The sequence below is a fragment of the Marivita sp. genome, from assembly GCF_020055675.1.
GTDB lineage: Bacteria > Pseudomonadota > Alphaproteobacteria > Rhodobacterales > Rhodobacteraceae > Marivita.
This window is the reverse complement of record NZ_JAIPUS010000013.1, coordinates 1-92,478: the sequence shown is the minus strand read 5'-3', so window position 1 is coordinate 92,478 and position 92,478 is coordinate 1. Positions and strand designations below refer to the sequence as shown.

The following is a 92,478-nucleotide window of genomic DNA, read 5'->3' as shown; positions in this document are numbered from 1 at the left end:
CCCCTGCAGGCGCCGAGATCGCCACGCGGCCGTTTCAGCTTGTCACCGGGCGGACGTGGAAAGGCACGGCCTTTGGCGGCGCGCGCGGGCGCACCGATGTGCCCAAGATCGTCGACTGGTACATGGAGGGCAAGATCGAGATCGATCCGATGATCACCCACACCATGTCGCTCGACGACATCAACAAGGGCTTTGACCTGATGCATGCCGGCGAAAGCATCCGGTCGGTGGTGCTTTACTGATACCGGAACCGAAGGGGCCGCGCGCCCCTTTGATCTCATGGGCGCGTGGCCGGCTTTAATGGGCGCAAGGCGCTTTCCCTTCAGGAAAAGGATCAGAACCATGATGTTTCACTCCAGAACCCCTCTTGCAGTCTCTGCCGCTCTTGTTTTGGGCAGCCTCGCTCCGGCCGCTGCGCAACAGACCGCAGACGCCGTCGCACCGGAAGCCGCGACCGATACCACGACCGCATTTGGTGGCCTGTCGCAAGCGGCGACAGATGCGCTTGTCCTCAAGGGCGCCGGCACCCCCGTCGAGGCCGAGGACTGGATGGTTGTCGCGGCCAATCCGCTGGCGGTCGAGGCCGGGGCGCGGGTTCTGCGCGAGGGCGGAACGGCCGCCGATGCGATGGTCGCCGTGCAGGCGGTGCTGGGTCTGGTCGAGCCGCAGAGTTCCGGCCTTGGAGGCGGTGCGTTTCTTGTCTGGTACGACGCCGACAGTGGCGAGGTGACCACGCTGGACGGGCGCGAGACCGCGCCGCTTGAAGCGACGCCGACATTGTTCCAGACCGACGACGGCGAAACCATGGGGTTTTTCGATGCGGTTGTCGGTGGACGGTCGGTCGGCACGCCGGGGACACCGGCGCTGATGCAGGCGGCACATGACAAGTGGGGGCAGTCCGATTGGGCGGGCCTCTTTGCCGAGGCGATCGACCTGGCCGAGGGCGGGTTCACCGTGTCGCCGCGCCTTGCCGACCTTGTGGCCGGAGATGTGGACCGGCTGGGCCGGTTCCGCGCAACGCAGGAGTATTTCTTTCCCGGCGGCGACCCGATTGCGGAAGGCGACACGCTGACCAATCCCGACTACGCCGACACGCTGCGCCAGATCGCCGCCGAGGGTGCGGATGTCTTCTACACCGGTCCGATTGCGTCGGACATCGTGGCGACGGTGCGCACGGCGGCGGGCAATCCCGGTCTTCTGTCCCGCGCCGATCTGGCGCTCTACGAGGTCAAGGAGCGCGATCCGGTCTGCGTACCCTATCGCGCCCACGAGGTCTGCGGCATGGGCCCGCCCTCGTCGGGCGCGCTGACGGTCGGGCAGATCCTTGGCATGCTGGACGGCTATGACCTTGCCGCGCTTGGCCCGGACAGCGCCGAGGCGTGGCGGCTGATCGGTGATGCGTCGCGGCTCGCCTTTGCTGATCGCGGGCTTTACATGGCCGATACCGATTACGTGCCGATGCCGACCAAGGGCCTTGTCGCGCCGGAGTATCTTGAACAACGCGGTCAGCTTCTGAGCGGCGATGACGCGCTGCCCGAGGTGTCTCCCGGCAACCCGGAATGGGATCACGCGATTGATCTTGCGCCAGACACGAGCCTCGAGCTGCCCTCGACCTCGCATATCTCGATCGTGGACAGCCATGGCAACGCTCTGTCGATGACGACGACGATCGAGAACGGGTTCGGGTCGCGCCTGTTCGTGCGGGGCTTCCTGCTCAACAATGAACTGACCGACTTTTCGTTCAGCACCCACAGCGACGGTCGGCCCATTGCCAACCGGCTGGAACCGGGCAAGCGGCCCCGGTCGTCGATGGCTCCGACCATCGTGATGACCGACGGCGCACCGTCGCTGGTGATCGGCTCCCCGGGCGGCAGCCGCATCATCGGCTATGTCGCGCAGGCAATCATCGCGCATGTGGACTGGGGCATGAACGTGCAGGAGGCGGTGTCGATGCCGCATCTGGTCAACCGGTTCGGAACCTATGACCTCGAGGCCGGCACCACGGCGGCCGATCTGGAATCCGCCCTGACCGATCTTGGCTTCGAGGTGAACGTGCGCGACCTCAATTCCGGCCTGCACGCCATTGCGGTGGGCGAAACGTTGTCCGGTGGCGCAGATCCACGCCGCGAGGGCATTGCACTGGGTCAGTGATCCGTGACAGGGCGGTGGCAGACCGCCGCCGCCCCCGACATGCCATCCGGCGATGTCGAATCCGGCGCCAAAACTGAAAAGGGGCCAGACCATGGCTGAGAATCCCGCCCTGCTTGCTGTCCTGATCGACGCGGACAACACCTCTCCGAAATATGCCCGGGCGCTTTTCGAGGAGATCGCATCCCTGGGCGAGGCGAGTGTGCGCCGGTGCTATGGCGACTTTTCCAGCCAGCAGATGTCCGGATGGTCCAAGGTTCAGGCTGAATTCGGGCTTGTTCCGCACCATCAGCCAGCCAACACGGTGGGCAAGAACGCCAGCGATATCGCGCTGGTGATCGACGCGATGGACCTGATGCATACCGGTCGGTTCGACGGGTTCGTTCTGGTCAGTTCCGACAGCGATTTCACCCGCCTGGCGCAGCGGCTTCGGGAACAGGGTCTTGGCGTCTACGGAATGGGGATGCAGAAAACCCCCGAAGCGTTCCGGCGCGCCTGCAAGCGGTTCATTTTCCTGGAAAACCTTGCGGACGGGCCCGAGACGGACAGCACCGAAACCAAACCCGCGAAGAAGGGCAATCTGAACGAGGCGCGCAACCTCATCCTCAAGGCGATGGACGCGATCGACCAGGACGAGGAATGGTACCGCCTGGGCCAGTTGGGTCAGCACATCGTGTCGGCCAATCCGGACTTCGACACCCGCACCTATGGCAAGCGCAAGCTCAGCGATCTGGTGGCTGACATGAAGGTGCTGGAGGTCAAGCGCGGATCGAACAACCAGCTGATGGTCCGTCGGCGGGATTGATCCGTCCTGGAGACCGGTCTTGCAGCGCATGCAGAACGGTCATTGCAGGATTATCCCTGCCATGCCATGCTCGGTTTCGGGGACGAGGGGTTTCTGCGCTTGGCGCGTTGGGGACCATACTATGTTGACAATTGATATACCTATCGTGGTGCGTGCCATCGACGACGACGCCCATGGCCAGGAACGGCGACTTTCCGATGCTTCCCTGCTTGTGATGGCGCAGGAAGTGATAAACCGGCTGTCCTGTATCTCGCGCCAGGCGCCGCCGGATATCAGCGACATCAATCTCGATGCGTTCTGCATCGCCCTCGTGGATCCCACCGCCGAAGAAGCGAAACGCATCCTCAGCCGCGCGCATGAGCGCGGCGCCGACCACAAGACATTGTGCCTGAACTACATCGCCGCTGCCGCGCTGCGATTGGGCGAATGGTGGGAACAGGACATCATCCATTTCAGCGACATGGCGATTGCCGCCGGGCGCATGCTGCACATGCTGCGGGACATCGGCAGGCTGACTCCGCCGGTCCCGGTGCGTGGCCATCGCGAAGCCCTGTTCGCTGCGGTGCCCGGCGAACAGCACGTGCTGGGCGTGACCATGGCGGCGGACATCCTGCGCGAAAAGGGCTGGGGCATCGACCTGCGGATCGGACGCAGCGAATCCGAGCTTTGCCAGATCGCGCATGACGGCGGATATCCGATCATCGGATTGTCGGCCTCGGGGGCGGATCACGTCAGATCGCTGGCGCGCACCATCGTCGAACTGCGAATCGCCGCGCCGCGATCGCTGATCTTCATCAGCGGAAACATCGTGCAGATCGAAAAGGACATTGCCCTGAGAACCGGCGCCGATGCCGCAGCCACGTCGCTGGATCAATGTCTGGACACCCTAGAGGCGTTGTATCAGTCCGTCCTGAAATCGGCGTCCCCGGCCCCGTAACGGGCCAGAAACGTCCTGACGGCCCCGTCGATGACGCGGGCCTTTTCGTCCTTCGGAACGGTCTGGATGATCCCGAACACCAGTTTCGGCCAAAGGTCGGCCTTGCACAGTTCGGCGAACTGGTCGGCCGCAAGGTCGAAATCCTCGATCCGGAGCTCGCCGCGCTCGGCGGCCTGGCGCAGGTAATCGACCAGCGCTGCGCGCATGATCATCGGTCCGGAGTGGTAGAATTCCTGCCCGAGTTGCGGAAAGCGGTCGGCCTCGGCGACGCAGATCCGAAAGATCCTCTGACCCATGTCCGAATAGATGAAGCCGAGGAACTGGTCCGCGACCCGTGACAAGACCTCCTGAGGGGGGCGCGAGCTGTCGATGCTTTCGATCGAGGTCCGGGCCTGCTCCTTGCATTGCCGGGTGGCGACCTCCATGAACAGCAGGCGTTTGTCCGGGAAATAGCTGTAAAGCGTGGCCTTGGACACACCCGCCACACGCGCGATGTCATCGACGCTGGCGCCTTCGAAACCGTCGCGCAGAAACACCTCGCGCGCGCCTTCGACAACCTGGTCGAACTTGCGGCCCTTCCGGATTTTCGCCTCCGCCGTTGCCATTCCCACCCCTTATGTCGCGTTCAAAATCTAAACAGATCGGTTTAGTCTCGCAAGTGGGATGTGTTGTGCCTGCTCCGGCAAAACAAGCCGGGTGTCGCGAGGGCAGCAACGGGTCTCGACCAAAGGAAGGGTTTTCATCATGCGTTTTTCGTTGAACCGGCGCCGCTTTTCCGACCTGTCCGAACAGGAAATCGTCGCCCTGGCCATATCGTCGGAAGAGGACGACGCCCGGATTTACCGATCCTATGCGGAACGTCTGAGGGCGGAATTCCCCGGTACGGCCTCGATCTTTGACGGTATGGCCGCCGAAGAGGACACGCATCGCAAACGGCTGGTCGACCTGCACCGCGCTCGGTTCGGCGATGTCATCCCCCTGATCCGGCGCGAGCACGTAGCGGGGTATTATGCCCGCAAGCCCGTCTGGCTGGTCGAGAACCTCGGGATCGAGCGTATCCGCGCCGAAGCCGAGGCGATGGAGCGCGATGCCGAAAAGTTCTACCTGGCGGCGGCGAAACGCACCACCGATGCCGCGACGCGCAAGCTGCTGGGCGATCTGGCCGCCGCCGAGGCGGGTCACCAAGAAACCGCAGAGGCGCTTGAGCAGGAACACCTGAGCGACGACACGCGCAGCAGCGAAGAGGAACATGCCCGCCGAAAATTCCTGCTCACCTGGGTCCAGCCGGGTCTGGCCGGGCTGATGGATGGGTCGGTGTCGACCCTGGCGCCGATCTTTGCCACCGCCTTTGCCACGCAGGACACCTGGACGACCTTCCTTGTCGGCCTGGCCGCGTCGGTGGGCGCAGGCATCTCGATGGGCTTTACCGAGGCGGCGTCGGATGACGGGCAATTGTCGGGGCGTGGATCACCGATCAAACGCGGGTTCGCGTCCGGCATCATGACGACGGTTGGCGGGTTGGGCCATGCCCTGCCCTACCTGATCCCGGATTTCTGGACCGCAACGATCACTGCCTTCGTCGTCGTCTTCATCGAGCTTTGGGCGATTGCCTGGATTCAGAACAGGTACATGGACACGCCGTTCTTTCGTGCAGCGTTCCAGGTGGTTCTGGGCGGCGCGCTTGTCTTTGCCGCCGGTGTTCTGATCGGCAGCGGCTGACCCGTCGGCCGCACGAAAAAACCCGGGCGCGAACGCATCATCGCCGATCACGGCGCAAGAAAAAAACCCGGGCGCGAACGCCCGGGCAGTTGGTCACGAAAGACTGATTGGAAGGAGGAGATCAGCCTTTGGAGAATTCGGGATAGGCTTCCATGCCCAGTTCCGCCATGTCGAGACCGTTGATCTCTTCTTCCTCGCTGACGCGGATACCGATGGTCAGCTTGAGGATGTACCACAGGATCAGGCTGGCCACGAAGGTGAACACGCCGTAGGCGACGATGCCTGTCAGCTGGGTCATCAGGTTTGCCTCACCGTAGAAGATCACGGCGATGGTGCCCCAGATACCGGCGAAAAGGTGGACCGGGATGGCGCCAACAACGTCGTCGATCTTGAGCTTGTCGAGGAACGGCACGGCGAAGACCACGATCACACCACCTACCGCACCGATCCACAGAGCACCGAACAGCGTCGGAGCAAGCGGTTCAGCCGTGATAGACACGAGACCGGCCAGAGCACCGTTGAGAACCATGGTCAAATCGACCTTCTTGTAGAGGATCTGGGTCAGGATCAGAGCCGTTACCGCACCGGCAGCCGCCGCCATGTTGGTGTTGGCAAAGATGCGCGACACGTCCGAGACATCACCCACGGTGCCCATCGCAAGCTGCGAGCCACCGTTGAAGCCGAACCAACCGAGCCACAGGATGAACGTGCCGAGGGTTGCGAGCGCCAGGTTGGACCCCGGGATCGGGTTTACACGTCCGTCCTTGTACTTGCCCAGACGCGGACCAAGCACGATCACACCTGCCAGAGCGGCCCAGCCACCCACGGAGTGCACGACGGTCGAACCGGCGAAGTCGGAGAAGCCCATCTCGGACAGCCAGCCGCCGCCCCACTGCCAGGAACCCGAGATCGGGTACATGAGGCCGGTCAGAACAACCACGAAGGCAAGGAAGGGCCACAGCTTGATGCGTTCGGCCACGGCACCGGACACGATGGACGCGGTTGCGGCGACGAAGACCAGCTGGAAGAAGAAGTCAGACCCGACCGACGCATAGTCAAGCGCGGCGTCGGCCGCCGAAACGCCCACCGCGTCGAGCACGGTCTGCCCGCCGATGGCGAAATAGCCGTTGAAGTCGCCGGGATACATCGTGTTGAAGCCGACCAGCCAGTACATGATCGCCGCGATCGAGAAGAGCGAGATGTTCTTGGTCAGCTGCATCGCCACGTTCTTGGACCGCACGAGGCCCGCTTCGAGCATGGCAAAACCGGCGGCCATGAAGAACACGAGGAATCCTGCCATCAGGAACAGCAGCGTGGTGAAGATATACGGGCCAACCTCGTCCATGGTCGGCGCGGCGGCCTCGGCCTCTTGAGCCATGCCCATGACTGGCAGCGCGATCAGCGCGGCAGCGGGCAGGAGTGTCTTGAGTAGTTTCATCTGTTTGTGTCCCCTATCTCTGTCACAGCGCCGGTTCAGAGCGCATCCCCATTGGTTTCGCCTGTGCGCACGCGAATGGCTTGCTGCGCATCGAGCACGAAGATCTTGCCGTCACCGATCTTGCCGGTGCGGGCTGTCTTGGTGATGGTTTCGATCACCTGATCGGCCATGTCGGCGGAGACCACGATTTCGAGTTTGATTTTCGGCACGAAGTTCACCGCGTATTCCGCGCCCCGGTAAATCTCGGTGTGGCCGGATTGCGAGCCGAACCCCTTTATCTCGGTTACCATCATGCCGCGGACGCCAATCTCTGTGAGCGCCTCGCGGACTTCTTCAAGCTTGAATGGCTTGATCGTCGCTATGATGAACTTCACCTTGGTCCCTTTCCCTTGCAGATCGATCTTGTTTGCAGGTGCAGAAAACGTGCACCGGAGGGAGGAAGGGAAGAGAGCCGGAGGGGTACAGACGGGCATGGTCGTGGATTTTGCACAAATTTTGCACAAATATGTTTAGATGATTACTTTTTGTGCATTAAAAAAAGCCGGCACCCCGGCATCACAAAGGTCCACATCGACCGGCAAAGCAATTAAATTGGCCAAAACGGGCAGGAAAACAGGCGGTCGGCATGACTGATTCACGACGCGGAAAAGGCCGACTAGTGGCAGACCGGAGATATCCCAAGAAACCGGCGAAATCGGCCAAGCCGCGCAAGGCGCCCCCCACGAAGCGCAAGGCGGCGCGCCCCGGTTCCAAAAAGCGCCCCGGTCTCATCCGGCGGATGATAAACTGGATGTTTCGGCTCGTGTTTCGCCTGGTGCTGCGCGCCGGGATCGTCGTGGCGCTGATCATTGCCGGATTTGTCGGCTACATCCACACAACCCTGCCCGACGCCTCTGCCATGCAGGATGGGCGCGCGCGCGGGTCGGTGCAGCTTCTGGATCGCAACGACGTGGGCTTCGCCTGGCGCGGTGATCAGTTCGGCGGCATCGTGACCGCCGACTCCGTGTCGCCGCATCTCAGGAACGCGATAATCGCGACCGAGGACAAGCGCTTTTACCGCCATTTCGGGCTGTCCCCGCGCGGCATCGCGTCGGCCATTCGCATCAACCTGACCGAAGGGCGCGGGCCGCTGTCGGGCCACGGCGGCTCGACCATCACGCAGCAGACGGCCAAGCTCATGTGTCTTGGCGTTGCCTATGATCCTACCGACTGGGAGAGCGAGCGCGCCTATATCAATGATTGCCGGCAGGGGTCTTTGTATCGCAAGGCCAAGGAGGCGATCTATGCGCTGGCGATGGAGGTGAAATACTCCAAGGACGAGATCCTGTCGATCTACCTCAACCGCGCCTATATGGGCGGGGGCGCCTATGGCGCTGCCGCCGCGGCAGAGCGCTATTTTTCCAAACCTGCCTCGGCCCTGAGCGCGCAGGAAGGCGCGATGCTTGCCGGGCTTCTGACCGCCCCGTCCAGCCTCGCGCCCACCTCCAACCTCGAACGCTCCCAGGCGCGCGCGGCCACGGTGCTGCGGCTCATGAACGAACAGGGCTATCTGACCGATGCAGAAGCGCGCGCCGCCCGGTCCGACCCCGCCACCCTGTCGGAAAAGGCGCAGCGCAAGACGGGCGGGTCTTTCGCGGATTGGGTGATGCAGTCGGGGCCGGATTTCCTGACCAGCGACACCACCGAGGATGTGATCATTTCGACGACGCTGGACCAGCGCATCCAGCAGGCCGCCGAAGACGCGATCGACACGGTGTTCCGCAACAAGGTTCGGGACGGCTCCAAAGCTCAGGCCGCGATCGTCGTGATGTCTGCGGATGGCGCTGTCAGAGGCATGGTCGGAGGTGTTTCCGGTCAATTCAACCGTGCAACGCAGGCAAAACGCCAGACCGGGTCAGCCTTCAAACCCTTCGTCTATGCAACCGCGCTGGAACTGGGCTACAGCCCCTATGACACGGTCGAGGATGCGCCGTTTTGCATGACCATCCCCGGATCCGGCGAATGGTGCCCGGAAAACTACACACGAGATTTCGCCGGGACCGTCACCCTGGTCGACGCGCTGGCCAAAAGCCTGAACATCCCGGCGGTCAAGATATCCGAATCCGTGGGCCGCGATCTGGTGCACCAGGTGTCCAGCGATTTCGGGATCGGCAGCGATCTGTCCGATACCCCGGCGCTCGCCCTTGGTGTGTCCGAAGCGTCTCTGCTGGAAATGACGGGGGCGTTTGCCGGGATCCTCAATGGCGGCTCCTCTGTCACGCCCTACGGGCTCAACGACTTGCGCATCGTCGGGGATGATGCGCCGCTGATGGGCGCCGGGGGCGGGATCGGTGAACGGGTCATCAACGAACAAGCGGCACGGCAGCTCATCTGGATGATGGAAAAGGTCGTGTCTCAAGGTACCGGCAGCCGCGCCCGGTTGCCGGATCGGCAGGTGGCCGGAAAAACCGGCACGACACAGGCGGCGCGCGACGCGTGGTTCATCGGCTTTACCGCCGATTACGTGGCCGGTGTCTGGATGGGATATGATGACAACACGCCGCTCGCAGGCGTGACGGGCGGCGGCCTGCCTGCCGAGATCTGGAAAGAGACCATGAGCCGCGTGCACCAGGGCCAGCCGGCCAAACCGCTGCCGATGATCGAACCGACCCCGCCACGGCAGGTCGCGCAGCCAACACCGCGACAGCAAGGCACCGCGCCCCGGGACCGGCAGGGCGGCACCGGCGGCGTGGAAGACGCGCTGAACCAGCTTTTGCGCAATATCCTTGGCGGCAATTGATCGGAACACACAAGGTGAGAACCCGCTTTCCATTTTCCGGATCACGCAATACCGTTCGCCACAACACGAGGGAGACACCATGACCAACACCATCGACGCCCGCCTTGCCGAGCTGGGGCTGACCCTGCCCGACGCCCCTGCTCCGGCGGCGAATTACGTGCCTGTCGTACAGACCGGAAACCAGATTTACGTCTCGGGACAGTTGCCCAACGGGCCCGACGGATTGATCACGGGCAAGCTCGGCGCTGACCTGGAGGTCGAGGCGGGGGCCGAGGCGGCAAAGCACTGCGCATTGGCGCTGCTCGCACAGGCCCGCAAGGCCGCGGGCGGCGACCTGGGCCGGGTGCGCCTGGTCAAGCTGGTCGGGTTCGTCAACTCGACCGCCGAGTTCGGCGACCAGCCCAAGGTGGTCAACGGCGCCTCGGATCTGATGGTCGACGTTCTGGGGGACAACGGGCGGCACGCGCGCTCCGCGGTGTCGGCCGCCTCCCTGCCCTTTGGCGTCGCAGTCGAGATCGAAGGGATCTTCGAATTGCTATGACAGCCCTGCCCCCGGCGTTCCTGGCCCGGCCCATCGCCCATCGCGGCTATCACGACGCAGCCGCAGGGCGGATCGAAAACAGCCGGTCCGCCTTTGCCGCCGCGATGGACGCGGGATATGGCATCGAACTGGACGTGCAATTGTCGCGCGATGGTGTGGCCATGGTGTTCCACGACACCGACCTGGACCGCCTGACCGATGGAACCGGCCCGGTGCACGACCGCGACGCCGCCACCTTGCAGAACATCGCACTGACAGGCGGCCCGGACACACTCCAGACACTGCCCCAGGTGCTGCGCGCCATCAATGGCACCGTGCCGCTGCTGATCGAGGTAAAGGACCAATCCGGCGTGATGGGCGACAGCGACGGTCGGCTCGAACAGGCGACCGCCGACGCGCTGGCCGGCTATGCCGGTCCGGTGGCGGTGATGTCCTTCAACCCGGATATGGTGGACCGGTTCGGACGACTGGCGCCGGGCGTCCCGCGCGGCTTGGTCGGCGCGGCCTGGCGCCAGACGGATGACCCGCATGTGCCCGTCGACACCCGCGCGCGGCTGGCCGCGATTGCGGATTTCGACACGGTTGGCGCGTCGTTTCTCAGCTACGACAGGACCGACCTCGACTTGCCGTTCGTGCAACTGCGCAAACAACAGGGCGTGCCGATCCTGTGCTGGACAATACGCAGCCGCGAACAGGAAACCGAAGCGCGCGACCTGGCCGACAACATCACCTTTGAAGGCTACGCCGCTTGAACACGCGCCGTTGCGGCCCACCTTTCAGGGCAGACCGAAGGAAACGCCATGTCGGACCCCGCTGACGCGCCCACGATCGCCGTTACCATGCACTCTTCGCTGTCGCAGATCGCGGCAGAGGATTGGGATGCCTGCGCCTGCCCGGAAACCGAAGATGGCGGGCGCGCCCGCGATCCGTTCACCACGCACCGGTTTCTCAAGGCCCTCGAGGACAGCGGCTCTGTCGGCACCGGCACGGGTTGGGACCCGCGCTACCTGACGGCGGAGCTGGACGGCCGGATCATCGCCTGCGCACCGCTCTATGCCAAAAGCCACAGCCAGGGCGAATACATCTTCGATCACAACTGGGCCCATGCGTTGGAACGCGCAGGGGGCCGGTATTACCCGAAGTTGCAAATCGCCGTTCCCTTCACCCCGGCGACCGGGCGGCGGATCCTCACCCGGCCGGGATACGACGCCGAAGGCCTTGGCGCGCTTGTTCAGGGCGCGATACAAGTGGCCGCCGACAACCAGCTCTCGTCGCTGCATGTCACCTTCTGCACGGAGGACGAGGCCATTGCCGGCGAACAGATCGGCCTGCTGCGCAGACGGACCCAGCAATACCATTGGGACAATCGCGGCTATGACAGCTTTGACGGGTTTCTCGCGGATCTCAGTTCGCGCAAGCGCAAGACCATCCGCAAGGAACGCGCCCGCGCGCAGGCGTTCGGCGGGACGATCCAGCACTTCACCGGGGACCAGATACAGCCCGAGCACTGGGCGGCATTCTGGGATTTCTACCAGGACACTGGCGCGCGCAAATGGGGCACGCCCTATCTGACGCGCCGCTTCTTCGACATCGCCCAGGACCAGCTGCGCGACGATATCCTGCTGGTCATGGCCGAACGCGATGGCGAATGGGTCGCAGGCGCGCTGAACGTGATCGGACGAGACACGCTGTACGGGCGCTACTGGGGCTGCATCGAAGACCACCCCTGTCTGCATTTCGAACTGTGCTATTATCAGGCGATGGACCATGCTGTCGCGCATGGTTTGTCGCGGGTCGAGGCGGGGGCGCAGGGCGAACACAAGCTGTCGCGCGGGTATCTTCCCGTCTACACGCATTCGCTGCACTGGATCGGGGATGCCGGGTTTTCCGACGCGGTGGCCCGATATCTCGAAGCCGAGTCGCAAGCCGTCGGTCAGGATATCGAGATCCTGACCAGCTATGGCCCGTTCAGAAAAGACCAGATTGAGGAGCAAGAATGACCGAGAAACTTTCTGACGAAGTTCGCAAGAGCGTGCTCGACCCGTTGAAAGAGTCGGGTTGGACGCTTCTGGAAGATCGCGATGCGATCAGCAAGACGTTCAAGTTTGCCGATTTTACCGAAGCCTTCGCATGGATGACCCGTGCCGCGCTTTGGGCCGAAAAATGGGACCACCATCCGGAATGGGCCAATGTCTACAATCGGGTCGACGTCACTTTGACCACGCATGATGTCGGTGGCCTTTCGTCGCTGGATGCCAAACTGGCGCGCAAACTCGACAGCCTTTGACGGCGCAGCGCGAAACCCTGCCAACCGCAGGGTTTCGCCGTCGGTGACAATGGTCTTGTCGCCGGCAAAAGCCCCGGGCACCCCCTCCGCAAACCTTTGAAAAGACCCCGGTTTCTGCGACATTTCGTCGTGGCTCTCTTTCGTTTCGGGGGCGGCGCACCAAGCAGGGCGCACTCTGGCCGGGTGGCGCGATCCCCGCGCGGCAACACGGCACCGACAGAACCATTATTCGCCTTTTCTTTGCCAAACGGCTTGGTCTAACTTGCGCGCGATGATGCGCTATTTCTTCAAACGCTTGTTCTCTCTCGGACTGAGCCTGATCGTGGCCTCGGTGGTCATTTTCGTCGTGGTCGAGGTGGCCCCGGGGGATCCGGCGACCTTCATGCTCGGCATCAATGCCCAACCTGACACCGTGGCGGCGCTGCGGACCGAACTTGGCCTCGACCAATCGAAATTGGCCCGTTACCTGAGCTGGGCCGGCGGGATGCTCACCGGCGATTTCGGCATGTCCTATACCTATCGCACCCCGGTTGCCCAGATGATCGCAGACCGGTTGTGGGTATCGCTGCCGCTTGCGATCTATGCCCTGACATTGTCGACGCTCATCGCTTTTCCAGCGGGAATTTTCGCTGCCGCACGCCGTGGCGGATCGGGCGACCTGGCAGTGACGGGGGCCACGCAGCTTGGTGTCGCGATCCCGAATTTCTGGTTTGCCATGATGCTTGTGCTGATCTTTGCCATAAACCTGAGCTGGTTCAGCGCCGGTGGCTTTCCCGGTTGGGACGTCGGATTCTGGGCCGGGCTCAAGGCGCTCACCCTGCCGGCGATTGCGCTTGCCCTGCCACAGGCCGCGATCCTCACCCGCGTGATGCGGTCTTCGCTTCTTGATATCCTGAACGAGGATTTCATCCGCACCGCCCGCGCCAAGGGTCTTTCGGCGCGCCAGGCGCTTTGGCGGCACGGGGTGCGCAACGCGCTGATCCCGGTGCTGACGATTATCGGGCTGCAATTCGCCTTCCTGCTGGCGGGAGCCATCATCATCGAACAGGTGTTTTTTCTTCCCGGTCTGGGGCGGCTCATTTTCCAGGCCATAACCCAGCGCGACCTGATCGTCGTGGAATCGGTTGTCATGCTTCTGGTTTTCGCCGTCATCATGGTGAATTTCCTGGTCGATCTGGCCTATGCAGCCATCGATCCGCGGCTGAGGGCACGGACATGAGCCGAAACCTGATCCTTGGCGGCGCGCTCACCGGGCTGTTCCTGCTGGCCGCGATCCTGTCCTTCACCTGGACCCCCGACAGCGTGGAGGCGATGGACATCCCGAACCGCCTGCAGCCCCCCGGAGCGGGCAACCTTCTGGGCACGGACCATTTCGGCCGCGACATCCTGTCGATGCTTATGGTCGGGGCGCGGACCTCGATTGCCGTCGCTTTGGTGGCGGTGGGCATCGGCATGGGGCTTGGCGTCCCGTTGGGCCTTGCCGCCGCTGCACGCGACGGCGGACTTCTTGACGAGGTCATCATGCGGATGAATGATCTGATCTTCGCCTTTCCGTCGCTGGTCATCGCCATCCTCATCACCGCCGTGTTCGGTCCCTCGGCCACCAATGCGATCATCGCCATCGGTGTCTTCAACATCCCCGTTTTCGCCCGCATCACCCGTGGGGCCGCGCTCAGCCTTTGGACGCGCGACTTCGTCCTCGCGGCGCGGGTCGCCGGCAAAAGCCGCACGCGCATCAGCGCGGAACACATCCTGCCCAACGTTGCCAACCTGCTGATCGTCCAGAGCACCATCCAGTTCAGTCTTGGTATCCTGGCGGAGGCAGGCCTGAGCTATGTCGGCCTTGGCGCACAGCCCCCGATCCCAAGCTGGGGTCGCATGCTGGCGGATGCACAGACGATGGTGGCCTTGGCCCCGCATGTCGCCCTGATCCCAGGGCTGACCATCGTCGCCATGGTGCTGGGGCTCAACCTGCTGGGAGACGGGCTGCGCGACGCGCTGGACCCCCGCCTCAAGGTGGTGCGCACATGAGCCTTCTGAACATCGAGTCCCTTTCTCTTTCGATTCATGACACGGCCATCCTGCACGGCATTTCCTTAAGGATTGCTGAAGGCGAGATCACCGCGCTGACCGGCGAAAGCGGATCGGGCAAATCCATGACAGCCTTTGCCACCATGGGGCTCTTGCCCAAGGGCACCGGAACCGGCGGCGCAATCCACTTCGACGGCACTGACCTTTTGAGCCTGCCCGAGCCGCAGATGTGCGACCTGCGCGGACGCGAGATCGGCATGGTGTTCCAGGAACCGATGACCGCCCTCAACCCGGTGCAAACCATCGGCGCGCAGGTGATGGAGACGATCCTGGTGCATAAATCGATGACGCCCAAAATGGCTGAAGAGCGCGCCCGGGAGGTTCTTGATCGCGTCGGCCTGCCGCCCGACCGGTTCCCGCTGTCGCGTTATCCGCACGAGTTGAGCGGCGGGCAGCGCCAGCGTGTCGTGATCGCGATGGCCATTGCCCTGCGCCCGCGTCTGCTGATCGCGGATGAGCCGACCACGGCGCTTGACGTGACCACCCAGGCGCAAATCCTCGATCTGCTGCGCGGCCTCGCGCGGGGACAGGGCATGGCGCTGATGATGATCACCCATGATCTGGCCGTGGTCAGCGACATGGCCGACACGCTCAATGTCATGCGCCACGGCGAGATCGTGGAGTCCGGGCCGACCCGCGACGTGCTGCACGAGATGCGCCACAGCTACACCCGGCAGCTTTTCGAGGCATCGCGGCATCAGGCCGATCTTGGCCCGGCCAAGGCCGATACTCCGCTCCTGTCGGTGCAGTCTGTCAGCCGCGACTTTCCACTACCGCGCAAGACGCTTTTCGGCGCGCGCCAGACCTTTCGCGCCGTCGATCATGTCAGCTTCGAGATCAGGCGCGGCGAACGCGTCGGCCTCGTCGGCGAGTCGGGCTGTGGTAAATCCACCCTCACCCGCGCCATTCTCGGGCTGGAGGCAACGCAGTCGGGGCGCATCACGCTCGACGGCGATCCGGTCTGGCAAGGCGGCCACCCGAACCTGACCGTGCGCCGCAAGATGCAGGTGGTGTTCCAGGATCCATACGGCAGCTTCAACCCCCGCCACCGGGTCGCGCGGCTTGTCTCGGAGCCGTTTCACCTTCTTGACGATGCGCCCACGGGCCGCGCACTGGACGGTGCGATCGCGGATGCGCTCACGGCCGTGGGACTGTCTCCGCGCGACGCGGACAAGCACATCCATGCCTTTTCCGGCGGCCAGCGCCAGCGCATCGCGATTGCCCGCGCGCTCATCATCAAGCCCGACCTGATCGTGTTCGACGAAGCGGTATCGGCGCTCGATGTGCGGGTGCGGGCGCAGATCCTCGACCTCATGGCCGATCTCAGCCGCGCATACGGGCTGACCTATCTCTTCATCAGCCACGACCTGAGCGTGGTTCGGTCGATCACCGACCGCGTGATTGTGATGCAGGCCGGCAAGATCGTCGAGGACCGCCCCACCCGAGCGTTGTTCGATGCCCCGGACCACCCCTATACCCGCACACTCATGGCAGCGGCCCCCCGGCTGCCCGAAGACCTGGAGAAGACCCCATATGCTCCCGATCCTGCCCTTTGATCCCAGCCATATCCTGATCGCCGGCACATGGCGCGCCACGGACCGGGTCCTGCCGCTCGTAAACCCGTCAACCGGGGACAGGCTGTGCACCATCGCCCGCGGGTCAGAGACGAATATCGACGCCGCTGTCGCCGCCGCACAGGCCGCGCGTGACGGCGCCTGGGGCCAGATGCCGGCACTGGAGCGGGGCCGCTGCCTGACCCGGCTGGGTCAGCTAGTCCTCGACGATGTCGATCTCTTCACCACGCTCGAGACGCTCGACGTCGGCAAACCGGTGACCCAGGCGCGCAACGACGCCCTCGCCCTGGCCCGCTACTGCGAATTCTACGGCGGCGCGGCGGACAAGGTGCACGGTCAGACACTCCCCTATCTCGACGGCTACACCGTTTACACGCTCCGCGAGCCGCACGGCGTGACCGGCCATATCGTGCCGTGGAACTACCCCATGCAGATCATCGGACGCTCGGTCGGGGCGGCGCTGGCCATGGGCAATGCCTGCGTGCTCAAACCGGCCGAGGATGCCTGTCTTACGGCGCTTCTTTTCGCCCATCTGGCGCAAGAGGCAGGGCTGCCCGATGGCGCGATCAACGTGGTGCCGGGTCTCGGCGCAGAGGCGGGCGCGGCGCTGGCCGGTCATGCGGGTGTGCACCACCTGAGTTTCACCGGATCGGTCGACACCGGCAGAACGATCCAGACGCTGGCGGCACGCAATGTCGTGCCCGTCACGCTCGAACTTGGCGGCAAATCCCCCCAGATCGTGTTCGCCGATGCCGACCTGGAGGCGGCCTTGCCCTTTCTCGTCAATGCCGGGCTGCAGAACGCGGGCCAGACCTGTTCGGCCGCGTCACGCATCCTGATCCAGCGCACCATATACGACGACCTGGCCCGGCGCATGGGCGACGCCTACCGCGCCAAACGGATCGGCCCCGCCGACAGCGATCCCGATATCGGCCCGCTGGTCTCCCTGAAACAAAAGTCCCGGCTCGAGACCCTGCTCGGGGCGGCCGGCGACCTGCCCCTGATCGCCGAAACGCCGCGTCCCGCCGACCTGCCCGCGGGCGGTGCCTATGTGCAACCGCGGCTTTATGGACCCACGGCGCCGGATCACCCGCTGGCGCAGGACGAACTTTTCGGCCCGGTGCAAGTGCTCATCCCCTTCGACACGGAAGACGAGGCGATCCAGATCGCCAACGGCACCTCCTATGGCCTTGTCGCCGGGGTCTGGACAAACGACGGCGGGCGCCAGATGCGGCTGGCCAAGGCGCTGAAAACCGGGCAGGTTTTCATCAACAATTACGGCGCAGGCGGCGGCGTCGAACTGCCGTTCGGCGGCATCGGCAAATCCGGCCATGGCCGCGAAAAGGGGGTCGAGGCGCTTTATGGCTTCTCGACTCTGAAAACCGTCGCTGCAAAACACGGCTGAACAGGGGGACAAGACATGAACTTGGATGGAAAAACCGCGATCGTGACCGGGGCCGCGTCGGGCTTCGGCGCGGGAATCGCGCGCAGCTTCGCCGCCGAAGGCGCGAAGGTCATGGTGGTCGATCTCGACATCGACGCGGCCCAGGCCGTTGCCACCGACATCGCCGGCATCGCGCATCGCGCGGATGTGTCGAACGGCGATCAAGTGTCCGACATGATCGAAACCGCAATCGCTCGGATGGACCATGTCGACATCCTCGTGAACAATGCAGGCGTCACGCATCTGCCCGCCCCGATGGAAGAGATCACCGAAGATGATTTCGACCGCGTGTTCGCGGTGAATTGCAAATCCGTCTACCTCACCGCCCGCGCGCTGGTGCCGCATCTCAAGCACCGCCAGACCGGTGCGATCCTCAACATCGCCTCGACTGCAGGCGTATCCCCCCGGCCAAATCTGAACTGGTACAACGCGTCCAAAGGCTGGATGAACACCGCCACCCGCACGATGGCGGTAGAACTCGCCCCCTCCGGCATCCGCGTCAACGCGCTCAACCCGGTGGCGGGCGAAACGCCCCTGCTCAAGAGCTTCATGGGCGAAGACACCCCCGAGATGCGCTCGAAATTCCTCTCCACCATCCCGCTGGGCCGTTTTTCCACGCCGCAGGACCTTGGCAGCGCCGCGGCCTTCCTGTGTTCCGACGCGGCCGGCATGATCACCGGCGTCTGCATGGAAGTGGACGGGGGACGCTGTATATGAGCCGATCTTCTTTGTTTCAAAAATATCCCGGGGAGTGTGAGGGGCTGGCCCCTCACTCCGACGCGGCCAGCACCGAGATCCCGGCGTGACACCCGGCCCCCGCAACCTGATCACCGATGTTCCCGGCCTTGCGGTGGGCAACGCGGAGGACGCCCGTCTCAAGTCCGGCACCACGGTCCTGCTGTCCGAACAGGGCCCGATGACCACGAGCTGCGCTGTCATGGGCGGCGCACCGGGGACCCGTGACACCGACCTGCTGGAGCCGGATAAGACCGTGCCGGGTGTCGATGCGCTGGTTCTGTCCGGCGGGTCGGCCTTCGGCCTTGCCGCGGCACAGGGCGTGATGGACATGCTCGCCGAACAGGGCCGCGGATTTCGGATCCACGCCGCCCGCGTGCCCATCGTGCCCGCCGCGATCATCTTCGATCTTCTGAACAATGGCGACAAGCACTGGACGGACAATCCCTACCCCCTGCTGGGGGCGCAGGCGCTGGCCAATGTCACCCGGGATTTCGCGATCGGCACCGCGGGCGCAGGCACCGGCGCCACCGACGCCCGGCACAAGGGCGGGCTTGGGTCGGCCTCGCTGGTTCTGCAGGATGGCTCCACAATCGGCGCGCTGGTGGTCGTCAACGCCCTGGGACGTGCGACAACCCCCTCCGGCCGACATTTCTGGGCCGCACCGTTCGAAATCGGCGATGAATTCGGCGGCCTCGGTCCCGATCCGCAAGCCAACCTGCAGCCGCTGCCGCCCAGCCGCAAGGCAGCGGCCATGGCGCAGCATGGCAATACGACCATCGGGATCGTCGCAACGGATGCGACACTCGACAAGGCCGCCTGCAAACGGCTTGCCACCGCTGCGCATGACGGCTTTGCCCGCGCCTTGGTGCCATCACACACGCCTTATGACGGCGACCTGATCTTTGCCGCCAGCACCGCGCGCCACGCGCCCCCGGCAGAGGAGGTGATGCCGATGCTCGGCCATTACGCCGCCCTCTGCATGACCCGGGCCATTGCGCGGGCGATCTGGGCGGCGACACCCGGCAGCGGTGACGCCCTGCCGACCTTTCGACAAGAGCACGGGCGCCCCTGAGCGATCGGTTTTGCAGCGGCCGTCACCGGTGCTTGCTCAGCGCAGGATCGGCGGTTTCTCGGGGTCGCTGCCGGGCGCCATCCGCTCGACCCGCGCGGGCGCATCCGGTTCCGGCAGGTCGAACCGCAAGGCGACGCGGGCAAGCTGCGCCGTCACCGGATCGCTGTCGCGCAGGAACACCACGTCGAGTGCGGCTGCCTCCAGACCGGAAAACACCAACGCCTCCTGGATCGCCCGCGCAAGCGCGTCTTCCGCCCCCGGAACGGTGCCTGTGAACCCGATCAGGTGGCCGCGCACGCCCGTGTCATAAAGCACTTCGGCCAGGTAGCCGCATCGCGCCAAACCCACGGCCGTTCGCAGCTTGGCATCGACCGCCTCGAGCACCGCGTCCGGCAAAGCCCCCGGAGCCCGGAATTCCTCGGGCCGCGCCTCGGCCTCACTTGGCCCCTGCGCAACCGTTTCGGCCAGCCAATCCACCGCATCGGAGGGAAGCAGGATCGCGGAGGGGGCGACCTCGGGGTTCAGGGCAATGCCAATGCCCTGCCCGGCCAGCATGCCCACGATTGTCCGCCCCGACACCGCGACATAGGGCACCGCGCGCCCGGCAAACCCGCTCAGCCGGTCCTCGGTGTCAAAGGCCAGCACGAAGCGCGCGTCGCCGACGTCGAACAATTCCGGCTCGGCCTGATCGCCCTCGGCCTCGCGTGCGAGCAACACGAAAAGCTCCGCCTCCGCGAGACGGTCATAAAAGCGTAGCCGCGGCGCATCCGCCTGCGCATCTGCCTGCATCGCCGCATGGGCGTGGTCCAGCGGGGTTTCCAAAGTCATGCCATCACCTCCTTGACCCGCGCGCGCAGCACGGACAGCACCTCGGCCTCGAACCACGGGTTCTTCTTCAACCAACCGGTATTGCGCCAGCTTGGATGCGGCAAGGGCAGAACACCCGGCCAATGGTCGCGCCAACGGCGCACCGTCTCGGTCACACCGGATGTCGTACCCAGATGGTACTTTTGCGCATAGCCACCGATCACCAGCTTGAGCGGCACCGCACCGACATGCCTCAACACCGCGTCATGCCACGTCTGACGGCAAATCGCGGGCGGCGGCAAGTCGGACCCGGCGGCATCATAGCCGGGAAAACAAAAGCCCATCGGCACGATCGCGACGCGGCTCTGATCGTAGAACGCCGCCCGGTCCAGCCCCAGCCAGGCACGCAGGCGATCGCCCGATGGATCGTCGAACGGCAGCCCGCTGGAATGCGCGCGCAACCCGGGGGCCTGGCTACAGATCAGCAGACGCGCACCGGCGCGGAACCACACGACCGGCTTGGGCCGGTGCTGCGTGGCGGTCGCGGCAAAACGCTCGGCACAGATCGTGCACGTCGAAAGACGGTCCTGAATGCTCATGCCGGAGAGATAGGCCCTGTGGTCTCAAACCAAAGAGGCCGGGACAATCAAACGCGTCTGGTACCGTATCATCCGGGCAATCCGCCCGAGGTGATCGGGCCGAAAGGCGACACAGCCCGCCGTGGGAACCCCGCGCCTGCGCCAGCGATGCAGGAAAATCGCCGATCCGCGTCCTGCCGTGGCAGACGGCCAGTTCCAATCCGTCAGCAGCACCAGATCATAGAGCGGGTCGGCGCGTCGCAAGGCCTCGTGGCTGTGCGGGTAGGGCGCCCGTACCATCAGGTTGTAATCCTCATGCGCCGGATCATCGGACCAGAGATCGCCCGGCCGGATCGGCAGCGCCCAATCGGTCGGCCGCGCCATCCGGTCCGGCCGATAAAGCAGCCCGACGATCCGGTGCACCCCGACAGGCGTCGCGCCATCCCCTTCACGCTTGTCAGCGGTGACACCGCCGCGCCCGATCGTGCAGGGCCACAGCCGTCCCATGAAGCGCACGCCTTGCCGGGTCAGAACCATGTCGTGTCGCGTCATCTTGTTTGCCCCTGTACGTCCACCGGACCAACCAGATCGCGCCGGCCCACCCGACCGTGCCGGCGCGCATGGCGATGATATGTCCAGGCCCGCGGCATCGCTAGATATGCCCGGATTTTGCCCGCTTGGTGGCAAGATACGCGGTGTTATGCGGCGTCTCGCCCACGTGAAGCGGCACGCGTTCGGCCACCTCGATGCCGTTGCGGGTCATCATGTCGATCTTGGCTGGATTGTTTGTCATCAACCGGACCGCCGAGAATCCAAGCCGCCGCAACAGCTCGGACCCGATCCGGAAATCCCGTTCGTCGTCTTCGAAACCAAGCCGGTGATTGGCCTCCACCGTGTCGAAGCCCTGATCCTGCAACGCATAGGCCCGCATCTTGTTGGCAAGCCCGATCCCGCGCCCCTCCTGGTTGAGGTAGAGCAGGACACCCGCGCCCTCGGCGCCCATCCGGTCCAACGCCGCGTTGAGCTGCGGCCCGCAATCGCATTTCAGGCTGCCCAGCAGATCACCGGTGAAACAGGCCGAATGCAGCCGCGCCAGAACCGGCGCCCCGCGGTCGGGGCGGCCGATCTCGATCGCGTAATGCTCTTCCGATCCATCCTCGGGCCGGAACACGTGCAGCCGCGCATTTTCCGCCGCGCGAAGCGGGACACGCGCCGAGATCACGCCGTCGAACACCACGGATGCACCGATCCTCGGCGCCGCTTCCTCTGGGTCCAGGCAGGTCAACCCGTGCATCCCGGCAAAGCGGGCCGCGTCCTCCAGGGGGATCACGACAACCGCGGGCAGCAACCGCGCCGATTTCGCAAGGGTCACGGCCAGACGATGAAGGCTGGCATCGCCGGCGCGCCGGGTGACCAAGGGCCCTTTCATCGGGTGCGCCAGATCATCCGCCGGATCGGCCAGCGCCTGCACCCAGCGCAGCGTGGCATCCTCGGGAAGGGCCACGCGGGCCACATCGCCATCATAGGCCCGCGCCTTGAGCGTTTCCGCCCGCCGTCCCGTCAGAACAAGGTCCGCCGCCCCCGGCAACGCGATCACGTCGTCCAACCGGGCCGACGACAGCGTTTCCGCAGCCAGCACCAGAATCCCGTCGCGCCGCCCCAGGACAATCGGCACACCCATGCGCAAATCGGCCCGCGCGCGCGCCAGGAGGTCGGTGATGTCAGGCGCAAGGCTCATTGAGGTGTCGTCTCCCACAGGAGTAAGTCAGGGACACTCTGCAACAAAAGACCCTGATTCATGTAACATTCGCCTCCAACAGACACGAGGCCGTGAAACACTTGCAGCAATTCTTGCTCCGGCGCAACGCCCCGACCATGTGTTATGAAACGAACGGAGACACGAACATGGCCCAGCTCAAGAACATCCTTCTGGTCGACGACGATGATGACCTGCGCGAAGCCCTGGCCGAGCAGATGGTGATGACCGAGGACTTCGAAGTCTTCGAAGCAGAGACCGGCGCCGCCGCGATGAGCCGCATCAAGGAAGAGCTTTACGATCTCATCATCCTCGATGTCGGCCTGCCCGATACCGATGGCCGCGAGCTGTGCCGCCTGATGCGCAAGCAAGGGGTCAAGGCCCCGGTGCTGATGCTGACCGGGCATGATTCCGATTCCGATACGATCCTTGGTCTCGACGCCGGCGCCAATGATTATGTCACCAAGCCTTTCAAGTTCCCGGTGCTTCTGGCCCGCATCCGCGCGCAATTGCGCCAGCACGAACAATCGGAAGACGCGGTTTTCACCCTCGGACCCTATACGTTCAAACCGTCTATGAAGCTCCTGGTGACAGAGGACGACAAGAAAATTCGCCTGACCGAGAAAGAGACGAACATCCTCAAATTCCTCTACCGCTCCACCGAAGGCGTGGTGCCGCGCGACACGCTGCTGCACGAGGTCTGGGGCTACAATGCCGGCGTCACGACCCACACGCTCGAAACGCATATCTACCGCCTGAGACAAAAAATTGAACCCGATCCCTCCAACGCGCGTTTACTGGTAACAGAGTCCGGTGGATACAGGCTTGCCTCGTAAAGGGTTGGTCTTGTGTTGATCCAGATCAATGAGGTATTTGACGCGAATATTTATTTTTGAATTCAACAAGTTCCCGTCGCATATGCGGGTTATCATATGCACCTCCCTGTTGGACCTGGCCCCGGACTTTGCTCCGGGGTCTTTTTTTGTCCGCCGGGGGACGCCCCGGATTGGTCAATAGAGTCCAATCCGGTCGATCGAGACATCCGCTTCAAAATCCGCACCATAGGCGACGATGGCGATGCTACGCACGTCGGAGGCGGCGAAGCTCTGTGGCATCGCGTCATGGGACGGCTCGAAATCGGCCAGGGGCAATCGAATCTCCTGCCAGTCCGAGGGGGCCACGAATGTCGCCCGGTAGGAATACCAGACGCGCGACAGGTCCGGCGTTTTCAGAAAGACGTGGTATGTCGCACCATTCCCCCGGACACGCAGGTCCAGCCCCTCCGTCGCGTCGGGCCAGGGATCGGAAAACCTGCGCCGGGCCTGGATGAAGCCGCCATTGTTGTCGGTGCTCACGGTCCCGGTGAGCCGCAGCACAGCCTCCGGCCCCGACCCGATGATCTGTGCCTCGCCCGACGACAGGCCGCCCATCACCCGGTCGGCAACGAAAGCCCACCGCGCGCCTGCATTGCCTGCAAACTCTTCGAACACCGGTCCGGCCATTGCCTGCCCCGCCATCATAACTCCTGCGATCACTGCCATCAGTCTCATACCACGAAAGGTAGGGGCTGGGGTCATCGAGTCCACCACGAACGAAAAAGGCGCCCCCGAAGGCGCGCCTTTCCACCGTCAAGGCGCAGACCTTCAGTCCGCGTCTTCGGCCTTTTTCTCAGGCGCCGTCTCTTCGCCGGTCTCCTGGTCGACCATCTTCATCGCAAGGCGCACCTTGCCGCGGTCGTCAAAGCCCAGAAGCTTCACATAGACCTCCTGACCTTCCTTGAGCACATCCGACGGATGGTTCAGGCGGCGATTTTCGATCTGGGACACATGCACCAGACCATCGCGTTTGCCAAAGAAGTTCACGAAAGCGCCGAAATCGACGATCTTGACAACCTTGCCCTTGTAGACCTGGCCTTCTTCGGGCTCTGCCACGATCGAATAGATCATGTCATAGGCCTTCTGAATGGCTTCGCCATTCGGGCTGGCGATCTTGATGATGCCTTCGTCGTTGATATCGACCTTCGCACCCGAGGTTTCCACGATCTCGCGGATGACCTTGCCGCCCGACCCGATCACTTCGCGGATCTTGTCGGTCGGAACCTGCATCGTCTCGATGCGTGGCGCATGAACAGAGAAGTCCGCAGCGCCGGTCAGCGCCTTGTTCATCTCGCCGAGGATGTGCATCCGCCCGTCTTTCGCCTGCGCGAGGGCTTTCTTCATGATCTCGGGTGTGATGCCCGCGATCTTGATGTCCATCTGCAACGACGTGATCCCGTTCTCGGTACCGGCAACCTTGAAGTCCATGTCGCCAAGGTGGTCTTCGTCCCCCAGGATGTCGGTCAGCACCGCGTAGGATCCATCCTCTTCGAGGATCAGGCCCATCGCCACACCGGCCACCGCGGATTTGAGCGGCACGCCCGCGTCCATCATCGACAAGGACCCGCCGCAGACAGACGCCATCGAGGAGGACCCGTTCGATTCGGTGATCTCGGACACCACGCGCACGGTATAAGGGAAGTCCGTCGGCGCCGGCAAAACCGCCTGAAGCGCGCGCCACGCCAGCTTGCCGTGACCGATCTCGCGACGTCCCGGAGGACCGACGCGACCCGCTTCACCGACCGAATAGGGCGGGAAGTTGTAGTGCAGAAGGAAGTTCGACCGATAATTGCCATGCAGCGCGTCGATAATTTGTTCATCGTCGCCCGTGCCAAGCGTTGTCACGACAAGACCCTGCGTTTCACCACGGGTGAAAAGCGCCGACCCATGCGTGCGCGGCAGGAACCCGGTTTCACAGACGATGTCACGCACCTCGTCCAGCGCACGGCCGTCGATCCGCTTGCCGGACTTGACGACGTCGCCGCGCAGAACCGCGGCTTCCAGCTTTTTCAAGGCCGATCCAAGGTTCGGATCTTCCTGCTGGTCCTCGGTCAGCGCCGCGACGATATCTTCCTTCGCTTGCGCCACCGCACCGGTGCGGTCCTGCTTGTCGGTGATCGCGTAGGCGGCGCGGACCTTGTCCTCGCCTGCGGCTTTCACCGCATCATAAAGCTCGGAATAATCCGGCGGCTGAAAATCGAACGGCTCTTTCGCCGCCGCTTCGGCCAGATCGATGATCAGGTCGACAACCGGCTGGATCTGCTCATGCGCGAAGGTCACCGCGCCCAGCATCTCTTCCTCGGACAGCTCGTAAGCCTCCGATTCCACCATCATGACGGCGTCCTTGGTGCCCGCGACAACCAGGTCGAGCCGCTGCTCGGGATTGTTGCGCAGCTGGTTCATGTCCTCGACTTCGGGGTTGAGGATGTAGTCGCCGTCCGAATAGCCGACCCGGCAGCCCGCGATCGGACCCATGAACGGAGCCCCCGAAATCGTCAGCGCCGCCGACGCCGCGATCATCGCGACGATGTCCGGATCATTGACCAGGTCGTGTGACAGCACGGTGCACATCACCAGCACTTCGTTCTTGAAACCCGGCACGAAAAGCGGCCGCAGCGGGCGGTCGATCAAACGGGCGGTCAGCGTCTCTTTCTCGGTCGGACGTGCCTCGCGCTTGAAAAAGCCACCGGGCACTTTACCGGCGGCATAGTATTTTTCCTGGTAATGCACGGTCAGCGGAAAGAAATCCTGACCGGGCTTGGGCTGTTTGGCAAAGGTCACATTCGCCATCACGCTCGTTTCGCCAAGTGTGGCGATCACGCTGCCATCAGCCTGACGGGCAACCTTGCCCGTTTCCAGTGTGAGCGTTTCTTCGCCCCACTGCATCGTTTTCGTCGTCGTATTGAACATCATCGTATCCTGTAAGGGAGCACTCCCGGCCCTCCGGGTCTCCCGTTTTCATGGCGGCCCCATTGCCGCCGACCCCTTCATCCTGTCATGCGCCGGGGTCAAAGCGTCACGTCTCAGATGACGCGCGGATACATCATTCGGCCAGATTTGCAAAGCATCTTAAGCCCACCGGGGGATTTGAGGGGCCACCCCGCCAAAACCGCGACGGTGCCCAAGGCTGCCAAGATCAGGAAACCGCTGATCAAGATCCTGACGATCCGCTGATCCGTCCGCAAAGAAAAACGCCCGAACCAACGGCTCGGGCGCTCCGGAAACCATAGCGTATCGCTTGCGTCAGCGGCGGATACCCAGGCGTTTGATCAGGTCCTTGTAGCGCGCTTCGTCCTTTTTCCTGGTGTAATCCAGGAGCTTGCGGCGCAGTGCCACCAGCTTGAGCAAGCCACGACGCGAATGGTTGTCTTTCTTGTGCGTCTTGAAATGCTCGGTCAGGGTGGAAATCCGGCTGGTCAGGATGGCAATCTGGACCTCGGGCGAACCGGTATCGCCGTCCTTGGTTGCAAATTCCTTGATCAGGCGGTTCTTTTCTTCAACGGTGATCGACATCGGGGTCTCCTTTCGAAGGTTTGTGTGAATGGCACAAGCCGGGATGTCGTCCAGCAGGGCCCATGGAGAATCTCCGCAATCGGTGCGGATGCGGGCGTATAGGGGATAAATGAGACGTTGGAAACCCCTTCTGCACCGGGCCGGACAGCCCCGACGCCCCCTGACACACCCGCAGACACGGCCCTGTCAAAGCCGCGTCACATCAATCGCCGGGGCGCGGCTCGTGCCCGTAACGCAGCCGTCGGCACCTGCACGATCACCGCACCGTCCAGAAGAACATCCGTCCAGTCATGTTCGTGTTCCGACAGGCGCAGGCTGACCTGTGGCACATGCGCATGGCCGGGATCGACCCGGGACAGGAGCACATCCTGCGCGGCATCGACTGTATCGACCCGCTGCGGCCTGCCTGCGGACGCAGCACATGGCCAAGATCGCGCAGACGCCGTGTGCAACCCGCGCGTCTCCGCGTGGTCCATCGGCGCATTGATCCGTCCTTCACGCTGGAACAGGCCCAGCGCGTCAACCGGGACATCCGGCCACCCCGGTGGCGGCGTCAGGTCGCGCGACGGTACCTGCCGCTTGCCCGGAAGAGGACGCCGGCCTGCCCGAAAAGGCCTTCCAAACAGGCCGGCAAGAGAGAGCGAGAACAAAGCCATCAGGATCCGCTGCGCTTGAGACGTGGCATCACCCTAGGATCAAAGCGTAAAGGAAGCGTAAGGCGCGGCCTGATCACCGCGCGAAAACCCTGCCAATTTGAAACGGTCTCACGCCGCCGCGTATCGCGCCGCCACTGGCCAGGCGACAGGCGCCGTTTCGAACGACACGTACAACGGATGCCGCGGGTGCCCGTCCTTGGTCAGACCCAGGTGATACATCGGTTCGGCCACCCGCCGCGCGACCTCTGGCCCGCGCCCGAGATGCCCGCCATGCACCCCCCAGGCGGCAATCGTCATCCCGGCCCGGGCGGTCCAATACAGCAGAACCGCATCGGTCATCGCGCCGGTCGCGGCGGCGGCCCGTTTCAAATCCAGGGGACGCGTCGCGCGAAAGGCAAAGATATTGGCGATCATCACCGCCCCGAAGCCCATGCGCCGTGCCCGCGTCTCGCACCGCGCCACTGTCGGGTCATTGCGACGCTCATCCGCCGTGGACGGGTTCAGCATGATGAACAAAAGCGCAGGCCGGTCCACGTCCCAGACCCGCGACAGCCCGTAACGATAGCGGTCACAAGGCGAATACCAGACCCGCGACACGCAGCCCTCGCCCCTGTGCAACCGATGCACCAGCCCACCGGCGATCGCTGGCGGCAGAACCGTCACGACGGCAGCACGAACACCCGTGACGGGTGCATGTCCCCGCTCTTGTAGCGCCCCACCGCGACAGGTGTGCCATCGCAGGACACCCAGCATTCCTCGCCGTACTCGACCCCCGAGGCGATCACCATCGCCGGGTTGCCGTTGCGCAGCTTCACCGCCGCTTCGGGCGTGCATGTCAGCTCGGGCAGGTCCGCCAGGCCCTCCTCGATGGGGCGCAAATACCTGTCCAGTTCCGGTGTCCGCGCCAGCGCTTCGACCTGGTCGAGGCTGATCCCCTCGGAGGCCTCGAACGGCCCGGACCAGACACGCCGCAGGCTCTGAACATGGCCCAGACAGCCCAGCACCTCGCCCAGGTCCCGCGCGATGGACCGGACATAGCCGCCTTTGCCACATACCAGCATGAGCACCGCGTGATCGGCATCGGGCCGGTCCAGCAGCGTCAATTCCTCGACCCACAAGGGGCGCGCGGCCAGGTCCATGTCCTCACCGTCGCGGGCCCGCTTGTAGGCGCGCTCGCCATCGATCTTCACGGCGGAAAACTGCGGCGGCACCTGCATGATTTCGCCAACGAAGCCGTGCAACGCGTCCTTGATGGCGTCATCATCGGGGCGCAGGTCGGATCTGGCGATCACATCGCCCTCGGCATCATCGGTCTTGGTGGCCTGGCCCAGCCGCACGGTAAATTCGTAAGCCTTCAGGGCGTCGGTGATATACGGCACGGTCTTGGTCGCCTCGCCCAGCGCCACGGCCAGAACGCCCGTCGCGTCCGGATCCAGCGTGCCGGCATGCCCCGCCTTCTTGGCATCGAACGCCCAGCGCACCTTGTTGACAACAGCGGTCGATGTCGGGCCCGCGGGCTTGTCCACCACCAGCCAGCCGGAAATATCTCGCCCCTTGCGTTTGCGTCCCATATGCTCTCACCTGCCTGAAAGACCGGCGAGGTATCGCAGGGCACGGGGCCTGTCAATTCGGCCGGGCCGCGTCAGTCGATCTCGCGGGCCTCGTCGATCAGCATGACGGGAATCCCGTCGCGGATCGGATAGGCCAGATGCGCACTATGGCTGATCAATTCCTGCGTCGACGCATCGAATTCAAGCCGGCCTTGCGTCTGCGGGCACACCAGCGCCTCAAGCATCTTGCGGTCAAACTCCGGTGTCTCGGTCATTGCAAAATGTCCTCGGACTGGCCGCCGCGCAGCGCGTATTCGATCAGCGTGACAAGCGTTTCGCGCCGTGTCGACAACGATGGCGCCTCCAGCAGGGCCTGTTTGTCCTCGGGTTCGAAATCCAGAAGCATCGACAGCGAATTGATCAAAAGCTCGTCATCGGCGTCCGACAGGGTCGGCCAGTCCGCCGACAGCTCGCGCGCGTCGAAATAGCGGTCCAGCAGCCCCATGAACGCGTCCCGGTCGAAACCGCGGTCGTGCTCGGGCCCGCCCTGGTCGCGGTCAAAGCCGTCCCAGTTCACCTCGCACTTGCGATAGGGCGCGAACCCCTCGACCTCCCTGACGACCCGGAAGCGCGAAATCCCGCTGAGCGTGATCATGTAGCGCCCGTCCTCGGTCTCGGAAAACTGCGTCACGCGGCCGGCGCATCCGATGCGATGCAACGCGTCGCTGTCGCCGTTCGGACGCACATTCGGCTGCACCATGCCGATCAGGCGCGCAGGGGTTTTCATGGCATCTTCAAGCATCTGCAAATAGCGCGGCTCGAACAGATGAAGCGGCAGCCGCGCCCGGGGCAGCAAGAGCGCTCCGGGCAACGGGAACACGGGGATGGACCCCGGCAATTCGGCGACTCTAATCATGACGATCGATCTAGCCTGACGAACCGATCAGGCAAATATCATCGAACTCAGGCGCCGCCGCCCCGACAGGACCACGGGGTCATTCGGTTTGAGCGCGTCGAAAATGGTAATAAGCTGGGATCTCGCCGCGCCGTCATTCCACTCGCGGTCGCGGCGGAACAGCTCTAGCAAGTGATCAACCGCCCCCTGCGCGTCCCCCTTGGCATAAAGCCCCTGCGCCAGGTCGAACCGCGCCTGGTGGTTGTCGGGATCGGCCTCGACCGCCGCTTCCAGATCGGCCACTGGACCCGAATTGGCCGTTTGTTTGGCCAGGTCCAACTGCGCCCGCGCGGCCTCGATCTCGGCACTGGTGGCGATCTCGGCCGGCGCACCGTTCAGCACCGCTTCGGCCTGCTCAAGGTCGCCCAGGGCGATCGTGCCGCGCACCATGCCGGAATAGGCCTGCGGGTGGGTCGGGTTTTCTTCCAGGATGGCCGCAAAGGTCTGGATCGCATCCTCGACAGCACCGCTTTCCAGCATCTCTTCGGCCGCCGCGATGGCCTCATCGAGCCCGCCATCGCTGTCGCCGCCCGCGGCCGCGATCGCCTTGTCGATGAACGCCTTCAGCTCCGACGGGGGTTTCGCGCCCTGGAACATGTCGACAGGACGCCCCTGCACAAAAGCCATGATCGTCGGGATCGACTGGATCGGCAGGCCTTGCTGCGCCAGCGCCTGCACCAGCCCTTCGGCCTCATCGACATTGATCTTGACCATCTTGACCGCGCCGCGCGCCGCTTTCACCGCCGATTCAAGCTGCGGACCCAGCGTTTTGCACGGGCCGCACCAAGGCGCCCAGAAATCCACGATGATCGGGGTCTTCATGCTGGCCTCGACGACCTCGGGCATGAAGGCATCCTGCGCGATTTCCTTGACCAGGTCGCTCTCTTCCGGGGCTTGTCCGAGTTCGATCATCGCTGTCTCCTGTGCCGACTGTACTGGTTTGACACGGTAGATGGCGTACCGGTCCCCGTCTTGCAAGGGTCAAGACCCGCGCATTTCACCGATATGCCGTGACCGCGCCGGAAGGCCGTGCAAGCCCACCCGGCCAGCCGGAAAGGTGCCGCCCGTGCACATCCGTCCCGCGCGCAGCGGTTAGGGCGTCAAATCTTGCCGGACAGATGCAGGTCCAGATCCGCGATCCGGTCCTGCCCCCAGAACCGCGCATCGTCGTCGGTGATGTAGAACGGCGCACCGAACGCCCCGCGCAACACCGCTTCTTCGAGGTTCGCTCCATAGATTTCCGCCCCGCTCAAAAGGCCTCTATCGGCCAGCCCGGGATCGAAGCCGGCGTTCGACAGCATGTTGCGCACAATTTCATCCTCCGCGATGTCCGCCTCCTCGGCCCAGACGGCACGCAGAAAGCCCTGCACCAATGCCGGCAGATCCCCGCCACCCACCGATTGCGCAGCGATGATCGCATAGGAAGACGGAGCCGGGTTGGTCGGCCAGAAGGCAGGCCGCAAATTCAGCGGCATACCCAGTTTTTTCGCCTGGCGGGGCAATTCCTGCGCCCGCAATTCCTGCCGGCTGGGGTGCCGGTCCTTGGGTGCGGTGCCGCCGGTGCGCGCGAACAGTGCCATGATATCCAGCGGTTTATACGTCACCGTCGCGCCATGCCGCGCCGCCACCTCTTCCATCCGGTGACCCGCGAGATAGGCATATGGCGAGAGTGTTGAGAAAAAGTAATCAATATGGGCCATTCGGTCCCTCCGGGCGAGTGTCACTTTGCGCGACCGTAGGCCCATGCTAAGGCCAGCGCAACGTCACGAATCTGTTATAACCGTCTGCCCCAACGGAGCCTCCCTGTCATGCCCAGCGTTGATGAACCCAAACTGATTTCTGGCAATGCGAACATGCCGCTTGCCAAGGGCATTGCCCGCCGAATGAGCATGTATCGCGGCATGAATGTCGGGCTGGTGGATGCCCGCATCGAGCGTTTCAACGACCAGGAAATCTTTGTCGAGGTCTTCGAGAACGTCCGCGGCGAGGACATGTTCATCATCCAGCCCACATCGAACCCGGCGAATGACAACCTGATGGAGCTTCTCATCATGTCCGACGCGCTGCGCCGATCCTCGGCGGCGCGCATCACCGCCGTGATCCCCTATTTCGGCTATGCCCGGCAGGACCGCCGCTCCAAGGCCCGCACGCCGATCACCGCCAAGCTGGTGTCGAACATGATCTCCGCGTCCGGGATCGAACGCGTCCTGACAATGGATCTGCACGCGGCGCAAATTCAGGGCTTTTTCGATATTCCTGTCGACAACCTCTATGCCTCGCCGATCTTCGCCCTTGATGTGCTGCAACAATTCGGCGGCGACATGTCCGACGTGATGGTGGTCTCGCCGGATGTCGGCGGCGTGTCGCGCGCCCGCGAGTTGGCCAAACGGATCGGCGCGCCGCTGTCGATCGTCGACAAGCGCCGCGAAAGACCCGGCGAGATTGCCGAGATGACGGTGATCGGCGACGTGCAGGACAAGAAATGCATCATTGTCGACGACATCTGCGACACTGCCGGCACACTCTGCAAGGCCGCCGAGGTCCTCATGCAGCACGGCGCAACAGAGGTCCATTCCTACATCACGCATGGTGTCCTGTCCGGCCCGGCGGTGGAGAGGATCACCAAATCCGTGATGAAATCGCTTGTCATAACGGATTCCATTCAACCCACCAAAGCCGTCTCCGACGCCGCCAACATCCGCATACTCGCCACCGCCCCGATGTTTTCCCAGGCCATCCTGAACATCTGGAACGGCACGTCGGTTTCCTCGCTTTTCGAAACCGAGACACTCGGCCCGATCTACGAGGGCATTCTGTAGGGAGGGTTCGGCGGACCACGGCGCACGGAAGCGGGGACCGGTCTTGCGCGGCATGCCGCAGCGACAGGGCCGGTCCCAATTCCTTAACGCTTGGTAAATGCGCCTTGCCAAGCGCTTGAAAACTCAGGGGCTGGAAAGCGTCCCATCCGTGGGACGCCCGCCGCAAACCGAACAATCGGCCCGCCGAGACAGGGTGATTTTCCGGGTTTCCCCCCACAGCGCATCATAGATCAGCATCTCGCCCCGAAGTGTCTGGCCGATGCCGCAGATCAGCTTGATCGCCTCAAGGGCCATCATCGACCCGATGACCCCGGGCAGCGGCCCGATCACGCCGGCCTCGGCACAGGACGGGGCCAGCCCATCTGCCGGAGCCCGGGGAAAAACACAGGCATAGCACGGCGCGTCACGGGCCGGATCAAAGACAGAAATCTGTCCTTCCCATTGCGACAGGGCACCGGACACGAGCGGCGTGCCCGCCTCCACCGCCGCCCTGTTGACCAGATAGCGGGTCTCGAAATTATCCGTGCCATCGAGCACCAGATCATAGTCGCCAAAGAGCGCCTCTGCGACCGTTTCGGTCAGCCGCCGATGATAGGGCAACACCTCGACATAGGGGTTCTGGGCCACCATCGCGGCCTGCGCGGAAAACACCTTGGGCAGGCCGATATCGGAATCGCTGTGGATCACTTGCCGCTGCAAATTCGCGTTCTCGACCACCTCGTCGTCGATCACACCGATGGTCCCGACGCCGGCTGCCGCAAGATATTGCAGCGCCGGCGCGCCCAGGCCGCCTGCCCCGATCACCAGCACCCTGGCATCGCGCAGCGCCTTCTGGCCCGGGCCACCAACTTCGCGCAGAACGATATGCCGCGCATAGCGCTCCAATTCGCTCGACGTGAAGGTCTCCCCCCGCACCACCGGGGGCGCCTCGGCCTGTTCCTTGATCTGGGCGCGGCCCCGCAGCCATGCGACAACACGGCCGTACAGGACCCCGATCGCCGCAAGCACGCCAAGCAGGATCCAAAGCGCAGCGCTTTCTCCGGTCGCCATTCGAAGCGGGTGGCCGAACGGCAGGGCAATCTGGATGAAGAGCACCCCGACATAGAGCAGCCCGATCATGTAAAGTCGCGCACTGCGGGGAATCCGAAGGATCACGCCCAGCCCCCAAAGGGCGGCCGCCATTGCAAGGACAACGATCATTCCGACACCCCGGTCGATCCAAAACCGCCATCCCCGCGGGTGGTCGCGTCCAAACTGTCCACCGCGACAAAGGACGCACGCAGAACCGGTGCAACCACCATCTGCGCGATCCGGTCGCCATGGGCGATCTCGAAGACCCCCTGCCCGGCATTCATCAAGATCACTCCGACCTCGCCGCGATAGTCGCTGTCGATGGTTCCCGGCGCATTGGGCAGGGTGATCCCGTGCCGCAACGCGAGCCCGGAGCGCGGGCGCAGCTGCACCTCATAGCCCTCGGGAATCGCGAGGCGAAGGCCTGTCGGCACCAGGCCCCGCGTGCCGGGATCGAGAACCAGCGTCCCGCGATCCGGGAAATTCGCCCTCAGGTCGGCGCCCGCCGCCCCGGCGCTGGCATAGGCAGGCAGGCCAAGGGACCGGTCCGCCCCGGCTTCCCAATGTATCTCGATCGCGACCACGCCTTGCCCTTCCTTTATTTCTGACGGTGTGAAATGGCCCGGCAGCAACCTCAGACCAGCGCATCCGCGATGCGTGCAGCCAATTGACGCGCCACCGCGTCCTTGCCCATGCGGGGCCAGGCCTCGGCGCCCTGAGCCGAGATCAGGGTCACCCTGTTCTCGGTACCGCCCATGATCCCGGTTTCGGGCGACACGTTGTTCGCCACGATCCAGTCACAGCCTTTGCGCGCCCGCTTGGCCGTGGCATGTGCGATCACGTCGTCAGTCTCGGCGGCAAAGCCGATGACCAGACCGGGGCGTCCCTGCTCCAGTTGCGACACCTCGGCAAGGATATCGGGGTTTTCCGCGAATTCCAGTGTCGGGAAGCTGCCCGACACCTTCTTGATCTTGCTGTCAGACGCACCGACCACGCGCCAGTCGGCAACCGCCGCGGCAAAGACGGCCGCATCGGCCGGAAGGGCCGCCATCACCGCCGCCCGCATCTCGACCGCCGTGTCGACCCGGATCAGCTCGACGCCCTGCGGCGGCGCGACATCGGCCGGACCGGTGACAAACACCACCTCTGCCCCCAAGGACAGCAACGCGGCCGCGATCGCCGTGCCCTGCGCCCCCGAAGACCGGTTCGCGATATAGCGCACCGGGTCGATCGGCTCGTGGGTCGGACCGGATGTCACGATGAGACGCGTCCCCGCCAAGGGCGTGTCGCCAAGGGCCATGATCGCCGCATCGACGATTTGCAACGGCTCGGCCATGCGTCCGGGACCGTATTCACCGCAGGCCATGTCCCCTTCGTTCGGCCCGACCACCGTCACACCGTCCTGACGCAGCACCGACAGGTTGCGCCGGGTCGCGGGGTGCTCCCACATGCGCACATTCATCGACGGGGCGATCATCACGGGCGTATCGGTCGCAAGCAGAAGCGTCGTTGCCAGGTCATTGGCCAGGCCCTGCGCCATCCGGGCCATCAAATCCGCCGTTGCCGGAGCCACCAGCACAAGATCGGCCACGCGCGACAACTGGATATGGCCCATTTCGGCCTCATCCGTCAGGTCGAACAGGTCGGTGTAACCCTTCTCGCCCGCAAGCGCCGAAATCGACAGCGGCGTGACAAATTCCGTCGCGGCGCGGGTCAGCACCGGTGTCACCTCGGCCCCGCGTTCGCGCAAGCGCCGGATCAGATCGAGGCTCTTGTACGCCGCGATCCCGCCACCGATGATCAAAAGAATGCGTTTGCCGCGTAACATAAGGCTCAGTCCTGAAATATCTCAGCCTTTGTTACGGGGCGTTGGGGCAAAACTCAATCAGCGGAACGCGTCACAGGGATCGTCCCGGTCGGCCGGCGGCGAAAATTCGACGTGATCGAATTGGCCCTGCGGCGGGCTGTCCGGCTCTCCCTGGCCCAGCGCGGCGATGTTCAAGCCCGGCGCGGCAGCCTGCAGGTAGACCGGCGCGCCCCAATCCTTGCGCGCATGGCCGTTGCCGGTGATCACCACCACGGGCACGCCATGCGCCTCGACCGCCTGCAAGGCCGAATAGGCCAACTCCGCATCGCGCAAGCGCTGGATATCCACCATGACCGGCAGCATTTCCTCCGGCATGGCATCGCAATGCGCCGCCAGTTGCAGCGCCTCGCGCGCCGCCTGTTGCTCTTGAGGCAAGGGATCGGTCAGGCCAAAATCCTCTGCCGAACCGCGAAAGCCGGACATCAACCCGTCCGCCATCGCCTTGCGTGCCACGTCCCTCGGTACGGCCGCGCCATAAAAGACGGCCTCGGGCGCGGCTGCGAAGATCGGGTAATACATCGAAAAATCGGGCCAGCCGCTGGCATTCCAGTCTAGCGCAGCCTCCAGCGCATCCGCGTCGGCCACCAAGTCCGGTGTCACCAGATCAGCCTGCGCCTGGGTCAGCATTTCAAACACCAACGCGGTCGGCTCAAGCATGGCGACATGGTCCGCCTGCCGTATGTGATGTGCGCGATTGTCGTGCAATTCGCCAAGGAACACGACATCCGCGTCATCAAAAACGCCCCCGGCAGCCAGTGTGACGGGGGCGACGATCAAAGGAATCAAAAAGCGCATCATGTGAGGAAGTTGTGTACCTCGGGGCTTTCCGCTTCAAGCGTTTTCCGGATCTTGCCGAACGCCGCCGCCTCGAGCTGGCGCACCCGCTCTTTCGACAGGCCCAGCTCGTTTCCAAGGCTCTCCAGCGTCCGCGCGTCTTCGCGCAGCTTGCGTTCACGCACAATGAACCTCTCACGCTCATTGAGCTGGTTCATCGCCATGGTCAGCCATTGCCGCAACTGCGCCAAATCCAGGTCTGTTTCGACCGTTTCATCGGCCTGCGCGCTGTCATCCTCAAGGGCATCGATCCACTCGCGCCCCTCGTCCTCGGTCGATTGCGTCGCGTTCAGCGAATAATCCGATCCCGACAAACGGCCTTCCATCATCTCGACGTCATGAACAGGCACGCCGATTTCCTCGGAAATCATGCGGCGCAAGTCGTGGCCGTCCAATGTGCGGCCCTCTGCCGAGGCTTCGCGCTCCAACCGCGCCTGAACCCGGCGCATGTTGAAAAAGAGAGACTTTTGCGACGACGTGGATCCCGTGCGCACGATCGACCAATTGCGCATCACATAGTCCTGGATCGACGCCTTGATCCACCAGACCGCGTAAGTCGAAAACCGCACTCCGCGATCGGGATCGAACTTGTCTGCCGCCTTCATCAGGCCCAGACCCGCTTCTTGGATCAGGTCGTTCATCGGAGCGCCGTAGCGCTTGAATTTCGACGCCATCGAAATGGCCAGCCGCATGTAGGCCGTGATCAAGCGATGCAATGCTTCTTCGTCGCGTTCGTCCCGCCACGCATAGGCAAGCTTCAACTCTGTCTCCGCATCCAGCAATTCGGCTTTCATCGCGCGGCGCGACATTGTCTGGTCGTTGAACGTGTCAAGTGCCATAGTGCCCCCTGAGCTTGCTTTGTGTTGGGAATACGGCACGGATCCGGTGATGGATCAAAGTTTTAGTGAAAAAGTTTTGCTGAAGACTTGACGCAAAGGCACTCCAGCGGGTCGGACGAACGGCCTGCTCACGGCCCACGACGATGCACCCCACCCCAGTCGCCACAATCGCGTTTTACACCGGGCGCCTCCCAACCGTTAACCATTTGGCAACCAAGGTTGCACCATCGTTTCCCGACACGAGGAACATGGCCCAGATGGTTGCGCACGCCTATACTGTCGCCTTCGAAGGCGTCGATGCCCGCATGGTCGAGGTGCAATGCGCCGTCACCGCCGGGCTGCCCGCCTTTTCCGTGGTCGGGCTGCCCGACAAGGCGGTGTCGGAATCCCGCGATCGGGTGCGCGGTGCTCTCTCGACCCTGCATATCGCGCTGCCGTCGAAACGGATCACGGTCAACCTGTCCCCTGCCGACCTGCCCAAGGAAGGCTCGCATTTCGATCTGCCCATCGCGCTGGCTCTTTTGGCCGAGCTTGAAATTCTGCCCAAGGACGCGGTCTCCGACACTGTCGCCCTGGGCGAGCTGTCTCTTGACGGTGCCTTGATCCCGGTCATCGGAGCCTTGCCGGCCGCCATGGCCGCCGCCGCGGAAAACCGCGCCCTGATCTGCCCGGCCGCATCGGGCGCCGAAGCCGCGTGGGTCGGCGGGTGCCAGGTGATCGGGGCCAATGGGCTGATGGACGTCATCCAGCATGTCACGGGCCGCACGCCACTCTCGCCCTGCGACCCCGGCGAAGTCAGCCACAGCCCGGACAGCCGCGACATGCGCGACGTCAAGGGCCAGGAACGCGCCAAACGGGCACTCGAAATTGCCGCCGCCGGGCGACACCACGTGCTGATGGTCGGCACACCGGGGTCGGGCAAATCCATGCTGGCCGCCCGCCTTCCCGGCATCCTGCCGCCTCTCACCCCGCCCGAGGCGCTGGAGACGTCGATGGTGCATTCGCTGTCAGGCCTGATCGAGGCGGGCGGCATCTCGCGCGAACGCCCATTCCGCGAACCGCACCACACGGCCTCCATGCCTGCCATCGTCGGCGGCGGCCGGACAGCCAAACCCGGCGAGATCAGCCTCGCTCATAACGGTGTGCTCTTCATGGATGAATTTCCGGAATTCCCGCGCGCCGTGCTGGAAACCCTGCGCCAGCCGATCGAGACCGGGGAAGTCATGGTCGCCCGCGCCAACGCCCATATCAAGTATCCCTGCCGCTTCATGCTGATCGCCGCCGCGAACCCGTGCAAATGCGGCTACCTGAGCGATCCGGCCCGCGCGTGCTCCCGCGCGCCCAATTGCGGTGAAGACTACATGGGGCGAATTTCCGGCCCGCTGATGGACCGGTTCGACCTGCGCGTCGATGTTTCCCCGGTCGCCTTCAGAGATCTCGATCTGCCCAGCGCCGGTGCCACCAGCGCCGACATCGCGACCCGCGTCGCCACGGCCCGCTCGGTCCAGGCCGACCGGTTCACCGATTACCCGGACATGCGCCAAAACGCCGATCTGGAAGGCACGCTGCTCGACGAGACCACGACACTGGACACAGATGCTCGCACGCTTCTTACAGATGCTGCGGATCGCTTCGGCCTGTCGGCCCGCGGCTACCACCGCGTCCTGCGGGTCGCCCGGAGCATCGCCGATCTCGAGACATCGCGGACCATCTCCCGCGACCACGTCGCAGAAGCCCTCAGCTACCGTTTGCCAAAAAGCGCCACGTGACCGCCGCAAGGCACGCTGAATACGCCCTAGGCCTTGGCCTCGATCGCCTGCCAGATCATCCCGGCCACGTTGATCCCGTCAAAGCGTTCCAGCTCCTGAATGCCGGTGGGCGAGGTCACGTTGATTTCGGTCAGATAATCCCCGATCACGTCGATCCCGACGAATATCTGCCCCTTCTCACGCAAGAGCGGCCCGATCCGCGCGCAGATCTCCAGATCCCGCTCTGACAGCCCAACCTTCTCTGGCCGCCCGCCCACATGCATGTTCGATCGCGTCTCGCCCTTGGCCGGCACCCGGTTGATGGCGCCCGCCGGCTCCCCGTCCACCAGGATCACCCGCTTGTCGCCCGCCGACACGTCCGGCAGGAACTTCTGCACGATCAGGGGCTCTCGCGAAAATCCGGTGAACAGCTCGTGCAAAGAGGTCAGGTTCCGGTCTGCCGCATCCAGCCGAAACACCCCGGCCCCGCCATTGCCGTAGAGCGGCTTCAGGATCACGTCCCCGTGGCGCGCCTTGAACGCCTTGATCGTGTCCAGGTCCCGCGCGATCATCGTCGGCGGCGTCAGGTCCGGGTAGTCCAGAACCAGGAGCTTCTCCGGGTAATTGCGCACCCAGAAAGGATCATTCACCACCAACGCCTGTCCCGACAGCCGGTCCAGAAGATGCGTCGAGGTGATGTAATGCATGTCAAACGGCGGGTCCTGCCTGAGCCAGACCACGTCGAATTCCGCCAGGTCCACCTGCTCCATCGGTCCAAGTGACACATGGTCGCCCTGAACGCGCTGCACCGTGAACCGCTGCCCCTGCGCCAGAATGCGCCCCTCATCATAGGCGAGCTTGTCGGGGCCGTAGAAAAACAGGTCATGTCCCCGCGCCTGCGCCTCTTCGGCCAATCGAAAGCTGCTGTCGGCATTGATGTCCACCGACTGGATCGGGTCCATCTGAAACGCGATTTTCATGTGCTGCCCCCTGAAACCACTGGCCCCCTAATGGCGCAAGCCAATCGCCCGCGCAAGGGACCGGCATCAGGTGGCCATGCTTGCATTCGGCACGATTTCGATTGCACCGCACGCATCGACAAGCGCCAGGTCAAGACGCGCCTCGGTCAGTGATCCTTCGGGACATCGGTCAAGATACGCCTCGGCGCTCAGCAGAATGCGCGCCATCTGCCGCTGCGACAGGCGCTGCGCTGCCTGCGCATGGGTCCGGCTTTTCTTTACTTCGACGAAAACGATGCCGTCGCCTTCGGCAAAGATCAGGTCGATTTCGCCCCCCGGGCCGCGCCAGCGGGTTTCGCGCAGAACAGCCCCCAGCCGCGCATAGTGACGCGCAACACTGTGTTCGGCGCTGACCCCGGCATGGTAATTTGTCCGGCGCGGATCACGGACCCGATCCGCGTGCAGCGGAACATCGAGAGAGACAGCAGTCAAAGGCATGACATTTTCCAGCAAAAAAACGGGCGACCATCCGCCCCCAAGCAGGCCCACCCTAGAGCCACGCCTCTAATTTTTTGCTAACGCCATTGCCCTTTGATAGGCCTCGCGCCGGGGAATGCCAAACGTCGTGGCCACATCGCGCGCCGCGTCCTTGACCGACATATGCGACAGCGCATCCACCAAGGCAGCGTCCAGAACATCCGGATCGGCCTCCTCCGCAGCGCCGCGGTCGATCAGGACAACGATCTCGCCTTTCGGCGCAGTCTCAAGGTACTTCCGGGACAAATCCCCCAGGGTGCCACCACAGCGCTCTTCGAATTTCTTGGTCAATTCGCGGCAAACCACGGCATCGCGCCCGGCGCCCAGAACCTCGGCGGCGTCGCGCAACATCTTGCCCAGCCGCTTGGGCGATTCGTAGAAGATCAAGGTTGCAGGTACGCCCGCCAACTCGGACAAGGCCGTTTTCCGCTTTCCGGAACTGTTCGGCAGGAACCCCGCGAACAGGAACCGGTCGGACGGCAATCCCGACAGCGTCAGAGCCGCGACAGCCGCCGTCGGACCCGGTGCCGCCGTGCATGGCACCTCGGCCGCCAGCGCGGCCCGCATCAGGTCGAACCCCGGATCTGAGATCAGCGGCGTGCCTGCCTCGGACGCGTAAAGAACCGATTGCCCCGCCTCAAGCGCCTTCATCAGCTTTGGCCGGGCGCGATCGGCGTTATGCTCATGATAGGCCACCAGCGGCCGATTTCCCAAGGGCACGGCGTGAATATCCATCAACCGGCGCAGCGATCGCGTATCCTCGGCCGCAAGCACATCGACGCTTGCCAACAGGTCAAGCGCCCGCAACGTGATGTCCCGTGCATGTCCCAGAGGTGTCGCAACAAGATACAGTCCCGGCGCGATATCGCGTGTCTGCCAATTCATCACTGGACCCGCCTTTTGCGTTGTTTATGATCCCCACTCGTGAGAAACCCGTGCTGGAGTACCGTCGGTGCGATCAGGGAGTGCGTTTATGTTGGCCGTTTTGTCCACCCCCCGCAAGCTGTTGCGCAAAGCTGCGGCGCTTGTCGTCCTCATGGGACTCGCCGCCTGCGATCCGGCGATCACGGCCGGAACCGGACCTGGCGGCTCTCCCCGGGTCAACGCCAGTTCACCGGTGCCCGTTGCGCTTCTGGTGCCGCGCAGCGACAGCAATGCAGCCTCGGTGGCCAGCAGCCTTGAAAACGCCGCGCGCCTGGCGCTTGCCTCGCTCGACGGTGTTCAGATCGACCTGCGTGTCTATGACACCGGAGGCGACGCGCAGCGCGCCGCGGTTCAGGCCGAAACGGCCGTCGCCGAAGGAGCGCAGATCATTCTCGGGCCGCTCTTTGGCGAAGCGGCAAACGCCGTCGGCGTCGCCGTGGCCAACAACAACGTCAACGTCCTGAGCTTTTCCAACAATCCCAGCATTGCCGGCGGCAATGTCTTCGTGCTTGGCACCACCTTCCGCAACACCGCCGACCGGCTTTTGCGCTACACGTCGCGGCAGGGCCAGACGTCCGTGGTGATTGTGCATCCGCGCAATGTCGAAGGGGAATTCGGCAAATCGGCGATCCAGGCCGCAGCCTCCCAGAACGGGGTGCGTGTTGCCGGTGTCGAATCCTTCGCGTTCTCGCAGGAGGGCGTGGCCGACGCTGTCCCGCGCATCCGCGACAGTGTCGATTCGAACGGGGCCGACTCGCTTTTCATCACATCGAACGCCGCGGGCGCCTTGCCGATACTTCTGCAATTGCTGCCCGAATCGGGCGTGGACCCGGATCGCACGCAATACATGGGCCTGGCGCGCTGGGACGTGCCGTCGCAACTGATGTCGATGCCCGGCGCACAGGGGGGCTATTTCACCCTGCCTGACAGCGCCGCGAAAAATGCGTTCGACACGCGCTACCGCGCCCGGTACGACGCCGATCCGCACCCGCTGGCCGGCCTGGCCTTCGACGGGATCGCGGCGATCGGGGCCCTTGTCAAACAGGGCCGGCCCGATGCGCTCAGCGCGCGGGCCTTGACGCAGAATTCGGGCTTTCAGGGCGCAAATGGCGTCTTCCGCATTCGCCCAGACGGAACCAATGAACGCGCGCTTGCCGTGGCGACCGTGCGCAACAATCAGGTGACAATCCTTGACCCAGCCCCATCCGGCTTCGGCGGCGCAGGCTTCTAAATCCCTGGCAAAGGACGGATCGCCCGCCGCTCCTTCCGTGGCCGACGATTTCTCCGATGTCCTCGATGTTCCGGCCCTGCGTGACAGGCTCTGGACGGAAATCGCCAGCGCCAGTGATGAACGCAACGTGCGTGGCACCGCGGTCACCCTTCTGAAAGAGGCGCAAAAAGACGCCCGCAAAGCCGTGGCGGCCCGGCTCGATGCCGCCCCCGGAAACGCGCTGCCGGTGACGAATGGCTATACCTGGCTGACCGATCAGCTCGTCAAGCTCACGTTTGAAATCGCCACCAAGTGCATCCACCGCAACCCGAATCCGACCGAAGGCGAACGCATCGCGGTGCTCGCTGTCGGCGGCTACGGGCGCGGCGAGATGGCGCCGTTTTCCGATGTCGATCTGCTGTTCCTGACACCCTACAAGATCACCGCCTGGGCCGAGAGCGTGATCGAATCCATGCTCTATATCCTGTGGGATCTGAAGCTGAAGGTCGGTCATTCCTCGCGCACGGTGAAAGACTGCCTGCGCCTCGGGGCGGATGATTTCACCATCCGCACCTCGATGCTCGAACACCGGTTTCTCGTCGGCCACGAACCGCTTGCAGAGGACCTGGACACGAAGCTCTGGTCGACCCTGTTTCGCGGCTCCGAAATGCAATTCGTCGAGGCCAAGCTGGCCGAGAGGGACGCTCGGCATATCAGGCAGGGCGAACGCTACAAGGTCGAGCCCAATGTCAAAGAGGGCAAGGGCGGCCTGCGGGACCTGCAATCGCTGTTCTGGATCGCCAAGTATATCCATCATACCGACGACCTCAGCAAGCTGGTCAGGACCGGCGTGTTCCGACCCGAGGAATTCGAGACCTTCGTGCAGGCCGAGAACTTTCTTTGGGCCGTGCGATGCCATCTTCACCTGGCTGCACGCCGCGCCAACGAACAGCTCACTTTCGACATGCAGGTCGAGGTGGCGGAACGCATGGGCTATGCCGACAAGGCCGGCCGCCGCGGCGTCGAAATTTTCATGCAGGACTATTTCCGCCACGCCACCGCCGTGGGGGATCTGACCCGCATCTTTCTCACCTCGCTCGAAGCCTCGCAGCAGAAAGAACCGCCGCTCCTCATGCGGCTGCTGAAACGCGCCCCCAAGATGAAAGCGGGCTACGAGGTCATCAACAACCGGCTCGCCATCGCGGACGAACGCGCGTTTCTGGCCGACAAGATCAACCTGCTGCGCATTTTCGAAGAGGCGCTGCGCACCGGCCTGCTGATCCACGCCGACGCCATGCGCCTGATCAGCGCCAACCTGCACCTGATCGACAAGGACATGCGCGAGAACAAGGAAGCACGGCGCATCTTCCTCGATCTCCTGCTCAAACACGGCAACCCGGAACGGGCGCTGCGGCGCATGAACGAGCTGGGCGTGCTGTCGGCCTTCATCCCCGAATTCGAACCCATCGTGGCGATGATGCAGTTCAACATGTATCATCACTACACGGTGGACGAACACACGATCCAATGCATCTGGCATTTGAGCGAAATCGAGAACGGCCACCTCGAAGAAGACCTGCCGGTCGCCAGTTCGATCCTGAAACACGGCGTCAATCGCAAGGTGCTCTACGTCGCGCTCCTGCTGCATGACATCGGCAAGGGCCGCGACGAGGATCACTCGGTCCTCGGTGCCAAGATCGCCCGCAAGGTCGCGCCGCACCTCGGTCTGAACAAGCAGGACTGCGCCACCGTCGAATGGCTGGTGCGCTATCACCTGCTGATGTCCGACATGGCGCAGAAACGCGACATCGCCGACCCGCGCACGGTGCGGGACTTCGCCAAGGCGGTGCAGACCAAGGAGCGGCTCGATCTGCTCTGCGTCCTGACGGTCTGCGACATTCGCGGCGTTGGTCCCGGGACGTGGAACAACTGGAAAGCGGTCCTGATCCGCGCGCTTTATCGCCAGACGCGCCGGGCGCTTGAAGACGGGATGGAGGCGCTCAACCGCGAAAATCGCGGCGCCGAGGCCAAGAAAGCCCTGCGCGCCGCGCTCGGGGACTGGGAGGCCAAGGCATTGCGCGCCGAAACCAGCCGGCACTACCCCCCCTATTGGCAAGGTCTGCACGTCACTGCGCACAAGGTCTTTGCCGAATTGCTGCGCGATATCGGCGACGATGAAATCCGCATCGACATCCACCCCGACGAGGACCGGGATGCCACCCGCGTCTGCTTTGCCCTGTCCGACCATCCCGGCATTTTTTCCCGCCTCGCCGGAGCGTTGGCCCTTGTCGGTGCGAACGTGGTCGATGCCCGCACCTTCACCTCGAAAGATGGGTTCGCCACGGCGGCCTTCTGGATTCAGGATGGCGACGGGTCGCCTTACGAAGATGTCCGCATCCCCCGCTTGCGCGAAATGATCACCAAGACCCTGCGCGGCGAAGTGGTCCCAAGCGACGCGATGAAACCGCGAGACAAGATCAAGAAACGCGAACGGGCCTTCAGCGTGCCAACCTCGATCACCTTCGACAATGACGGATCCGAGATTTACACCATCATCGAAGTGGACACCCGCGACCGTCCCGGTCTTCTCTTCGATCTCACCCGCACGCTCGCCAATGCCAATGTCTACATCGCCTCCGCGGTGATCGCGACCTATGGCGAACAGGTCGTCGATACCTTCTACGTCAAGGATATGTTCGGCCTGAAATTTCATTCCCAGAGCAAACAGCGAGCCTTGGAAACCAAGCTGCGCAGCGCCATAAGCGAGGGGACGGCCCGCGCAACCGAGTAATCATTGTCCCTCCATTTGTCACAGGAGATTTTCATGCAACTGACATTCACGGGAAACAACACCTTCTTTCTCGAACAATCGTTTTTCGATCAGGACGGCGCCCTTGCGGTCGAGGTCACCTCCGTTTCTCCGACCGAAGTCGTGCTGAGCCACACAGAGTACACACAGGCAAATGTCAGCGTGACCTTCAGAGGAACGAATTTCGCGCTGAGCGAGACAGGTCTGTTCACGTCCGGCACGATCACTTCCGTTGAATTCGACGGGCTTGATACCACCCAAGCCACGATCTCCGACATAAGCTGGAGCGCTCCGCAGCTTCAGAATGCCCTTTTCGATGTCGCGCGGACTCCGGATTTCACCGCATTGGCCGGCCTTTTCAACAGTTCCGGCCCGATCACCATCAATGCCGAAGAGGCGTTGAGCGGTTTCGACCAGGAGACGACCTGGGCCGAGCTCCTGCCGCTGATCACGCAACCGATGACATTTATAGGTTCCTCCTTTGACGATGCGGTCGAAGGCACCTCCGCGAATGATACGATCCGTACCGGGACCAATGTCCAAAACGGCGACCGGGTTGTGGCCAGCGAAGGCGATGACCGGATCATCTTCGACGTGCCGGACGATGGGACCCCCGCGGGGTTCGTCCTCGATTACGACACGATCGGGGCACCGGTCACCTTCGATATCGACAGCACATCCGGCACGGCGACAGTGGACGGACCGGGTTTTACCGACACGCTTGAAAATATCGCCAGCGCGCTGCAACCCTTCCTGGCCCTTCAGGGCACGGAAAACGGCGACACCTACAACATCGCGCTTGAGCCGGATCAAGTGGTCGCCATGAATGGCAGAGACGGCGCCGACAGCTATACCGTCGCAGCAGAGGGTGCCATTCCGATCTTCGATTTCCGGTCCGCAAGTGCGACATCCGGTGCCGACATCAACCTGCAGACGGGCGAAATTGCCGATGACGGCTTTGGTTTTGCCGAAACCTTCGAAATCACCGGCACACCGGACCGAACCGTCTTCCTTGCAACGAACAATGCCGACCAGTTCACCGATGGCCCCGGAAATCAATATGTCGAATTCCGCGAAGGCGCGGATGTCTTCGTTGCAGACACATCCGGAGAAGACAGCATCGACGGTGGTGCCGGCGCCGACCGCGTCGTCTTCGCCGATACGCAACAGGGCCAGATGACGCTGGAATTCCAAGGCGCCGTGACAGTCGCAAGTGACCGCGGCGCAGCGGACAACAGAACAGCGATGTTCAGTATCGAAACGCTCGAAACCCGGGACGGGGTCGAACTGGAACTCGACAAGCATGACGGGATCGGCCAAATTTCGACCGGGGACCTGACAACCCTGACAGAACTCTATATCGCATATTTCAACCGCGCCGCGGACGCGCTGGGCCTGTCGTTCTGGGCCACAGCCTTCGAGGAAGACGGGCTGTCCTTCGAAGAGATCGCCGACGATTTCTTTACGCAGGACGAGACGGTCGCGCTGTATTCCGATGTCAGCGACAGCGCATTTGTTACGGAAGTCTATCAAAATGTCTTCGGTCGCGGCCCTGATCAGGACGGGCTCGACTTCTGGACCAGTCAACTGGCCGACGGCGAGGTGACTGAAAGCGGTTTTATCCTCGATTTCCTTGCCGGGGCCCGCGCCGACACAGGCTCGCCGGATGACGTGGCCTATATCGAGACCAAGACCGATATCGGTCTCTACTTCGCGGTGCTTCAGGGCCAGAACAATCTGGATACCGCGAATTCGGTGATGGAGGCGTTCAGTGGCAGCGCGGCAAGCCTCCAGGATGCGCTGTCGCTGGCCGATTCCGCCTATACCACGGCCCTCGACAGCAGTACGGAGCTGCTCATGCCAGTGGTTGGCGTGGTCGCCAATCCATTTGGCGATATGGCGTAGACGGACCATCACGGCGGTATGGACGACACTCCAAAGCCTCGCCCCATCATCGGGCGGGGCGTTTGACATTGCTGCCCGAGCCTCAGATCGGCTGGTGGCGAATGCCACGCACGTCATGGCGCGGGTTTGGCATCGCTCTCGCGCAATGCCACGTCTTTTACCGCCTCGCGCAGCCGCGTTTCGTCGCGGATTTCGAGGTCCCGGTAAATGTCTCGGTAGGCCCTGTCCGCGCGGGTTGCTTCGAACAGGGCGCGTGCCTCGGTAATAGGGACCAACCCGGCGACCGGCCGGCCCCGACGCAGGATTGCAAACCGGGCCTCGTTGAAATTCACGTCATCCAGCACCTGCCGCAAATGGCTGCGCAGCCAGTCCGTGCTGATATCCTCGATCAAAGACAGGTTGTAGCGGTACACAAGAGACGTCCTTTGCCAATCGTCGCGTGATCCGAGATTGGCAGCAAGATATTGACAAATCGTGACCCCGCCGCGCGGGTTTCCAGCGTCTGGCATCTGTCCCATCCAACCGTACGGTGCGCCCCGCCTCCCCGTACGGTTCCGGCGCCGCGCCTGGCAAACCCTCGAAATTCAGCCTCAAACCGGCAAAAACCCGGTTTGAACCGTACAGTCCGTACGGCCGAACCGGACAACTGGCACTTTTCGCCGGACGAAATCTGCTCTACGCCACAGTCGACGCGCAAGGAGCCCGCATGAAACCGATCCGCCTCATCTCCGGTGTTCTCACCGTCGGCTTCTGGACCCTGATGAGCCGCATTCTCGGTGTTCTGCGCGAGGTGATGATCCTTGCATTCATCGGACCCGGCCCTGTGATGGATGCCTTCGTGGCGGCGTTTCGCCTGCCCAACATGTTCCGCCGCTTTTTCGCCGAGGGCGCATTCAACGCGTCATTTGTTCCCATGTTTTCCAAGCGCTTGGAGGCCGAGGAGGACGCGACCGGATTTGCCACACAGGCGCTCAGCGGGTTGGCCTTTGTCCTTTTGATCCTGAGCGCCATTGCCATGATCTTCATGCCCGTGCTGGTCTGGCTGACGGCAGGCGGGTTTGCTGGCGACGCGCGCTTCGACCTGACCGTGACCTATGGCCGGATCGTCTTTCCCTACATCCTTCTGATCTCGATCACGGCCTTGTTTTCCGGTGTTCTCAACGCCACGGGCCGTTTTGCAGCCGCTGCGGCAGCGCCCGTGCTTTTGAATATTTTTGTTTGTATATCAATGGCTTGGGCCGCATATATCGGAGGTGAGGTGATTCTTTGGCTGGTCTGGACCGTGCCGTTGGCCGGGCTGGCGCAACTGGTGTTCGTCTGGGTCGCGGCGGACCGCGCCGGAGTGCATCTGCGGCCCAGCTGGCCAAGATGGTCGCCCGAAATGAAGCGCCTTGTCGTCGTCGCCATCCCCGCAGCCCTAGCGGGCGGTGTCATGCAGATAAATCTTCTTGTCGGTCAACAGGTTGCGTCACATTTCGACAAGGCCGTCGGCTGGCTTTATGCCGCGGACAGGCTCTATCAATTGCCCTTGGGCGTCGTTGGCATCGCCGTTGGCATCGTGCTTCTTCCCGACCTCTCCAGGCGGCTGAGCGCACAGGACGAGGCCGGGGCCAAACATGCCTTTTCACGCGCGGGCGAGCTGTCGCTTGCGCTGACACTGCCTGCCGCGGTCGCGCTCATCGTGATCCCGCTGCCGCTGGTGTCGGTCCTGTTTGAGCGCGGCGCAACCGGGGCAGATGACAGTGCGGCGATTGCCCTCGCGGTGGCGATCTATGGGTTGGGGCTTCCGGCTTTTGTTCTACAGAAGGTCCTGCAGCCCTTGTTCTTTGCACGGGAGGACACGAGGTCTCCGTTTCGATACGCCGTCTGGGCAATGATCGTGAACGCGGCTGTGGCGGTCGGGCTGGCCCCGGTTCTGGGCTGGCTGGCCCCCGCGATTGCGACCACGCTGGCGGGCTGGGTCATGGTGTGGATGCTGGCGCGGGGGGGACGCAGGTTGGGCGATGTCGCGCGGTTCGACGCGCGCTTCCGGCGGCGTCTGTGGCGAGTCTGCGTGGCCTCGGTCCTGATGGGTGTCGCGCTTTGGGGGGGCACGCTTCTCCTTGGGCCGCTGCTCGAGGTGGCGGGGCTTCGCTTTGTCGCCCTGGCTGTGCTGATCGGCATCGGCATGGTCAGTTACGCGATCATCGGCCAGTCAATCGGAGCGTTCTCGCTGCGTGACTTCCACGATGCGTTTCGTCGCCGAAAGGGCTGATCAATTTCGCTGGCGCAAGCGGTTGACCAGCTTGGTCCAGCCACCCGGCACCAGCAGCATCGACATGCCAAACCCGATGACAAAGGCCGAGATATCCGCGACCCATTCGGCACTTGCCCCAACCAAAAGGCCAAAAATCAATTGGATAAACAACAAGATGCCAACGAGGGCAAACGCCCGGATCTGGTTCTCTCCAAGCTGCCCGAGCCGCTGCCAGAGCATATAGGTGAACCCACCGATCAGGCCATAGACAGCCGGGAACGCACCGACCAGGGGCGCGGGGGCGCCGATGAAAAGCGCGTAAGCCACGGCCCCACCGGCGGATGGCACAAAGAACAGGAGCACGACGGCGCGTGTTCCCATCACCTCTCCAACCATCTTGCCCAGCGCGAGCAGCATCACCCCGGCAAACAGCGCGTGGGTAAAGCTGGCATGAACAAACGGGTATGACACCAAGCGGATCACATGCTCGACCGGCCACCGCCCGGTTTCCAGCATCCAGTTGAAGATCTCGGAGGAAAACGCAAACCGTTCGAGCGTGCCCAGCCGCCAGCCAACGGCCCCCGGCCCGCCGACTATCCCGCGCGCACCAAGCCCGAACACGACCTCGATCCCGACAATCACGAGAAACAGCGCGATGACCACCGGGGGCAAAGGGTTGAACGGGGGTTCGTTATGCGGATCGGTCATGGCAAGGCCCTTGCTTGACGGCAGTTGGGGCCATGGGTAAGGCACCGCAAGCGTTTTTGCCAGATGGAGTTTCGCCATGACTGCGGCCCAGCCTGAGGGGGTCCAAACCTCTCCCGCGTTCACCCCCCGTGTCTTTTCGGGGATCCAGCCCTCCGGAGGGCTGACACTGGGAAACTACCTTGGCGCGATAAAGCGGTTTGTCGACATGCAGGCCGACGATTTCGAGACGATCTACTGCGTCGTGGACCTGCATGCGATCACCGCTAAACTGCTCGAACCGGATGCGCTGCGACAGCAGACACGTGAATTGGTCGCCGGCTATATCGCCAGCGGGATCGACCCGACAAAATCCATCCTTTTCAACCAGAGCCAGGTGGTCGAACACACGCAACTTGCGTGGATTTTCAACTGCGTGGCGCGTGTGGGCTGGATGAAGCGCATGACCCAGTGGAAAGACAAGGCCGGCAAGAACCAGGAGAATGCGTCTCTTGGACTGTTTGCCTATCCGGCGCTCATGGCAGCGGACATCCTGTTGTATCACGCCACCCATGTGCCCGTGGGCGAGGACCAGAAGCAGCATCTTGAGTTGACCCGCGACATCGCGATCAAGTTCAACCATGATTACGGGACAGAATTCTTCCCGATCACCGAACCTGTGATCGAAGGCGCCGCGACGCGGGTGATGTCCCTGCGAGACGGATCCAAGAAAATGTCGAAATCGGATCCCTCGGATGCCAGCCGCATCAACATGACAGACGATGCAGACACGATTGCCCAGAAGGTGCGCAAGGCCAAAACCGATCCCGACGCGCTGCCGTCCGAGGCAGAGGGCCTGGAGCGTCGGCCCGAAGCCCGGAACCTTGTAAATATCTATGCAGCGCTGGCCGAACAATCGGTAGAGGCGGTGCTGCGCGACGTGGGCGGCAAGCCGTTCTCCGAATTCAAGCCGATGCTGTCCGACCTCGCGGTGGAGCGGCTTTCACCGATTTCCGGGGAAACGGCACGCTTGATGCTGCACCCCGACGAGATCGATGCAATCCTGCGCGGCGGCGCGGACAGGGCGCGGGAGATCGCAACCCCGATCCTGAAAAAGACATATGATATCGTCGGCATGGTTCAGGGATAACAGGCAGAGACGCTCTCTGGACCTTCGGGCTGACCGGACCTAACGTGCGCGCCAAAGAAGGAGAACACGATGGCCACCGGCACCAACATTCATACCTATTTCAATGGCTCTTGGCATGCGGGCGACGTGGCCGTGATGAACGCCGCAGACCATGGCGCCTGGCTGGGAAGCGGCGTGTTCGACGGTGCCCGGTATGTCAACGGTGTGGCGCCCGATCTGCTGGCCCATTGCGAGCGCGTTAACCACTCGGCAAAGGCGCTCATGGTCACCCCCACCGTCAGCGCCGAGGACATGGTGCAGATCGTGTGGGACGGCCTGCGCGCATTTCCAGAGAATAGCGCCGTCTATATCCGTCCGATGTACTGGGCCATCGACGGCGATCAGACCGCGATCGTTCCGCAGCCGGACAAGACCGGCTTCGCCATCAGCCTCGAAGAAATCCCGATGGCTCCTGACACCGCCAGCGTCTCGCTGGGCAAGACCCGGTTCCGGCGTCCGGTGATGGAGGACGCGGTGGTGAATGCCAAGGCGGGCTGTCTCTATCCCAACAATGCGCGCATGCTGGCCGAAGTGCGTGCGCGCGGGTTCCAGAACGCATTGGTCACCGACGCGATGGGCAATGTCGCAGAAAGTGCGACCGCCAATGTATTCATGGCGAAGGACGGAGAAGTGTTCACACCGATTGCCAATGGCACGTTCCTGGCCGGGATCACCCGCGCCCGGCATATCGCCAACCTCGCCGCCGATGGCACCAAGGTCCACGAAACCGTTCTGAGTTTTGCGGATTTTGAAGCCGCGGACGAGGTATTCCTGTCCGGGAACATGAACAAGGTCACGCCAGTGGTCGGGTTCGAAGACATGTCCTTCCAGGTCGGCCCGGTCACCCGCCGGGTCCGCGAGATGTATTGGGACTGGGCGCATTCCGGGTAACGTCGATCGGCCAGACATCACGGATACCTCGAACACGCCGTGCGCGTGCCTCCCGTTGCCCCTTGCTGATGCACCAATCGGGACACACGCACGCAGCCGTATGGTCTATTGCACGGGTCCGGTTCCTGCGGCATGATCCGCAACGGGAGAATGTCTATGCGTAAATTTCTTGTCGTGCTGGATGACAGCCGCGAATGCCTCAACGCCATGCGGTTTGCCGCGATGCGGGCGTCGCACACCGGGGGGGGCGTGCAGATTCTCTCGATCATTGCGCCGGACGAGTTCAACCACTGGATCGGCGTTGGCGAGGTGATGCGCGAAGAAGCACGCGAACGGATTCACGCGCATTTCGAGGTGTTCGCGAAATGGATGCGCGACAAGCAGGATGTCGATCCCGAGCTGGTCATCCGCGAAGGCGAAGCCGTTGCCGAGATCATAGCGCTTGTGCAGGACGATCCCGACATCGGCGTGCTTGTCCTTGGTGCGAACACCGACAAGAAAGGTCCCGGCCCGCTTGTCACGCAACTGACCAAGAACGCGGGTAGCCTGCCGATACCCATTACGATTGTACCAGGTGAATTGTCCAAGGAACGGCTCGAAGCGATAACCTGACCGGGCCTCTGCTTGGTGCGACGATGGGTTTGAACGCGTTTGGTTGAAACATCCGATGTTTCATACAACCCAGGCGACTTCATTTGCGCTGGTCTCACGGGCCGCAATGGCCGAATAAAACTGAGCAGCGCAGACGAGCGCCGGCTGAACCCGAGTGACGCTTTCAGACGTGATATCGATTTGTCGCAAATCATTGTAGGTTCCGGGAGCTTTGATGTGACTCTCGATCTGTTGAGATGACACCCGAAAAATCTTAGAACGGTTCTAAACCTTGACGCTGCGCGCGTGGGGTCGCATATAGTCAATATCCTATCAGGAGGCGACGCCATGTTCATCCAGACCGAATCCACGCCCAACCCCGCGACGTTGAAGTTCCTGCCCGGCCAGACGGTGCTCGACATGGGAACGGCGGATTTTCCGACAGCAGAAGGCGCATCGGCGTCACCGCTGGCGACCCGGCTCTTTGGCGTCAGCGGCGTGAAAGGTGTGTTCTTCGGGCATGATTTCGTCACCGTGACAAAGGATGATGAAACCGATTGGGACCACCTGAAACCGGCCCTTCTGGGCGCGATCATGGAGCATTTCCAGTCGGGCGACCCCGTGATGACCGACGATGCGCAAGCGCCCTCCGGCCATGCAGAGCATACCGGCGAGGATGGCGAGATCGTTGTCCAGATCAAGGAACTGCTTGACAGCCGCGTGCGCCCTGCCGTTGCACAGGATGGCGGCGACATCACGTTCCACGGCTTTGAACGCGGTGTCGTCTACCTGCACATGCAGGGGGCGTGCGCTGGCTGCCCCTCGTCCACCCTGACACTGAAAATGGGCATCGAAAACCTGCTGCGCCACTACATCCCCGAGGTTACAGAGGTGCGCCCGGTTGCCGTCTGACACGACGTTACTGGCCTTCGATACATCGGCTGCGCACTGCGCGGCCGCATTGGTTTCAGGAAACCGCGTAATCGCAACGCAGGTCGATCAAATGTCACGCGGGCAGGCCGAACACCTGATGCCCATGCTCGACGCGTTTCTGACACGGCATGGCGTGACATGGCACGACCTCACACGGATCGGTGTCGGGGTGGGACCCGGCAATTTCACCGGCATTCGCATTTCCGTGTCGGCCGCACGGGGGGTGGCTCTGGGGCTGGGTGTCCCGGCCATCGGCGTTTCGGCGCTCGACGCGATTCACCGGATGCGGCCTGACGTGACCGCTGCGGTCGCGGCGCCGCGTGACATGATCTACGTCCAGGCGCCGGGGGAATCAGCCCGGATTGCAACCGCAGCCGACGTTCCGGATGCCGTTTTCGCGACCGATCCCGATGCCCTGATCGCCGCGATCGCGTCCTGCGCGGCAGACGCCGATGCCGCCATGTCCGAGCGGCCCAAACCACTTTACATCAAAGCGGCGGATGCCGCGCCGTCGCGCGACACGGCCCCGGTAATCCTGTCGTGACACCCGAGGTCTTTGCCCGGATCATGGACCGCGCCTATGTGGACATGCGACCTTGGTCATCACAAGAGATTGCCCGGACCCTGGAAAATTCCCATGTCTATTTCCTGACCCGCGATCACGGTGGGATGATCGCCCAGATTGTGGCCGATGAATGCGAAATCCTTGCCCTCGCCACCGATCCGGCGGCACAGCGGCGCGGCGTCGCCACCGCGATCCTGGCAGAACTTGTCAGCCTCGCCCATGCCAAGGGCGCCCGACGCATCTTCCTTGATGTGGCGCGCAACAACGACCGTGCCCGCGCGTTCTATGCCGCGCTGGGATTCGTCCGGGTCGGCACCCGTCCGGGCTATTACACTCTGCGCGATGGCACGCGCGACGATGCCGTGCTGCTTTCGCATGCCATTGACGCCGCCTCCCGAAAAGTTGCGCCAACGTAACACCGCGGCGAGGCAAAAAGCGGTTGACCCTCTGGCACGCCTGCGGCCTTAATTGCACCTGATCACATGATCCAATCAAGCGGCGCGTCAAACTCGCCGCCGTCCAACACCCGGGAGCTTCAAATGACCCTGATGACCAAACTTTGCAGTGCAGCCGCCACACTGGCTCTGACCGCTGGCGCGGCTGTCGCCGAACCGGCGCTGATCTACGATCTTGGAGGAAAGTTCGACAAGTCCTTCAACGAGGCTGCCTTCAACGGCGCGGAACGCTGGGCCGAGGAAACCGGTGGCAGCTATCGCGACATCGAACTGCAATCAGAAGCGCAACGTGAACAGGCCTTGCGACGCTTTGCCGAAGCCGGTGCCAACCCGATCGTGACAACAGGCTTCGCCATCGCGTCGATCCTTGGCGATGTCGCACCCGACTATCCCGACACGAAGTTTGTGAACATCGACGGGTTTTTGCAGGACATCCCCGAGAACGTGCAGATGATCAGCTTTCAGGAGCATCAGGGATCCTACCTCGTGGGGATGATGGCCGCGATGGCGTCCGAAACCGGGACCGTCGGTTTCATCGGCGGTATGGATGTTCCGCTGATCCGGCATTTCGGCTGTGGTTACGCCCAAGGTGCCAAATCGGTAGACCCGGACACCGAGGTTATCGCGAACATGACCGGCACGACACCCACCGCGTGGAACGACCCGGTCAAAGGCTCGGAATTGGCGCGTGCGCAGATCAGCCAGGGCGCAGATGTGATCTACGCAGCCGCCGGTGGCACCGGTGTCGGCGTGCTTCAGACAGCCGCGGACGAAGACATTCTTTCGATCGGCGTAGACAGCAACCAGAACCATCTTCATCCCGGCAAGGTCCTGACCTCCATGCTCAAGCGCGTCGATGTCGCCGTCTACAACGCGATGGAAGCTGGCGAGGATCTCGAAACCGGCTCGAGCACCGTTCTTGGTCTGGCCGAGAACGGCGTCGGGGTCGCGATGGACGAGAACAACGAACAGCTGGTCAGCGAAGAGATGATGACTGCAGTCGAGGCGGCACGCCAGGAGATCATCGATGGCGATCTTGACGTCGTAAGCTACTATGCAAACGACAGCTGCCCGGCGATCAGCTTCTGATTTCACACGCAAGCGCCTTAAGATTCGGGGCGGCTGGAAACGGCCGCTCCATCCATGTCAGGCCACCGGCCCGAAGCCGAACACAGGGATTGTCCCCATGTCCAACGCCGATACGCCCGAAGCCGACCTGCTCACGGATGCCGTGGCGCCGGCGATCCAGCTAAAGGGCATTTCCAAGGCCTTTGGTCCTGTTCAGGCCAACAAGAACATCTCGATCAGTGTCAAACCCGGCACGATCCACGGCATCATCGGAGAGAACGGCGCGGGAAAATCGACCCTGATGTCGATCCTCTACGGGTTTTATAAAGCCGATAGCGGCCAGATTTTGATCAACGGCGCGGAAACCCAGATTCCCGACAGCCAGGCTGCAATCCGCGCCGGCATCGGGATGGTGTTTCAGCACTTCAAGCTGGTGCAGAATTTCACCGTCCTGGAAAATATCATCCTGGGCGCCGAAGACGGCCCGCTGCTCCGCCCGTCGCTGAACAAGGCGCGCGGCGTGCTGAAACAGCTTGCCGAGGAATACGAGTTGAATGTCGATCCCGACGCGGTCGTCGAACATCTGGACGTCGGCCACCAGCAGCGGGTCGAGATCCTCAAGGCACTGTATCGCCAGGCCGATATTCTGATCCTTGACGAACCGACAGGCGTTCTGACGCCGGCCGAGGCGGATCACCTGTTCCGAATCCTCGAGAACCTGCGCAAAGAAGGCAAGACGATCATCCTGATCACCCACAAACTGCGCGAAATCATGGATGCCACCGATACCGTGTCGGTAATGCGACGGGGCGAGATGACAGCAACAGTGCAGACATCCGAAACCAGTCCCGAACGGCTGGCCGAAATGATGGTGGGCCGCAAGGTCCTGTTGCAGGTCAAAAAGACACCCGCTGAGCCGGCCGGGCCGATCCTCGAGGTCGAGAATCTGCGCCATGTCGATGAGCAGGGCGTCGAGCGGCTCAAGGGCATCTCTCTTGACGTGCGCGGCGGAGAAATTCTCGGGATCGCGGGCGTGGCCGGCAACGGTCAGTCCGACCTGCTCGAAGTGCTGGGCGGATATGCCGAAGGCACCGGGACGATCCGCGTGCGCGGCAAGGAGATCGACCTGACAGGGCGCCATTCAGACGGCCAGTCACGCCGCGCGGACGGCATCGCCCATGTGCCCGAGGACCGGCACCGCGAGGGGCTGATCATGCCGTTCACGGCATGGGAGAACATGATCTTCGGCTATCACCGCGACCCGGGCATTCAGTCCGGACCGCTGATGGACAATGCCGCCATCAAGACCGAGGCGGCTGCCAAGATGGAGCGTTTCGATGTGCGCCCGCCCGACCCGAGGCTGGCTGCACGCAATTTTTCCGGCGGCAACCAGCAGAAAATCGTTCTCGCGCGCGAAATCGAGCGCAACCCGGATATCCTGTTGGTGGGGCAACCGACCCGCGGCGTTGACATCGGCGCAATCGAATTCATCCACCAGCAGATCATCCGCCTGCGCGATGAAGGCAAGGCGATCCTTCTGGTATCCGTTGAACTGGACGAGATCTTCTCACTCTCCGACCGCATCGCCGTGATGTTCGATGGCCGGATCATGGGCGAACGCGTCCCGTCGGAGACCAACGAACAGGAACTGGGCCTGCTCATGGCCGGTATCACGGACACGGCGCATGCGCATGTGCCAGCGTCTCCGATGGCGATGTCCGAAGCCGAGTTGCAGAAAGCGGCAGTGGAGGCCCCGGAGCCAACCACTCCCGAGCCGCCCGCGCCTCCCCCATCCGAGGCTGCAAGCGACACACAGCCGTCTGCAAAAGCAAAAGACGCGCCGGGCAAATCCAAGGATCATCAAGAAAAGCCCAGACCGTCGGAAAGCGTTGCCTCGCTGAGCGCGACGCTGCCGCAATCCACCGCATCCGTACCAAGGCAACCGCCCCCCCGACAGGACCCGCAGGAGAGTGACCCGAATGGATAAGATGCCCGGCTGGGCCGATGCGGTCCTTGTCCCCCTGTTTTCGCTCTTTCTCGCCGCGCTGCTGTCGGCCTTGGTCATCATCGGCATCGGCGAAGATCCGATTGCCGCGTTCAAGCTCATGGTCGATGGCGCGCTGATGCGGTCTGCGGGCTGGGGCTACACGTTGTATTATGCGACAAACTTCATGTTCACCGGCCTCGCTGTGGCGGTTGCCTTCCATGCCCGGCTCTTCAATATCGGCGGCGAGGGCCAGGCGATGATCGGAGGCCTGGGCGTTGCGCTGGCGTGCCTCTATATCCCGTGGCCCAACTGGTACGTGGCGCTTGTCGGGGCCACCGTATCCGCCGCGATCTTTGGTGCGCTCTGGGCCCTGATCCCGGCTTATCTGCAAGCCAAACGTGGCAGCCATATCGTGATCACAACGATCATGTTCAACTTTATCGCGGCAGCCGTTCTGAACTACATCCTTGTCAATCAGCTGCGCCCCCAGGGCGCGATGGATCCGTCCTCTGCAAAATTCCCCGAACCCACGCATCTGCCGACATTTCAGGACATGTTCTCGACCTCCTCTGACCAGTTGTTCCGCGGCGCGCCTGCGAACGTGACGTTCTTTGTCGCCCTGCTGGCGTGCCTGCTGGTCTGGATGCTGATCTGGCGTACCAGGCTCGGGTATGAAATCCGCGCATTCGGTCATTCGCCCTCCGCGGCGCAATATGCCGGGATCAGCCCGATCAAGATTACCGTGGTGACCATGCTGATTTCCGGCGGATTGGCCGGAATGATGGGACTCAACACCACGATGGGAGAGGCAGAGCGCCTCGTGATGAACGCAACCGAAGGCGCCGGCTTTATCGGCATCGCCGTGGCGCTGATGGGCCGGTCGCATCCGCTTGGCGTCCTGCTGGCGGCGCTGCTTTTTGGCTTCCTCTATCAGGGCGGCGCCGAACTGGCCCTCTGGACCGACATCCCGCGCGAGCTGATCGTTGTGATCCAGGCGCTTGTGATCCTGTTCACCGGGGCGCTCGACAACATGGTGCGGATGCCGCTGGAACGTATGTTCGCCGCACTGCGCAAATCAGAACGACCGGGAGATCGCTCCGCCCGGTCCGGACCCGCAGAATGATCGATCTCGCTGTCTACCTGCCCGGCATCTTGGCCGCCTACGCGATCCTCATCGTTGGCGCTGCATCGCCCGGACCTGCCGTTGCGATGCTCTTGGGGATGGCGACGCACCAGGGGCGGCAGCCGGCGCTGCTGGGCGCATCCGGGATTGCGTTCGGCTCTGCCACGCTGAACCTGCTGACACTCTTGGGGGTCGGATACTTGATGTCCCAGGCGGCCTGGGCAATGACCGGGCTGCGCTGGATCGGGACGGCTTACCTGCTCTGGCTGGCATGGGGCGCGTTCCGCAAAGCCGTCACGCCGCCCCCCGAGATCGCAACGAATGCGTCGGTCCCGGCATCCGCGATACAGGCCTTCGCCAAGGGCTACGCGTTGCAGATCACCAATCCCAAGGCCATCGCCTTTTGGCTCGCCATCGCCTCGGTCGCCGCCACAGCCGGTGCCGGATGGTCGATAAAGGCGCTTTTTGTTCTGGGAGGGTTCTTGATTTCCTTCGCCTGCCATGTCGCATGGGCGCTTCTCCTGTCGGCCCGTCCCGTGCGCGCAGCCTATCAACGCAGCCGAGGCTGGGTCGAAGGGGCACTGGGCGGATTTTTCACCTTCGCCGCATTCAAGATCGCAACCAACAGGACCTGACACATGGATTTCTTGACGACACTTCAGGTCCTGGACAGCGCGATACGCCTTGCCACGCCGCTGCTATTGGCCTGCCTTGCCGGCCTGTTCTCCGAACGCGCCGGAATTCTCGACATTGGTCTCGAAGGCAAAATGCTGGCCGCCGCGTTCTTTTCCGCTGCCACCGCGTCGATCACCGGTGATGTCTGGCTTGGCCTTGGAGCCGGAATCGTGGCCTCCATGGCGCTGTCCCTCGTGCATGGGCTGGCCTCGATCACGTTTCGGGGCAACCAGCTGATCTCCGGTGTGGCCATCAATTTTCTCGCCGCCGGTCTGACCGTCCTCATCGCGCAGGCTTGGTTCAGCCAAGGAGGGCGCACCCCGTCCCTGATCGGCACGGGGCGCTTCGAACCGCTAACCCTCCCCGGAGCAGAGATGCTCACCGGCATCCCGTTGGTGGGCCCGATCTATTCCGAGCTGATCTCGGGACACTCGATCCTCGTCTATGTCGCCTTTCTCATGGTGCCACTCACATGGTGGCTGCTCTTTCGCACGCGCTTTGGTCTCCGGCTGCGGGCGGTTGGCGAAGCGCCCGAAGCGGTGGACACAGCCGGGGTCTCGGTCGTCGGCGTGCGTTACGTCGCAGTTTGCATTTGCGGTATCCTGTGCGGGCTGGCCGGCGCTTATCTGGCCACTGCGCTGCAAGCGGGGTTCGTGAAAGACATGACCGCCGGGCGTGGCTTTATCGCGCTTGCCGCACTGATCTTTGCAAAGTGGCGACCCTGGCACGCGCTTTACGCCTGCCTGCTGTTCGGCCTGCTGCAAGCCGTCGCGCTGCGGTACCAGAATATCGACCTTGGCGCCTTCGTCGTGCCGGTGCAATTCATGGACGCGCTTCCCTATATCCTGACCGTGGTGATCCTTGCCGGGTTCGTCGGCAAGGCGATTCCGCCACGTGCGGGCGGCCAACCCTACGTCAAGGAAAGCTGACACTCGGCTAAAGCACCTGTTTCCATGCGCTGAAACCCGGTGATGCGCCTGCGCATCACCGCAGGAGACCTGGGTCCAGTTGACCCGTTTTCATAAGTTCTTTTTTGCAATTGCGGCATTGCACCGCTTGAAACGGGACAAAACTTGGGTCTATGCACAAACATGATGATCTACCTGCCCATCGCCGAGGTATCGGTCAACGCCTTCCTTTTGCTTGGCTTGGGCGGCATGGTCGGTGTCTTGTCCGGCATGTTCGGCGTCGGCGGCGGCTTCCTGATGACGCCGCTGCTGTTCTTCATCGGCATCCCGCCCGCAGTCGCCGTCGCAACCGAGGCCAACCAGATCGTCGCCTCCTCCTTTTCCGGGGTTCTGGCCCATCTCAGGCGCAAGACCGTCGATCTGAAGATGGGGACCGTTCTGCTCGTTGGCGGACTTGTCGGCGCGGCGCTTGGCGTCGGCGTGTTCAACTACCTTAAAAGCCTTGGCCAGGTCGACCTGCTGGTCAAGCTTTGCTACGTCGTGTTCCTGGGGATCATCGGCGGGATGATGTTCTTCGAAAGCCTCAACGCGATCCGCAACACGAGGTCGGGCAAGCCGCTGGCGCGCAAGAAACACAATTGGGTGCACGGCCTGCCCTTCAAGATGCGCTTCCGCACATCGGGGCTTTATATCTCCGTGATCCCGCCACTGATCGTAGGCGTGCTGGTTGGCATCCTCGCCGCGATCATGGGGGTCGGCGGTGGCTTCATCATGGTGCCCGCGATGATCTATATACTGGGCATGCCGACAAAGGTGGTGGTCGGCACATCACTGTTCCAGATCATCTTCGTCACCGCCTTCACCACGCTTCTGCACGCCACAACGAACTACACGGTCGACATGGTCCTTGCCGTGCTGCTGCTTGTCGGCGGTGTGATCGGTGCTCAATTCGGCGCGGTTCTGGGCGCACGGCTGAAAGCCGAACAACTCCGCATCCTTCTGGCGATGATGGTGCTGGGCGTCTGCGGCAAACTGGCGCTCGACCTGCTCCTTCAACCGACCGAGCTCTTCTCGATCGGCACGGCGGGGGATCATTGATGCGGTGGCTGCTCCTCCTGCTGCTGGCCCTGCTCACCGCGCCCCTGCGGGCCGAGGAGGTCGTTCTGGGCCTGAGCCAGGACCAGGTATCGATCTCGACCAACTTCGACGGCTCCGAGATCATCATCTACGGTGCCATCAAACGGGAAACGCCGATCCCTGAAAGCGACCCGCTGCAAGTCATCGTCACTGTTTCCGGTCCGCTGGTCCCGGTCACCGTGCGCCGCAAGGACCGCCGCTTCGGCATCTGGATCAACGTCGATGCGGTCGATGTCGACGCCGCGCCCAGCTTCTACGCGGTGGCCACCTCCGCGCCATGGGACGAAGTCATCACCAACACCGAGGACCTGCGCCACACCGTCTCCATCCCCCGCGCCATCCGGTCGGTTGGCGCACCGATGGGCGTGGACGAGCCACAGGCCTTCACCGACGCAGTGATCCGCATTCGCAGCAACAATGGACTCTACGCCCTCAAAGAGGGGGCGGTGGAGCTGCGTGAATCGACCCTGTTCAACACGTCGATCCGAATGCCCGCAAACCTGACCGAAGGCGATTACGCCACCCGCATCATCCTCACCCGCGGCGGCGAGGTCGTGTCGGTCTACGAAACCGGCATCGACGTCAGAAAGGTCGGCCTCGAACGCTGGCTCTTCAATCTCTCGCGTGAACAGCCATTGCTCTACGGCCTTCTGTCGCTCACCATCGCAATCGCCGCCGGATGGGGCGCTTCGGCCGCCTTCCGGCTGATGCGGTCGGGCTGATGCGCGCGCCGCCAGGCACCCGCGCCGGGTATCGCGCGTTTCGCATGCTACCCACGCGCTGGCAGGACAACGACGCCTACGGCCATCTCAACAACGCCACCTATTACGCACTTTTCGACACGGCCGTCAGCCTCTGGCAGATGGACCAGGGGATGATGATTTGCGGCCCCGAGGCAACGAAATTCCTCGTTGTAGAAAGCGGCTGCCGCTACCATGCCGAACTCGGCTTTCCCGACATCCTGACCGCGGGGATCAGGGTCGCCCATATCGGCACATCGTCGGTCCGTTTCGAGATCGCCCTGTTTCGCAATGACAGCGACAGCGCCGGTGCAGAAGGCTTCTTCACACAGGTCCATGTCGGTGCCGACAGCCGCCCGTCCCTGCTGCCCGAGGATATCCGCGCAGTGCTGACGCAACTGATACCCTGACCTTCTTCGGTTCAAAAATATCCCCGCCGGAGGCAAACCCGAGGCCGCAGCGCGCAGCGCGAGCGCCGAGATATCCTGTGCGTGCGACAGCACGCTCATTTCTCGTGGAAAAACGCGTAGATTCGATCAGCGAGGGCCGCACTGATCCCCTCCACTGCCTTGAGATCAGCCAGATTGGCGCGACTCACCGCTTTGGCTGATCCGAAATGCGCCAGCAATGCCCGCTTGCGCGCGCCGCCGACGCCGGCGATCTCGTCCAGCGGGTTCGACATCTGCGACTTCGCCCGTTTCGCCCGGTGCGTGCCAATGGCAAACCGGTGCGCTTCGTCCCGCAACCGCTGTACGAAGTAGAGAACCGGATCATTGTGGCGCAGGGCGAAGGGACGTTTGCCCGAGCGATGGAATTCCTCTTTCCCCGCGTCACGATCCACGCCTTTCGCGACACCGACCATCGGGATGTCCTCGACGCCCTGGTCCTCCATGATCTCCTGCACGGCGGATACTTGCCCGGCGCCCCCGTCAATCAGAAGCAGATCCGGCCACAGTCCCCTGTCACGGTCGGGGTCGTCCTTCAAAAGCCGTTTGAACCGTCGGGTCAGCACCTCTTTCATCATGCCGAAATCGTCACCCGGAACCAGCTCATCGCCTTTGATGTTGAACTTGCGATACTGGCTTTTCACGAATCCTTCCGGCCCGGCGACGATCATCGCGCCGACGGCACTGGCGCCCTGGATATGACTGTTGTCGTAGACCTCGATCCGCTCCGGCGGGGCGTCCAGATCAAACGCCTCGGCCAGCCCCCGCAAGAGCTTGGTCTGCGTTGCGGTTTCAGCCATGCGGCGGGCCAGGGATTCCTTAGCATTGCGCAGGGCACCGTCGACCAGCTCCGATTTCTCTCCCCGGCGCGGCACCGCGATCTCGACCTTGCGGCCGAGCTTTTCGGTCAGAACCTCGGTCATCAGGTCCGCGTTCTCGATCGGATGTGACAGCAACAAGAGTCGCGCGGGTTCCTTGGTGTCGTAGAATTGGCCGATGAACGCCTCCAGCGCCTCGGCCTCTTCCACGTCCGGGCCGACCCGCGGATAGAAATCCCGGTTGCCCCAGTTCTGGTTCGCCCGGATAAAAAAGACCTGAACGCAAGCCTGCCCCTTTTCCAGGTGCAACGCGATCACATCCGCCTCGGTGACGCCGCGCGGATTGATCCCCTGCGCGGTCTGGACCTGCGTCAGCGCGCGGATACGGTCGCGCAGGGCGGCGGCGCGTTCGAATTCCATATCTTCCGAGGCCTGTGCCATCTGCTTGGCGAGCGTTTCCTGGATGTTGGTCGACTTGCCGGACAGGAACCGTTCGGCATCGCGCACGGTTTCAGCATAGTCCTTTTCCGAAATCTTGCCCACGCAAGGCGCGCTGCAGCGTTTGATCTGGTACAGCAGGCAGGGTCGCGTGCGGCTGTCGAACATCGCGTCCGAGCAGTTGCGCAACAGGAACACCTTCTGCAACTGGTTCAACGTCCGGTTCACCGCGCCGGCGCTGGCGAAAGGACCGTAATAGGCGCCCTTGTCCTTTTTCGCACCACGATGTTTGTGAATCATCGGGTAGGCGTGATCGGTGACGTGGATGTTCGGGAACGACTTGTCATCCCGCAAAAGAACATTGTAGCGCGGCTTGAGCTGCTTGATCAGGTTCTGTTCCAGCAGCAGCGCCTCGGTTTCCGTCCGTGTCGTCAGGAACATCATCGACGCGGTTTCCGAGATCATCCGCGCGATCCGCCCCGAATGCCCCGAGGGCCGCGCATAATTCGACACCCGCGCCCGCAGGTTGCGCGCCTTGCCGACATAGAGCACGCGAGCCTGCGCATCGAGCATCCTGTAGACGCCCGGACTGGCGTCCAGCGTCTTGAGATAGCTCTGGATGCAGGCGTGACCTGTCGGGCTTTCGGTGTCGGGTTCGGTGGTCATATTGTGATCGGCTGTTTATCCGGCATGGCGCTGCGATTCTATCCGCGTCGCTGCATGATCGCGCAGGCTGGTGCAACTGTTAAGGCATCCACGCATTCTGTGGATAACTCTGCGGAGAAGTTTTGGAAGTTAGCGAATTTTCTTTGTTTTCCGGCGCCTTCCCAGATTTGCCTAAAATTTAGGCAGTAAATTAAGTCATTGATATCGTTTATCATTTTTCTTAACACGCGGCAAGTTGCTGAAAACGTTAAACCTTTCGTAACGCTTTCGTGACACCTGCGTGACCGGTGCAAAACTTGCCGCCGCCCGGCATCATTCCACCCCGATCACGTCCGGCGTCTGCCAGGCAAGGTGCTGTCCACCATCGACACACAAGAGCTGCCCGGTGAGCGCCGGGGCGTCGAGGAAATAGCCAAGTGCCGCCGTGATATCCGATGTATTCGCGCCTCGTTTCAGAACGGTCGCGGCGCGCTGCTTGGCAAAATGCGCTTCGCTCTGCCGACCGCCGCGAAGCGTCGGACCGGGACCGATCGCGTTGACCCGGCACCGGGGTGCCAGCGCCTGCGCTGCAGTCTGGGTCAAGGCCCACAGGCCCATTTTGGCAATGGTGTAGCTCATGAATTCAGGTGTCAGTTTGCGCACCCGCTGGTCGATCATGTTGACCACCAACCCGGATGCCACGGGTTCACCCATGTCGTCGGTACCCGGCGCGGGCAGTTGCGCCGCGAAACCCTGGGTCAGCACGAAGGGTGCGCGCAGGTTGCTTTCTATATGCCGGTCCCAAGTTTCGCGGGTGGCCGTTTCGAGGGTGTCATACTCGAAGATCGACGCATTGTTGATCAAGACGGTCAGAGGCCCGCCAATGCCATCGACGGCATGATCGATGAGCGCCTGTGTTTCATCTTCTCGCAACAGGTCAGCCCGGACCGTGCAAGCGTCGCGCCCTTTGGACCGGACAAGCGCCGCCACCTCCTCTGCCGCTGCGTCAGAGCTGGCATAATGCACCGCCACATCAAATCCGCGCTCCGCCAGATAGAGCGCCATGGCGCGCCCCAGCCGTTTGCCTGCGCCGGTGATCAGTGCTTTGCTCATGAGAAGCCTCGTCGTTACATGATGACAAGCGCAATGTAGCCCAGATAGAGCGCGGACAAGACCACACCCCAGGTACGGGTCAGGTCACGGCCGAGGAACACCAGCGGAAAGATAAGCAGCGACGCGCCCAGCATGACCCACAGATCGAAGCGCAGGAATGCCGGATCCACCGGGACCGGTGAAATGAGCGACGCGACACCGATGATGGCCAGGAGGTTGAACATGTTCGACCCGATCACGTTGCCCAGCGCCACATCCGCCTGTTTGCGCAACGCCGCCATCACGGTGGTCGCCAATTCCGGCAGGGACGTTCCCAGGGCCACCAGTGTCAGGCCGATCACGGCGTCGCTGACGCCAAACAACGTGGCAATCTCGACCGAATTGTCGACCAGCAAATCCGCGCCCAGGGGCAGACCCACGAGGCCCACGAGAAGGTTGAGGATGATCTTCCACCACGGCATGTCGGGATCGGCGCCTTCGAGGTCTTCCTCTTGCGGGTTGGCCTTGCCGGCGCGGCGATGGGCCATCGCTTCGCGCATCGAATCGCCAAGGATCGTCGCAAGAACCAGCAGCAGGACAATGCCCGCGATCCAGTCGAACACCCCGCGAGACGCCAGCGCGATGAACAGCACCGACGCGCCCAGCATGATGACATAGCTTTTGCGCGTGTTGCATTCGCTCGTGTGCATCACGGCCAAGAGCGCGGGCACACCCAGCACCAGCAGAATGTTCGCCGTATTCGATCCCACGACGTTGCCCATTGCGATACCCGGCACGTCTTCGAGCGCTGCCTTGATGGAGACAAGAAGCTCCGGCGCGGAGGTCCCGAACGCCACCACTGTCAGGCTGACGATGAGCGCGGGGATGCCGATCCGCAGCGCAAGGTTGACGGCTCCCTTCACCAGCGCGTCCCCCGCGAGAAGCAGGATCACCAACCCAAGAACCACGCCACCCCAGACCAAAACCATTCAGCGCACCTTCCGTGTGCAGGGGCACGGTCCTTTTCCGATCCGGTACCGGCCGCAGTTTTTGCATTTGGCGCTGGCCAGACGCTTGGCCCCCGGCACCCGCAGCTTGCCGAACATGGCAAGCCCCCCCATCACGATCAGGAACAGAAAGACGATCTTGGTGATCACGTTACAACCCGTAGCGCGCGAACTCGGCGCGGTCCTCGATGGCGCCGAGGGCATCCTTGGCCATCGTGGCGCCCAAGCGGCTCAAAAGGGGTCGGCGTTGCTCGTACCGGCGGAATTCGGTCTTGTCGCCGAACCGGTCTTTCATCGCGGGGATCAGGTGGCCAAGCGCGTCAGCAAGCCCGACATCGACCGCCCCCTGCCCGACCCAGATTTCGCCGGTATACAGATCCGGGTTATCGGCCAGCCTGTCTCCGCGGCCGGTTTTGACCTGAGTGATGAAGGTTTCGTGCAATTGCCCCAGAAGGCGGTTCAGACGGGCCACGTCCTCTTCGTTTTCGGGGCGAAACGGATCGAGCATCGATTTCGATTTTCCGGCGGTATAAACGCGCCGCTCGATTCCCTGTCGCTGCAGGAACACATGCGCCCCGAACCCCGCCGAGATCACACCGATAGAACCAAGGATCGACGCCTGATCAGCGTAGATCTCGTCGGCCGCGCTGGCGATCCAGTACCCACCCGAAGCGGCAACATCCTCGACGAAGGCGTAGACCGGGATCTCTGTTTCCTCGGACAGGCGCCTGATGCGCGCGCCAATGAGCGAGCTTTGGACAGGGCTGCCACCGGGCGAGTTGATCTCGAGCGCGACGGCCACGGGTTTGCCTTTGCGAAACGCCTTTTCCAACAGCGGGCGCAAGCTTGCGTCGCTCAGAGTTCCCCGCGTGCCCGAGGCGATCGTGCCCTGCATCCGGATTACGGCGACTGTGGGGTTGGATTTCACGAATGGGATAAAGCGCTTCATCACGCTCATTTAGATTGCGGCCGAGAGGCATACAAGGCGTGTCCGGAAATATGGCCCTGGGTGTGGGCTGCGGGACGCGTCAGACAAGGGGCCCGGATTGACCCGATGTGTTTCGCGCGCGAAACATTGGGGCCGGATCGGACCTATTAACCATTTGTTAAAGTGTTTGAAAATGCGGCCCCATTGGCCCGCGCGAAGTGCCTTCATGGCTCCGGCACTCGTCGCAAAACCTGGCTGGCAGGCCGGCGTTTCAGGAGCGGAACGTTTCGCCGCTGCGCCCTAGTAAAAACTCTGCGGATCAATGTCGATCGCCATGCGCAGATCGCCCTTGAGCTTGAACGGTGCGACCCAATCCATCAGCGCGGGTTGCAGCGGCGTGCCCTTGGAGGCCTTGACCAGAAGCCGCACGCGGTGGCGCCCCCGGACGCGGGCGATCGGGGCCGGCGCGGGACCAAACACTTTCGCCCCGATGCGGCGCAGCGGGGCATCGTTCCGGGCAAGCGCATTCCCCAGGTCGAACACCTCTTGCACATCCGTCGACGACAGGATGATGCCCGCAAGGCGCCCGTAGGGTGGCACCCCGGCGGCACGACGTTCGCCGGCTTCCGCGTTCCAGAAGTCCTGTTCGTCGCCCGACAGGATCGCCCGGATCACCGGGTGCTCGGGCTGAAAGGTCTGCATCAGGGCCTGCCCGGCTTTCTCGGCGCGCCCTGCCCGTCCGGCCACCTGGCGCATGAGCTGAAACGTGCGTTCGGCCGCGCGCAGGTCCGATCCTTGCAGGCCCAGGTCCGCGTCGATCACGCCCACGAGTGTCAACAACGGGAAATTATGTCCCTTGGCCACAAGCTGCGTCCCGATGATGAGGTCCGCGCCCCCGGCTGCAATGGTCTCGATCTCCGCCTTCAAGGCGCGCGCAGAGCCGAACATATCCGACGACAGCACCGCCAGGCGCGCCTCGGGAAACAGGGTTTGCGCCTCTTCGGCAAGGCGTTCGACACCGGGTCCGACAGCAGCGAGACGATCTTCGGCTTCGCAAGAGGGGCAGACAGTGGGCAGCGGTTTGGTCTCCCCGCATTGATGGCAGACAAGACGCTTCAGGAACCGATGCTCCACCATGCGCGCGTCGCAGTGCTCACAGCCGATCTGGTGACCGCAGGCGCGGCAGATTGTAACCGGCGCATAGCCCCGGCGGTTGATGAAAAGCAGGGCCTGTTCCTTGTTGTCCAGCCGCCGCTGTACCGCGCGTTGCAGTGCCGGTGAAATCCAGCTTGATCCCGGAAGCTTTTCGTTGCGCATGTCGATGGCGTGCATGTCGGGCATGACCGCCGCACCAAAGCGGGAGGTCAGGGTAAGCCGCGCGTATTTGCCCGCATCCGCGTTCGCCCAGGATTCAAGGCTTGGGGTTGCAGAGGCAAGGACCACCTGCGCGTCGCAGATCGACGCACGCAGCACGGCCATGTCCCGGGCGTTGTAGAGAACCCCGTCTTCCTGCTTGTAGGAGGTGTCATGTTCCTCGTCCACGACGATCAGCCCCAGGTCGCGGAACGGCAGGAAAAGCGCCGAGCGTGCGCCAACGACAAGCTGTGCCCCGCCCTGTGCGGTCATTTTCCAGACCCGGCGGCGGTCGGTCATGGTGACGCCGGAATGCCATTCGGCCGGTTTCGCGCCGAACCGCGCATCGACGCGCATCAGGAATTCCGAGGTCAGCGCGATTTCCGGCAGCAGGACCAGTGCCTGTCGTCCCTGGGCCAGACATTCGGCGACCGCTTCGAGGTAAACTTCGGTCTTGCCCGAGCCGGTGACACCCTTGAGCAGGGTTGTGCCATAGGTGCGGCTGGCGACAGCACCGCGCAGGGTGGCGGATGCGGTGGCCTGATCATCGGTCAGATCCTTGCCGGCATGCGCCGGGTCAAGCGTCGGGAACGGCGTGTCGCGCGGGCTATCCTCTTCGCGGACGGCTCCGAGTTTGGCGAGCCCCTTGACGACAGAGCTCGTCACCCCTGCCGTCTCGGCCAGCTCCTTGAGCGTCAGCGACAGGCCGCCCATGTCGCGCAGCACCGCGAGCACACGGCGGCGCGCGTCTGTCATGCGCTCGGGGTCGGTGTCACCCAGACGGTAAATCTTGCGCATCGAGGGTGGATCGCCCAGCCCCGGTGCGCGGGTGGCCAGGCGCAGCATCGCGGGCATCGGCGTGAGCGTGTAGTCACCCGCACGGGTGAGGAACGACATGAGCTCCTCGCGCATGGGCGCGGTGTCGAGAACGCGGATGACGGACCGAACCCTGGAGATGTCGTAGTCGCCCTTGCCCGGCCCCCAGACCACACCCAGAACTTTGCGCGGACCAAGCGGCACTTCGACAAAGGCTCCCAGGTGACAGCCACCTTCGGGCGCGCGATAATCCAGAACCCGGTCAAGCGGCTGAGTGGTGAGCACGCCGACAAGCGCACCTGCGTCAAAGTAACTGGATGTTAGCGCCATCATTTCGGGCTTTCGATCATCATTGTCATGGGGTAAATGGCCGGGTAGGAAAGGCCAACCCATCGGAGGACCCAGCCCATGAAATTCTTTGTCGATACCGCAGAAATAGATGCCATCGCCGAGTTGAACGATCTGGGCATGGTGGATGGCGTGACCACCAACCCATCGCTGATCAAGAAATCGGGCCGCGATATCCTGGAAGTGACCAAGGAAATCTGCGACATGGTGGCGGGTCCGGTCTCTGCCGAGGTGATCGCGCTCAAGTCCGACGACATGATCGCGGAGGGACGTAAGCTTGCCGGCATCGCCGAGAACATCGCGGTCAAGGTGCCGCTGACCTGGGACGGGCTGAAGGCGTGCAAGGTGCTGACCGATGAAGGCAAGATGGTGAATGTCACGCTGTGCTTCTCGGCCAACCAGGCGCTTCTGGCGGCCAAGGCGGGTGCAACGTTCATTTCGCCCTTCATCGGACGCCTGGATGATCTGAACATGGACGGGCTCGACCTGATCGCGGACATCCGCGAGATCTATGACAATTACGGGTTCGAGACGAACATTCTTGCCGCGTCGATCCGCACCGCCAATCACATGAGCGATTGCGCCAAGATCGGGGCCGATGTGGCGACTGCGCCTCCAGCGGTGATCAAGGCAATGGCGAACCACCTTCTGACCGACAAGGGTCTGGACCAGTTCGTGAAAGACGCGCAGGCGGCCAATATCAAGATCGTCTGAGTTTGGTCCAAGCCGCTTCGAAGCGGCTTGGACAAAGCGGGTTCGAAGCGGCTTTGAAAACGCGGTTCAAACCGCGTTCTGAAACGCCCTTCGAAGGGCGTTCCGGCGCGGCTGTCACAGGTCCTGCAGATGCTCCACTTTTAGCGAAAAAAGGCGGGCATCTTGGCCGGGCTCCTGTTAATGTCCAGCAAGATACAACATCACGAGGTCGGCATGAGCAGCCCCCGCATCGACGATGATTTGCGCGAAACGATCATGACGCGCCCTGATGTGATCCTCGAGGATCAGGACCTGATGCGCGCGCTGATCGCGGCGAATGAGCGTGCGATGGGCGGGAATATCGTCGATCTGCGCGGGATCGCGATGGACCGTCTCGAAGCCCGGCTGGACCGGCTTGAGGATACGCACCGGTCGGTGATCGCCGCAGCCTATGAAAACCTGGCCGGAACCAACCAGGTGCACCGGGCGATCCTGCGGATGCTGGATCCGGTAGAATTCGAATCTTTCCTGCGCGACCTCGGCGGCGAGGTGGCCGAGATCCTGCGCGTGGATGTCGTCACGCTGGTTCTGGAATCGGTGCAGAACGATGACGATCCCGCGATCAAGCGGCTGGGAACGGTCCTGTCGGTGGCCGCCCCCGGTTTCATCGACGACTACCTGAGCACGGGACGCAATGCGCCGCCCCGGCAGGTGACATTGCGCCAAGTCGAGACCGGCACAAGCGCGATCTACGGCCAAAAGGCCGACTGGATTCGCTCCGAGGCGTGCCTGAAGCTCGACTTCGGACCTGGCCGTTTGCCCGGGTTGCTGGTGATGGGCGCGGAAGACCCACATCAGTTCACACCGCAGCAAGGCACCGACCTTCTGACTTTCTTCACCGGTGTGTTCGAGCGACAGATGCGGCGTTGGCTGTCGTGACCCTGACGATCTATCCGGCGGCGCGGGACGCTCTGGAGGGGTGGCTGGCCTCGAGCCGTGCGCTCAATGGCACATCGGAAAACACGCTCACCGCTTATCGCTGCGACGTGCTCGATTTCATCGCCTTCATGACGCACTACAAGGGCGAAGCGCAGGGCCTGGCTCCGCTGGCGCGGATCACGGTGCCGGACATGCGGGCCTGGATGGCCCGGACCCGAAGCGAAGGGGCAAGCGCACGGTCGCTGGCGCGCAAGCTTTCGGCGGTCAAATCCTTCTACCGTTGGCTGGCTGAGCGTGAAAGCTTCGAGCCGACAGCGGTTCTGTCCACCCGCGCGCCGAAATTTGAAAAGAAACTGCCCCGCCCTTTGAACGAGGATGCGGCGCGGGCGATGATCGACACGGTGGGCGAGCAATCCCGCAAAGGCTGGGTCGGCGCGCGGGACATGGCAGTTGTGACGCTGCTTTACGGCTGCGGTTTGCGGATATCCGAGGCGCTTGGCCTGACAGGGCAGGACCTGCCCCTCAGCGAGGCGATACGCATCACCGGAAAGGGCGGCAAGGAACGGGTGGTCCCTGTCCTGCCCGTCGCGCGGCAGGCGCTTGCCACCTACATCGCGGCATGTCCCTTCGAGATGGAACCGGGGTCGCCAGTGTTTCGCGGCGTGCGGGGCGGGGCGCTCAGCCCGCGGATCGTACAGAAGGCGACAGAACAGGCGCGGATGCAACTGGGGCTGCCAGCCACGGCAACACCACATGCGATGCGGCACAGCTTTGCGACACATCTTCTGTCCGCGGGCGGAGACTTGCGCGCGATCCAGGAACTTCTCGGTCATTCATCCCTGTCGACGACACAGGCCTATACCTCTGTCGATACGGTACACCTGATGAAGGTCTACGAGGCCTCGCATCCCAAATCGAAGTGATTGTCCAAGATACAAGGTTTCGCGGGAAATCCGGGCATTGCGGTGCAATGGTCCGGGCAGCGCCGCAGCGCTTCGGGTCCCGACAGGCCTCCCGACCCGAGCTTTCGCAGCCAGCATCCCGCCAAGGACATCGCCGTTGTCCGCGCGTGGGAATTCGGCCCCCTGGACCACAGGCAAGATGACACCCGAGGTCTAGGAATAGATGATGCGGATGAGTGTACCGTTCCGAACGCAGCTCACGGAGATCGCGGCAGCTTGGAAGCGTGGCCAGAACAACGAGGGTCCGCGACGCGCGAGGGCGGCGGCACGATTGCCACCGACCGCCGGATGCGAGATTGACACTCTCGCGGCCGCTATGGCCGATCCGCCCCCGTTATGATTCAGGCAACACGCCGCTTTTCAATTGCACCGCGACGCGCGTACAGTCCAGATCCCAGTGACACACCTCGAATACCAGGAGCACACAGATGCAATTACTTCGCTCGGGCCCCTCCCCGTTTGTACGCAAGGTGCTGGTGACCCTGCACGAAACCGATCAATACGACGATGTCGAGCACGTCAATGTGGCCTCCACGCCGCTGGAGCCGGATTCCAAACTGATCGCGGCGAACCCGGTCGGCAAGATTCCGGCACTGGTGCGTTCGGACGGGCCGACGATCTATGACAGCCGGGTGATCTGCCGCTTTCTGGATGCGCGCGCGAAGGGCGGGCTTTATCCCGAAAACCGCATCTGGGACACTCTGACGCTCGAGGCGACCGCCGACGGGATCCTGGATGCCGCCGTGCTTATGGTCTACGAGACCCGGTTCCGCCCCGAAGACATGGTGATGATGCCCTGGGTCGAGGGCCAATGGGGCAAGGTGTCCCGCGCCCTGGATGCGTTGAACACCCGCTGGATGAGTCATCTGAACGGACGCTTGGACATGGGCCATATCGCCGTGGGCTGCGCGCTCGGTTATCTTGACCTGCGCCACCCGGTGCGAAGCTGGCGCACCGGACGCGATGGCCTTGCTGACTGGTTCGAGTCTTTTTCCAAACGCGACAGCATGGTGGCCACGGATCCCGCATCCTTATAGCGTCCGGGCCCCAGACAACATCGCTGTGTCTTGCGCACGCGTCCTGCCGGGGGTACCGACGCAGCAACTCTTCGAAAGGATGACGCCGCGATGCGGATGATTGACACGTTTATCAAGCCGATGCACCCGGAGGGCCGCAAATTCGTCGTAACATTCGCTGCGATCACGCTTGGCCTGTTCTTTCTCGAAGACCTGCTGGGCTGGATCGGCGTCGGGTTGACGATCTGGTGCTACTACTTTTTCCGCGACCCCGATCGCGTGGTGCCGGATCGCGCGGGTCTGGTGGTCAGCCCGGCGGACGGCGTTGTGTCGCTGATCGGTCCGGCGGTGCCCCCGCGCGAGCTTGGTCTTTCCGACACCCCCCTGACGCGGGTCAGCGTGTTCATGTCGGTGTTCAATTGTCACGTGAACCGCGCACCGGTTGCGGGCAAGGTGGAAAAGATCGCCTACAGGCCGGGCAAATTCCTCAATGCCTCGATGGACAAGGCCAGCGATGACAACGAACGCAATTCACTGGTCATCCGGATGGAAGACGACCGGGTCCTGACCGTGACCCAGATCGCCGGGCTGGTCGCGCGCCGCATCGTGACCTTCACGCAGGACGGCGCGGTTCTGGACCGGGGCGAACGGTTTGGCCTGATCAGATTCGGATCGCGGCTCGACATTTATCTGCCCAATGGGGTGACGCCATCGGTCAAGATCGGCCAGACCATGATCGCCGGCGAGACGGTCATCGCGGACCTTTCGGCATGAGTGAACAGCGCAATGGCGAGAAACTGACACTGGTTCAGTTGTTGCCCAACATGCTGACCGTGACAGCCATTTGCGCCGGATTGACCGCGATCAGGTTCGGATTGCAGGGCAATTACGAATTGGCGGTTCAGCTCATATTGCTGGCCGCCATCCTGGACGGGCTTGACGGGCGACTGGCCCGCGCGCTTGGCAGTGACAGCAAGATGGGCGCGGAACTGGATTCGCTTGCCGATTTCCTGAATTTTGGCGTCGCGCCGGGGATGCTTCTTTATGTCTGGGCGCTGGAGGACACGCGGCAATTGGGCTGGATGGCCGTTCTGGTCTATGCGGTCTGCGCGGTGACCCGGCTCGCGCGGTTCAACGTCGCCCGCAAGGCCGAAACCGTAAGCGGCGAAGGCGCGTATTTCATCGGGTTCCCGTCCCCGGCCGGGGCCATCCTGGTGATGCTGCCGATGTACATGTCCTTCGCCGTCGAAAGCCCGCAGATCGTTCCTGACGTGCTTCTGGCAGGATATATCGCAGGGGTCGGGCTGTTGATGATCGGACGGTTTCCGGTCTGGTCGTTCAAGACCACGCGGATCAGCCAGCGGCGGGTCAAGATGTTCTTGGTCGGATTTGCCGCCATCGGCGCGGCGGTCGCGATCTACACCTGGATCGCTCTGGTCGTGCTGAGCCTGATATATGTCGGCGCGGTTGTCTGGATGCTGCCCGGGTCCCGCCGCGCCATAGCGCAGGCGCGTTCGGCGGACAGCAAGAAAGACTAGCGTCAGGTCCCTTGGGACGTGTCGCGTCCAGTTTCGTTCCCGCGCCCAAGTAACCTTTTGATCAGCCACGTCGGGGCATTGCACACCGACTGGCCGCTTGTGCGAGATGCGGCCTAGAACTTGAGCGTCAAGCCAAGGTTGATCGCGTTGGTCTTGATATCACTTTCCAGCTCTCCGCCTTCGGGCAGGTCCACTGTGTTGCTCGAATAGGTGAACTGGTATTCGCCGAATACCGCGAAGCGGTCGTTGAGGTCATAGCTCATCCCGGCAGTCAGGCGTGCTGCGGGACCGGTATACTGGTATTCGAAAGTTTCGACACCGGTGGTCGTGTCCACATCGACATGCGGCACTGCCACGCCGAGACCACCGCCGACATAGGGCGTGATCGCGCCTTCGGCCCAGGCACCCGGCCAGCGCTGGTAGGCATTGGCGGTCAGGATGTTCAAACCGTCGGTGAATTCGAGGTCGGAAAAGCCGATCGCCGCTTTTTCATCATCCGGCGCGTATACCTTGGTGTGGGTGAATTCGAGGCCGAAGCCAAGATTTTCATTTTTCCACCACGTGCCGCGCACACCGTAGTAAGGGGGCATTTCGAAGGATTTTCCTTCCCACCCGATAAGTGCGTCGATTTCAGCACCAGTCCCCGGATAGTCGCCGTAGACACGGCTGTGTGGTGCGGTCTGCCAACCTGAATAGATCGACAGTTCCGTTTCCGCCAGCGCCGGACTGGCCGCCGCGGTGGAGATGGCTGCGAGAATACCTGACAGAATCATTATTTGCATGGGGGGCCGTCCGTTCTGCTGTTCTGGCTGGCTTAGCACGCCAATGTTGCACCGTCAGGGGCGACTGCCGCGACACTTCGGCGCTTATTGTCAACCTAGGTCGTCTGGAGGTGGACGGCTAGGGGGTGGCCCGCTAAATAGCGTGTCGGAACACCGCTCGTGAGCGGTTCAACCCGTATTGTGGCCAGTACAACGGCCGATAAATGGAGAAAACCTCGTGTCCAACGCAGAACACCACGAAGGCACCCGGAGGGACTTCCTGTATTACGCCACGGCCGGAGCAGGTGCAGTCGCCACCGGCGCCGCGGTTTGGCCTTTGGTCAACCAGATGAATCCGTCGGCGGACGTGCTAGCATTGTCCTCGATCCGAGTGGACGTGTCGGGCGTGTCGGAAGGCTCGCAGATCACTGTCAAATGGCTCGGCAAGCCGGTCTTTATCCGCCGCCGCACCGAGACGGAAGTCGAGGACGCCCGCTCTGTCGACCTGTCCGACCTGCCCGATCCGATTGCCCGCAATGCAAACATCGAAGACGGCGCAGACGCGACCGACGAAAACCGCGCCCTGGACGAAACAGGCGAATGGCTGGTTCAGATGGGCGTCTGCACGCACCTTGGCTGCGTGCCGCTTGGAAATGCCGGTGATTACGCACTCGATGGTGGTGTCGGTGGCTGGTTCTGCCCATGCCACGGGTCGCATTATGATACGTCCGGTCGAATCCGCAGGGGGCCAGCCCCTGAAAACCTGCCGGTGCCCCCGGCGGAATTCGTCGACGAAACAACCATCCTGCTGGGATAAGGAGACGCGCGAATGTCTGGAATTCCACACGACCATTACGAGCCGTCATCCGGCGGCGAAAAGTGGCTGCACAAGCGGTTGCCGATCGTCGGACTGATGTATGACACCCTGATGCTTCCCACACCCAAGAACCTGAACTGGATGTGGATCTGGGGCATCGTGCTGACTTTCTGCCTTGTCTTGCAGATCATCACGGGTGTCGTTCTTGCGATGCATTACACACCACATGTCGATGAGGCCTTTGCCAGCATCGAACACATCATGCGGAACGTGAATGGCGGCGCGATGCTGCGCTACCTGCACATGAACGGCGCGTCGCTGTTCTTTGTTGCCGTCTATGCGCATATCTTCCGCGGCCTGTACTACGGTTCGTACAAGGCCCCGCGCGAGGTCACCTGGATCATCGGCATGCTGATCTACCTGCTGATGATGGGCACCGCGTTCATGGGCTATGTTCTGCCCTGGGGTCAGATGTCCTTCTGGGGTGCCACCGTGATCACTGGCCTGTTCGGCGCGATCCCGTTCATCGGTGAATCGATCCAGACCTGGCTGCTGGGCGGACCTGCCGTGGACAACGCCACGCTGAACCGCTTCTTCTCGCTGCACTACCTGATGCCGTTCATCATTGCCGGCCTCGTGATCGTGCACATCTGGGCCTTTCACACCACGGGCAACAACAACCCGACCGGTGTCGAAGTGCGCCGCACATCGAAGGCGGATGCCGAGAAGGACACCGTTCCGTTCTGGCCGTACTTCGTGATCAAGGACCTGTTCGCGCTGGCGATCATCCTTGCCGTGTTCTTTGCCGTGGTCGGCTTCATGCCCAACTACCTCGGACACCCGGACAACTATATCGAGGCAAATCCGCTGGTCACACCGGCGCACATCGTGCCGGAATGGTACTTCCTGCCGTTCTACGCGATCCTGCGTGCTTTTGACGGCGACGTCTGGGTCGTGATCGCAGCGAGCTTCCTCACCGGGGGCATCATCGACGCGAAGTTCTTCGGGGTTCTGGCCATGTTCGGGGCGATTGCCGTGATGGCGCTTGCACCTTGGCTCGACACGTCTTCGGTGCGGTCCGGTCGCTATCGCCCGATGTTCAAATGGTGGTTCTGGCTCTTCGTCGTGAACTTCTTCGTTCTGATGTGGGTCGGAGCAATGCCGGCCGAAGGGATCTACCCTTACATCGCCCTGATCGGATCAACCTATTGGTTTGCCTACTTCCTCGTGATCCTGCCGCTGCTCGGCGTGCTTGAAAAGCCGCTGCCGCAGCCAGACACGATCGAAGACGATTTCAAAGCAAACCTTGGCAAGTCCTCGTCCAAAGATGGCGCTCCCGTAGCGACCCCGGCCGAGTAAGAAAGGACAAGCACAGATGCTTAAGAAACTTGCCCTCGCGGCCACACTGGCCATGGCTCCCGTCTCCGGCGCATTTGCCGCCGGGGCCGACGGCCATGTCGAGAATTACGAGTTCTCCTTCGAAGGTCCGTTCGGGACCTTCGATCAGGCTCAGCTTCAGCGCGGTCTTCAGGTCTATACCCAGGTCTGTTCGGCCTGCCACGGCATGGAATATGTGCCACTGCGGACCCTCTCGTCCGAAACCGGTCCCGGCATGCCCGAGAATCAGGTGCGGGCGTATGCCGAACAGAACTTCGAAATCTACGACGAAGAGATCGATGATTGGCGCCCGGCGCGGCCAACCGACAATTTCCCGGCCAACGAAGCGGCCGGTGCCCCCGACCTCAGCATGATGGCCAAGGCACGTGCTGGATTCCACGGCCCCTATGGTCTCGGCATCAACCAGTTCTTCAAAGGTATGGGCGGACCCGAGTACATGGCCTCCCTGCTGACCGGGTACACCGGGGAGGACAAGGAAGAAGCGGGAGCCATTCTTTACGAGAACACGGCGTTCCCGGGCGGATGGATTTCCATGGCGCCGCCGCTCTGGGGCGATGATGTCGACTATGCCGATGGCACGGAAGCCACCATCGAGCAGCAATCCAAAGACGTTTCCGCATTTCTGATGTGGGCCGCCGAGCCCAAGCTTATGGCGCGCAAGCAAGCCGGGTTTGTCGGCGTGATCTTCCTGACGGTGCTGTCGGTGCTTCTCTACCTGACCAACAAGCGCCTCTGGGCGCCGGTCAAGGCCCGCGGCAAAGAGTAAGCGTCAAGCTTCGCTCTGTTTGGTATCGCGAAAAGCCCCGCCATCTTGGCGGGGCTTTTTTGTTGCAGGGCGGATACGCGTCGCGATCATCCGCCACCCAGATAGGCCCGCAGACCCGGTGGCGGATTGTCGAACAGCGCTGCCGTGTCGCGCGGCGCCGTCACCTGCCCCGCCTCGACCACGATAACCGTGCGCGCAAAGCGTTTCGCGTCATCGGGATCATGCGAGACCAGCAACACGGTCAGGCCTTCGGCCTCCGCAATCTCGGCCACGAGATCCAGCATCTGGTCCTTCAAGGCCGGTCCCAGCGCCGCGAAAGGCTCATCAAGAAGCACAACGGGACGCGCCTGGATCAACACTCGGGCCAGCGCCGCCCGGCTTTGCTGCCCGCCGGACATTTCCGCCAGGTACCGCCCGCCAAAGCCGGCGAGGCCAACCCGCTCCAGCACCGCGTCGATCCGCTCCGCGTCTCCCGGACGCCGCCGCCCCGTCGCCGGGTTCAAAGCAAGCGAAAGGTTCTGACGGATCGTGAGATGCGGAAACAGGTTGGTGTCCTGAAACAGGATACTGACCGGTCGGGTGCCGGGCGGCAATCGCGTGATATCCCGTCCCGCCCAGCGCACCGTGCCACGCTCCGGCAGGCGAAACCCGGCAATCACATCGAGCAATGTCGATTTGCCCGACCCGGACGCGCCGACCACAGCGACACGGTCCGCCTCCGGGACTGTCAGGTCTGCCGCCAGTTCGAAGTCACCCGCGCAGGCGAGGATGGAGTCAAGCTGCAGGGCCAACGCGACCTCCCCTGTCAAACAGCCAGAACATGCCAAGGCTCAGCAGCAAGAGCAAAAGCGCCGCGCCCGCCGCCTGGTCCATCCGGTACGCGCCCATCAGTTGATACACCTTCAACGGCAGGGTCGCCCTGTCGGGATCGGCAAACAGGGCTATCACACCAAGGTCCCCCATCGACAGCGCCGCGGTCAGCCCCGCACCGAACCCCAGCGGGCGTTTGAGGCGCGGCAGAAACACCCACCAAAGCCATGCCCACCCCGACAGGCCCAGCGCGCCGCGCAGGCGGCCATACTCCGCACGGATTGTCTCGGCCTCGGGGCGCAGGATGCGCAGGACAAATGGCAGACTGACAAAGGCGTTGACCGTCGCCGTCACATACAGGGCCAAGTCGAACGGATTGGCAAACGGCCGGACAATCAGGAACAATCCGATCCCCAGAACCAGCGGCGACAGGGCAATCCCCGACAGGCCGAGCCATTCGCCCCAACGCGTCGCGAGCGGGAGCGCCCACAAAAGGCACAGCGCGGTCGATCCCAGGGCCACAAGGATCGAATGACCTGCTGATTGCCAGACCGATGTTCCCAGATCGGACAGGCCCGCGACACCGTTCAACACCACCATGGCAAGCGGTGTCAGCAGGAAAAGCGCCGCGAGCACGATCCACGCCGCATCCACCAGGACCATCATGCGCCCCGCCGTGTCCCAGCGCGGGGCATGCCGGTCCAACCCCTTGGCCGCGACAGGCACAGAGGTCACGCGCAGCGCAATCAACCCGGCGGACAGCGCCAAGCCAATCTGCACCACCCCCAGAACCGCGGCCCGCGCAAGATCGAAATCAAAGCGCATGGATTGATAGATGGCCAATTCCAGTGTTGTCGCCCGCGGCCCCCCGCCCAGCGTCAGCGCCACGGCAAAGGACGACAGGCAAATGACAAAGATCACGGCAAAGGCACCTGGCACGAGCCGTCGCAGCATCGGCCATTCGATGCAGCGCCACATGGCGCGTCGGCCCATTCCCAGCGTCGCGGCAAGGCGAAACTGCTCTGCGGGGATGCCAAGCCAGCCTTGCAGGATCAGCCGGGTTGCCAGCGGCAGGTTGAAAAACACATGCGCCACCAGCACCCCCTGCAAGCCATAGATCTGCAGCTCGGGCACCCCCAGTGGCGATAGCGCACGGTTGAGAACTCCGGTTTGCCCGAACACGGCCAAAAGGCCCAGCACTGCGACGATGACCGGCAGGATAAAGGGGGCCCCCAACAGCGCAACCAACAGCCCACGTCCAATGAAGTCGCGTCGGGCCAGAGCGCGGGCCAAAGGCACCGCGAATGCGACACTCAAAAGCGCCGACAGCGTGGCCTGCACCAGCGTGAACCGAAACGCCTGCCAATCGGCGGGCCGAAAGCCGGAAAACGCCTCGGCCCGCAGGACAACCGCCGTGACCGGGCCGATCACCAGCCCGATCACGCTCAGCGCTGCGATTATCGAGACAGCGCGCGGCGCCATTCCTCAACCGTTTCGTCGCGCAGGGCGGCGGCTTCATCCTCGGTGTAGAACAGCACGGTGTCCGGCAGGTCCAGCGCCTTGAAACCGTCTGGCCACCTGGACGGGTCCAGCTTGGCCGGGAAAGACCAGTTGCCCGTGGCGATCATGGTCTGGAATGCTTCGGATAGCTGGAACTCGAGGAATTGATCGGCAAGCTGCGGCACATCCGTTCCGGCCACCTTGGCCGACAGCTCGACCATGAAGTAATGCCCTTCCGGGAAAATCGCGGCCTTCTTGGTCCGGTCATCCTCGGCAATAATGTGATAGGCCGGCGATGTGGTGTAGCTCAGCACCATGTCTGCCTCACCATCGGTGAAGAGACCATAGCTTTCCGACCAGCCCTTGGTCACGGTCAGGATTTTCGGCGCAAGCTGTTCCCAGACCGCTTCGGCCGCGTCGCCGTAGATCGCCTTCACCCACAGCACAAGCGCCAGTCCGGAAATCGATGAGCGCGGGTCCTGAATGACGATCTTCAAATCGTCTGGCGCGTTCAGCAGCGCCTCGAAGCTTTCCGGGACATCGGAAATCCGCTCTTCGTCATAGACAAATGCGGTGTGCCCGTAATTATACGGCAGGAACACGTCGTCGGTCCAATCGACCGGCAGGGTCAACGCCCCGGTATCCTGTCCATGCGGCGCAAACAGACCGCTTTCCCGCGCGCGCTTGGTCACATCGGTGTTCAGGCCGAAAACGATATCCGCGTCGGTCTGATCGCCTTCCAGCAATATGCGGGGCAACAGATCACCCGGCTTGAATTGCAGGTCGCAGTCACACTGCGCCTCGAACATCTCTTCGATCCGGGGGCCGGGACCCCATTCCGAGACGATGTAATCGCCCGCATAGACGGTCAGAACGGGTCGGTCCTGCGCGGCGACCGTCGTGGTCGTGGCAAGAAGTCCCGCAGCAAAGATCAGGGCCGGTTTCATGGCATCCTCCTGGTTTGCGACGAGAGGGCAAAGCAGGAGCATATCCAAACCTTCCCTCCGCCGGTGTTAACCGGTTCAGGTTCAACGGGTTCGCATCACGCATCTCAGCCAAGCTTCTTGACACCCCGAGGTGTCACGAAACGTAAGGCTGCCGGCGCCCGCCTTCAAGACGAAAACCGCTCTGCTTCATCTTGCCCCTAAACTCCGGGGGTTCGGGGGCTGGCCCCCGACCTGTCGGATGGGCGCAGCCCATTCGAAACACCTTGAGACCGATCGCGCCCTGCCCTAGGACACGTCTCAGCCAAGGAGACCGCCATGAGCCTGAACACATTCGGACATTTCTTCCGTGTCACCACATGGGGCGAAAGCCACGGGCCTGCCCTTGGGGCCACGGTGGACGGCTGCCCGCCGGGGGTTCCGATTGACGCGGGCATGATCCAGCACTGGATGGACCGGCGCAAACCCGGGCAGAACAAGTTCACGACCCAGCGCCGCGAGGCGGACGAGGTCAAGATCCTGTCGGGTGTATTCGAAGGCCAGACCACCGGCACACCGGTGCAACTGATGATCGAAAACACCGACCAGCGGTCCAAGGATTACTCCGACATCAAGGAGAAATTCCGGCCGGGCCATGCCGATATCACCTATTGGCAGAAATACGGTATCCGCGACTATCGCGGCGGCGGTCGGTCCTCGGCGCGCGAAACGGCGTCGCGGGTGGCGGCGGGTGGCCTGGCCCGCGAGGCGATCCGGGCGCTGCTGCCGGGTGTGCAGATCACCGGCTACATGACCCAGATGGGGCCGCATCGGATCGACCGCGCCCGGTTCGACTGGGAGGAGATCGAGAACAACCCTTTCTGGGTCCCGGATGCCACCGCGGCGAGCGACTGGGCCGGATATCTCGACGGGCTGCGCAAGTCGGGCGAAAGCGTCGGCGCTGTCATCGAGGTGGTCGCGCGCGGCGTGCCGGCGGGACTGGGCGCGCCGATCTATGGCAAGCTGGACACCGATCTGGCCGCCGCGATGATGAGCATCAACGCCGTCAAGGGCGTCGAGATCGGTGAGGGTATGTCCTCGGCCATGCTCACCGGGACGTTGAATGCAGATGAGATCTTCATGGGGCCGACCGGGCCGGAATACAGTTCCAACCACGCAGGCGGCGTTCTGGGCGGCATTTCAACCGGGCAGGACATCGTCGTGCGCTTCGCCGTCAAGCCAACCTCGTCGATCCTGAGCACGCGACGCACCATCACCAAGTCCGGCGAAGAGACCGAGATTGTCACCAAGGGGCGGCATGATCCCTGCGTGGGCATTCGGGCCGTGCCGGTGGGCGAGGCGATGATGGCTTGCGTGATCCTGGATCACATGCTGCTGCATCGCGGCCAGGTCGGGGAAAATCGCGGTACGATCGGTTGAGCGTCCCATGCATGGGACAGTGAAAAATCCTGCACGATCAACGGGTTTGGCGAGAGATTTGCACCGCGAGGATACCCAGCGCGATGATGATCACGCCCCCCATATCCGCAGCCCCAAGTTGTTCAGACAGAATTAACGCCGCGATCGCCACGCCCAAAAACGGGTTGAGGAAGTGGAAAGTCGCAGCCTTGACGGCTCCGATCCGATTGACGAGCCAGAACCAGACCAGCGTCGCCGCAAGGCCCGGCACCAGCGTGGTGTAGACAAATGCCAGCACCAGCCGCGACGACAATGTGACCTCTGGCACTTCCAGAAGCAGTCCGGCCGGCCACAAGACGGCGCTGCCGATCAGCATTTGCAGGCCGACAACCATCATGAAATTGCCCCCCGAGCTGGCGTTCTTGAGCGCCAGCGTCGCTGCCGTCAAGGACAGCACGCCAAGGATGCACAGGCCGATGCCGTAAAGATCGGCCCCCGCCTCCAGCCGCGCCCCCATGATGATGACCACGCCGCAAAACCCGGCGACCAGGCCGATGATGCCCAATGGCGAGATCCGCTGGCCGGCGAAAACCCATCCTGCCACCCCGACCAACAACGGCATGGAGGACGCGATTATGGCAGCCAAGGAGGCTTCGATCCGCTGCATCGCCATGAAATTCAGGCCAAGATAAAGCGCGTTCTGGCAGATACCGAAAATGATCGTGGCGCGCCATTGAATCCGCGTGAGGTGCCAGCTCTGGCCCATCCAGCGCGCCACGATCACCGCGAGCACGCCGGAAATGGTGAACCGCAGCGCGAGCGCCATCAAAGGCGGCGCATCTGCCACGATGATGCGGGCCGACGTGAAGGCCGAAGACCACATGACCGCGAAGGCCATCCCCATCAGGATTGCGCGTATGTCCAAGACTGGTCTCCGGGTCAGTTCCTGGGGTGTGATAGACGCCACGCGACGTAGGGGAAAGGGCGCGCGAAGGCGAATCTTGACCAAGCGGCGATGTTCACAATCCCGTGCTGCCCGGTCCCGGACGTCGCCCCAAGGCGCTATAATCCCGCAAAACGACACACACACGGATCCGAGATACCTCGACAGGAGATATGACATGCCCGTCCTTCGTCCCACCCGTCGAACGATGCTTGCCCTGACCGGGGCCGCTGTCGGAGCGGCGGCAACAACAGGTGTATCGGCCGTGCTGCATCCGGCCCGCGCGCAGGGCATCGCTCCAACCCAGACGATGCGCGGCGGGGCGAACAACTATCGCCCCGGGGCACCGATCGTGGAACGAATTGGCAGTGGCGGCTTCCTGATGACGGGCACCGTCCGGCGTGCAGGAGATGGAATGCCTCTACCGAACCAACGCATCCAGATCTGGGCGCACACGACCGAAGGCCACGAGCGCGATCCGCACAGCCATGGCGCGACGCTGACCGACGCAAACGGGGTCTTCCGCATGGATATGCCGCAGATCGTGCCGGCCTTCGGGCAGCCGCATGGACACCTTGCCCATGATGCCGAGCATGGCGATGGCCGCTTCGAGACCGTCTTCTTGCGGCCGGTGATGAAAAGCGCCGGCGATACGCAATTGAAGGTCGACTTCGTTTTGAAACCCGCCTGACCGCATGCGCGCGCCCGGAGCAGTTTTCCGGAACGGAATGATCTGGACCGTCGTTCTTGTGGCGGTGGGCAGTCCGGTGGCCATTGCGGCGCAAAGCCCGTTGCTGGAATGGCGCGACGCGGTCTACATTATTGGAGGCTTTGCCGGGATCGTCGCATTGTCACTGATGCTGCTGCAACCTCTGTTGGTGATCGGCGATGTGCCCCTGCTTTCCGGACGGAGGGGGCGACGCGCACATGTATTTCTGGGCCTTGCGATCACCGGGCTGATTGGTGTGCATGTTGTCGGACTCTGGGTCACCAGCCCGCCGGATATCGTCGATGCCCTGCTCTTTCGGTCGCCCACACCGTTCTCCGCCTGGGGCGTGATCGCAATGTGGGCGATCTTTGCGTCGGTTGTCCTCGCCGGGCTGCGCTTTCGTTTGCGGCCGCGGAGCTTTCGCTTGGCGCATTCCGGCCTCGTTGTGGTGATCGTCGCAGGCAGCGTTTTGCATGCGGTCCAGATCCACGGCACCATGGGTACGATTTCGAAGGGCGCGCTTTGCGGTCTCATCGGTCTGGCAGTGGCAAGGGCACTTGCCGGACGCAAGGTCTGGAAGCTTGTTTTCCGGGTCGGGTCGGCCCGCTGATCCACGCCGCGTGACATGAAAAACCCCGCTGGATCACCAGCGGGGCAAGGTGTGTGCCGCGGAGATGGCCGCAGGCACCGGCGGTTTTCTGTAACTTCTCAGGTCATTTCAGACCGGATCTGCTGACGCAGCACGTCAATCGGGACGGTCTTGCCATCTCGTTTGAAACACCAGTATGTCCATCCGTTGCAGCTTGGTGCGCCTTCGAGATGGGCGCCAACCTGATGGATGGAGCCTTTCACGTCATTGCCGATCACCGTGCCATCGGCGCGAACCTTGGCCTTGTGACGACCGTTCATGCTCAGCAATTCCTCACCGGGGCGCAGCATGCCGCGTTCGACCAATTGCCCGAAGGGCACGCGCGGTTCAGCCCGCTTGCTGACGCTGGTCTCCAGCGCCGCCTTGTCGAGACGACGCACTGCCGAAATCCGTTTCGCCGCCGCGTCGCGATATTTTTCATCGCGCTCGATGCCGATCCAGTCGCGGCCCAACATCTTGGCAACGGCGCCGGTTGTGCCGGTACCGAAAAACGGATCGAGCACGATATCCCCCGGCTTGGTCGCGCCGACAAGAATCCGATGCAACAGGGCCTGCGGTTTCTGTGTCGGGTGCGTTTTTTCGCCGGCCTCATCCTTCAGCCGCTCCCCGCCGTTACAGATCGGCAAAACCCAATCGGATCGCATCTGGATGCCGTCGTTCAACGCCTTCAACGCCTCGTAATTGAAGGTGTATTTCGCGCCTTCGGATTTCGACGCCCAGATCATCGTTTCATGCGCATTGGTGAACCGTTTGCCGCGGAAATTCGGCATCGGGTTCGATTTGCGCCAGACCACGTCGTTCAGGATCCAGTATCCCTCGTCCTGGAGCGCGGCCCCGACGCGGAAGATATTGTGGTAGGATCCGATCACCCAGATCGCGCCATCGGGTTTGAGCAGGCGGCGCGCCGCCTTGAGCCACGCGCGCGTGAACTCGTCATAGGCCTTGAAACTCGAAAACTGGTCCCAGTCGTCGTCAACCGCATCAACGCGGGAGTTGTCCGGGCGGTGCAAATCGCCCCGCAGCTGAAGATTGTACGGGGGATCGGCAAAGATCAGGTCGATGGACGCGGCGGGCAGCGCGTTCATTGCCTCGATGCAATCACCGTTCAGGATCGTGTTCACGGGCAACGCCGCAGCGCTGTTGGGTTTGGTCATTTTTGTCATTCTCTGCCTATCGTCCCGGCGCAATTGTTGCGCTCTGTGATTGCAACGAAAGATGAGTCAAAGCTGATTCGTGGTCAATTTCTTTTTTGAATCATGTGGTTAAGAAATTAGCTTGTCACAATATATTGTGGACCGGTCTAAACGAACGTCTATGGTGAGGGGTCACACCAAGATTTCGGAGCGCATCTTTGTGACATTTCGTCGGGTAGCCTTGGTTGGTATCCCAGCCATAGCCCGGATACTGTTGCGCCAAATCCCACATGAGCGCATCGCGTCTTGTTTTGGCTACGATTGACGCTGCCGCGATGCTCAATGACAGGCTGTCGCCTTTCACGATCGGCGTGGCGGGGCACGCCAGATCGCGGGGCAGCAGATTGCCGTCAATCAACACATGATCCGGGGGGCTGGGCAGCGCGTCGATGGCACGGCACATGGCCAGGTGGCTGGCCTGCAATATATTGAGGGCATCGATCTCTTCAACGGACGCCTCGCCGATGCCGATCACGGCCATCTTGATGATATCGCGCAGGATTTCGCTGCGCTTCGGGGCGGTCAGCGTTTTTGAATCGCGCAGCCCATCCGGGATCCCGCCTGGCCTGAGCACAACCGCCGCCGCCACCACGGGCCCTGCCAAAGGCCCCCGTCCCGCCTCATCAACACCGGCGACACGCGAAAGCCCGCGTCCGATCAGTTCCGTCTCGAAAACATAGTTTGGCATCATGTGCTTAGCTCGCGCATCCGGACCCGTTTGGCAAGCAGATGCACTCCTGAGAGGCCCACTCCGCTCCCGACGCGCGCCTTTCCCCCGGATTTTGCATTTTTCCATGGAAAACCCACTGGACACGCCCCGAACCGTCACATAGAACGCCGAAACCTGAACAATGATCGTTCACCCGTGCCCGGGTAGCTCAGGGGTAGAGCAGTGGATTGAAAATCCTCGTGTCGGTGGTTCGATTCCGCCCCCGGGCACCATTTAAATATATGAAAGAAAATAATAATTTTCCAAACTGCTGAGCTGGCTCCTGGTGCAAGCCCATGTTGGGCAACGCCGGGGCAACAGATTTTCTTTGATCGAGACCTCACGTGTTTGTGAACGTTTTGACGGCATTATTCTTCATCGCCGGGTGTGGTCGGCGTCAGGCGCTGAATATAGGCACGGACCTGGTCTTCGCGCCACCGGACGCAACCCGGCGACAAGTGCAGTGGCGGCGGAAACCGAGGGTCGCGCTTTTGCATACGGTAAAGCGTGGCTCGCGACACGCTCAGCAACTCGGCCGTTTCCTTGAGGTTCATGAGTCTTGGCATCTGGGACATGGTAGGCTCCTTTTCTGCTCATAGTTTACCATGCCGTACTGGGACACGGCATCGACTGTCTGGCCCCTTCCTTCAGTAAAATGTGGATAAACAGCATGTTATGGTCCCCCTGTTGACGATTTCCATCACGGAAAGCGCGTTAGCCGCTGTTGTCTCTTCATTCGAGGCCATCACTCTTCGGACAAGGGATGTCCCTAGTATGCCAGCCCGTCATTTGGCGTTTCCGGGCCGGCGCTTGTTTTGATGCTTTCGGCCGGCAGGCTCGCTGATCTGGCCCACATTGAAGTCTTCAGTGATACCGCCCGCCGGAGGATTCTTACAAAAGCCATGAGGTGCCCGGTGCAGTGCCAGAGGACCTCAGTCATAAGGAGACGGGGTATCATCTCCGGGTTCAGGGCGGTCCAATCCCGTGACTGTCCATCTCCCACGAGATCATCAGCAATCGACCTCGCCAGTTCGAGATCTTCGTCTTCTACTGCCTCGATCTGGGCAGAGCGCACCCGAAGACGCGGATTTCGGTGTTCGTCGATCAACAGGATGTCGCCGTCGCGGTTTCGAGAGGCGCGCAATCCCTGTTTCGCCTCCGACCGCGGCTGCGCGATCACAGACAGAAAGTGGATCAAGGTTGGCTCGGGCTGACTGTCTGACTCAGCAACTCGATCAGCGTGTTCACCTTGGTTTCCAACTGGACGCGTGACGCGTCGCGTTCCTTTGCGACCCGTATCAAGTCCCTCATCTGCTGATCGCGGGTTTGCTGGGACATCTCCAGCGCTTGTAGACGGTTGGTCATTTGAGTCATCGCTCTGTGCACTTTGGACAGGTCCGATGATGCTTGTGTCTGGAGGCTCTGGATACTGCTGAGGTACTGAAAAAGTTGCTCGATCAGCTTCTGTGAACGGTCCGGCACTTGTTCGAGTTCGTCCACGATCGGCACCAGCCTGTGGAGCAGCTCTTCCAGCTCCCGCGTCATGCGATGCAGGTTTTCCAGCTCGTCTTGCATCTCCGGTTGATCCATATTTGCTTCGGATGGCGGCTTTCTCATTTGCTTGTCTCCATTTTGTAAGTTGGTCTATATGCTTGGGTTCTGCGGCCGCGAAGATTTGCGAAAGCGCTAGACCGTGTTCCCGTGCTTGAAGAGCACGGAGAAAAGAAAGCCTCCGTATCAAGCTACGGAAGCCAAATTGCCGACCGACATCCCTGCCTTTCACGCGACATGTCCGCGTCATTCGGAAGAGGCGCGTTTCTTCAATAATGTCCGTGCGATAAACTACGCCGATCGGACCTCCGGGGTGATAGCGCTTTTCGACATCGATACCTTCTTGCGAACATTTCTCGCAGAATGCCTGCCAGGATACGGGTCGATGATCATTCAGAATATTATTAAGCGCAGGGCCGATTTTGCGAATTGCGTAAGAATGATGATCATCGTTAAGCCATGCGCGCCCTGAAATCGGTGCTTGTAATTTTACGGGAGCTTTGGGTCCATCGGGAAATGGAACTGGCAAGCCAGCTCTCCGTGCGGCCTCATTCTGAAAACCTTATCGATCAGATGGGAGCCTTGGATAAAAACGGCGTCCATCAATCGAAAATGGGCTGAACATGACATGAATGTGGTCCATTTTCTGATTCAGGTGTCGAAACGCGAAATACCAAAGTTGGTGAAGCGGTGCGCCAAGCCGATCGAGAATAAAGGAAAGCGCCCTTTTCCATTTCTTTTTCGTGAGCCGTTGATTTGGTGCCAGCGACACAGTTGCGTGCAACAACTCGGGGCGTTCGTCCGTCGCGTGGCGTGCGTGGTGGTCCCGGAATGTCCTCAGGACATCCTTCGGCCGGTTGATCAAGACGCTGGCACTGATCAGCTCGCCGCCGCGCATCGGATATCTCACAACGCTCTGCGTCAGGGGAACCGGCCGGAGGTCAATCCTCATCCCGCGCCTCCAACGCCAGCACCGCACGCTCGATCCGTCGCGCCGCGCGCAGCACGCGCTTCCGGATCTCGTTGTCATCGACTTGCTGCGCGGCGTCGTTCAGCAGGGTGATTACGTCATGCCTCAGCCCGGCGTTACCGTCAGCGCAGTCTCTTCCGAAACGGCCCAGCGCCGCGTCGCGCAAGAACGGCTCGTTCTTCTTGTACCCGCGCCGAGCCACCCGGCGCTGAAGCGCCGCGAAGTCATCCGGCGTAAATCGTACTGCGACCGTCTTTTTCGTCATGATACACCCGCTTTGTCCGCAGGCTTCCTGTAGTATATACGCCCAAGTCCGCGAAAGGAGTTGTCCACATGTTTCGAGCCGCAGTCGTCGTTTTGCCCATTTGTAACATCTGGCCTTTTAGTTCGTGCAGGACATTCACGGGATAAATCACTGAAAACGCCCATATGACCCGAAAATTATGATCAGCGTAACGTAATATGATGTTCATGTTTGCGACTTTTATGCGCAGCAAATCCAGTCACCGAAAAACACGCGAAACGGGCCGATCTGACCTTTGAAACGGCCGCCAACCGAGCAGTCACGAATTGCCACACCCCCGCGAACCTGCGATGCTGCGCAGCGAACGGGCCGGAAAGGCCAGAGCAGCGAAGGGGGCCGCGCGTTGTCAATCGGCTTCGAATCTTGCCCTGCTATCGGCGTCTAATTTTGAGCTCCCCAATCGTGTTTTTACGGCAGCTGACGTCCACGTAGCGGTTGAGGTGAGGGAGGGGCCCGGCGCCGTGTAGCCGTCATGGAGCGAGGCGGCGCCGGGCCCCTCCCTCGTGGTCAGGTCCGGTTACAGATGCGCGAGCTCTCGTTGCTGTTCTCGACGATGTCACAGTGGTGCGTGAGCCGGTCGAGCAAGGCGGTCGTCATCTTGGCGTCCGTGAATCCACTGGGCCATTCGGCGAACGTCATGGTGGTGATCAGGACCGAGGTGCGCTCGTATAACGTGCTGATCAGGTGGAATAGTAGTTGGCCACCGGCCTGTGCGAAGGGAAGGCATCCAAGGTCACGTCCGATCAGTTCACATCTAGAGAAAGTGTCCGACCTTTTTTGTATGAGTGATCCGGTCCATGCTTCACCGAAAGGAAGCATGAATGATCATCTCAAAAGAAATGTTGGACGAATTGCTGAAGGGTGTGGAGCGCCCTGAGGATCTGCTCGGCGATGCTGGGGTGATGAAAGAGCTGAAGATCAAGCTCATGGAACGTATGCTGGGTGCGGAGTTGACGGCGCATCTCGGCTACGAGGAAGGCAAAGACGTTCCAACCGGTGAGACCAACCGGCGGAATGGGGCCCCGACCAAGGTGCTCAAGAGCCAGGACG

The 92,478-nt window shown here is 62.6% G+C and carries 93 protein-coding genes, 1 tRNA gene, 2 pseudogenes and 1 riboswitch; of the genes and pseudogenes, 51 read left to right on the top strand and 45 right to left on the bottom strand.

The window, feature by feature from the left end; translation table 11 throughout:
• The 4 genes and pseudogenes from LCF59_RS10690 to LCF59_RS10675 all read left to right on the top strand — a co-directional run.
• Window positions 1-242 (top strand): annotated as a pseudogene (locus tag LCF59_RS10690) (S-(hydroxymethyl)glutathione dehydrogenase); the annotation flags it as partial.
• A 103-nt stretch (window positions 243-345) separates the two neighbouring features.
• Window positions 346-2,151, top strand: a complete 1,806-nt coding sequence (gene ggt, locus LCF59_RS10685) for a gamma-glutamyltransferase (RefSeq protein WP_292287458.1) — start codon at window positions 346-348, stop codon at window positions 2,149-2,151.
• A gap of 91 nt (window positions 2,152-2,242) precedes the next feature.
• The gene (locus LCF59_RS10680; protein WP_292287450.1) at window positions 2,243-2,953 is read left to right on the top strand and encodes an NYN domain-containing protein; all 711 of its coding nucleotides are present in this window, start codon (window positions 2,243-2,245) and stop codon (window positions 2,951-2,953) included.
• 121 nt (window positions 2,954-3,074) lie between these two features.
• Window positions 3,075-3,890: a cobalamin-dependent protein gene (locus LCF59_RS10675; RefSeq protein WP_292287449.1), complete on the top strand. Its 816-nt coding sequence runs from the start codon at window positions 3,075-3,077 to the stop codon at window positions 3,888-3,890.
• On the opposite strand, the gene LCF59_RS10670 is transcribed toward LCF59_RS10675, so the two are convergent.
• A complete protein-coding gene (locus LCF59_RS10670; protein WP_292287448.1) occupies window positions 3,854-4,495 on the bottom strand; it encodes a TetR/AcrR family transcriptional regulator in 642 nt (213 codons plus the stop codon). The two genes, LCF59_RS10675 and LCF59_RS10670, sit on opposite strands and share 37 nt — an antisense overlap.
• A 139-nt stretch (window positions 4,496-4,634) precedes the next feature.
• Here LCF59_RS10670 and mbfA point away from each other — a divergent pair, with 139 nt between their 5' ends.
• Window positions 4,635-5,609, top strand: coding sequence for an iron exporter MbfA (mbfA, locus tag LCF59_RS10665; protein ID WP_292287447.1), 975 nt, complete (start codon window positions 4,635-4,637; stop codon window positions 5,607-5,609).
• Window positions 5,610-5,730: 121 nt separating this feature from the next.
• Here mbfA and LCF59_RS10660 read toward each other — a convergent pair whose 3' ends face one another.
• Together LCF59_RS10660 and LCF59_RS10655 are read right to left on the bottom strand one after the other, a co-directional pair.
• A complete protein-coding gene (locus tag LCF59_RS10660) occupies window positions 5,731-7,047 on the bottom strand; it encodes an ammonium transporter (RefSeq protein WP_292287446.1) in 1,317 nt (438 codons plus the stop codon).
• Window positions 7,048-7,082: 35 nt separating this feature from the next.
• The gene (locus tag LCF59_RS10655) at window positions 7,083-7,421 is read right to left on the bottom strand and encodes a P-II family nitrogen regulator (protein WP_292287445.1); all 339 of its coding nucleotides are present in this window, start codon (window positions 7,419-7,421) and stop codon (window positions 7,083-7,085) included.
• A gap of 251 nt (window positions 7,422-7,672) precedes the next feature.
• Here LCF59_RS10655 and LCF59_RS10650 point away from each other — a divergent pair, with 251 nt between their 5' ends.
• The 11 genes from LCF59_RS10650 (at window position 7,673) to LCF59_RS10600 (ending at window position 19,573) form a co-directional block, all read left to right on the top strand.
• On the top strand, window positions 7,673-9,826 hold the full coding sequence (locus tag LCF59_RS10650) for a transglycosylase domain-containing protein (RefSeq protein ID WP_292287444.1): 2,154 nt from the start codon (window positions 7,673-7,675) through the stop codon (window positions 9,824-9,826).
• A gap of 79 nt (window positions 9,827-9,905) precedes the next feature.
• Window positions 9,906-10,367: a RidA family protein gene (locus LCF59_RS10645; RefSeq protein WP_292287443.1), complete on the top strand. Its 462-nt coding sequence runs from the start codon at window positions 9,906-9,908 to the stop codon at window positions 10,365-10,367.
• Window positions 10,364-11,119, top strand: coding sequence for a glycerophosphodiester phosphodiesterase family protein (locus tag LCF59_RS10640; RefSeq protein WP_292287442.1), 756 nt, complete (start codon window positions 10,364-10,366; stop codon window positions 11,117-11,119). Before LCF59_RS10645 ends, LCF59_RS10640 begins: the two co-directional genes overlap by 4 nt.
• A gap of 48 nt (window positions 11,120-11,167) precedes the next feature.
• Window positions 11,168-12,367, top strand: a complete 1,200-nt coding sequence (locus tag LCF59_RS10635) for a GNAT family N-acetyltransferase (protein ID WP_292287441.1) — start codon at window positions 11,168-11,170, stop codon at window positions 12,365-12,367.
• Window positions 12,364-12,654, top strand: coding sequence for a 4a-hydroxytetrahydrobiopterin dehydratase (locus LCF59_RS10630; protein WP_292287440.1), 291 nt, complete (start codon window positions 12,364-12,366; stop codon window positions 12,652-12,654). Before LCF59_RS10635 ends, LCF59_RS10630 begins: the two co-directional genes overlap by 4 nt.
• Before the next feature lie 271 nt (window positions 12,655-12,925).
• A complete protein-coding gene (locus LCF59_RS10625) occupies window positions 12,926-13,873 on the top strand; it encodes an ABC transporter permease (RefSeq protein WP_292287439.1) in 948 nt (315 codons plus the stop codon).
• Window positions 13,870-14,685 (top strand): ABC transporter permease, encoded by an 816-nt coding sequence (locus LCF59_RS10620; RefSeq protein ID WP_292287438.1) that lies wholly within the window; start codon window positions 13,870-13,872, stop codon window positions 14,683-14,685. Before LCF59_RS10625 ends, LCF59_RS10620 begins: the two co-directional genes overlap by 4 nt.
• Window positions 14,682-16,301, top strand: a complete 1,620-nt coding sequence (locus LCF59_RS10615; RefSeq protein ID WP_292287437.1) for an ABC transporter ATP-binding protein — start codon at window positions 14,682-14,684, stop codon at window positions 16,299-16,301. The genes LCF59_RS10620 and LCF59_RS10615 overlap by 4 nt, the downstream gene beginning before the upstream one ends.
• Window positions 16,279-17,724 (top strand): aldehyde dehydrogenase family protein, encoded by a 1,446-nt coding sequence (locus LCF59_RS10610; protein ID WP_292287436.1) that lies wholly within the window; start codon window positions 16,279-16,281, stop codon window positions 17,722-17,724. Before LCF59_RS10615 ends, LCF59_RS10610 begins: the two co-directional genes overlap by 23 nt.
• 15 nt (window positions 17,725-17,739) lie before the next feature.
• Complete coding sequence (locus tag LCF59_RS10605; protein WP_292287435.1) at window positions 17,740-18,480, top strand: SDR family oxidoreductase; 741 nt, start codon at window positions 17,740-17,742, stop codon at window positions 18,478-18,480.
• 85 nt (window positions 18,481-18,565) lie between these two features.
• Window positions 18,566-19,573, top strand: a complete 1,008-nt coding sequence (locus LCF59_RS10600) for a P1 family peptidase (RefSeq protein WP_292287434.1) — start codon at window positions 18,566-18,568, stop codon at window positions 19,571-19,573.
• Window positions 19,574-19,609: 36 nt separating this feature from the next.
• On the opposite strand, the gene LCF59_RS10595 is transcribed toward LCF59_RS10600, so the two are convergent.
• The 4 genes from LCF59_RS10595 to ribA all read right to left on the bottom strand — a co-directional run bounded on the left by LCF59_RS10595 (window position 19,610) and on the right by ribA (window position 22,696).
• Window positions 19,610-20,401 (bottom strand): SseB family protein, encoded by a 792-nt coding sequence (locus LCF59_RS10595; RefSeq protein WP_292287433.1) that lies wholly within the window; start codon window positions 20,399-20,401, stop codon window positions 19,610-19,612.
• On the bottom strand, window positions 20,398-20,979 hold the full coding sequence (locus LCF59_RS10590) for a uracil-DNA glycosylase family protein (RefSeq protein WP_292287432.1): 582 nt from the start codon (window positions 20,977-20,979) through the stop codon (window positions 20,398-20,400). The genes LCF59_RS10595 and LCF59_RS10590 overlap by 4 nt, the downstream gene beginning before the upstream one ends.
• Before the next feature lie 24 nt (window positions 20,980-21,003).
• On the bottom strand, window positions 21,004-21,510 hold the full coding sequence (locus LCF59_RS10585; protein ID WP_292287431.1) for a L,D-transpeptidase family protein: 507 nt from the start codon (window positions 21,508-21,510) through the stop codon (window positions 21,004-21,006).
• A gap of 100 nt (window positions 21,511-21,610) precedes the next feature.
• The gene (gene ribA, locus LCF59_RS10580) at window positions 21,611-22,696 is read right to left on the bottom strand and encodes a GTP cyclohydrolase II (protein ID WP_292287430.1); all 1,086 of its coding nucleotides are present in this window, start codon (window positions 22,694-22,696) and stop codon (window positions 21,611-21,613) included.
• Between the two features lie 167 nt (window positions 22,697-22,863).
• Between ribA and LCF59_RS10575 the strand changes: the two genes are divergently transcribed.
• Window positions 22,864-23,550: a response regulator transcription factor gene (locus LCF59_RS10575; RefSeq protein ID WP_292287429.1), complete on the top strand. Its 687-nt coding sequence runs from the start codon at window positions 22,864-22,866 to the stop codon at window positions 23,548-23,550.
• A 174-nt stretch (window positions 23,551-23,724) separates the two neighbouring features.
• On the opposite strand, the gene LCF59_RS10570 is transcribed toward LCF59_RS10575, so the two are convergent.
• From LCF59_RS10570 to LCF59_RS10525, 10 genes are all read right to left on the bottom strand, one after another.
• Window positions 23,725-24,255 carry a CIA30 family protein gene (locus LCF59_RS10570; protein WP_292287428.1) on the bottom strand — a complete coding sequence of 177 codons (531 nt, stop codon included), beginning with the start codon at window positions 24,253-24,255 and terminating at the stop codon, window positions 23,725-23,727.
• A gap of 102 nt (window positions 24,256-24,357) precedes the next feature.
• Entirely contained in the window at window positions 24,358-26,499 is a 2,142-nt protein-coding gene (gene pnp / locus LCF59_RS10565; protein WP_292287427.1) for a polyribonucleotide nucleotidyltransferase, read from the bottom strand.
• Between the two features lie 333 nt (window positions 26,500-26,832).
• Window positions 26,833-27,102, bottom strand: a complete 270-nt coding sequence (rpsO, locus tag LCF59_RS10560; RefSeq protein WP_292287426.1) for a 30S ribosomal protein S15 — start codon at window positions 27,100-27,102, stop codon at window positions 26,833-26,835.
• Window positions 27,103-27,299: 197 nt separating this feature from the next.
• Entirely contained in the window at window positions 27,300-27,758 is a 459-nt protein-coding gene (locus LCF59_RS10555) for a hypothetical protein (RefSeq protein ID WP_292287425.1), read from the bottom strand.
• Window positions 27,759-27,866: 108 nt separating this feature from the next.
• Window positions 27,867-28,421, bottom strand: a complete 555-nt coding sequence (locus LCF59_RS10550) for a DUF1643 domain-containing protein (RefSeq protein ID WP_367273384.1) — start codon at window positions 28,419-28,421, stop codon at window positions 27,867-27,869.
• A complete protein-coding gene (gene truB / locus LCF59_RS10545) occupies window positions 28,418-29,329 on the bottom strand; it encodes a tRNA pseudouridine(55) synthase TruB (protein ID WP_292287424.1) in 912 nt (303 codons plus the stop codon). The genes LCF59_RS10550 and truB overlap by 4 nt, the downstream gene beginning before the upstream one ends.
• A gap of 71 nt (window positions 29,330-29,400) precedes the next feature.
• The gene (locus LCF59_RS10540; RefSeq protein ID WP_292287423.1) at window positions 29,401-29,583 is read right to left on the bottom strand and encodes a Trm112 family protein; all 183 of its coding nucleotides are present in this window, start codon (window positions 29,581-29,583) and stop codon (window positions 29,401-29,403) included.
• Entirely contained in the window at window positions 29,580-30,224 is a 645-nt protein-coding gene (locus LCF59_RS10535; RefSeq protein ID WP_292287422.1) for an LON peptidase substrate-binding domain-containing protein, read from the bottom strand. The genes LCF59_RS10540 and LCF59_RS10535 overlap by 4 nt, the downstream gene beginning before the upstream one ends.
• Window positions 30,225-30,251: 27 nt before the next feature.
• Complete coding sequence (locus LCF59_RS10530) at window positions 30,252-31,175, bottom strand: tetratricopeptide repeat protein (protein WP_292287421.1); 924 nt, start codon at window positions 31,173-31,175, stop codon at window positions 30,252-30,254.
• A 188-nt stretch (window positions 31,176-31,363) separates the two neighbouring features.
• Window positions 31,364-31,963 (bottom strand): 2-hydroxychromene-2-carboxylate isomerase, encoded by a 600-nt coding sequence (locus tag LCF59_RS10525; RefSeq protein WP_292287420.1) that lies wholly within the window; start codon window positions 31,961-31,963, stop codon window positions 31,364-31,366.
• A 108-nt stretch (window positions 31,964-32,071) separates the two neighbouring features.
• Here LCF59_RS10525 and LCF59_RS10520 point away from each other — a divergent pair, with 108 nt between their 5' ends.
• Window positions 32,072-33,082 carry a ribose-phosphate pyrophosphokinase gene (locus tag LCF59_RS10520; protein ID WP_292287419.1) on the top strand — a complete coding sequence of 337 codons (1,011 nt, stop codon included), beginning with the start codon at window positions 32,072-32,074 and terminating at the stop codon, window positions 33,080-33,082.
• Between the two features lie 123 nt (window positions 33,083-33,205).
• On the opposite strand, the gene LCF59_RS10515 is transcribed toward LCF59_RS10520, so the two are convergent.
• The 5 genes from LCF59_RS10515 to LCF59_RS10495 are packed head-to-tail and all read right to left on the bottom strand — an operon-like array spanning window position 33,206 to window position 37,693.
• Window positions 33,206-34,282 (bottom strand): molybdopterin-synthase adenylyltransferase MoeB, encoded by a 1,077-nt coding sequence (locus LCF59_RS10515; protein ID WP_292287418.1) that lies wholly within the window; start codon window positions 34,280-34,282, stop codon window positions 33,206-33,208.
• Window positions 34,279-34,737, bottom strand: coding sequence for a dUTP diphosphatase (dut, locus tag LCF59_RS10510; protein WP_292287417.1), 459 nt, complete (start codon window positions 34,735-34,737; stop codon window positions 34,279-34,281). Before dut ends, LCF59_RS10515 begins: the two co-directional genes overlap by 4 nt.
• Window positions 34,738-34,787: 50 nt before the next feature.
• Window positions 34,788-35,981 (bottom strand): bifunctional phosphopantothenoylcysteine decarboxylase/phosphopantothenate--cysteine ligase CoaBC, encoded by a 1,194-nt coding sequence (gene coaBC, locus LCF59_RS10505; RefSeq protein ID WP_292287416.1) that lies wholly within the window; start codon window positions 35,979-35,981, stop codon window positions 34,788-34,790.
• Between the two features lie 57 nt (window positions 35,982-36,038).
• Window positions 36,039-36,818 (bottom strand): ChaN family lipoprotein, encoded by a 780-nt coding sequence (locus LCF59_RS10500; RefSeq protein ID WP_292287415.1) that lies wholly within the window; start codon window positions 36,816-36,818, stop codon window positions 36,039-36,041.
• Entirely contained in the window at window positions 36,815-37,693 is an 879-nt protein-coding gene (locus LCF59_RS10495; protein ID WP_292287414.1) for an RNA polymerase factor sigma-32, read from the bottom strand. Before LCF59_RS10495 ends, LCF59_RS10500 begins: the two co-directional genes overlap by 4 nt.
• Window positions 37,694-37,950: 257 nt before the next feature.
• On the opposite strand from LCF59_RS10495, the gene LCF59_RS10490 reads away from it, so the two are divergent.
• Window positions 37,951-39,462, top strand: coding sequence for a YifB family Mg chelatase-like AAA ATPase (locus LCF59_RS10490; protein ID WP_292287456.1), 1,512 nt, complete (start codon window positions 37,951-37,953; stop codon window positions 39,460-39,462).
• Between the two features lie 26 nt (window positions 39,463-39,488).
• On the opposite strand, the gene gshB is transcribed toward LCF59_RS10490, so the two are convergent.
• The 3 genes from gshB to rsmI all read right to left on the bottom strand — a co-directional run bounded on the left by gshB (window position 39,489) and on the right by rsmI (window position 41,822).
• Window positions 39,489-40,421: a glutathione synthase gene (gshB, locus tag LCF59_RS10485; RefSeq protein WP_292287413.1), complete on the bottom strand. Its 933-nt coding sequence runs from the start codon at window positions 40,419-40,421 to the stop codon at window positions 39,489-39,491.
• A 66-nt stretch (window positions 40,422-40,487) separates the two neighbouring features.
• The gene (locus LCF59_RS10480; protein ID WP_292287412.1) at window positions 40,488-40,898 is read right to left on the bottom strand and encodes a YraN family protein; all 411 of its coding nucleotides are present in this window, start codon (window positions 40,896-40,898) and stop codon (window positions 40,488-40,490) included.
• A gap of 66 nt (window positions 40,899-40,964) precedes the next feature.
• Entirely contained in the window at window positions 40,965-41,822 is an 858-nt protein-coding gene (rsmI, locus tag LCF59_RS10475; RefSeq protein ID WP_292287411.1) for a 16S rRNA (cytidine(1402)-2'-O)-methyltransferase, read from the bottom strand.
• Between the two features lie 88 nt (window positions 41,823-41,910).
• Between rsmI and LCF59_RS10470 the strand changes: the two genes are divergently transcribed.
• From LCF59_RS10470 to LCF59_RS10460, 3 genes are read left to right on the top strand one after another with little or no spacing between them, the layout of a single operon-like run.
• A complete protein-coding gene (locus LCF59_RS10470; protein WP_292287410.1) occupies window positions 41,911-43,092 on the top strand; it encodes a penicillin-binding protein activator in 1,182 nt (393 codons plus the stop codon).
• Window positions 43,052-45,862 (top strand): [protein-PII] uridylyltransferase, encoded by a 2,811-nt coding sequence (locus tag LCF59_RS10465; RefSeq protein WP_292287409.1) that lies wholly within the window; start codon window positions 43,052-43,054, stop codon window positions 45,860-45,862. The genes LCF59_RS10470 and LCF59_RS10465 overlap by 41 nt, the downstream gene beginning before the upstream one ends.
• 33 nt (window positions 45,863-45,895) lie before the next feature.
• Window positions 45,896-47,785 (top strand): DUF4214 domain-containing protein, encoded by a 1,890-nt coding sequence (locus LCF59_RS10460; protein ID WP_292287408.1) that lies wholly within the window; start codon window positions 45,896-45,898, stop codon window positions 47,783-47,785.
• A gap of 113 nt (window positions 47,786-47,898) precedes the next feature.
• Here the strand turns inward: LCF59_RS10460 and LCF59_RS10455 are convergent, their stop codons facing one another.
• Window positions 47,899-48,294: a type II toxin-antitoxin system Phd/YefM family antitoxin gene (locus LCF59_RS10455; protein ID WP_292287407.1), complete on the bottom strand. Its 396-nt coding sequence runs from the start codon at window positions 48,292-48,294 to the stop codon at window positions 47,899-47,901.
• A 197-nt stretch (window positions 48,295-48,491) separates the two neighbouring features.
• On the opposite strand from LCF59_RS10455, the gene murJ reads away from it, so the two are divergent.
• On the top strand, window positions 48,492-50,039 hold the full coding sequence (gene murJ / locus LCF59_RS10450) for a murein biosynthesis integral membrane protein MurJ (RefSeq protein WP_292287406.1): 1,548 nt from the start codon (window positions 48,492-48,494) through the stop codon (window positions 50,037-50,039).
• On the opposite strand, the gene LCF59_RS10445 is transcribed toward murJ, so the two are convergent.
• Entirely contained in the window at window positions 50,040-50,729 is a 690-nt protein-coding gene (locus tag LCF59_RS10445; protein ID WP_292287455.1) for a rhomboid family intramembrane serine protease, read from the bottom strand.
• A 76-nt stretch (window positions 50,730-50,805) separates the two neighbouring features.
• Between LCF59_RS10445 and trpS the strand changes: the two genes are divergently transcribed.
• The 14 genes from trpS (at window position 50,806) to LCF59_RS10375 (ending at window position 63,377) form a co-directional block, all read left to right on the top strand.
• Window positions 50,806-51,855 carry a tryptophan--tRNA ligase gene (gene trpS / locus LCF59_RS10440; protein WP_292287405.1) on the top strand — a complete coding sequence of 350 codons (1,050 nt, stop codon included), beginning with the start codon at window positions 50,806-50,808 and terminating at the stop codon, window positions 51,853-51,855.
• A gap of 69 nt (window positions 51,856-51,924) precedes the next feature.
• Window positions 51,925-52,785 (top strand): branched-chain amino acid aminotransferase, encoded by an 861-nt coding sequence (locus tag LCF59_RS10435; RefSeq protein WP_292287404.1) that lies wholly within the window; start codon window positions 51,925-51,927, stop codon window positions 52,783-52,785.
• 156 nt (window positions 52,786-52,941) lie between these two features.
• A complete protein-coding gene (locus LCF59_RS10430) occupies window positions 52,942-53,397 on the top strand; it encodes a universal stress protein (protein WP_292287403.1) in 456 nt (151 codons plus the stop codon).
• Between the two features lie 327 nt (window positions 53,398-53,724).
• Entirely contained in the window at window positions 53,725-54,288 is a 564-nt protein-coding gene (locus LCF59_RS10425; protein WP_292287402.1) for a NifU family protein, read from the top strand.
• A complete protein-coding gene (gene tsaB, locus LCF59_RS10420) occupies window positions 54,278-54,853 on the top strand; it encodes a tRNA (adenosine(37)-N6)-threonylcarbamoyltransferase complex dimerization subunit type 1 TsaB (RefSeq protein WP_292287401.1) in 576 nt (191 codons plus the stop codon). The genes LCF59_RS10425 and tsaB overlap by 11 nt, the downstream gene beginning before the upstream one ends.
• On the top strand, window positions 54,850-55,290 hold the full coding sequence (locus tag LCF59_RS10415) for a GNAT family N-acetyltransferase (RefSeq protein WP_292287400.1): 441 nt from the start codon (window positions 54,850-54,852) through the stop codon (window positions 55,288-55,290). The genes tsaB and LCF59_RS10415 overlap by 4 nt, the downstream gene beginning before the upstream one ends.
• Before the next feature lie 123 nt (window positions 55,291-55,413).
• Complete coding sequence (locus LCF59_RS10410; RefSeq protein WP_292287399.1) at window positions 55,414-56,418, top strand: BMP family ABC transporter substrate-binding protein; 1,005 nt, start codon at window positions 55,414-55,416, stop codon at window positions 56,416-56,418.
• Between the two features lie 97 nt (window positions 56,419-56,515).
• A complete protein-coding gene (locus tag LCF59_RS10405) occupies window positions 56,516-58,384 on the top strand; it encodes an ABC transporter ATP-binding protein (RefSeq protein WP_292287398.1) in 1,869 nt (622 codons plus the stop codon).
• A complete protein-coding gene (locus tag LCF59_RS10400) occupies window positions 58,377-59,507 on the top strand; it encodes an ABC transporter permease (protein ID WP_292287397.1) in 1,131 nt (376 codons plus the stop codon). Before LCF59_RS10405 ends, LCF59_RS10400 begins: the two co-directional genes overlap by 8 nt.
• Window positions 59,504-60,142, top strand: a complete 639-nt coding sequence (locus LCF59_RS10395) for a LysE family translocator (protein WP_292287396.1) — start codon at window positions 59,504-59,506, stop codon at window positions 60,140-60,142. Before LCF59_RS10400 ends, LCF59_RS10395 begins: the two co-directional genes overlap by 4 nt.
• 3 nt (window positions 60,143-60,145) lie before the next feature.
• Window positions 60,146-61,111, top strand: a complete 966-nt coding sequence (locus LCF59_RS10390) for an ABC transporter permease (RefSeq protein ID WP_292287395.1) — start codon at window positions 60,146-60,148, stop codon at window positions 61,109-61,111.
• Window positions 61,112-61,273: 162 nt separating this feature from the next.
• Window positions 61,274-62,188 carry a sulfite exporter TauE/SafE family protein gene (locus tag LCF59_RS10385; protein WP_292287454.1) on the top strand — a complete coding sequence of 305 codons (915 nt, stop codon included), beginning with the start codon at window positions 61,274-61,276 and terminating at the stop codon, window positions 62,186-62,188.
• The gene (locus LCF59_RS10380; RefSeq protein ID WP_292287394.1) at window positions 62,188-62,949 is read left to right on the top strand and encodes a TIGR02186 family protein; all 762 of its coding nucleotides are present in this window, start codon (window positions 62,188-62,190) and stop codon (window positions 62,947-62,949) included. Before LCF59_RS10385 ends, LCF59_RS10380 begins: the two co-directional genes overlap by 1 nt.
• The gene (locus tag LCF59_RS10375) at window positions 62,949-63,377 is read left to right on the top strand and encodes a thioesterase family protein (RefSeq protein ID WP_292287393.1); all 429 of its coding nucleotides are present in this window, start codon (window positions 62,949-62,951) and stop codon (window positions 63,375-63,377) included. Before LCF59_RS10380 ends, LCF59_RS10375 begins: the two co-directional genes overlap by 1 nt.
• A gap of 95 nt (window positions 63,378-63,472) precedes the next feature.
• Here LCF59_RS10375 and uvrC read toward each other — a convergent pair whose 3' ends face one another.
• From uvrC to LCF59_RS10350, 5 genes are all read right to left on the bottom strand, one after another.
• Window positions 63,473-65,335 (bottom strand): excinuclease ABC subunit UvrC, encoded by a 1,863-nt coding sequence (uvrC, locus tag LCF59_RS10370; protein ID WP_292287392.1) that lies wholly within the window; start codon window positions 65,333-65,335, stop codon window positions 63,473-63,475.
• Between the two features lie 312 nt (window positions 65,336-65,647).
• Complete coding sequence (locus LCF59_RS10365; protein ID WP_292287391.1) at window positions 65,648-66,427, bottom strand: SDR family oxidoreductase; 780 nt, start codon at window positions 66,425-66,427, stop codon at window positions 65,648-65,650.
• A gap of 14 nt (window positions 66,428-66,441) precedes the next feature.
• Window positions 66,442-67,395, bottom strand: coding sequence for a calcium/sodium antiporter (locus LCF59_RS10360; protein ID WP_292287390.1), 954 nt, complete (start codon window positions 67,393-67,395; stop codon window positions 66,442-66,444).
• A gap of 169 nt (window positions 67,396-67,564) precedes the next feature.
• A complete protein-coding gene (locus tag LCF59_RS10355; RefSeq protein ID WP_292287389.1) occupies window positions 67,565-68,362 on the bottom strand; it encodes a S49 family peptidase in 798 nt (265 codons plus the stop codon).
• A gap of 279 nt (window positions 68,363-68,641) precedes the next feature.
• Window positions 68,642-70,843, bottom strand: coding sequence for a primosomal protein N' (locus LCF59_RS10350; protein WP_292287388.1), 2,202 nt, complete (start codon window positions 70,841-70,843; stop codon window positions 68,642-68,644).
• Window positions 70,844-70,918: 75 nt separating this feature from the next.
• On the opposite strand from LCF59_RS10350, the gene fsa reads away from it, so the two are divergent.
• The 6 genes from fsa to pssA all read left to right on the top strand — a co-directional run bounded on the left by fsa (window position 70,919) and on the right by pssA (window position 76,006).
• On the top strand, window positions 70,919-71,572 hold the full coding sequence (fsa, locus tag LCF59_RS10345) for a fructose-6-phosphate aldolase (protein WP_292287387.1): 654 nt from the start codon (window positions 70,919-70,921) through the stop codon (window positions 71,570-71,572).
• Between the two features lie 213 nt (window positions 71,573-71,785).
• The gene (locus LCF59_RS10340) at window positions 71,786-72,490 is read left to right on the top strand and encodes a DUF484 family protein (protein ID WP_292287386.1); all 705 of its coding nucleotides are present in this window, start codon (window positions 71,786-71,788) and stop codon (window positions 72,488-72,490) included.
• Window positions 72,487-73,413, top strand: coding sequence for a tyrosine recombinase XerC (locus tag LCF59_RS10335; RefSeq protein WP_292287453.1), 927 nt, complete (start codon window positions 72,487-72,489; stop codon window positions 73,411-73,413). The genes LCF59_RS10340 and LCF59_RS10335 overlap by 4 nt, the downstream gene beginning before the upstream one ends.
• A gap of 467 nt (window positions 73,414-73,880) precedes the next feature.
• Complete coding sequence (locus LCF59_RS10330) at window positions 73,881-74,489, top strand: glutathione S-transferase (protein ID WP_292287385.1); 609 nt, start codon at window positions 73,881-73,883, stop codon at window positions 74,487-74,489.
• A 30-nt stretch (window positions 74,490-74,519) separates the two neighbouring features.
• Window positions 74,520-75,242 (top strand): phosphatidylserine decarboxylase, encoded by a 723-nt coding sequence (locus tag LCF59_RS10325; RefSeq protein ID WP_292287384.1) that lies wholly within the window; start codon window positions 74,520-74,522, stop codon window positions 75,240-75,242.
• Window positions 75,239-76,006 carry a CDP-diacylglycerol--serine O-phosphatidyltransferase gene (gene pssA, locus LCF59_RS10320; RefSeq protein WP_292287383.1) on the top strand — a complete coding sequence of 256 codons (768 nt, stop codon included), beginning with the start codon at window positions 75,239-75,241 and terminating at the stop codon, window positions 76,004-76,006. The genes LCF59_RS10325 and pssA overlap by 4 nt, the downstream gene beginning before the upstream one ends.
• A 113-nt stretch (window positions 76,007-76,119) precedes the next feature.
• On the opposite strand, the gene LCF59_RS10315 is transcribed toward pssA, so the two are convergent.
• Window positions 76,120-76,788: an outer membrane beta-barrel protein gene (locus LCF59_RS10315; protein WP_292287382.1), complete on the bottom strand. Its 669-nt coding sequence runs from the start codon at window positions 76,786-76,788 to the stop codon at window positions 76,120-76,122.
• Between the two features lie 217 nt (window positions 76,789-77,005).
• Here LCF59_RS10315 and petA point away from each other — a divergent pair, with 217 nt between their 5' ends.
• Genes petA through LCF59_RS10300 form a run of 3 tightly spaced genes read left to right on the top strand, consistent with a single transcriptional unit; the run spans window position 77,006 to window position 79,748 of the window.
• Window positions 77,006-77,584: a ubiquinol-cytochrome c reductase iron-sulfur subunit gene (petA, locus tag LCF59_RS10310; RefSeq protein WP_292287381.1), complete on the top strand. Its 579-nt coding sequence runs from the start codon at window positions 77,006-77,008 to the stop codon at window positions 77,582-77,584.
• A gap of 12 nt (window positions 77,585-77,596) precedes the next feature.
• On the top strand, window positions 77,597-78,943 hold the full coding sequence (locus LCF59_RS10305; RefSeq protein WP_292287380.1) for a cytochrome b N-terminal domain-containing protein: 1,347 nt from the start codon (window positions 77,597-77,599) through the stop codon (window positions 78,941-78,943).
• Between the two features lie 16 nt (window positions 78,944-78,959).
• Window positions 78,960-79,748, top strand: a complete 789-nt coding sequence (locus tag LCF59_RS10300) for a cytochrome c1 (RefSeq protein WP_292287379.1) — start codon at window positions 78,960-78,962, stop codon at window positions 79,746-79,748.
• 86 nt (window positions 79,749-79,834) lie between these two features.
• Here the strand turns inward: LCF59_RS10300 and LCF59_RS10295 are convergent, their stop codons facing one another.
• Genes LCF59_RS10295 through LCF59_RS10285 form a run of 3 tightly spaced genes read right to left on the bottom strand, consistent with a single transcriptional unit; the run spans window position 79,835 to window position 83,005 of the window.
• Window positions 79,835-80,533, bottom strand: coding sequence for an ATP-binding cassette domain-containing protein (locus LCF59_RS10295; protein ID WP_292287452.1), 699 nt, complete (start codon window positions 80,531-80,533; stop codon window positions 79,835-79,837).
• On the bottom strand, window positions 80,523-82,040 hold the full coding sequence (locus LCF59_RS10290) for a thiamine/thiamine pyrophosphate ABC transporter permease ThiP (RefSeq protein WP_292287378.1): 1,518 nt from the start codon (window positions 82,038-82,040) through the stop codon (window positions 80,523-80,525). The genes LCF59_RS10295 and LCF59_RS10290 overlap by 11 nt, the downstream gene beginning before the upstream one ends.
• Window positions 82,016-83,005, bottom strand: coding sequence for a thiamine ABC transporter substrate binding subunit (locus LCF59_RS10285; protein ID WP_292287377.1), 990 nt, complete (start codon window positions 83,003-83,005; stop codon window positions 82,016-82,018). The genes LCF59_RS10290 and LCF59_RS10285 overlap by 25 nt, the downstream gene beginning before the upstream one ends.
• A 35-nt stretch (window positions 83,006-83,040) precedes the next feature.
• Window positions 83,041-83,143: riboswitch (TPP riboswitch) on the bottom strand.
• Between the two features lie 177 nt (window positions 83,144-83,320).
• Here LCF59_RS10285 and aroC point away from each other — a divergent pair.
• Window positions 83,321-84,421, top strand: coding sequence for a chorismate synthase (aroC, locus tag LCF59_RS10280; RefSeq protein WP_292287376.1), 1,101 nt, complete (start codon window positions 83,321-83,323; stop codon window positions 84,419-84,421).
• 37 nt (window positions 84,422-84,458) lie between these two features.
• On the opposite strand, the gene LCF59_RS10275 is transcribed toward aroC, so the two are convergent.
• Entirely contained in the window at window positions 84,459-85,325 is an 867-nt protein-coding gene (locus LCF59_RS10275) for a DMT family transporter (protein ID WP_292287375.1), read from the bottom strand.
• Window positions 85,326-85,551: 226 nt separating this feature from the next.
• On the opposite strand from LCF59_RS10275, the gene LCF59_RS10270 reads away from it, so the two are divergent.
• Window positions 85,552-86,034: a twin-arginine translocation pathway signal gene (locus LCF59_RS10270; RefSeq protein ID WP_292287374.1), complete on the top strand. Its 483-nt coding sequence runs from the start codon at window positions 85,552-85,554 to the stop codon at window positions 86,032-86,034.
• Between the two features lie 37 nt (window positions 86,035-86,071).
• Complete coding sequence (locus LCF59_RS10265) at window positions 86,072-86,662, top strand: ferric reductase-like transmembrane domain-containing protein (RefSeq protein ID WP_292287373.1); 591 nt, start codon at window positions 86,072-86,074, stop codon at window positions 86,660-86,662.
• A 98-nt stretch (window positions 86,663-86,760) separates the two neighbouring features.
• On the opposite strand, the gene LCF59_RS10260 is transcribed toward LCF59_RS10265, so the two are convergent.
• Together LCF59_RS10260 and LCF59_RS10255 are read right to left on the bottom strand one after the other, a co-directional pair.
• Window positions 86,761-87,864, bottom strand: coding sequence for a site-specific DNA-methyltransferase (locus LCF59_RS10260; protein ID WP_292287372.1), 1,104 nt, complete (start codon window positions 87,862-87,864; stop codon window positions 86,761-86,763).
• A 115-nt stretch (window positions 87,865-87,979) separates the two neighbouring features.
• Window positions 87,980-88,585 (bottom strand): ribonuclease HII, encoded by a 606-nt coding sequence (locus tag LCF59_RS10255; protein ID WP_292287451.1) that lies wholly within the window; start codon window positions 88,583-88,585, stop codon window positions 87,980-87,982.
• A 176-nt stretch (window positions 88,586-88,761) separates the two neighbouring features.
• Here LCF59_RS10255 and LCF59_RS10250 point away from each other — a divergent pair.
• Window positions 88,762-88,836 (top strand) — tRNA-Phe (locus LCF59_RS10250).
• A 135-nt stretch (window positions 88,837-88,971) separates the two neighbouring features.
• On the opposite strand, the gene LCF59_RS10245 is transcribed toward LCF59_RS10250, so the two are convergent.
• The 6 genes and pseudogenes from LCF59_RS10245 to LCF59_RS10220 form a co-directional block, all read right to left on the bottom strand.
• Window positions 88,972-89,178, bottom strand: a complete 207-nt coding sequence (locus LCF59_RS10245; RefSeq protein WP_292287371.1) for an AlpA family transcriptional regulator — start codon at window positions 89,176-89,178, stop codon at window positions 88,972-88,974.
• 194 nt (window positions 89,179-89,372) lie between these two features.
• Window positions 89,373-89,801 carry a hypothetical protein gene (locus LCF59_RS10240; protein WP_292287370.1) on the bottom strand — a complete coding sequence of 143 codons (429 nt, stop codon included), beginning with the start codon at window positions 89,799-89,801 and terminating at the stop codon, window positions 89,373-89,375.
• Complete coding sequence (locus tag LCF59_RS10235; protein ID WP_292287369.1) at window positions 89,798-90,220, bottom strand: P-loop NTPase fold protein; 423 nt, start codon at window positions 90,218-90,220, stop codon at window positions 89,798-89,800. The genes LCF59_RS10240 and LCF59_RS10235 overlap by 4 nt, the downstream gene beginning before the upstream one ends.
• A 496-nt stretch (window positions 90,221-90,716) precedes the next feature.
• A complete protein-coding gene (locus tag LCF59_RS10230) occupies window positions 90,717-91,106 on the bottom strand; it encodes a hypothetical protein (protein WP_292287368.1) in 390 nt (129 codons plus the stop codon).
• Complete coding sequence (locus tag LCF59_RS10225) at window positions 91,096-91,389, bottom strand: hypothetical protein (protein WP_292287367.1); 294 nt, start codon at window positions 91,387-91,389, stop codon at window positions 91,096-91,098. The genes LCF59_RS10230 and LCF59_RS10225 overlap by 11 nt, the downstream gene beginning before the upstream one ends.
• Before the next feature lie 546 nt (window positions 91,390-91,935).
• Window positions 91,936-92,205 (bottom strand): annotated as a pseudogene (locus tag LCF59_RS10220) (ATP-binding protein); the annotation flags it as partial.
• Between the two features lie 44 nt (window positions 92,206-92,249).
• Here LCF59_RS10220 and LCF59_RS10215 point away from each other — a divergent pair.
• On the top strand, window positions 92,250-92,478 hold a 229-nt coding region (locus tag LCF59_RS10215), incomplete at its 3' end, for a transposase (RefSeq protein ID WP_292287366.1).

Bases quoted from the DNA above. Each gene is read 5' to 3' on its own strand.
- LCF59_RS10230 (WP_292287368.1), bottom strand. From the start codon at position 91,106: ATGAGGATTGACCTCCGGCCGGTTCCCCTGACGCAGAGCGTTGTGAGA.
- LCF59_RS10270 (WP_292287374.1), top strand. From the start codon at position 85,552: ATGCTTGCCCTGACCGGGGCCGCTGTCGGAGCGGCGGCAACAACAGGT.
- LCF59_RS10640 (WP_292287442.1), top strand. From the start codon at position 10,364: ATGACAGCCCTGCCCCCGGCGTTCCTGGCCCGGCCCATCGCCCATCGC.
- ggt (WP_292287458.1), top strand. From the start codon at position 346: ATGTTTCACTCCAGAACCCCTCTTGCAGTCTCTGCCGCTCTTGTTTTG.
- LCF59_RS10570 (WP_292287428.1), bottom strand. From the start codon at position 24,255: ATGGCAGTGATCGCAGGAGTTATGATGGCGGGGCAGGCAATGGCCGGA.
- rpsO (WP_292287426.1), bottom strand. From the start codon at position 27,102: ATGTCGATCACCGTTGAAGAAAAGAACCGCCTGATCAAGGAATTTGCA.
- LCF59_RS10365 (WP_292287391.1), bottom strand. From the start codon at position 66,427: ATGAGCAAAGCACTGATCACCGGCGCAGGCAAACGGCTGGGGCGCGCC.
- LCF59_RS10490 (WP_292287456.1), top strand. From the start codon at position 37,951: ATGGTTGCGCACGCCTATACTGTCGCCTTCGAAGGCGTCGATGCCCGC.
- LCF59_RS10445 (WP_292287455.1), bottom strand. From the start codon at position 50,729: ATGACCGATCCGCATAACGAACCCCCGTTCAACCCTTTGCCCCCGGTG.
- LCF59_RS10555 (WP_292287425.1), bottom strand. From the start codon at position 27,758: ATGGCTTTGTTCTCGCTCTCTCTTGCCGGCCTGTTTGGAAGGCCTTTT.
- LCF59_RS10650 (WP_292287444.1), top strand. From the start codon at position 7,673: ATGACTGATTCACGACGCGGAAAAGGCCGACTAGTGGCAGACCGGAGA.
- LCF59_RS10340 (WP_292287386.1), top strand. From the start codon at position 71,786: ATGAGCAGCCCCCGCATCGACGATGATTTGCGCGAAACGATCATGACG.
- LCF59_RS10610 (WP_292287436.1), top strand. From the start codon at position 16,279: ATGCTCCCGATCCTGCCCTTTGATCCCAGCCATATCCTGATCGCCGGC.
- LCF59_RS10605 (WP_292287435.1), top strand. From the start codon at position 17,740: ATGAACTTGGATGGAAAAACCGCGATCGTGACCGGGGCCGCGTCGGGC.
- LCF59_RS10225 (WP_292287367.1), bottom strand. From the start codon at position 91,389: ATGACGAAAAAGACGGTCGCAGTACGATTTACGCCGGATGACTTCGCG.
- LCF59_RS10635 (WP_292287441.1), top strand. From the start codon at position 11,168: ATGTCGGACCCCGCTGACGCGCCCACGATCGCCGTTACCATGCACTCT.
- LCF59_RS10290 (WP_292287378.1), bottom strand. From the start codon at position 82,040: ATGGCGCCGCGCGCTGTCTCGATAATCGCAGCGCTGAGCGTGATCGGG.
- LCF59_RS10260 (WP_292287372.1), bottom strand. From the start codon at position 87,864: ATGACAAAAATGACCAAACCCAACAGCGCTGCGGCGTTGCCCGTGAAC.
- LCF59_RS10535 (WP_292287422.1), bottom strand. From the start codon at position 30,224: ATGATTAGAGTCGCCGAATTGCCGGGGTCCATCCCCGTGTTCCCGTTG.
- coaBC (WP_292287416.1), bottom strand. From the start codon at position 35,981: ATGTTACGCGGCAAACGCATTCTTTTGATCATCGGTGGCGGGATCGCG.
- LCF59_RS10660 (WP_292287446.1), bottom strand. From the start codon at position 7,047: ATGAAACTACTCAAGACACTCCTGCCCGCTGCCGCGCTGATCGCGCTG.
- truB (WP_292287424.1), bottom strand. From the start codon at position 29,329: ATGGGACGCAAACGCAAGGGGCGAGATATTTCCGGCTGGCTGGTGGTG.
- rsmI (WP_292287411.1), bottom strand. From the start codon at position 41,822: ATGAATTGGCAGACACGCGATATCGCGCCGGGACTGTATCTTGTTGCG.
- LCF59_RS10305 (WP_292287380.1), top strand. From the start codon at position 77,597: ATGTCTGGAATTCCACACGACCATTACGAGCCGTCATCCGGCGGCGAA.
- LCF59_RS10390 (WP_292287395.1), top strand. From the start codon at position 60,146: ATGGATTTCTTGACGACACTTCAGGTCCTGGACAGCGCGATACGCCTT.
- LCF59_RS10615 (WP_292287437.1), top strand. From the start codon at position 14,682: ATGAGCCTTCTGAACATCGAGTCCCTTTCTCTTTCGATTCATGACACG.
- murJ (WP_292287406.1), top strand. From the start codon at position 48,492: ATGAAACCGATCCGCCTCATCTCCGGTGTTCTCACCGTCGGCTTCTGG.
- LCF59_RS10670 (WP_292287448.1), bottom strand. From the start codon at position 4,495: ATGGCAACGGCGGAGGCGAAAATCCGGAAGGGCCGCAAGTTCGACCAG.
- LCF59_RS10520 (WP_292287419.1), top strand. From the start codon at position 32,072: ATGCCCAGCGTTGATGAACCCAAACTGATTTCTGGCAATGCGAACATG.
- LCF59_RS10595 (WP_292287433.1), bottom strand. From the start codon at position 20,401: ATGACTTTGGAAACCCCGCTGGACCACGCCCATGCGGCGATGCAGGCA.
- LCF59_RS10355 (WP_292287389.1), bottom strand. From the start codon at position 68,362: ATGAAGCGCTTTATCCCATTCGTGAAATCCAACCCCACAGTCGCCGTA.
- LCF59_RS10385 (WP_292287454.1), top strand. From the start codon at position 61,274: ATGATGATCTACCTGCCCATCGCCGAGGTATCGGTCAACGCCTTCCTT.
- LCF59_RS10430 (WP_292287403.1), top strand. From the start codon at position 52,942: ATGCGTAAATTTCTTGTCGTGCTGGATGACAGCCGCGAATGCCTCAAC.
- LCF59_RS10360 (WP_292287390.1), bottom strand. From the start codon at position 67,395: ATGGTTTTGGTCTGGGGTGGCGTGGTTCTTGGGTTGGTGATCCTGCTT.
- LCF59_RS10410 (WP_292287399.1), top strand. From the start codon at position 55,414: ATGACCCTGATGACCAAACTTTGCAGTGCAGCCGCCACACTGGCTCTG.
- LCF59_RS10680 (WP_292287450.1), top strand. From the start codon at position 2,243: ATGGCTGAGAATCCCGCCCTGCTTGCTGTCCTGATCGACGCGGACAAC.
- LCF59_RS10585 (WP_292287431.1), bottom strand. From the start codon at position 21,510: ATGACGCGACACGACATGGTTCTGACCCGGCAAGGCGTGCGCTTCATG.
- LCF59_RS10515 (WP_292287418.1), bottom strand. From the start codon at position 34,282: ATGATCGTTGTCCTTGCAATGGCGGCCGCCCTTTGGGGGCTGGGCGTG.
- LCF59_RS10405 (WP_292287398.1), top strand. From the start codon at position 56,516: ATGTCCAACGCCGATACGCCCGAAGCCGACCTGCTCACGGATGCCGTG.
- LCF59_RS10675 (WP_292287449.1), top strand. From the start codon at position 3,075: ATGTTGACAATTGATATACCTATCGTGGTGCGTGCCATCGACGACGAC.
- LCF59_RS10265 (WP_292287373.1), top strand. From the start codon at position 86,072: ATGATCTGGACCGTCGTTCTTGTGGCGGTGGGCAGTCCGGTGGCCATT.
- LCF59_RS10480 (WP_292287412.1), bottom strand. From the start codon at position 40,898: ATGCCTTTGACTGCTGTCTCTCTCGATGTTCCGCTGCACGCGGATCGG.
- LCF59_RS10425 (WP_292287402.1), top strand. From the start codon at position 53,725: ATGTTCATCCAGACCGAATCCACGCCCAACCCCGCGACGTTGAAGTTC.
- gshB (WP_292287413.1), bottom strand. From the start codon at position 40,421: ATGAAAATCGCGTTTCAGATGGACCCGATCCAGTCGGTGGACATCAAT.
- LCF59_RS10525 (WP_292287420.1), bottom strand. From the start codon at position 31,963: ATGGCCCATATTGATTACTTTTTCTCAACACTCTCGCCATATGCCTAT.
- pnp (WP_292287427.1), bottom strand. From the start codon at position 26,499: ATGTTCAATACGACGACGAAAACGATGCAGTGGGGCGAAGAAACGCTC.
- LCF59_RS10235 (WP_292287369.1), bottom strand. From the start codon at position 90,220: ATGAGAAAGCCGCCATCCGAAGCAAATATGGATCAACCGGAGATGCAA.
- fsa (WP_292287387.1), top strand. From the start codon at position 70,919: ATGAAATTCTTTGTCGATACCGCAGAAATAGATGCCATCGCCGAGTTG.
- LCF59_RS10630 (WP_292287440.1), top strand. From the start codon at position 12,364: ATGACCGAGAAACTTTCTGACGAAGTTCGCAAGAGCGTGCTCGACCCG.
- LCF59_RS10455 (WP_292287407.1), bottom strand. From the start codon at position 48,294: ATGCCAGACGCTGGAAACCCGCGCGGCGGGGTCACGATTTGTCAATAT.
- LCF59_RS10625 (WP_292287439.1), top strand. From the start codon at position 12,926: ATGATGCGCTATTTCTTCAAACGCTTGTTCTCTCTCGGACTGAGCCTG.
- LCF59_RS10395 (WP_292287396.1), top strand. From the start codon at position 59,504: ATGATCGATCTCGCTGTCTACCTGCCCGGCATCTTGGCCGCCTACGCG.
- LCF59_RS10530 (WP_292287421.1), bottom strand. From the start codon at position 31,175: ATGATCGAACTCGGACAAGCCCCGGAAGAGAGCGACCTGGTCAAGGAA.
- LCF59_RS10380 (WP_292287394.1), top strand. From the start codon at position 62,188: ATGCGGTGGCTGCTCCTCCTGCTGCTGGCCCTGCTCACCGCGCCCCTG.
- uvrC (WP_292287392.1), bottom strand. From the start codon at position 65,335: ATGACCACCGAACCCGACACCGAAAGCCCGACAGGTCACGCCTGCATC.
- LCF59_RS10285 (WP_292287377.1), bottom strand. From the start codon at position 83,005: ATGAAACCGGCCCTGATCTTTGCTGCGGGACTTCTTGCCACGACCACG.
- LCF59_RS10470 (WP_292287410.1), top strand. From the start codon at position 41,911: ATGTTGGCCGTTTTGTCCACCCCCCGCAAGCTGTTGCGCAAAGCTGCG.
- LCF59_RS10255 (WP_292287451.1), bottom strand. From the start codon at position 88,585: ATGATGCCAAACTATGTTTTCGAGACGGAACTGATCGGACGCGGGCTT.
- LCF59_RS10330 (WP_292287385.1), top strand. From the start codon at position 73,881: ATGCAATTACTTCGCTCGGGCCCCTCCCCGTTTGTACGCAAGGTGCTG.
- mbfA (WP_292287447.1), top strand. From the start codon at position 4,635: ATGCGTTTTTCGTTGAACCGGCGCCGCTTTTCCGACCTGTCCGAACAG.
- LCF59_RS10540 (WP_292287423.1), bottom strand. From the start codon at position 29,583: ATGACCGAGACACCGGAGTTTGACCGCAAGATGCTTGAGGCGCTGGTG.
- LCF59_RS10495 (WP_292287414.1), bottom strand. From the start codon at position 37,693: ATGGCACTTGACACGTTCAACGACCAGACAATGTCGCGCCGCGCGATG.
- LCF59_RS10620 (WP_292287438.1), top strand. From the start codon at position 13,870: ATGAGCCGAAACCTGATCCTTGGCGGCGCGCTCACCGGGCTGTTCCTG.
- LCF59_RS10400 (WP_292287397.1), top strand. From the start codon at position 58,377: ATGGATAAGATGCCCGGCTGGGCCGATGCGGTCCTTGTCCCCCTGTTT.
- LCF59_RS10500 (WP_292287415.1), bottom strand. From the start codon at position 36,818: ATGATGCGCTTTTTGATTCCTTTGATCGTCGCCCCCGTCACACTGGCT.
- ribA (WP_292287430.1), bottom strand. From the start codon at position 22,696: ATGAGCCTTGCGCCTGACATCACCGACCTCCTGGCGCGCGCGCGGGCC.
- LCF59_RS10300 (WP_292287379.1), top strand. From the start codon at position 78,960: ATGCTTAAGAAACTTGCCCTCGCGGCCACACTGGCCATGGCTCCCGTC.
- LCF59_RS10590 (WP_292287432.1), bottom strand. From the start codon at position 20,979: ATGAGCATTCAGGACCGTCTTTCGACGTGCACGATCTGTGCCGAGCGT.
- pssA (WP_292287383.1), top strand. From the start codon at position 75,239: ATGAGTGAACAGCGCAATGGCGAGAAACTGACACTGGTTCAGTTGTTG.
- trpS (WP_292287405.1), top strand. From the start codon at position 50,806: ATGACTGCGGCCCAGCCTGAGGGGGTCCAAACCTCTCCCGCGTTCACC.
- LCF59_RS10375 (WP_292287393.1), top strand. From the start codon at position 62,949: ATGCGCGCGCCGCCAGGCACCCGCGCCGGGTATCGCGCGTTTCGCATG.
- LCF59_RS10645 (WP_292287443.1), top strand. From the start codon at position 9,906: ATGACCAACACCATCGACGCCCGCCTTGCCGAGCTGGGGCTGACCCTG.
- aroC (WP_292287376.1), top strand. From the start codon at position 83,321: ATGAGCCTGAACACATTCGGACATTTCTTCCGTGTCACCACATGGGGC.
- LCF59_RS10575 (WP_292287429.1), top strand. From the start codon at position 22,864: ATGGCCCAGCTCAAGAACATCCTTCTGGTCGACGACGATGATGACCTG.
- LCF59_RS10350 (WP_292287388.1), bottom strand. From the start codon at position 70,843: ATGATGGCGCTAACATCCAGTTACTTTGACGCAGGTGCGCTTGTCGGC.
- LCF59_RS10460 (WP_292287408.1), top strand. From the start codon at position 45,896: ATGCAACTGACATTCACGGGAAACAACACCTTCTTTCTCGAACAATCG.
- LCF59_RS10245 (WP_292287371.1), bottom strand. From the start codon at position 89,178: ATGTCCCAGATGCCAAGACTCATGAACCTCAAGGAAACGGCCGAGTTG.
- LCF59_RS10435 (WP_292287404.1), top strand. From the start codon at position 51,925: ATGGCCACCGGCACCAACATTCATACCTATTTCAATGGCTCTTGGCAT.
- LCF59_RS10315 (WP_292287382.1), bottom strand. From the start codon at position 76,788: ATGCAAATAATGATTCTGTCAGGTATTCTCGCAGCCATCTCCACCGCG.